Source organism: Kangiella profundi (assembly GCF_002838765.1).
Lineage (GTDB): Bacteria > Pseudomonadota > Gammaproteobacteria > Enterobacterales > Kangiellaceae > Kangiella > Kangiella profundi.
Genome location: NZ_CP025120.1, coordinates 1,499,268 through 1,614,610, shown reverse-complemented (window position 1 = coordinate 1,614,610; position 115,343 = coordinate 1,499,268). Strand labels below are relative to the sequence as shown.

103 protein-coding genes and 5 tRNA genes (2 of these 108 cut by a window edge) are annotated in these 115,343 nt (G+C 43.2%); 65 read left to right on the top strand and 43 right to left on the bottom strand.

What is annotated here, in order from left to right:
• Together CW740_RS07515 and CW740_RS07510 are read left to right on the top strand one after the other, a co-directional pair.
• Positions 1-849, top strand: partial view of a TonB-dependent receptor gene (locus tag CW740_RS07515; RefSeq protein WP_106646934.1) — the end only. Its footprint begins 1,281 nt before the window's first position; 849 of the gene's 2,130 nt are visible here — the last part of the coding sequence; its start codon lies off the left edge, out of view; the stop codon is at positions 847-849.
• Positions 850-902: 53 nt separating this feature from the next.
• The gene (locus CW740_RS07510) at positions 903-1,946 is read left to right on the top strand and encodes a PepSY-associated TM helix domain-containing protein (protein ID WP_106646933.1); all 1,044 of its coding nucleotides are present in this window, start codon (positions 903-905) and stop codon (positions 1,944-1,946) included.
• Between the two features lie 91 nt (positions 1,947-2,037).
• Here CW740_RS07510 and CW740_RS07505 read toward each other — a convergent pair whose 3' ends face one another.
• Together CW740_RS07505 and CW740_RS07500 are read right to left on the bottom strand one after the other, a co-directional pair.
• A complete protein-coding gene (locus tag CW740_RS07505) occupies positions 2,038-2,607 on the bottom strand; it encodes a PhnA domain-containing protein (protein WP_106646932.1) in 570 nt (189 codons plus the stop codon).
• An 82-nt stretch (positions 2,608-2,689) separates the two neighbouring features.
• Entirely contained in the window at positions 2,690-3,223 is a 534-nt protein-coding gene (locus CW740_RS07500; protein WP_106646931.1) for a hypothetical protein, read from the bottom strand.
• Between the two features lie 248 nt (positions 3,224-3,471).
• Here CW740_RS07500 and CW740_RS07495 point away from each other — a divergent pair, with 248 nt between their 5' ends.
• The 11 genes from CW740_RS07495 (at position 3,472) to CW740_RS07445 (ending at position 13,570) form a co-directional block, all read left to right on the top strand.
• Positions 3,472-5,676, top strand: a complete 2,205-nt coding sequence (locus CW740_RS07495; protein ID WP_106646930.1) for a M3 family metallopeptidase — start codon at positions 3,472-3,474, stop codon at positions 5,674-5,676.
• A gap of 693 nt (positions 5,677-6,369) precedes the next feature.
• Positions 6,370-7,545 carry a GNAT family N-acetyltransferase gene (locus CW740_RS07490; protein ID WP_227523810.1) on the top strand — a complete coding sequence of 392 codons (1,176 nt, stop codon included), beginning with the start codon at positions 6,370-6,372 and terminating at the stop codon, positions 7,543-7,545.
• A gap of 75 nt (positions 7,546-7,620) precedes the next feature.
• Positions 7,621-8,319 carry a DUF502 domain-containing protein gene (locus CW740_RS07485; RefSeq protein ID WP_227523809.1) on the top strand — a complete coding sequence of 233 codons (699 nt, stop codon included), beginning with the start codon at positions 7,621-7,623 and terminating at the stop codon, positions 8,317-8,319.
• A 6-nt stretch (positions 8,320-8,325) separates the two neighbouring features.
• Positions 8,326-9,321, top strand: a complete 996-nt coding sequence (locus CW740_RS07480; protein WP_106646927.1) for a serine/threonine protein kinase — start codon at positions 8,326-8,328, stop codon at positions 9,319-9,321.
• A gap of 76 nt (positions 9,322-9,397) precedes the next feature.
• A complete protein-coding gene (locus CW740_RS07475; RefSeq protein WP_106646926.1) occupies positions 9,398-9,904 on the top strand; it encodes a C40 family peptidase in 507 nt (168 codons plus the stop codon).
• A 20-nt stretch (positions 9,905-9,924) separates the two neighbouring features.
• Entirely contained in the window at positions 9,925-10,218 is a 294-nt protein-coding gene (locus CW740_RS07470) for a GIY-YIG nuclease family protein (RefSeq protein ID WP_106646925.1), read from the top strand.
• Positions 10,219-10,242: 24 nt separating this feature from the next.
• Positions 10,243-10,923 (top strand): M48 family metallopeptidase, encoded by a 681-nt coding sequence (locus tag CW740_RS07465; RefSeq protein ID WP_106646924.1) that lies wholly within the window; start codon positions 10,243-10,245, stop codon positions 10,921-10,923.
• A gap of 89 nt (positions 10,924-11,012) precedes the next feature.
• On the top strand, positions 11,013-11,306 hold the full coding sequence (locus tag CW740_RS12535) for a hypothetical protein (protein WP_106646923.1): 294 nt from the start codon (positions 11,013-11,015) through the stop codon (positions 11,304-11,306).
• A 205-nt stretch (positions 11,307-11,511) separates the two neighbouring features.
• Positions 11,512-12,486, top strand: coding sequence for an oxygen-dependent tRNA uridine(34) hydroxylase TrhO (gene trhO, locus CW740_RS07455; protein WP_444542875.1), 975 nt, complete (start codon positions 11,512-11,514; stop codon positions 12,484-12,486).
• Between the two features lie 2 nt (positions 12,487-12,488).
• Complete coding sequence (gene arfB / locus CW740_RS07450; protein WP_106646921.1) at positions 12,489-12,905, top strand: alternative ribosome rescue aminoacyl-tRNA hydrolase ArfB; 417 nt, start codon at positions 12,489-12,491, stop codon at positions 12,903-12,905.
• A gap of 485 nt (positions 12,906-13,390) precedes the next feature.
• A complete protein-coding gene (locus tag CW740_RS07445) occupies positions 13,391-13,570 on the top strand; it encodes a PspC domain-containing protein (RefSeq protein ID WP_018624642.1) in 180 nt (59 codons plus the stop codon).
• A gap of 73 nt (positions 13,571-13,643) precedes the next feature.
• On the opposite strand, the gene ggt is transcribed toward CW740_RS07445, so the two are convergent.
• Positions 13,644-15,320 carry a gamma-glutamyltransferase gene (gene ggt, locus CW740_RS07440; protein WP_188459722.1) on the bottom strand — a complete coding sequence of 559 codons (1,677 nt, stop codon included), beginning with the start codon at positions 15,318-15,320 and terminating at the stop codon, positions 13,644-13,646.
• A 171-nt stretch (positions 15,321-15,491) separates the two neighbouring features.
• On the opposite strand from ggt, the gene CW740_RS07435 reads away from it, so the two are divergent.
• Positions 15,492-15,965, top strand: coding sequence for a peroxiredoxin (locus tag CW740_RS07435; protein WP_106646919.1), 474 nt, complete (start codon positions 15,492-15,494; stop codon positions 15,963-15,965).
• Positions 15,966-16,023: 58 nt separating this feature from the next.
• On the opposite strand, the gene CW740_RS07430 is transcribed toward CW740_RS07435, so the two are convergent.
• From CW740_RS07430 to CW740_RS07400, 7 genes are all read right to left on the bottom strand, one after another.
• Positions 16,024-16,680 (bottom strand): MlaC/ttg2D family ABC transporter substrate-binding protein, encoded by a 657-nt coding sequence (locus CW740_RS07430; protein ID WP_106646918.1) that lies wholly within the window; start codon positions 16,678-16,680, stop codon positions 16,024-16,026.
• 213 nt (positions 16,681-16,893) lie between these two features.
• Positions 16,894-17,220, bottom strand: a complete 327-nt coding sequence (locus tag CW740_RS07425) for a TusE/DsrC/DsvC family sulfur relay protein (RefSeq protein ID WP_106646917.1) — start codon at positions 17,218-17,220, stop codon at positions 16,894-16,896.
• Positions 17,221-17,230: 10 nt separating this feature from the next.
• The gene (tusB, locus tag CW740_RS07420) at positions 17,231-17,500 is read right to left on the bottom strand and encodes a sulfurtransferase complex subunit TusB (protein WP_106646916.1); all 270 of its coding nucleotides are present in this window, start codon (positions 17,498-17,500) and stop codon (positions 17,231-17,233) included.
• Between the two features lie 9 nt (positions 17,501-17,509).
• Positions 17,510-17,878: a sulfurtransferase complex subunit TusC gene (gene tusC / locus CW740_RS07415; protein WP_227523807.1), complete on the bottom strand. Its 369-nt coding sequence runs from the start codon at positions 17,876-17,878 to the stop codon at positions 17,510-17,512.
• A gap of 2 nt (positions 17,879-17,880) precedes the next feature.
• Complete coding sequence (gene tusD, locus CW740_RS07410) at positions 17,881-18,273, bottom strand: sulfurtransferase complex subunit TusD (protein ID WP_106646915.1); 393 nt, start codon at positions 18,271-18,273, stop codon at positions 17,881-17,883.
• Positions 18,274-18,413: 140 nt separating this feature from the next.
• The gene (locus tag CW740_RS07405) at positions 18,414-20,147 is read right to left on the bottom strand and encodes a dipeptidyl-peptidase 3 family protein (protein ID WP_188459682.1); all 1,734 of its coding nucleotides are present in this window, start codon (positions 20,145-20,147) and stop codon (positions 18,414-18,416) included.
• 20 nt (positions 20,148-20,167) lie between these two features.
• Positions 20,168-20,899: an FAD-binding oxidoreductase gene (locus CW740_RS07400; protein ID WP_106646914.1), complete on the bottom strand. Its 732-nt coding sequence runs from the start codon at positions 20,897-20,899 to the stop codon at positions 20,168-20,170.
• A 219-nt stretch (positions 20,900-21,118) separates the two neighbouring features.
• Here CW740_RS07400 and CW740_RS07395 point away from each other — a divergent pair, with 219 nt between their 5' ends.
• Positions 21,119-22,351, top strand: a complete 1,233-nt coding sequence (locus tag CW740_RS07395) for a choice-of-anchor H family protein (RefSeq protein WP_106646913.1) — start codon at positions 21,119-21,121, stop codon at positions 22,349-22,351.
• A gap of 169 nt (positions 22,352-22,520) precedes the next feature.
• A complete protein-coding gene (locus tag CW740_RS07390) occupies positions 22,521-24,758 on the top strand; it encodes a carbohydrate binding family 9 domain-containing protein (protein ID WP_106646912.1) in 2,238 nt (745 codons plus the stop codon).
• Between the two features lie 66 nt (positions 24,759-24,824).
• Here the strand turns inward: CW740_RS07390 and CW740_RS07385 are convergent, their stop codons facing one another.
• Positions 24,825-25,817: an HpcH/HpaI aldolase/citrate lyase family protein gene (locus tag CW740_RS07385; RefSeq protein ID WP_106646911.1), complete on the bottom strand. Its 993-nt coding sequence runs from the start codon at positions 25,815-25,817 to the stop codon at positions 24,825-24,827.
• 164 nt (positions 25,818-25,981) lie between these two features.
• Here CW740_RS07385 and CW740_RS07380 point away from each other — a divergent pair, with 164 nt between their 5' ends.
• The 5 genes from CW740_RS07380 (at position 25,982) to CW740_RS07360 (ending at position 31,818) form a co-directional block, all read left to right on the top strand.
• Complete coding sequence (locus CW740_RS07380) at positions 25,982-27,103, top strand: HpcH/HpaI aldolase/citrate lyase family protein (RefSeq protein WP_106646910.1); 1,122 nt, start codon at positions 25,982-25,984, stop codon at positions 27,101-27,103.
• 8 nt (positions 27,104-27,111) lie between these two features.
• Positions 27,112-28,767 (top strand): acyl-CoA synthetase, encoded by a 1,656-nt coding sequence (locus tag CW740_RS07375; protein WP_106646909.1) that lies wholly within the window; start codon positions 27,112-27,114, stop codon positions 28,765-28,767.
• Positions 28,768-28,796: 29 nt separating this feature from the next.
• The gene (locus CW740_RS07370) at positions 28,797-29,702 is read left to right on the top strand and encodes an HpcH/HpaI aldolase/citrate lyase family protein (protein ID WP_106646908.1); all 906 of its coding nucleotides are present in this window, start codon (positions 28,797-28,799) and stop codon (positions 29,700-29,702) included.
• Positions 29,703-29,755: 53 nt separating this feature from the next.
• A complete protein-coding gene (locus CW740_RS07365; RefSeq protein WP_106646907.1) occupies positions 29,756-30,817 on the top strand; it encodes a MaoC family dehydratase in 1,062 nt (353 codons plus the stop codon).
• Between the two features lie 98 nt (positions 30,818-30,915).
• Positions 30,916-31,818 (top strand): DMT family transporter, encoded by a 903-nt coding sequence (locus CW740_RS07360; protein WP_106646906.1) that lies wholly within the window; start codon positions 30,916-30,918, stop codon positions 31,816-31,818.
• Positions 31,819-31,842: 24 nt separating this feature from the next.
• Here CW740_RS07360 and pyk read toward each other — a convergent pair whose 3' ends face one another.
• From pyk to CW740_RS07340, 4 genes are all read right to left on the bottom strand, one after another.
• The gene (gene pyk / locus CW740_RS07355; protein WP_106646905.1) at positions 31,843-33,288 is read right to left on the bottom strand and encodes a pyruvate kinase; all 1,446 of its coding nucleotides are present in this window, start codon (positions 33,286-33,288) and stop codon (positions 31,843-31,845) included.
• 184 nt (positions 33,289-33,472) lie between these two features.
• Positions 33,473-36,658 carry an efflux RND transporter permease subunit gene (locus CW740_RS07350; RefSeq protein ID WP_106646904.1) on the bottom strand — a complete coding sequence of 1,062 codons (3,186 nt, stop codon included), beginning with the start codon at positions 36,656-36,658 and terminating at the stop codon, positions 33,473-33,475.
• Between the two features lie 11 nt (positions 36,659-36,669).
• Entirely contained in the window at positions 36,670-37,887 is a 1,218-nt protein-coding gene (locus CW740_RS07345) for an efflux RND transporter periplasmic adaptor subunit (RefSeq protein ID WP_106646903.1), read from the bottom strand.
• A gap of 221 nt (positions 37,888-38,108) precedes the next feature.
• Positions 38,109-40,157: an alpha/beta hydrolase family protein gene (locus tag CW740_RS07340; protein WP_106646902.1), complete on the bottom strand. Its 2,049-nt coding sequence runs from the start codon at positions 40,155-40,157 to the stop codon at positions 38,109-38,111.
• A gap of 129 nt (positions 40,158-40,286) precedes the next feature.
• Between CW740_RS07340 and CW740_RS07335 the strand changes: the two genes are divergently transcribed.
• The 3 genes from CW740_RS07335 to CW740_RS07325 all read left to right on the top strand — a co-directional run bounded on the left by CW740_RS07335 (position 40,287) and on the right by CW740_RS07325 (position 41,343).
• Positions 40,287-40,362 (top strand) — tRNA-Ala (locus CW740_RS07335).
• A gap of 114 nt (positions 40,363-40,476) precedes the next feature.
• Positions 40,477-40,552: transfer RNA gene (locus CW740_RS07330), tRNA-Glu, on the top strand.
• A gap of 715 nt (positions 40,553-41,267) precedes the next feature.
• Positions 41,268-41,343 (top strand) — tRNA-Glu (locus CW740_RS07325).
• 250 nt (positions 41,344-41,593) lie between these two features.
• Here CW740_RS07325 and CW740_RS07320 read toward each other — a convergent pair.
• On the bottom strand, positions 41,594-41,797 hold the full coding sequence (locus CW740_RS07320) for a hypothetical protein (RefSeq protein ID WP_106646901.1): 204 nt from the start codon (positions 41,795-41,797) through the stop codon (positions 41,594-41,596).
• Positions 41,798-42,023: 226 nt separating this feature from the next.
• On the opposite strand from CW740_RS07320, the gene CW740_RS07315 reads away from it, so the two are divergent.
• The gene (locus CW740_RS07315; protein WP_319823268.1) at positions 42,024-42,605 is read left to right on the top strand and encodes a nitroreductase family protein; all 582 of its coding nucleotides are present in this window, start codon (positions 42,024-42,026) and stop codon (positions 42,603-42,605) included.
• 40 nt (positions 42,606-42,645) lie between these two features.
• Here the strand turns inward: CW740_RS07315 and CW740_RS12530 are convergent, their stop codons facing one another.
• From CW740_RS12530 to CW740_RS07305, 3 genes are all read right to left on the bottom strand, one after another.
• Positions 42,646-42,822 carry a CBU_0585 family protein gene (locus CW740_RS12530; RefSeq protein WP_188459683.1) on the bottom strand — a complete coding sequence of 59 codons (177 nt, stop codon included), beginning with the start codon at positions 42,820-42,822 and terminating at the stop codon, positions 42,646-42,648.
• A 105-nt stretch (positions 42,823-42,927) separates the two neighbouring features.
• Complete coding sequence (asnS, locus tag CW740_RS07310) at positions 42,928-44,325, bottom strand: asparagine--tRNA ligase (RefSeq protein ID WP_106646899.1); 1,398 nt, start codon at positions 44,323-44,325, stop codon at positions 42,928-42,930.
• A 58-nt stretch (positions 44,326-44,383) separates the two neighbouring features.
• Positions 44,384-44,581, bottom strand: coding sequence for a DUF1289 domain-containing protein (locus CW740_RS07305; protein WP_018624670.1), 198 nt, complete (start codon positions 44,579-44,581; stop codon positions 44,384-44,386).
• Positions 44,582-44,763: 182 nt separating this feature from the next.
• Here CW740_RS07305 and CW740_RS07300 point away from each other — a divergent pair, with 182 nt between their 5' ends.
• Positions 44,764-45,276 (top strand): GAF domain-containing protein, encoded by a 513-nt coding sequence (locus CW740_RS07300; protein WP_106646898.1) that lies wholly within the window; start codon positions 44,764-44,766, stop codon positions 45,274-45,276.
• A 10-nt stretch (positions 45,277-45,286) separates the two neighbouring features.
• Positions 45,287-45,709: a VOC family protein gene (locus CW740_RS07295; protein ID WP_106646897.1), complete on the top strand. Its 423-nt coding sequence runs from the start codon at positions 45,287-45,289 to the stop codon at positions 45,707-45,709.
• Between the two features lie 70 nt (positions 45,710-45,779).
• On the opposite strand, the gene CW740_RS07290 is transcribed toward CW740_RS07295, so the two are convergent.
• The gene (locus CW740_RS07290) at positions 45,780-46,859 is read right to left on the bottom strand and encodes a tryptophan 2,3-dioxygenase family protein (RefSeq protein ID WP_106646896.1); all 1,080 of its coding nucleotides are present in this window, start codon (positions 46,857-46,859) and stop codon (positions 45,780-45,782) included.
• Between the two features lie 174 nt (positions 46,860-47,033).
• A complete protein-coding gene (gltA, locus tag CW740_RS07285; protein WP_018624674.1) occupies positions 47,034-48,323 on the bottom strand; it encodes a citrate synthase in 1,290 nt (429 codons plus the stop codon).
• Between the two features lie 338 nt (positions 48,324-48,661).
• Here gltA and sdhC point away from each other — a divergent pair, with 338 nt between their 5' ends.
• From sdhC to CW740_RS07240, 9 genes are all read left to right on the top strand, one after another.
• Positions 48,662-49,039, top strand: coding sequence for a succinate dehydrogenase, cytochrome b556 subunit (gene sdhC / locus CW740_RS07280; protein ID WP_106646895.1), 378 nt, complete (start codon positions 48,662-48,664; stop codon positions 49,037-49,039).
• A complete protein-coding gene (gene sdhD / locus CW740_RS07275) occupies positions 49,030-49,383 on the top strand; it encodes a succinate dehydrogenase, hydrophobic membrane anchor protein (RefSeq protein WP_106646894.1) in 354 nt (117 codons plus the stop codon). Before sdhC ends, sdhD begins: the two co-directional genes overlap by 10 nt.
• 3 nt (positions 49,384-49,386) lie before the next feature.
• The gene (sdhA, locus tag CW740_RS07270) at positions 49,387-51,165 is read left to right on the top strand and encodes a succinate dehydrogenase flavoprotein subunit (RefSeq protein WP_106646893.1); all 1,779 of its coding nucleotides are present in this window, start codon (positions 49,387-49,389) and stop codon (positions 51,163-51,165) included.
• Between the two features lie 30 nt (positions 51,166-51,195).
• Positions 51,196-51,894 (top strand): succinate dehydrogenase iron-sulfur subunit, encoded by a 699-nt coding sequence (locus CW740_RS07265; protein WP_106646892.1) that lies wholly within the window; start codon positions 51,196-51,198, stop codon positions 51,892-51,894.
• Between the two features lie 289 nt (positions 51,895-52,183).
• Entirely contained in the window at positions 52,184-55,003 is a 2,820-nt protein-coding gene (locus CW740_RS07260) for a 2-oxoglutarate dehydrogenase E1 component (RefSeq protein ID WP_106646891.1), read from the top strand.
• A 39-nt stretch (positions 55,004-55,042) separates the two neighbouring features.
• The gene (gene odhB / locus CW740_RS07255) at positions 55,043-56,290 is read left to right on the top strand and encodes a 2-oxoglutarate dehydrogenase complex dihydrolipoyllysine-residue succinyltransferase (protein ID WP_106646890.1); all 1,248 of its coding nucleotides are present in this window, start codon (positions 55,043-55,045) and stop codon (positions 56,288-56,290) included.
• A 120-nt stretch (positions 56,291-56,410) separates the two neighbouring features.
• Complete coding sequence (gene sucC, locus CW740_RS07250; RefSeq protein WP_018624681.1) at positions 56,411-57,577, top strand: ADP-forming succinate--CoA ligase subunit beta; 1,167 nt, start codon at positions 56,411-56,413, stop codon at positions 57,575-57,577.
• A complete protein-coding gene (sucD, locus tag CW740_RS07245; RefSeq protein WP_018624682.1) occupies positions 57,577-58,449 on the top strand; it encodes a succinate--CoA ligase subunit alpha in 873 nt (290 codons plus the stop codon). Before sucC ends, sucD begins: the two co-directional genes overlap by 1 nt.
• A 194-nt stretch (positions 58,450-58,643) precedes the next feature.
• Entirely contained in the window at positions 58,644-61,388 is a 2,745-nt protein-coding gene (locus CW740_RS07240; protein WP_106646889.1) for a M16 family metallopeptidase, read from the top strand.
• A 74-nt stretch (positions 61,389-61,462) separates the two neighbouring features.
• Here CW740_RS07240 and CW740_RS07235 read toward each other — a convergent pair whose 3' ends face one another.
• The gene (locus tag CW740_RS07235; RefSeq protein ID WP_106646888.1) at positions 61,463-62,992 is read right to left on the bottom strand and encodes a DUF4139 domain-containing protein; all 1,530 of its coding nucleotides are present in this window, start codon (positions 62,990-62,992) and stop codon (positions 61,463-61,465) included.
• A gap of 97 nt (positions 62,993-63,089) precedes the next feature.
• On the opposite strand from CW740_RS07235, the gene CW740_RS07230 reads away from it, so the two are divergent.
• Both CW740_RS07230 and CW740_RS07225 read left to right on the top strand, forming a co-directional pair.
• Positions 63,090-63,659: a YceI family protein gene (locus CW740_RS07230; RefSeq protein ID WP_106646887.1), complete on the top strand. Its 570-nt coding sequence runs from the start codon at positions 63,090-63,092 to the stop codon at positions 63,657-63,659.
• 56 nt (positions 63,660-63,715) lie between these two features.
• Entirely contained in the window at positions 63,716-64,066 is a 351-nt protein-coding gene (locus CW740_RS07225) for a hypothetical protein (RefSeq protein ID WP_106646886.1), read from the top strand.
• A gap of 127 nt (positions 64,067-64,193) precedes the next feature.
• Here the strand turns inward: CW740_RS07225 and hutH are convergent, their stop codons facing one another.
• Genes hutH through hutC form a run of 3 tightly spaced genes read right to left on the bottom strand, consistent with a single transcriptional unit; the run spans position 64,194 to position 68,183 of the window.
• The gene (gene hutH / locus CW740_RS07220) at positions 64,194-65,726 is read right to left on the bottom strand and encodes a histidine ammonia-lyase (protein ID WP_106646885.1); all 1,533 of its coding nucleotides are present in this window, start codon (positions 65,724-65,726) and stop codon (positions 64,194-64,196) included.
• A gap of 14 nt (positions 65,727-65,740) precedes the next feature.
• Positions 65,741-67,426 (bottom strand): urocanate hydratase, encoded by a 1,686-nt coding sequence (gene hutU, locus CW740_RS07215; RefSeq protein ID WP_106646884.1) that lies wholly within the window; start codon positions 67,424-67,426, stop codon positions 65,741-65,743.
• Positions 67,427-67,451: 25 nt separating this feature from the next.
• Entirely contained in the window at positions 67,452-68,183 is a 732-nt protein-coding gene (hutC, locus tag CW740_RS07210; protein ID WP_106646883.1) for a histidine utilization repressor, read from the bottom strand.
• Between the two features lie 88 nt (positions 68,184-68,271).
• On the opposite strand from hutC, the gene CW740_RS07205 reads away from it, so the two are divergent.
• Positions 68,272-69,576 (top strand): N-formylglutamate amidohydrolase, encoded by a 1,305-nt coding sequence (locus CW740_RS07205; RefSeq protein WP_227523806.1) that lies wholly within the window; start codon positions 68,272-68,274, stop codon positions 69,574-69,576.
• Positions 69,577-69,695: 119 nt separating this feature from the next.
• Positions 69,696-70,121 carry an azurin gene (gene azu / locus CW740_RS07200; protein WP_106646881.1) on the top strand — a complete coding sequence of 142 codons (426 nt, stop codon included), beginning with the start codon at positions 69,696-69,698 and terminating at the stop codon, positions 70,119-70,121.
• Between the two features lie 92 nt (positions 70,122-70,213).
• Here the strand turns inward: azu and hutI are convergent, their stop codons facing one another.
• Positions 70,214-71,443: an imidazolonepropionase gene (gene hutI / locus CW740_RS07195; protein ID WP_106646880.1), complete on the bottom strand. Its 1,230-nt coding sequence runs from the start codon at positions 71,441-71,443 to the stop codon at positions 70,214-70,216.
• Positions 71,444-71,491: 48 nt separating this feature from the next.
• On the opposite strand from hutI, the gene CW740_RS07190 reads away from it, so the two are divergent.
• Entirely contained in the window at positions 71,492-72,901 is a 1,410-nt protein-coding gene (locus CW740_RS07190) for a formimidoylglutamate deiminase (protein WP_227523805.1), read from the top strand.
• Here the strand turns inward: CW740_RS07190 and CW740_RS07185 are convergent.
• From CW740_RS07185 to CW740_RS07170, 4 genes are all read right to left on the bottom strand, one after another.
• The gene (locus tag CW740_RS07185) at positions 72,873-74,642 is read right to left on the bottom strand and encodes a response regulator (protein ID WP_106646878.1); all 1,770 of its coding nucleotides are present in this window, start codon (positions 74,640-74,642) and stop codon (positions 72,873-72,875) included. The genes CW740_RS07190 and CW740_RS07185 overlap by 29 nt on opposite strands.
• Positions 74,639-75,598, bottom strand: a complete 960-nt coding sequence (locus CW740_RS07180; protein ID WP_227523804.1) for an ABC transporter substrate-binding protein — start codon at positions 75,596-75,598, stop codon at positions 74,639-74,641. The genes CW740_RS07185 and CW740_RS07180 overlap by 4 nt, the downstream gene beginning before the upstream one ends.
• A gap of 177 nt (positions 75,599-75,775) precedes the next feature.
• Entirely contained in the window at positions 75,776-76,441 is a 666-nt protein-coding gene (ung, locus tag CW740_RS07175) for a uracil-DNA glycosylase (protein ID WP_106646876.1), read from the bottom strand.
• A 130-nt stretch (positions 76,442-76,571) separates the two neighbouring features.
• Positions 76,572-76,871, bottom strand: coding sequence for a DUF6763 family protein (locus tag CW740_RS07170; protein WP_018624697.1), 300 nt, complete (start codon positions 76,869-76,871; stop codon positions 76,572-76,574).
• 184 nt (positions 76,872-77,055) lie between these two features.
• On the opposite strand from CW740_RS07170, the gene CW740_RS07165 reads away from it, so the two are divergent.
• Positions 77,056-78,264 carry a hypothetical protein gene (locus CW740_RS07165; protein ID WP_227523803.1) on the top strand — a complete coding sequence of 403 codons (1,209 nt, stop codon included), beginning with the start codon at positions 77,056-77,058 and terminating at the stop codon, positions 78,262-78,264.
• A gap of 51 nt (positions 78,265-78,315) precedes the next feature.
• Here the strand turns inward: CW740_RS07165 and CW740_RS07160 are convergent, their stop codons facing one another.
• The gene (locus CW740_RS07160) at positions 78,316-80,256 is read right to left on the bottom strand and encodes a transglycosylase SLT domain-containing protein (RefSeq protein WP_227523802.1); all 1,941 of its coding nucleotides are present in this window, start codon (positions 80,254-80,256) and stop codon (positions 78,316-78,318) included.
• A gap of 372 nt (positions 80,257-80,628) precedes the next feature.
• Between CW740_RS07160 and phhA the strand changes: the two genes are divergently transcribed.
• From phhA to CW740_RS07130, 6 genes are all read left to right on the top strand, one after another.
• On the top strand, positions 80,629-81,432 hold the full coding sequence (gene phhA, locus CW740_RS07155) for a phenylalanine 4-monooxygenase (RefSeq protein WP_106646873.1): 804 nt from the start codon (positions 80,629-80,631) through the stop codon (positions 81,430-81,432).
• 382 nt (positions 81,433-81,814) lie between these two features.
• On the top strand, positions 81,815-82,876 hold the full coding sequence (gene hppD / locus CW740_RS07150; protein WP_106646872.1) for a 4-hydroxyphenylpyruvate dioxygenase: 1,062 nt from the start codon (positions 81,815-81,817) through the stop codon (positions 82,874-82,876).
• A gap of 1 nt (position 82,877) precedes the next feature.
• Positions 82,878-84,008 carry a homogentisate 1,2-dioxygenase gene (locus tag CW740_RS07145; protein WP_106646871.1) on the top strand — a complete coding sequence of 377 codons (1,131 nt, stop codon included), beginning with the start codon at positions 82,878-82,880 and terminating at the stop codon, positions 84,006-84,008.
• Positions 84,009-84,056: 48 nt separating this feature from the next.
• On the top strand, positions 84,057-85,046 hold the full coding sequence (locus CW740_RS07140) for a fumarylacetoacetate hydrolase family protein (protein ID WP_106646870.1): 990 nt from the start codon (positions 84,057-84,059) through the stop codon (positions 85,044-85,046).
• 16 nt (positions 85,047-85,062) lie between these two features.
• Positions 85,063-85,710 carry a maleylacetoacetate isomerase gene (gene maiA, locus CW740_RS07135; protein ID WP_106646869.1) on the top strand — a complete coding sequence of 216 codons (648 nt, stop codon included), beginning with the start codon at positions 85,063-85,065 and terminating at the stop codon, positions 85,708-85,710.
• 44 nt (positions 85,711-85,754) lie between these two features.
• Positions 85,755-87,020 (top strand): DUF3466 family protein, encoded by a 1,266-nt coding sequence (locus CW740_RS07130; RefSeq protein ID WP_106646868.1) that lies wholly within the window; start codon positions 85,755-85,757, stop codon positions 87,018-87,020.
• 54 nt (positions 87,021-87,074) lie between these two features.
• Here CW740_RS07130 and CW740_RS07125 read toward each other — a convergent pair whose 3' ends face one another.
• Positions 87,075-88,730 carry an electron transfer flavoprotein-ubiquinone oxidoreductase gene (locus tag CW740_RS07125; protein ID WP_106646867.1) on the bottom strand — a complete coding sequence of 552 codons (1,656 nt, stop codon included), beginning with the start codon at positions 88,728-88,730 and terminating at the stop codon, positions 87,075-87,077.
• Between the two features lie 181 nt (positions 88,731-88,911).
• Here CW740_RS07125 and CW740_RS07120 point away from each other — a divergent pair, with 181 nt between their 5' ends.
• Together CW740_RS07120 and CW740_RS07115 are read left to right on the top strand one after the other, a co-directional pair.
• A complete protein-coding gene (locus tag CW740_RS07120) occupies positions 88,912-89,661 on the top strand; it encodes an electron transfer flavoprotein subunit beta/FixA family protein (protein WP_106646866.1) in 750 nt (249 codons plus the stop codon).
• Positions 89,661-90,590: an electron transfer flavoprotein subunit alpha/FixB family protein gene (locus tag CW740_RS07115; protein WP_106646865.1), complete on the top strand. Its 930-nt coding sequence runs from the start codon at positions 89,661-89,663 to the stop codon at positions 90,588-90,590. Before CW740_RS07120 ends, CW740_RS07115 begins: the two co-directional genes overlap by 1 nt.
• 60 nt (positions 90,591-90,650) lie before the next feature.
• Here CW740_RS07115 and CW740_RS07110 read toward each other — a convergent pair whose 3' ends face one another.
• Together CW740_RS07110 and CW740_RS07105 are read right to left on the bottom strand one after the other, a co-directional pair.
• Positions 90,651-91,448 carry a DUF1338 domain-containing protein gene (locus tag CW740_RS07110; RefSeq protein ID WP_106646864.1) on the bottom strand — a complete coding sequence of 266 codons (798 nt, stop codon included), beginning with the start codon at positions 91,446-91,448 and terminating at the stop codon, positions 90,651-90,653.
• 114 nt (positions 91,449-91,562) lie between these two features.
• Complete coding sequence (locus CW740_RS07105; RefSeq protein WP_106646863.1) at positions 91,563-92,339, bottom strand: inositol monophosphatase family protein; 777 nt, start codon at positions 92,337-92,339, stop codon at positions 91,563-91,565.
• 174 nt (positions 92,340-92,513) lie between these two features.
• On the opposite strand from CW740_RS07105, the gene CW740_RS07100 reads away from it, so the two are divergent.
• The 12 genes from CW740_RS07100 to CW740_RS07045 all read left to right on the top strand — a co-directional run bounded on the left by CW740_RS07100 (position 92,514) and on the right by CW740_RS07045 (position 100,377).
• The gene (locus CW740_RS07100; RefSeq protein WP_264755020.1) at positions 92,514-93,323 is read left to right on the top strand and encodes an RNA methyltransferase; all 810 of its coding nucleotides are present in this window, start codon (positions 92,514-92,516) and stop codon (positions 93,321-93,323) included.
• A gap of 1 nt (position 93,324) precedes the next feature.
• The gene (cysE, locus tag CW740_RS07095) at positions 93,325-94,119 is read left to right on the top strand and encodes a serine O-acetyltransferase (protein ID WP_106646861.1); all 795 of its coding nucleotides are present in this window, start codon (positions 93,325-93,327) and stop codon (positions 94,117-94,119) included.
• 198 nt (positions 94,120-94,317) lie between these two features.
• Positions 94,318-94,785: an Rrf2 family transcriptional regulator gene (locus CW740_RS07090; protein ID WP_018624714.1), complete on the top strand. Its 468-nt coding sequence runs from the start codon at positions 94,318-94,320 to the stop codon at positions 94,783-94,785.
• 59 nt (positions 94,786-94,844) lie between these two features.
• A complete protein-coding gene (locus tag CW740_RS07085; RefSeq protein WP_106646860.1) occupies positions 94,845-96,059 on the top strand; it encodes an IscS subfamily cysteine desulfurase in 1,215 nt (404 codons plus the stop codon).
• A gap of 21 nt (positions 96,060-96,080) precedes the next feature.
• Complete coding sequence (gene iscU / locus CW740_RS07080; protein ID WP_106646859.1) at positions 96,081-96,464, top strand: Fe-S cluster assembly scaffold IscU; 384 nt, start codon at positions 96,081-96,083, stop codon at positions 96,462-96,464.
• A gap of 44 nt (positions 96,465-96,508) precedes the next feature.
• Entirely contained in the window at positions 96,509-96,832 is a 324-nt protein-coding gene (iscA, locus tag CW740_RS07075) for an iron-sulfur cluster assembly protein IscA (protein WP_018624717.1), read from the top strand.
• Between the two features lie 78 nt (positions 96,833-96,910).
• A complete protein-coding gene (gene hscB, locus CW740_RS07070) occupies positions 96,911-97,444 on the top strand; it encodes a Fe-S protein assembly co-chaperone HscB (protein WP_106646858.1) in 534 nt (177 codons plus the stop codon).
• 24 nt (positions 97,445-97,468) lie between these two features.
• Positions 97,469-99,322, top strand: a complete 1,854-nt coding sequence (gene hscA, locus CW740_RS07065; protein WP_106646857.1) for a Fe-S protein assembly chaperone HscA — start codon at positions 97,469-97,471, stop codon at positions 99,320-99,322.
• Between the two features lie 9 nt (positions 99,323-99,331).
• Positions 99,332-99,670, top strand: a complete 339-nt coding sequence (gene fdx, locus CW740_RS07060; protein WP_106646856.1) for an ISC system 2Fe-2S type ferredoxin — start codon at positions 99,332-99,334, stop codon at positions 99,668-99,670.
• 25 nt (positions 99,671-99,695) lie between these two features.
• On the top strand, positions 99,696-99,890 hold the full coding sequence (gene iscX / locus CW740_RS07055) for a Fe-S cluster assembly protein IscX (RefSeq protein WP_018624721.1): 195 nt from the start codon (positions 99,696-99,698) through the stop codon (positions 99,888-99,890).
• Positions 99,891-100,010: 120 nt separating this feature from the next.
• A tRNA-Lys gene (locus tag CW740_RS07050) sits at positions 100,011-100,086 on the top strand.
• 215 nt (positions 100,087-100,301) lie between these two features.
• Positions 100,302-100,377 (top strand) — tRNA-Lys (locus CW740_RS07045).
• A gap of 227 nt (positions 100,378-100,604) precedes the next feature.
• Here the strand turns inward: CW740_RS07045 and CW740_RS07040 are convergent.
• The 5 genes from CW740_RS07040 to CW740_RS07015 all read right to left on the bottom strand — a co-directional run bounded on the left by CW740_RS07040 (position 100,605) and on the right by CW740_RS07015 (position 107,312).
• Positions 100,605-101,333, bottom strand: coding sequence for a helix-turn-helix domain-containing protein (locus CW740_RS07040; RefSeq protein WP_106646855.1), 729 nt, complete (start codon positions 101,331-101,333; stop codon positions 100,605-100,607).
• Positions 101,334-101,610: 277 nt separating this feature from the next.
• Positions 101,611-102,897 carry a glutamate-5-semialdehyde dehydrogenase gene (locus CW740_RS07035; RefSeq protein ID WP_106646854.1) on the bottom strand — a complete coding sequence of 429 codons (1,287 nt, stop codon included), beginning with the start codon at positions 102,895-102,897 and terminating at the stop codon, positions 101,611-101,613.
• Positions 102,898-102,906: 9 nt separating this feature from the next.
• Positions 102,907-103,710 (bottom strand): glutamate 5-kinase, encoded by an 804-nt coding sequence (gene proB, locus CW740_RS07030; protein ID WP_106646853.1) that lies wholly within the window; start codon positions 103,708-103,710, stop codon positions 102,907-102,909.
• A 375-nt stretch (positions 103,711-104,085) separates the two neighbouring features.
• Positions 104,086-104,919 (bottom strand): glutamate 5-kinase, encoded by an 834-nt coding sequence (proB, locus tag CW740_RS07020; protein ID WP_188459685.1) that lies wholly within the window; start codon positions 104,917-104,919, stop codon positions 104,086-104,088.
• Between the two features lie 314 nt (positions 104,920-105,233).
• Entirely contained in the window at positions 105,234-107,312 is a 2,079-nt protein-coding gene (locus CW740_RS07015; protein WP_106646851.1) for a prolyl oligopeptidase family serine peptidase, read from the bottom strand.
• 26 nt (positions 107,313-107,338) lie between these two features.
• Here CW740_RS07015 and CW740_RS07010 point away from each other — a divergent pair, with 26 nt between their 5' ends.
• Positions 107,339-107,803, top strand: a complete 465-nt coding sequence (locus tag CW740_RS07010) for a hypothetical protein (RefSeq protein ID WP_106646850.1) — start codon at positions 107,339-107,341, stop codon at positions 107,801-107,803.
• A 41-nt stretch (positions 107,804-107,844) separates the two neighbouring features.
• Here the strand turns inward: CW740_RS07010 and CW740_RS07005 are convergent, their stop codons facing one another.
• The 4 genes from CW740_RS07005 to CW740_RS06990 form a co-directional block, all read right to left on the bottom strand.
• Complete coding sequence (locus CW740_RS07005) at positions 107,845-109,563, bottom strand: 2-oxo acid dehydrogenase subunit E2 (protein WP_106646849.1); 1,719 nt, start codon at positions 109,561-109,563, stop codon at positions 107,845-107,847.
• Entirely contained in the window at positions 109,560-110,540 is a 981-nt protein-coding gene (locus CW740_RS07000) for an alpha-ketoacid dehydrogenase subunit beta (RefSeq protein ID WP_106646848.1), read from the bottom strand. Before CW740_RS07000 ends, CW740_RS07005 begins: the two co-directional genes overlap by 4 nt.
• A complete protein-coding gene (gene pdhA, locus CW740_RS06995; protein ID WP_106646847.1) occupies positions 110,540-111,631 on the bottom strand; it encodes a pyruvate dehydrogenase (acetyl-transferring) E1 component subunit alpha in 1,092 nt (363 codons plus the stop codon). Before pdhA ends, CW740_RS07000 begins: the two co-directional genes overlap by 1 nt.
• Before the next feature lie 419 nt (positions 111,632-112,050).
• On the bottom strand, positions 112,051-112,434 hold the full coding sequence (locus CW740_RS06990; RefSeq protein WP_106646846.1) for a metal-binding protein: 384 nt from the start codon (positions 112,432-112,434) through the stop codon (positions 112,051-112,053).
• 123 nt (positions 112,435-112,557) lie between these two features.
• Here CW740_RS06990 and pepN point away from each other — a divergent pair, with 123 nt between their 5' ends.
• On the top strand, positions 112,558-115,224 hold the full coding sequence (pepN, locus tag CW740_RS06985; protein WP_106646845.1) for an aminopeptidase N: 2,667 nt from the start codon (positions 112,558-112,560) through the stop codon (positions 115,222-115,224).
• A 33-nt stretch (positions 115,225-115,257) separates the two neighbouring features.
• Positions 115,258-115,343 carry the 5' portion of a hypothetical protein gene (locus CW740_RS06980; protein WP_188459686.1) on the top strand. Its footprint extends 238 nt past the window's final position, so only the first 86 of its 324 coding nucleotides appear in the window; it begins with the start codon at positions 115,258-115,260; its stop codon lies beyond the right edge, outside the window.

Sequence of the window (115,343 nt, the reverse complement as noted above, 5' to 3'; positions counted from 1 at the left end):
TACGAGTACGGTAACTTGAAGGTCGATGACTTCACGACTTTGTACTCATATAACAGTACTTTTGTTGAAGGCGGTAGTCCTTCATTTAATGAACTGTTAACTAATTTCGGTGCTGTCTATAACTTTAACTCTGAATGGCGTGGTTTTATCAGTGTTTCCGAAGCATTCAGCATGCCTGATGTTGGTCGAGTGTTACGAGCAATTGATCAACCAGATCAACAGGTGGAAAGTTTCCTGAATCTTCAACCTGTTGTGACTGACAATAACGAGGTGGGGGTTGAGTATCGCGGTCAATCGCTAAACTTCTCTGCGAGTTACTTTGAGTCAAATTCTGATTTAGGTGCGCGTTTGTCGCCAAATGCTGATGGTATTTTTATCGTCAATCGTGAAAAGACTGAGATCTCAGGATTTGAAATCGATACCAACTATGCACTCAATAATGATGCCACAGTTGGCTTGATGTATGCCGATACTGATGGTGACTTTGATAGTGATGATGATGGGCAGGTAGATACGCCATTAGGCGGTAGTAACATGACTCCACGTCGCCTAAATCTATACTGGACTCAGTACTGGACTGGTGACATCAATACCCGTCTGCAATGGAATAAATTGTTTGACCGCAATATTTATACTGGTGCCGAAGCAATTAATAATTTTAATGGCTATGACACTGTAGATTTCACCATGAACATTGCAACGCAGAATGCGGGCATGTTTACCATTGGTCTAGAAAATCTATTCGATGAATACTACTTTACTTATTATTCGCAAACAGCTGGCAATGACTCACGAAACTTTACTGGTCGTGGTCGAGCTGTCACAGTGAATTGGCAATATGAGTGGTAGGCCATTGAGTAGTAACTATAAGCAAGAAATGATTCTCTGAGCGGTACACCATAATGCGGTTCAGACGAATCATAACCATTCTGCACAAATGGCTGGGCCTTGCGCTCAGCCTTTGGCTTTTATTGATTGCCTTAACAGGTACTTTGTTGCTGTTTAAGACAGAACTATTGCAGCTGACCTATCCGCAGTTGAACTTATCTGCTATTCCGACACAGCAAGAGGCAGCCAAAGTTTTTGATCAGAATCCTGCAAATTACGCTTTTCTGCCATCCGATTATCACCCATGGATTGAAACCGTAGATGACGAAGGGACGCATCACTATTATTCGGCTGAAGGAGTGTTGCTTTTGTCGCGTTCAGCGATGGGTGACTGGATCGAGTGGATGGTCGAGTTTCACCATCATCTTTTCTTGCACGAGCTCGGTAAAGAGTTACAGGGTATTTTTGGCATTGGCTGTCTATTTTTGATCTTCTCTGGACTCATAAAATGGTGGCCGCGCAAACGCTGGAGTAAAAAAGACTTTTCGATTCGATTATCAAAACCTGGCCAGAAGCAGTGGGGGCAGACCTTATGGCAATCCCACAGAACCTTTGGCGTGGTACTTTTCTTTCCAATCTTAATAGCAGTTGCAACTGGTACTGCCATGATGTGCTCGGCGGTTGGAACTGCTCTTAAAGCACTTTTCCCACTGCAAGGAGAAGAGCGACCAGTAATTGATATTCCAACTTTAAGCAGCGCAAGCTGGCAGGAGCGATTTGCGGTAGCTGAAGTCATAATGCCTGAAGCCAGGCCAAAGTTAATATCTTGGGCTTCCAGCAGTATGCGAATGACTCAGCCAGAAGAGTGGCATAAGAATGGTCGCACCCGAATCGCATTTGACCCTGAGACCCATCAAATCACCGAATGGACCAACATTCGAGAACAGACTTTGGGTTATCGATTAGCGCAAAAAGTTTACCCACTTCATATTGCCAATATCGGTGGTGGTACCTACCTGACAGTGATATTCCTGAGTGGAGTGGCTTTGATTTTGCTATCGGTTACCGGGGTATGGTTTTGGTTGTGGTACAGACAAAAACGGAAGACTCGAAGTTAGGGGGATGGAAAGGGCATTAAAGAGCAGATCCTGACTTTCGTCAGGATGACATGCTTTAGAGTGTTTGATTATCTTGTGGAGTTTTTATCAGTTAAGACTTCTTCACATAGGCAGCGATAATAACGATTCGTTGGCCATTAACACGTCCTTCAATGTGCAGTGGGTTATCGCTTAACGATATACCACGTACTGCGGTACCTCTTTTGGCTGTGAAACCGCCGCCTTTGACGTCGAGGTTTTTAATCAGTACCACATTATCACCAGCTTGAAGTGGGGTGCCGTTACTGTCGAGGGTTGGTTCGCGTGTGTCGTCGGCAAGTGCCATTTCTGCCCATGCACGTGTTTCATCATCCATGTACATCATATCCAGCTGTTCCTGTGCCCAGGTTTCTCCAAGATCTGCTAGAACTTTGAGTCTTCTCCATGACACAACCTGAACTGCAGGAACCTGACTCCACATTGAGTCGTTTAGGCAGCGCCAGTGGTGAATATCTACTGGTTCGGGATTTTCAAGTTGGTTTGAACAGGTCTCACAAACTAACACACATTTGTCAGAGTTGGCTTCGGCGGGTGGTACTTCGTAAACGGTTAGTCCTTTACTGGAGCGGCATAATTCACATCGGTTTTCAGCGCGCTCTATTAGGGTATTAAGAATGCTCATGGCATGGCTCCCTGAAAAAGGCGCTATTATGCCTTTTTTCAGGAAGCAAAGAAAACGAACAAATGTATATTGTTAATAAACGCTAGTGCATTCGCTCCATGATATGAACTGGAATGGTTGTTTCTACTTCATCGCTGACTAGCATTAAGCTTGGGTGATAATTCAATACACCTTTTATATGCTTTGCTTCGGATAAGCTTAAATCAATTAGCAGCAAATATTCACCTTCGTCAACAAAGTGATAAAAGTCTTTTAATGCATGGTTTTTTGATTGCAGGCCAATGAACCCACCGAGCCAGGTTCCGAACGCTGTAAATATCACCAGCGTGAAGAAAATACCGATAAAGCCGTAATAACCACTGAAAACATCAAAAGCTGCGAAAAACAGACTGGCAATAATACCTGCTGCCAGGCCATAACGTACGCCTTGGCTCCAGCCATTAAGGATGTCTGTCTTATACCAGCTATTGGCCGCATTTAGCCCGCGACGAAGCAACTGTCCATCCTGCTTGGCGATGACATGAAGGTGGGCGTCTTCAACACCTGCATCACGGAGATCTTTATAGGTGTTTTCGATTTCTGCGAGGTTGTCGCAACGGTAGAGTAAGCGTGACATGGTAAACCTCCTTATCAAGTGCTTCTTGGGGTTATTTTAACATCTTTCTGTATAAAAAATGTACAGCTCCGCACAATGCGAACAAATACCCCTGTTTAGATTTGTTACACATTTGCCGACCACTTGCCTTGCCTATTGGCGCTAGAGTCCGTATAAAAAGACGTTTGATTTGATTTTGGAGAGCTTAGCTCATAGCTGGGCGACCATTGGGGAAATCTAAGTAAGGTAATAAACCTAAGGTAATTATGATGAAAAAACTATCTATCGCGGCGGCAGTCATGTCCGCGCTTTTAGCGGCTGGCTGCTCTAATGGTGACAATGAACAAAAGGTTGCTGCTGAGTCGGAAAAGGCTCAGGCGGTTGCGACTACTGATGAAGCGCAGTCTTCAACTGAAAGCACTGACGTCACTGCTACTAATCCTTTCTTTGAAGATTGGGATACGCCTTATGGCATCCCGCCTTTTGATCAAATTAAAGATGAGCATTTCAAGCCAGCATTTGAAAAAGCCATTGCAGAGGTTCGTGCTGAGGTAGAAGCGATTGCTAATAACCCGGAGGAGCCTACTTTCGCTAATACCATTGAGGCGATGGAATACAACGGTAAGCTATTGAATAAAGTCAGTAATGTGTTCTACAACCTGACATCCGCTCATACCAATCCTACATTGCAGGCGATATCTAAAGAAATTGGCCCTCAGCTTTCTTCTTTGCGTGACGATGTCAACTTAAATGAAAACCTGTTTAAGCGTGTCTCTGCGCTTTATGCAAAAAAGGATGAGCTAGGGTTGCGTCCTGATCAAATGCGCCTGCTAGAAGACAGCTATAAATCTTTCGTGCGTGGAGGTGCTGAGCTGAATGAAGAGCAAAAAGAAAAGCTTCGTGAGCTGAATAAACAAATGACCCAACTTTCCCTAGAGTTCGCCGAGAATGTCCTGGCTGAAACTAATAACTGGGAACTGGTTATTGATAATGAGGAAGATTTAGCTGGTTTGCCACAATGGTTTATTGATGCATCAGCGAAGACAGCTGAAGAGCGTGGTCATGAAGGTAAATGGGTTATTACCACACATCGTACAAGTAAAGACCCATTCCTGATTAACTCAACAAAGCGCGATCTACGTGAGAAGGTGTATTACGCTTATACTCATCGTGGCGACAACGACAATGAGTATGACAACAAGAAGATCGCCATCAAGCTAGCAGAGCTTCGAGCTGAAAAAGCTAATCTGATGGGCTACAAGTCACATGCAGACTTTGTGCTTGAAGAGCGCACTGCCAAGAATGCTGATAATGTTTCTAAGTTGCTAGACCAGGTTTGGCCTGCTGCTATTAAACAAGCTAAAGCAGAAGTCGCTGCCATGCAGGAAATGATTAATGAAGAGGGTGGGGATTTCACTTTCGCGGCGCATGACTGGCGCCACTATGCGGAGAAAATCCGTAAAGCCAAGTACTCTTTGAACGAAGAAGAAGTAAAGCCATATTTTTCTTTAGACAGTACGCTTGAAGGTGTTTTCTATACGGCAAATCGTCTATTCGGCATGAACTTCAAAGAGCGTTTTGATTTACCAAAATACCATGAGGATGTCCGCACCTTCGAAGTTACAGACGAGAAAGGCGAATTAATTGGTATCTATCTGGCTGATTTCTATGTGCGTGACAGCAAACGTGGTGGCGCCTGGATGAATTCGTACCGTAAGCAGTTTGTGACTGAAGATGGTCAATATGTTAAGCCTATTATCGTTAATGTTCTCAACTTCCCACGTCCAGTGGGTGATGAGCCAACATTATTAACTTTCGATCAGGCCAGCACATTGTTCCATGAGTTTGGTCATGCAACGCATGGTTTGCTCTCGGATGGTGTTTACCCATCACAAACAGGTACTTCAGTGCCTCGTGACTTCGTTGAGTTCCCATCGCAGGTTCTTGAGAACTGGATGTTAGAGCCGGAAGTATTGGCTCAGTTCGCCAAGCATTATAAGACTGGTGAAGTCATTCCACAGGATATGATCGACAAAATCCAGGCTGCAGCTCAGTTTAATCAAGGCTTTGCAACTACCGAGTACATGGCGGCAACCTTGTTAGACCTTGCCTGGCATACTCAGCAAGTTGGCGACGAAGTTAAAGATGCAGATGCGTTTGAAAAAGCGGTTCTTGAAGAGGTTGGCTTAATTCCTGAAATTGCTCCTCGTTACCGCACCACTTATTTCTCACACATCTTCTCTGGCGGTTACTCAGCAGGTTATTACAGCTATATCTGGTCTGAAATCTTTGCAGCTGATGCTTATCAGGCTTTCCGCGAGAATGGCATCTTTGATGAGGAAACAGCGGATAAGTTTGTTGAGTATATCCTGTCAAAAGGCGGTACTCAGGATCCATTAGAATTGTATAAGAAATTCCGTGGTAAAGAAGCCGATCCAAAATACTTATTGAAAAGTCGTGGTCTGATTGACTAATCAAATAAGTTAACTCAAAAACTGAAACAGCCACCTCTGCGTGGCTGTTTTTTTATATGAAATGCTTAAATCTAGCTCTTTAAATTAGACCTGCTTCATAATTTAAAATCAATGGCTTAGCAGCTTTCCATTTGAGTTGTGTCACCCTCAATAACCTCACTTCGAATTCGCCTTACAGCTTTTAATAAGGATTAGAGTAACTTAGGCGAAATGTAATTATTTGTTGCTGTGTTGTTTTTTCAATTATGACTTGCTAGATAAGTAAAACTAATGTGTAACCTTAAAAAATATCCAATGAAATTGTCTTAAAATTGTCACATAACAGGCGTAGAATTAACCCCGTAACAAAGACATAGCGTTATTTACTCAAGGAGATAGACATGAACGAGATTACTGAAGGTGCATTAGAGATTGTAATTGCGGCCATCATTGTTTCAGTGCTAGCCATTGCATTACTATAAATTATTAGAATCAGCAGAATGTATAGAATGTTCTGATGATTAGCCCCTTTTTACCACCTAAAGGGCACCCTTATAGATTGTTTTGATTTGTTTTGTTTTGATTTACCCAAAAACTTACCCCCCATTTTAGCCCACTTTGCTTTTGAGTGGGCTTTTTTTTGTTTAAGGTTTCGTGATAATTTGTCTGTAATACCTTAGCCGATAATAATCGAGTCATTCCTTGTCCCAAAAAATGAGTAGCACTAGCCCAGATAGGGACTTAACTATCAAGTTTGTTGAATCCATATCGGATATTGCTGAGTCTGACTGGCGGCAACTATCAAGATCGGGGCACTTTTCTAACCCTTTTGTGGATCCACGCTTTTTGTCTGTACTGGAAAAAAGCGGCGCCGTGACAGCCGAAAAAGGCTGGAAGCCGCTGCACGTTGTTGCTTACAGTGGAAGTGAGTTAGTGGCTTTTATGCCTCTTTACCTGAAAGGTCATTCCTTCGGAGAATTTGTTTTTGACTGGGCCTGGGCTAATGCTTATCAGCGGCATGGCCTCGAATACTATCCGAAAGCACTTACTGCTTCACCTTTGTCGCCAATCACTGGACCTCGATTGCTACATTGTTCGCTTTCTGATGAACAGCAGTTGGCAGTTATCAATACAGTATCCGATTGGCTGGAGCAAAATCATATCAGCTCTTGGCATATCAACTTCCTGGACTCTGAAGGGTGTGATGTACTTGAACAGTCAGATTTACTTGCTCGGAGAGACATCCAGTTTCATTGGCATAATCAAAACTATTTAAGCTTTTCCCAGTTTCTAGAGTATCTAAAGGCCAAGAAACGTAAGAATATTCTTAGAGAACGACGTCAGGTGGCTACCAGGGGCTGGACCTTTGAATGGCTCTCAGGTGACGAAGCTTCTAATGAAGACTGGCAGTGTTTCTATGAACTCTATAAAAAGACCTTTGACGAGAAAGGCAGCTGGTCCCAGCTAACTCCAGAGTTCTTCCCTCAACTGGCTGAGAGAATGGGTGAGCAAGTATTGTTGCTCTTTGCTACAAAAGATGAACAGCGATTGGCTGGAGCCTTTTTCATAAAATCAGATACCCATCTTTATGGGCGCTACTGGGGTAGTTTAGTTGATGAAGAGTTTCTTCATTTTGAAACCTGTTACTACCAAGGAATTGAGTACGCCATTGCCAATAAACTTAAAGTTTTTGAACCTGGTGCTCAGGGCGAACATAAGCTGGCACGTGGCTTCGATCCTGTCTTAACCTATTCTTACCACTACATTGTCGAGCCTGCATTTCGCGAGGCAATCGATAAAGCGCTTCGTTATGAGTCTAAAGAAATAGACCAGCTTTTTGATTATTACCAGGCGCACTCAGCCTACAAGCTAACATCAAAGGATTCATAGTCGCTTTGCACTAAGTATGCTATTGTTTTGGCATCTATTCGTGAGTGGAATAACGATAATATGAAAGTTAGTGGTATGAAAAATATTAGTGCAATTTTCCTGCAAGGACTTATTGCCATTCTTCCTATCTTATTGACCATTGCGCTGGTCGGCTGGTTGTTAACTACTTTAGAGACCTATCTGCGTGAACTCTTGTTGCTCGTCATCCCTGATGATAGCTACTGGCCTGGATTAGGCCTTATCCTTGGATTGCTTTTGATTTTTGGTCTTGGGCTTTTAATTAAGTTTTATTTAGGCCAGATGATACTTTCAGGGCTAAATAAGCTAATGGAGCGTATTCCATTAGTAAATACCGTGTACAGTGCCTTTAATGATGTCATGCGCTTTTTGTCACCCGATAAGGAAGAAGATTTACGGCAGGCGGTCTTGTGTGAGGTTAAAGAAGGCGTTGAGGTAATAGGCTTCATTACGGCGAGTAACGTTAGCCTGGGTGAGCGAGATGATTTGGTGGCGGTTTATGTGCCTATGAGTTATCAAATAGGTGGTTTTACTTTTTTCATGCCTAAATCCAAGTGTAAAGAGCTGGATATGTCGCCAAGCGAAGCGATGAAAAAAGTTCTGACCGCATCAATGGGCTCAGACAAGTCGGTCGTTACGCCGGATTCTGTTGATGATAAAGAAAATAAAGATGATAAGCAGGATAACAGTGAAGCTGAGCGCAAAGATGAATCTGACACTGATACTAAGAAAAACAATGAAAATGACAAAGGCTAAGGTTGTATGAGCAATACTCCTTTGGCTCATCCTTTCGATAAGCTTACTCCGGACTTTATTCTTGACGCGGTAGAGGCTCTCGGGTTTTATAGTGATGGGCGTATCCTAACCCTGAATAGCTACGAGAACCGTGTCTATCAGATTGGTATTGAAGAACAGCAGCCAGTTATTGCCAAGTTCTACCGCCCTGAGCGTTGGACTCAAGAGCAGATTCTGGAAGAGCATGAGTTCACCACGGAACTAGCAGAGGCTGAGTTACCAGTGGTTGCTCCCCTGTCATTGCAAAGCAAAACTCTGTTTGAGTATAAAGGCTTTTATTACGCGCTATACCCCCGTAAGGGCGGGCATGCCCCAGAACTGGATGATCTTGATAGCTTATTTACCCTGGGCCGATTTATCGGGCGAATTCATGCTGTAGGAGAGAGCAGACCCTATCAGTTTCGTCCCAGTTTAACTGTGGAAACTTTTGGTCAGGAAAGTTTTGAATATTTAATGGAGCATGCCGTCCCGCGCGAATACCATTTGCCTTATCGGACTCTGGCAGAGGATATTCTGAAAGAAGTCCGTAAGCAGTGGCAGGCAGTCGGGGAGCTGGACTATATTCGAACTCATGGTGACTGTCACATCGGCAATATCCTGTGGCGCGATGATAACCCGCATTTTGTTGATTTTGATGATTCTCGAATGGCTCCCGCTGTGCAGGACTTATGGATGCTGTTATCGGGTGAGCGTCCCCAAAAGCTTGCCCAGCTCTCCGAGATTATCGAAGGTTATGAAGAGTTTCAAACCTTTCCAATGAAACAGCTCAGGTTGATTGAGCCATTACGAACGCTGCGTATGTTTTATCACAGCGCCTGGTTGGCTAAGCGCTGGAGTGACCCTGCTTTCCAGCAGGCTTTTCCATGGTTTGACTCGATACGTTACTGGGAAGAGCAAATTTTGGACTTGAGAAGTCAGTTTGCTGAGTTGCAGGAACCAGCACTGGAGTTGTTAAATGTTTAATGACTGTTATCAGCCGCTCAATATGAGTGTGCGCTGGTTTAGGGTAAGTTCAGTTTTCATCTGCTAGGGTAGGGCAATGAATAAATCACTTCCACAATACCTCGTTATCTTGGCTGCCAGCTTTTGGCTTTTTGCCTGCTCAAGCGCACCTGAGCGAACGCACAGCACACAGCCACAGCAGGGCTATAAAAACTTGCAGCCTCTTCCTGATAAAGGTGAAAATATCGCATTAACGGCTCAATCCATGATCGGCAAGCGGTATCTTTATGGTGGCTCATCGCCTCAGCAAGGGTTTGACTGTAGCGGACTTGTGTACTTTACTCATACTCAGGTCGGTGATTATGTTCCAAGAACATCTCGCGACCAGCTGTATGCTTCGCGAAAAATTTCACTAGATGAACTGCAACCTGGTGATCTGCTGTTTTACCGTATCGATGGCAAGCCATCTCATGTGGGTATTTACATTGGTGACAAACAGTTTGTACATGCGCCATCGAGTGGTAAGAAAGTTTCGATTACCACTATGGACAACCCTTATTTTAAGCCACGCCTAATCCGCGCTGGCAGGCTCTACAAAGAGTAATTTATGAGTAAATCAATGCTATGAGCTGGCATCTGTATATTTTACGTTGTGGTGATGACACCTTATATACGGGCATCACTAATGATCTGCACAGACGTTTCGAAGAACATCAGTCAAATGGGCCAAAGTGCGCCAAATACTTGCGTGGCCGTCAGCCCTTAACAATGATTTTCCATACTGAGTTTGAAAGCAAATCCGAAGCGCTCAAAGCAGAAATTAAAGTAAAGCGACTAACCCGAGAGCAGAAAAAACTGTTAGCATCCGGGAAGCTAATCGTTAATGAAATCCCTCCTAAAAGCAAAATAAAGCTATAAGCCACAGGTTATAAATCTGAATCAATGCAGCACGAACCTTTTAAGCTAACCATCACGCGCAGTAAACGCAAAACCCTGGTCATTTATATTCGTGATGATGGAGTAGAAGTACGCGCGCCCTTAAAGGCTCCGCAGAACTGGATTGATGAATTTGTCGAATTGAAAAAGCCCTGGATTCTAAAAAAGCTCAAACTTCAGCAGCAAAAGAACAGCGAACGCTTGAAACTCGAAGAGGGCGAAACGATTTTATATTGCGGAAAGCCTTATGTTTTAAAGCTTTCACAAGGTAAAAATGCGATCAAAGTTGAAGGTGAACAACTTTATATTCAAGCTCGCCAGTTGGACGAACCCTATCTAAAAAAACAGTTTCAGCAATGGTTGCTGCAACAAGCTAAAGAAAGCTTTGAGCCTAGAGTTTGGCAAATCGCATCTATGATGGGGCTGGATGGTCGAATTGAGGCGGTAAAATTTCGTAAGACCAAAACCAAGTGGGGGCACTGTACAACCAAGGGCGTCCTGCAATTCAATCCACTTTTAATGATGGCACCAAAATCCGTACAGGACTATTTGATCATCCATGAACTGTGCCATCTTAAATACATGAATCATTCAAAGCGATTCTGGCAGCTGGTCGCAACCAATTGCCCTGACTATCAGGAATCGGAACAATGGCTGAAAGAGCATGGGCATAAGGTGTGGTGTTGAGGTATAAGTTGTACTTAAAGAATGCTTGTAATAGATTCAGACCATAAATAAGATGATGTAAAGTATGTTTTATAACTTTTCGGAACTGAATGGACAATCCTACACTTTTCTTTATCGCGTTTATAATTATTACTGTTTATATTTTACTAGGTAATTACCTATATCTTGTAAAAGCAGTATCTTACTTAAACACTAAGGGTGATTTTAACGGCCCGTCGTTCTTGCCATCTGTGCAAGCAAAACATTTAAAACGTTATGCTCTTGAACTAGAGAAAGAAGGTGTAAAGTCGTGGATAGTTTTTGTTGCGAAATATAATAGCCACATCAATGTAATAGTTTATGCTTCATTATTAATACTAGTTGGTATCGCAGTAACAGGGTAGATTGTTTGCTCAAAAAATAACCACAAGCCCTACACAAATCCTTCAATAAACGTTACAATCGCGCCTGAATTTTGCACTGGTTTTACGTTCCAGCGAGCGAGAGGTAACAATGAGTCAAACCAAATCTGTATCAGCAGAGTCGTCTGCTGTATCTACATCATCTTCTGTTTATAACGAAACGACGCACCCGATTGTGGTCTGCGCCATGTATAAGTTTGTCACTCTTGAGGATTTTGAAGCTATCCGTCAGCCGTTGCTGGACGTGATGCTTGAGAATGATATTAAAGGCACTTTACTGCTAGCGAAAGAGGGTATTAACGGTACTGTGGCGGGCACCCGTCAAGCAATCGATACGCTTCTGGCCTGGTTTAAGCATGACGAGCGCCTCGCTGATATTGACTACAAAGAGTCTTATGATGAAGAGATGCCGTTTTATCGCACTAAGGTCAAACTGAAAAAAGAAATCGTCACCATGGGCGTTGAGGGTATCGATCCTAAGCGTGTCGTTGGAACTTATGTAAAGCCAAAAGACTGGAATGCTTTGATTTCTGATCCTGAGGTGGTGCTAGTTGATACTCGTAATGATTACGAAGTTCAAATTGGTACTTTCAAAGGAGCTTTGAATCCAAATACCGAAACCTTCCGTGAGTTTCCTGAGTACGTTAAGCAAAACCTCGATCCAAAGAAACACAAGAAAGTGGCTATGTTTTGTACGGGTGGAATTCGTTGTGAAAAATCGACGGCTTACCTAAAAGAGCAGGGCTTTGAAAATGTGTTTCACCTTGAAGGCGGTATTCTAAAGTATTTAGAAGAAGTGCCTAAAGAAGAAACCATGTGGGAAGGTGAGTGCTTTGTATTCGATAACCGTGTTGCGGTCGATCATGATCTTAAGAAAGGACAATATGATCAATGTCATGCCTGTCGTATGCCAATTACGGAAGAAGAGAAGCAGCACGAAAAGTATGAAAAAGGTGTCAGCTGCCCACACTGCTACGATAAGCAGACGCCAGAGCAACGTCAGCGTTACGCTGAACGCGAGCGTCAGGTGCAATTAGCAAAAGCCAGAGGCGAAGAGCATATAGGTTCAGATGTAATTACCGCTATCGCCATGCGTCGCCAGCAGAAAAAGCGTATGCGAGAAATGCAGAAACATGCGCAGAAAAATAAAGCTGGCAACTAATTATGCCGCTGGTTATTTCCAACAATGTTGCGATTCCAGATTCTGAAATAGAATTAACGGCCATCCGTGCGCAAGGCGCGGGTGGTCAGAATGTCAACAAGGTGGCCAGCGCTATTCATCTGCGTTTTGATATCAAGGCTTCCTCATTACCTGAGTTTTACAAGTCAGAGCTATTGGCTCTCAATGATAATCGAATCACGCAGGATGGAGTCGTTGTCATCAAGGCTCAGAAACATCGTACTCAGGATCGTAATCGTGACGATGCACTTTCTCGATTACGCCTACTCATTCAGTCAGTTGCCAAGCCCAAGAAAAAGCGCATTAAAACCAAGCCAACCAAGGCTTCGAAAGAAAAGCGGCTTGAGAAAAAGACTCAACATTCGCAAAAGAAATCAATGCGTAGAAAGCCACAGCTCTAGCTATTTCTTAGCACTTATACTCATAAGTTATAACTGGTCATCCAGCCATATTCAATTGTGTAGATTTATCTCAGAAATCTCTCTACAATCACTTTCGTTCGTTTTCCGCCAATGGTTACACTGCTTTGGCCGAACTGAGAGGGAAACTCAGAAATCACCAAAGTCGCGAAAATCGTTCGGGATTGTGCAGGTAAGTTGCTTATTTCTCGCATAAGCCAACTCAAGTTAGCTTATCTGTTTATTCGCTGAAATGATGTAGCCAGTTTATAGCTGAAGGAAAGCTAACATTAGACCTTTCTTTTTAGTATTAAAGGTTCTACCCCAGAGTCGCTATTGACTGTATGACTGAGCAGTCTTTAGCGACTCGACCTTAATTTCATTTACGATTACATTTCATGAACCAACACAAAGATTTACAAACTGCAGGTTGGTCAATGGCTTAGCTGTTGTTATGCTAAATATAAGTGAATTCGATGGGATTAATTATGGCAGAATTAAAGCGTACTAAAGATCGTGTGATTGCCGGTGTTTGTGGAGGCCTTGCGAAATGGCTGGGCTGGAACCCAAATACTACTCGCATCCTTTATGTTCTTTTGAGTATTTTAACGGCATTTTCAGGCGTACTGGTCTACCTAATTTTGTGGATAGTCATGCCCGAAGAGTAAATAGTCGTTATTTAAGTGATATAAAAAAAGCCTCTGATGTTATTTAATCAGAGGCTTTTTAGTTTTACGAAGGTTAGAAGCCCGCAGCCTGACCATCTTTGCGGGATTCAGATGCGCCATAATAAACACCTTCCTCTTTATCCCACATTATGGCCTGGTAGCCACCAAAGCCTCCATTGCCAAAGCGCACATCATGGCCTCTTTGTTGCAGGTCGCGAAGTACTTCCTGTGGAATGCCTGATTCAAACTCTACATAGCCACCATTTGTTAAATAGGCAGCCTGGCTTTCAGTAGGCTCGGTTGAACCCATATGCTGCCAACGTGGGGCATCACCTGCTTCCTGAACGTTCATATCATAATCAACCATGTTAATCAGAATTTGCACATGACCTTGCGGTTGCATGGCACCTCCCATGACGCCATAACTCATGAATGGTTTGCCATCTTTAGTGATGAATGCTGGGATGATGGTATGGAAAGGGCGCTTGCCTGGTTCATAGACATTGGCATGCTCGGGATCCATTGAGAATAATTGTCCACGATCCTGGAATACAAAGCCAAGACCTGGCGTGACAACACCAGAGCCCATGCCGCGGTAATTACTCTGAATTAAAGAGACCATATTGCCATCTTTATCAGCAGTGGTCATATAAATGGTGTCGCCTTCCTCAAGTCTTGGATTACCTGCTTGAACGGTACGAGCCGCACGATTGCCAATGAGCTTGGCTCGCTCCTTACCGTATTCTTCTGAAATCAGTTCTTCAATCGGCTGTTTGCTGAAGTCTGTATCCACGTAAAATTTTGCGCGGTCCTCAAATGCTAGTTTCTTAGCTTCGATCAAGGTGTGGAGTGATTCAGTGGTATTAAAACCCATCGCTCTCAAATCGTAGTTCTTAAGAATCTGCAACATTTGCAGAGCTGCAATACCCTGACCATTAGGTGGTAATTCCCACAGGGTGTAGCCTTTGTAATCTACTCCAAGAGGCTCCACCCAGTCAGAAGTATGATTAGTGAAATCTTCATAGCGTAGATAGCCGCCTTCTTTTTTCATGAAAGCATCAATCTTTCGTGCAATCTCACCTTTGTAGAAAGCGTCTCGGCCTTTATTGGCTAAAATGCGATAGGTATTGGCTAGATCTGGGTTTTTGAAAATTTGGCCTTTGCGTGGTGCCTTGCCATCAATCGTAAAGGTTTCAGCGAATGCTCCCGGCTGAGGACTGAGGCGTGGAACGCTCAGGTTCCAGTAATAGGCAATCAGCTCTGTGACTGGAAAGCCATTTTCAGCATAACTGATAGCCGGCGCTAGAACCTTCTTCATCGGCATCTTGCCAAACTTATCATGCAACTCAAACCAGCCATCGACTGCACCAGGGACAGAAATAGGCAACATGCCATAAGGAGGTAGATCGTTTCGGTTAAGTTTATCGAGTTCTGTTTTTAATTGTTCATATGATAATCCCAGAGGGGAGCGTCCAGAGGCATTCAATCCATGAAGTTTTTTGTCTTTTGCACTCCAGACTATGGCGTATAAGTCGCCACCGATACCATTACCCGTGGGCTCCATCAGTCCTAATGCTGCATTAGCTGCAATGGCTGCGTCTATGGCGTTACCGCCATCTTTCATGACGTCTAACGCGATCTGAGTAGCTAAAGGATGACTTGTAGCTGCCATGCCATGTTGGGCAATGACTTCTGAGCGTGTTGCGAAATCTTTGCCGGTAATTCTATCGGCTGCTTTAACGCTGGCCATACTAATACCGCTTATTAATGTGCATGCGATAATGGCTGTGGCGCAGGTCTTAATGAATGGTGTCATGGATATTCTCCTCTGTTTAGAGACTCACTCTAATAAACTTTGCGCTCGAAATAAATATAGCGTTAAGATAATAGACCAGAAATCACAGTCAAATAGAGGAAAACTATGATTCAAGTAGGAGATACGTTACCAAATGTGACGCTAAAAGTGATGGGCAAAGATGGCCCAACGGACATTACTACGGATGACATCTTTGCAGGAAAGAAAGTTGTATTGTTTGCAGTACCTGGTGCTTTTACGCCGACCTGTAGTGCTGCTCACTTGCCAGGATTTGTTGTCAATGCAGATGAGATAAAATCAAAAGGTGTTGATACCATTGCCTGTATGTCTGTTAACGATGTTTTTGTTATGGATGCATGGGGTAAAGCTCAGAATGCCGATGAGATCATGATGTTGGCTGATGGTAATGCTGACTTTACCGAAGCAATGGGCATTGAAATGGATGCTACAGGCTTTGGAATGGGTGTACGTAGCAAACGATTTGCCATGATTGTTGACGATGGTGTGGTGAAAGCATTAGAAGTTGACGAGAAGGGCTTTGAGAAAAGTTCTGCTGAGAATATTCTAAGTAAGCTTTAAATCGTTAAGCAGAAAATGAAAAAGGCCAGCTTGCATGCTGGCCTTTTTTTAAAGATGCTTATGACTTTTCTTTTGGTGCTTCGTCACTAATTTCAGTGGCGTTTTTAGCTTTTTTGTTTTCTTCAGCAAGCTCTTTCAAAGTTGCTTCAATACCAACCTGAGCGATTCTCTCACGGTACTGAGTCGCATAACTCTTAGCCATGCTGACACCCTCAATAATAACATCAGTTACTAGCCACTTATCATCAGAACCATACTTCAAACGGTAGTCGATTAAGATTGGTTCGCCTTCCTGAGGGATGATAACTGAGCGTACGTTGGCAGTATTTCCACTGGTTGAATACTGAGTTTCTTCATAGGTGATTGGTTGTCCATCATAGTTTGCCAACCCTTTTGCATAGCTGTTCAATAAAAGGCTGATGAACTCCTGAATAAATGTTTTGCGCTGATCTTCAGTTGACTCTTCCCAGTATTCTCGACCAAGGATACGTTTGGCCATGTACTCGGTATCAACCTCTGGAAGCAGGTACTGCTCAATTAAACCTTTCGCATATTCTGAGTCAGTTTTGATTCTTTCTTTATTGGCAAGAATTTCTGCACTGATCTGTTTTGTGACTTCTTCCATGTGGATTTTTGGATCTTCTTTAGCCATAACTACCTGGCTCAGACCAAAAAGTACCAACATTGCAAGCACTTGATTAATAATACGTTTCATAGGTTCACCTTAACCATTTATGTCGGGTTGTTATTCTTGGACGCATCAGCGTCACATTTGCCATTAACTCAATGGCGGCTATTTTACTATTGCTAGCTATCCTAAACAATCAAACTTAACGCACGCTTAATGTGAATTTGTAACAGGCTGTGCGAATAAGTCAGTTATTAACAATATGATTTAAAATCAATAGGTTAACTATTTAATTTGAGGCTAGATACAACGAGCTGGTTTGGGCAGACCGGCAATTTTTGTTGCCTGCTTGGCTGGCCCTTCAGGAAATAATATATGTAGATAGATACTTGAGCCTTTTTCAGGCGACCATTCTCTAGCTAAATATTTCACCAGGGGGCGGATAGAAGGGCTGGTATTGAACTCTTCGTAAAACTTGCGAACATACCAGATGACCTGCCAGTGATCGTCAGTCAGCTCTAAGCCTTCTTCTTTTGCGATGGCATTGGCGATTTCTTCATTCCACACACTGGAGTCAGTTAAGTATCCCTGCTTATCGCGAGCAAGCTTTGCCAGTAAATCAGTCATTAGCTTACCTTCATACCCATGTAATAGGTTTATCAAACGTTAAAGTGAGTTCTACAAACTGAGGGTAATCAATCAGCTCCCAGCCAGTATGTATTTTATTTATTTGTCCACGTGCGATTAGGTCTTCTTCCAAAGCATATTGGTTGTTGCAATGACTATCGCTATCGTTTGTCGCTAGAACCACTGCATCTTCAATCAGCAATATCCCATCATCTTTACTAATAAAGGGAAGGGCTTCGATAAGTTTGTGGGGGTTATTGATAATGAAAAGACTGCTCATAAAAGCCCCTTAAAGAGTTAACACAAAATCACTATTTGCGATTCTGGTTTTGATATCATCGGTTGACGAAAACTGTAACTCATCAATTTCTAACAGGTCATCCTGCTTTAGGTTGAATTGATGCAATGCATTCTGATCAACTAATATTTGCTCAATATCATAAAGGGGCAGTGCTTTAAATGTTGCTGAGTGATTTTTGATATTGAGGATATCTGGCTGTTGATTGTTTAATAACTGATAGACGCCTTGTCCAATAAATATCGCTGTAATTGGCATTTCAAAAGCAGCGGCCATTAAGGCGATGTCCAGCAGTTCGCGACCTGCTTGAGAACCATAAGGTGCTTTGTTGAATACAATACAGATGGATTTGCTCATCATTATTATCCAAATGTAATCAGGCGATCACTTTCCAGCATCGCTTCGGTTAGTTGGCCAAGTCCACTGATTTCAAATGCGGGATCAAGATTATCGCCGGTTAAAGCATTGCGCTCGGCTTCTGATGCATTAACAATGCCTCGCTTGTTGGCAGCAGTCACGCAGGCTACCAATTCAATATCTTTTTCTATGGCTAGTTTTGCCCAGGCCTTTGTTAAATTGATTTCGTCCGCAGGAGGAGCATGTAAACGACTTGCCACCAAAACACCGTCTGCATAAAAGAATACGCGCATAAGGCTATGCCCCTGTTCTAACAAGGTTCTGGCAAACTCAATAGCGCTAAATTGTCCCTGTGAAGAGTAGGGATTAGCGGTAACAAGTAATGAAAAGGTGGCCATTGTTTGGTTGTCTGATTGCTCGCAGTCAAGATGTGCGCATTTTAACAGAGTGCTCGACTAAGGCCTAGTCATCATGCACTGGCCAATTGTCAGACATTAAAAAGGCGCCCGTAGGCGCCTGTTTAACTCTTTCGTATTGATTATTTTAAGCCCAATACTTCTTTACCTTGATTGAAAACAACATCTACAGGTATCTGCTTTTCTTCTAACATCTTCAAATCGCTGGCTAACTGATCGTCAATGATCCCCTGTTCTTCAAGAAGTTGTTTAGCTGTTTCATAGTCGCCATTGCCTTGAATGGTCAGGATTTTATTGGACAGGGCGTCAACCGCTTCAGTCATTTTGTCGAAGTTCACTTTGTAGTAGCCTGTTTCCGGATCGCGGCTGAAAGCGCCTGCTTCTTTAAAGAAGTTAAAGCGAACCATGTTTGCTCGGCCGTGTGCGCTGGATGCTCCAAAGCGAACAGAGCGGAAGATGCCGGCCAGGAAGGTCACGTAATTATCCATAAGCTCGCCATCTTTTATTTCGCCTTTTTCATAAAGCTTGCTAACCATATAAAGACCCAGAATATCAGCTTTACCTTCTTCCAGGGCTGATGCGGTATCTTTAAGCGCTGCTCTCACCGTATTTGAACCATCGATAGTATTTTTGATACCCAGTCCATGAGCGACTTCATGGAACATTGTGTTGGCAAAGAAGGCATCAAAAGTTATGTGTTTGCGTTGCTCTGGCTCAATGAGCTGCTCTGAAATGGGTACCAAGATTTTATCAAACTTGGCTCGCATGGCATTTTTCAGCTGCAAGCGGCGAGTACCTTTAGCCAGCTGTACCTGTTCATCATTCGGTAGGTTAATGGCTATGGTTTTAGAGCCTGCATTGCTATCGCCTGCATAATAGACAACATCATATGCATTCAGGTCACTATCAGTGCCCGGCATTTCTTGTTTATATTTATCTTCAACAGGTAAACCTTTTTGCAGTTCTGGAAGGAATGCCGCAAAGCGAGATAGGCGTTCACTCCACTCAAGATCCTTGATTAGAACGTAAGCGGAGAAGGCTGTTTTGTAACCAAATAGCTGGTCTTCATAGTTTTCGATAGGGCCAATAACCAACTCAACTGGGTTCGTTTTCATATCCATCCAGGCCAGGTCCGAAGGTTGGTAATTATCAGTCAAAAGAGCATCGGCACGAAGCTCGAGATATTGCTTAAATCCTTCGTTTTCAGCCAGTTTTGAAGCCTCTTTTAATAGTTTGCTGGCTTTCTCCAGCTCTTCCCTAAATGCAACTGAATAAGGTATTAGTGTTAAGTCACCGTTTTCATCGCGTCGAACAAGCGAGTAAAGGCCGTCTTTATCTTCTTCTTCCCAGGCTTCAAATTGTGCAACTGTCATATCTGACGGATAAAACTGAGCACCTTTATTCTTTTGCTCATAACCTTCAATGAAAGCTTTATTACCGTCCAGTCTATCCCATGGGCCATAGTTAATTACTGCAAATTGCTTAGCTTTTGGATCTTGAATTTTAGAAAGCAGCTCTTCTTTATTGCCATAAGATTGCTTCCAGAATAGATTATCCATAATCTTTCCTGCATCAATCAGCAGTGCGATCATTTGCTTCTGATTATCAGATAGGTGAGATAGGTCGCTGGTCAAAGTAAAAGGTGCATAAATATCGAAGCGACTGTATTCAACACTTTCTTTGATCACATCTTGATCTGAAGCTGAAGTTTTAACTTCGGCCGTCACTTCGGTTTTTGGCTGTTCTGCTGCTGGAGTTTTCGTCGTTTCTTGTTCATTGTTGCAACCGCCAATTGCTAGTGCTAAAGCAACTGCTAAGCTGCATACCGTCTTTTTCAATAATAAAGTTTTATTCATAGTCGTTTCCCATTCTTATCTTAATATTTGCTAAATACGTATTTTTCTCGTTTAACCTGCTTAACACCGAACTCTTTCTCTTTTAAGAGATTAAATACATCGTCAACCATATTGGGGTTACCACACAAATACACCAGATCGGTTTCAGGGTTAGGCTGGAGGTTTCCCAAGGTATTTTGAACATACCCTTTATCGCAGTCTGTTGGTAAAGGATCCTGTCGGCTTAAGCAACGATGGAAAAAGATATTGTCCTGCTGAGCTGCATGTTTGAAATCATCCAAGTAGAACATGTCTTCTTCATATTGAGCCCCAAAAAGAATATGAAACTCAGTGTCAGGATAATTTTTAAGCTGATTGAGCATGCAGCGATATGGAGCGACGCCCGTTCCGGTACCAACTAGAAATACTCGCTTAGGTAATTCTTTGGGTAGATATAGTAGTCCAAATGGGCCGGTAATATCGATTTCTATGCCTAGCTTGGCATTAAAGAAGAACTCGGTTGCTTTGCCGCCTTCAACATAAGCTACAACGATCTCAAGATACTGGGTGTTTTCAGGGCTTTGCTCAAGATTGGCGATGGAATAACTACGTTTTAATGGCTTATCGCCCTCGTGTGGGAGAATGAAGGATACAAACTGTCCAGGAATATAGGTGAAATGTTGTGGTTCCACAAACTTGAATACTAGCTTATGGACTTTAGGCGTTATCTGTTCGTTTTCGGTTAATTCCACACGAAAAGTAGGTAATGGCATAAGTGCTCTCGATCTTCTATTTTGCTGTCATTATAGGTTATAGCAGTGAAATTTCCACAGCCGAATACGTGCCATCATTGGCAAATTTTCATCATTTCAGTTCAGGAAGGATTCAGTTGACCATTGCTTTAATGAAGCCATTGATGAGCAATGCGTAAGTATTACCCACCCTCTAATGTTGATTTAAATTGTTACCTAGAGGGATTAAAGGAGTCGATTATGAGTATAAACAAAACATTAGTGCCACTTGGAGTAACACTCTCTGCAATATTATTTGCCGGGCAGGCAATGGCGGGTGAACCACAGGTTAAAATATCTGCAAAATCAGCCACTACCAGTGTAGAAATACAGCAGAAAGAAACAGGAGAGGTTGCTAATAAAACTGATAAAGTTCCTGCAGATAGTAATCGAACTTCATCTTACTCTTCAAAGCAGGTTACAACTGACCTTAAAGCTGAGCTTCAGCTTGAGTTGGATAAGACTACTGCTAAAACTCGTAGTGAAATGCGTGCACAAAAAAGCAATCTTCCTGAGAAGTCTGAAAAGAGCATGAGTTCAGGAATGAACCACCTTTACGTATATGATGGCTCTGTATATTTGTCAGAAGATTACGATGGTGATGGCTACTACACAAAGCTTAGCGTTAATTTTGATGTAGACGCATATTATGATGAATATTATGACGTATATGCAGAAATGTTTATCCGTAAAAATGGTGACAGTGAGTGGACTCATTACTACACAACAGATGTGTTTACCATTTATGGGGATAATTATTCTGATGACTACACGGTAACCACAAAACTCAATAGTGGTTTTCCTCCCGGTCGATATGAAGTATTAATTGACCTGTTTGAGTACGGTTATTCTGGGGTTGTGGATACCTATTCAGAATATGACGATGCAGATCTTGGCTGGTTGCCGCTTGAAGATAAAACTTATGAGTCTGGCAATGTATCCAGCAATACCTGGGTAACTACGGTCAAGACTGAAATCTGGACTGATAACGATAATGATGGTTTTTATCGTGACTTTACCATCAGCTTCGATGTCGACACTGAGCAATCCTCAAGAGATGTCTATGCGATTCTTTATCAGAGAGTACCTGGCTACAGTTGGGAATATGAAACGGAAACGGCAGTCTTTACTGTAGTTGGCTCCAGCGCTGATGACGTGATTTCAATTGATGCTGAATGGCAGTCAGGCTATCCAACAGACTATTATGATTTCCGCATTGAACTTATAGATGCTGATACGGGTGAGGTGTTGGACGATGTTTCCAGTGAGTTTTCATCATTGCTTGAGGTACCACTTGAGGATGCAGGACGCGATATTCGTAGCACAACAGTGACGCCACCACCTTCATCAACCAGTTATGGCTCAGGAGGAGGTAGCTGGGGATTGCTGGGCTTATCGCTACTGGGATTATTCGCCTGGTTCAGACGTCGCTAATTTAATCAAAAACCAAGTCATAAAAAGCAGCTGATTCAGCTGCTTTTTTTGTTGTTGGGCGGCTTCTTGTAGTTCAGTCATGCTTGTAATATCCTGTTACAAGTTTAACCATCATAAGTTTCTAATTTAATTACAATAATCACCATTTTGAAGGAAATCGAAAACAAGAATGTATTTACTAAAGTCCAGCTGCTGTTTGATAGCGTCTGTATCGCTTTTTATCGCTGCCGAAAGCCAATCTCTTGAAAATATCAATATTCCAAAAGTAGAAGGGGATATTACCCTGGATGGCAAGCTTGATGAGGCCATTTGGAGTAAGGCTACAAAAGTCTCGCTGGATTATGAAACCCGACCTGGCGAAAACACACAATCTCCTGTTGCAACTACCGCTTATGTCGTTCAAAACGGTGAATCTTTGTTGGTTGCATTCGTCGCAGAAGATCCTGAGCCATCAAAGCTGCATTATTCCTTTCGGGATCGTGATGGATGGGGTGATGACCAGGTAGGCTTTAAAGTAGACACATTCAATGATGGACGAAAAGCATATAACTTCTTTGTTAACCCAGTGGGAGTTCAATCTGATAGCATCGAAGACGATGTAAGTCTTTCAGAGGATACATCCTGGAATGGTATCTGGTTCAGCGCTGCTCACATTACCAAGACCGGCTATAACGTTGAAATAAAGTTACCCTTTAAGGTCCTTAGGTTTCCAGAAAATAGTGATAAATGGGGCATAGACTTCGTAAGGTTCTATCCTCGAGGCTATATGTATCGACTGGCTCATTCGCCACAGAGACGGGATATCAACTGTTTTGTTTGCCAGATAAATAAAGCAGAAGGCTTTGAAGGTATCGAAAGTGGTCGCAATCTTGAGATGACCCCTTATATTGTTGCACAGGACTCACAGACACGTAATCCACCGTCTGAACCTTCGTGGCAAGGAGAGGGGGTTGACTGGGAAACAGGTCTCGACCTGCGTTGGGGAATAACAGATTCATCGGTATTAAATGCCACCATAAACCCGGATTTTTCACAAGTTGAGACAGACGCTGCTCAGCTAGACGTGAACACTCAGTTCTCTTTATTTTATTCAGAAAAGCGTCCATTCTTTTTAGAAGGAGCTGAGTATTTTAGAACTCCCTTCACCTTGCTAAACACACGGACAATTGCAAACCCAGATTTTGGAGCCAAATACATTGGAAAGAATGAAGGCCATTCCTTTGGTATTTTAGCGAGTCGTGATCAACAAACCTCCTTTTTAATACCAGGCAGCTTAAGCTCATCTCTGGCTCGACTTACAGATGTTAATGGTAGTGATATTGAGTCTGACGTTTTCGCAGCCAGATATGCATATGACCTCGGCGAAAAATCTCAAATTGGCGGCATGATTACTCACCGTAGTACTGATGGTTATCGAAATAGTGTTGCTGCTATTGATGGCAAATATATGATCACCAATGTTGATGAACTGCGCTACGAAGTTATGTATTCGGATACAGAAAATCCTGAGCAGCTTCAGCAACAGTATGGGTTGGCGCCAAGCAGTGATGGTCTTGGGTATCGCGTGAACTACTCTCATAACGGACGCGATTGGGATGTTTTCGCAACTCATATTGACTTTGATAATGATTTTAGAGCCGATCTGGGCTACAAACCTCAGGTAGGTTACGACCGTCAGGCTTTTGGTGTTAAACGAAACTGGTATGGAACTGAAGAAAATAATGATTTCTTTTCCGACTATAGCCTACAGGTTAAAGGTGAGCGAGTTACTGAGTATACTGATCAGAAGCTTTGGGATTTAGCGACGATAACTTTAAATGCTAATGGTGAATATCGCTCAGGATTCACCTTAGTTGGAAATGTAAGTTATGAGTTCTATCAGAATAACTGGTTCCCACAAAAATATTACTCGCACAGTGGTTCTTTTTACCCGGTGAATGCATTGAGAGTAGGGTATAACATTCGCTGGGGCGATGGTATTGATTATAGAAATGCTCGGGCTGCTACTTATCAGGAATACGGTGTTTATAGCAATTGGCAAGTAACACAACATTGGTCATTCGGAGGAGAGTGGCAGTTCACCGATTTCGATGTAGAGCAGGGACAATTATTCAAAGCTGATATTTTTAACTTTGATACGCGCTATCAATTTGACCAATACAGTTATTTAAAGTTTGTCATACGGTATACCGATGTTGATTATAATGCTCCCCTCTATTCAAATCCTAATCAGGTAAGCCGCGAAACCATTATCGATAGACAGTTGTTATACGGTTACAAATGGAACCCAAGAACGGTTTTCTATTTGGGTTATTCGGATAATGGCTTTGAGGATAATACGGTTAATCAATTTGAAAGAACAGGCAAAACTTTATTCTCAAAATTCAGTTATGCATTTCAGTTTTAAGTTGAAATCCTAGATTAAAAAAGCAGCCAAGTAAGGCTGCTTTTTTGTTTTTGGAATGAGGTTAATTTAAGCGAAGAACCGCGTTTGAGCTTCTTCCGGAAGCTTTAAACCACTGACATGAGCGCGTTCCAAAAGCTGCCAGTAGTAACGGTAGGTTGCCCGGTCATGCAGTTCGCCTTCATATTGGATAGGTCCCCAATGATTGTCCTGTGCTGCTATCAGGATATTGGCTGCATCGTTAACTTCTGAGTAGTCCGGCTTCATGGCATCTACTATCGACTGGATTTGGGTTGGGTAAATACTCCACATCCGTAGGAAGCCAAACTCGTTACGAGCACGTTCAGCATCCTTGTATGTCTGGTAGGGATTTTTCAAATCCAAAGTGACATTGTGTGATGGGACAACACCATTCGCCAGTGCCGCCGCTGACATTTCAACCTTGGCTCGTGCAAGCAGTGGGTGTTCAAATTGGCCTGGACTTCTCATGCACGTAGCAGGGATGGCTCCCTGATGGCTGCTGACAAAATCCATCATTCCGAAGTCCAATACCTGAACCGTATCAATTTTGGCAATCTCCCATACTTCTCTCAGTGCACCATGAGTTTCAATCAGGACATGTACTGGGATTGAACGTTTTATTCCATTTTGCTGGCATAGAGACTTGATGTAATCGACCATTTCCTGAATATGAGCGGCACAGGTGGTTTTTGGAAGAGTAAAGTAGGTAACTATGTTGCCAATTTTTGGAATCAGAATATCAAGGTCAGCTTTCCAGTGGGGGTGCTGATAGTCGTGGATGCGAACGCCAGCCATTTTGTGCTTATTCTCATCGCTGGATAATACTGTGGCAATCATTTCGGCATGTTCTTTTTCTTTGCCCGCCTGCGCCCCATCTTCACAGTCACAAGTGATGTCAAATACTGGTCCAATGGTGTCCTGCATTTCGAGAGCTTTTCGGATTAATTTTTCGCTGCCGGCAAAGTGTTCACAGGTAGGAATGACTGGAAATGGCTTTTCGGCATCAAATAATGCATCTTTCGGATGGACCTTTGAACTCACTATATTCTCCTTATTTATCAATTAGATAACTTGTGTTGCAACCTATTGTCCAGGTGCGTTGTCCAATTAATACTAGCGCGGAGCGAATAAAATTCAAACAAAAATTTGAAATAATCGTTTGAATATGATTTATTTATGCAAAATAACTGGTCGGATTAGTTAAAATGATGCAAGAGCATTCTTTCTTGGAAAAAGTGGACGAACAGATAGTTTTAGGGGGCTTCTGGCCAGGGATTCAGTTGTATTATCCGCCAGTCAAATACTCTCCTGCAGATGGGGTCTATGAAACGATGGAGCAGGCTTCTGCGCGGATGAGAAAATACGCCCATAATACCAGTGCTCACACCTTACTTTTTGATTTAGAAGATGGTTGCCGCCAGAAGGCCATGAGCCGGGAGTTATTAAGACAGGAGCTTCCCTTATTCGAAAATAGAAACTTTCAAATCGCAGTTAGAATCAATCCATTCCGCACTGATGAATATGAAGAAGACTTGAAGCTGATTCGCGACATGTCAGACTTCATTGATGTCATTGTTTTAGCCAAAGCGGGAGAAGTGTATGGGGCCGCAGAGATTCGCGACTTGTCATCATGGTTAGTTGGCGTAAACACCAACATAGAAATTCAGCCAATCATTGAACATCCACGCTCGCTCAAAATCTCACCGGAATTGATGCAGTATTCAACGGTTCGACATGTGGTTTTTGGTATACACGATTTCTCCAAGGCCATGGCAATTCATTTGACTCCGGAGGGTTGGATTGATGAGCTTAAAACTTACCTGCGCATGCTATTACTTGAAGCTCGTATTGCGGGTAAAGGTGTGATTGGTGGTGTTGAAGTATTAATAAACAAAACGCCAATGCCTGAGAGTTATATTGAGCCGCATGATGTGCGTCGTTGGTTAGATTTACATGGAGAGAGAGAATCACATGTCGTCCATCAACACGCTTTGGTTGAGGCTCAAATGGGTCTTACCGGCAAGCAGGTTATCCATCCTTTTCATATTCACTTATGTAAAGTGGCATTCACACCATCGCCGTTACAGATTGAGCGTAACGTTAATATACTTCAGGCCGCAATTGATGCGGATGCTCTCTTAGGTGGAGCCATCAAGTTTGAAGGTGAAATGCTCGATCCGCCAATGTTTGGTAAGGCGCTACAGAGTTTGTTGCGTGCCTATGCATTAAAGTCATTAGATGAAAAAGATAAAGCATTTGCTTTAGATGTCTTGAAACGATTACCAGTTCATGTGATTCGTGAAAACTGGCCTTATGGAATGATTTAAGGACTATTATGAAATACTCCTTTGAGGAAATTGTTCATTTCGATCAGCAGAGCAATGAATGGCAGTGGCAATTACCAACCTACTTCAATATATGTGAAGCCTGTGTTGATCAGCATGCTGCAACAGATAAATCCAGTCAGGCTGCTTTAATCGTCGAAGATGAGGCGTTGGGAACAAGTCAGGTTACATACTCGCAACTTGGCCAGAAAACCTCACAGTTTGCTAATCTGCTACAGTCTTTATCACTTTCTAAAGATAATCGCATTTTAATTCGACTGCCAAATTCTCTGGAATATCCCATAGCTTTCTTTGGCACCATAAAATATTCGGCTATTGCTGTACCAACTTCAACTTTACTTTCAGCCAGTGAGGTATCCTATCTGGCTAATGATTCTCAGGCCAGTGTGCTGGTTACTCATAAAACCATGTGGCCCGAACTTGAAAATGACTTAAAGGATTCTTCAGTTCAGATCGTATTGCTTACTGGTGAGGGTGAGTTGCCACAGTCAAAACGTTTTAAGTTAATTGATTTTAATGAGGCACTCAATTTACAACCAACTGGATTTACTGGCCCAAAAACAGAATTAAATGATCCTGCTTATCTGGTTTATACATCAGGCACAACGGGTTATCCCAAAGGTGTGTTACATGCTCAGCGAGCTTTGCTAGGACGGTTACCAGCCAGTCGCTACTGGTTTGATTTTCAGGGTGGAGTATCTGAGCGAATCATGCATTCTGGTAAATTTAACTGGACCTATGTATTAGGCTCAGCCTTGATGGACCCTTTACTGCATGGTCATACCGTAATTGCCTATGAAGGGCACAATGATGCCCATACCTGGCCTAAGCTGATTCAAAAGCATGAATGCAGTATTTTTATCGGTGTGCCAACCATTTACCGACAGATCATTCAAAAAACGGATTACAGTGGAAGCGATCTCCCTTCGTTAAAACATTGCATGAGTGCTGGTGAGCACCTATCAGACGAAATGCAAACCTTATGGGAAGAACGCTTCAATGCACCCATATATGAAGCAATTGGTATGTCCGAAATATCCTATTATATCTCTCAGCATAAACAGGCTAAGGTAGTACCTGGAGCCGCAGGGTTTATTCAGCCGGGCCATAAGGTTGAGTTATTAAATGATCAGCTTGAGCCTGTGGCTAACGGCGAGGAGGGGATGATCTGTATTCGTGCCGATGATCCTGGTTTGTTTGTTTCCTATTGGAATCTTCCTGAAGAAACTGTAAAAGCTGTTCATGATGGTTGGTTTTTTACGGGTGATTATGCCAAGCGTGATGATCAGAATTACGTTTGGTTTCTGGGACGTAAAGATGACATTATCAATACTTTTGGTTTTCGGGTATCGCCACACGAAGTTGAACGTGTAATAAAGGCTCATCCTGAGGTGGCAGATTGCGTTGCTTTAGGTGAAGACGTTGGAAAAGACAAAACGCTGATAGTGGTATGTGTTATCCCAGAGCCTGATAACAATATAACCGAAGAGCAGATTTTAGATTACGGGCTACAAAAGTTAGCCAAATATAAAGCTCCCAAAAAAGTATATCTTGTGCGTGATTATCCGCGTACCAAAAATGGCAAAGTGCTTCGTAAGAAGTTATTGCAAAACCTCGAACAGTATTTAATCAAAAGTCACCAATGACCTAGACACTAATTTTCAAAGGATAAATGATGGAATCAACGCTGAATTATCGTCCTCGCAGAACTATGTTGTATGTTCCGACACATGTTGAACGTTATCTGGAAAAAGCCAGAGGATTAGCGGCTGACAGTGTTATCTTTGATTTGCAGGAGTCAGTGCCGCCTCAACATAAACAAACCGCACGCGATGGTTTGATCAAGGCATTTTCCCAGTCAAATGACTTTGAGTATTCAGAGCGGATAGTACGCGTTAATCCCCTTCATACCGAATGGGGCAAAGAAGATCTGGAAGCTATTAAAAATCTCGATATTGATGCGATATTACTTCCTCGGATCGAATCCGCTGACTCCCTGATTCAGTATATACAGCAAATCGATGCTATTCGATCGGATGAGCTTGATATCATGATTAATATCGAAAGCCCACTCGGAGTTCTGCATGCAGAAGAAATATGTGCAGCCAGTGATAGAGTGAGCTGTGTAGTGATGGGGGTGACAGACTTATCCAATGAGTTAAAAATTACTCAAACCAACGATCGTTCTGGTTTATTGACCAGTTTGTCATTGGTTGTTCTGGCGGCAAGAGCTTATAAAAAATGTGTCATAGATGGTCCGCATTTTGATTTGAAAAATATTCAGGCCTGCGAGTTTTCCTGCCGACAGGCTCGCGATCTAGGGTTTGATGGTAAGGCGGTCGTGCATCCTATCCAGTTGGCATATACCAACGATGCCTTCACTCCAAAACTGGACGACATTAATCGTGCTAAAGCGATTATTGCGGCAATCAATCAAGCCAATGAAGAAGGTCGCAATGTTGCAGTAATCGATGATCGCTTAATCGAGCCTTCTTTGAAAGAGTGGGCTGAGCGAGTTCTAACGCTATACAACACAGTAAAAGAGTTAGGTCAAAACGAGTTAATTGGGGCTAGCCGATAAGAATGATTTCAGGTAGTGTTTAAACAATAAGACAAACTAAAAAGCGACAGCACATGAATAAATCATCCGTCGGACGGTTCTTTGAAGACTTTTCTTTAGGGCAGCTTATTGAGCATCCCATTCCGCGCACCATTACAGAAGGTGATGCTAGTCTGTATATAGCCCTGACTGGTAGCCGTTTTAGTTTGTTTTCCAGCCATCACCTTGCGCGCAAAGTTGGTTTTGCTAAACCACCAGTTGATAACCTATTACTATTTCACATTGCCTTCGGTAAAACGGTTCAGGATATCTCTCTCAATGCAGTGGCTAATCTTGGCTATGCTGAGGTGCAGTTCGTACTGCCAGCGTTTATTGGCGATACCATTTCAGTGCTATCAGAAGTCATTGGTCTAAAGGAGAACTCGAACGGAAAGACTGGAATTGTTTACGTTCATTCTCGAGCTACCAATCAGGATGGTCATCTGGTGGCCAGCTGGAAGCGTTGGGTTATGGTACATAAGAAGCAAGAAGGTATGCAGAATACTTATGCTGTTCAACCACAGCTCAACTCAGAGGTTAGTCCTGCGCACCTTGCCATGCCCGATCAGTTTAATGCTGATAACTACAGCTACATTTCAAGTGGAGAAACATTTGTTTTCAAGGATTACCAGATAGGGGAGTGGATTGATCACATAGATGGTTTGACGATTGATTCAACTGAACACACCATGGCGACTAAGCTCTATCAGAACAATGCCAAAGTCCATTTTAACTATCATCAGATGCAGGACAGTCAGCATCAGCAGCGTCTGGTTTATGGTGGCCACATTATCTCGTTATGCCGCTCACTTTCACATAATGGCCTCGCTAACGCACAATGGCTAGCTGCGATTAATGGCGGTGCACACCTAAATCCTAGCTATGCAGGTAATACCATCTATGCGGCAACTCAGGTACAAAATAAATACGATCTTGGGTTTGGTATGGGTGCATTAAGATTAAAAACGATTGGTTTTAAAAATATTCAATGGTCCTCCATTAAAGAACAGGTTTGTTCAGCAAATAGTTCTAAAGACTACCCGGACAATGTTGTTCTTGATTTAGACTATACCGTTCTGATACCTAATCCAAAATAGCTTAATCATGTAGGCCTAATCAGGTCTTTGTGGTAAGTTGCGTTTTCTAATGGCTCTTTGCCTGAGCCACTATTTTAATACTGTATAGAGAGCATGATATGACGTTCGGTTTGGGCGAGCTGTTTGCACTATCGTCAGCTATCTGCTGGGCCACAGCAATTATATTATTCAAACACTCCGGTGAAACGCTCAGCGCCAGCGCACTCAATCTATTCAAAAATATTCTAGCAACATTCCTCTTAGTACCAACAGCGCTTTTTGTTGAGGGCATTCAATTTCCCCAGCTTGATGCCTATCAATGGACTATTGTTGCCATTAGCGGTTTTATTGGAATCGCTTTGTCTGACACCTGGTACTTCCTGGCGCTAAGAAAAGTGGGAGCCGGTAATACCGCCATTGTTTCCAGTCTTTACAGCCTGTTTGTCATAGTGCTGTCAGTTTTGTTCCTGAATGAAACACTGCATTGGACTCAGTTTATCGGCTTTTTGATGGTATTGATTGGCATCATTTTGGTTACCTGGCAGCGAAACAGGAAGAACGTTGATACCCCAGTACTTTGGCAGGGTCTTGCTCTCGCTGCAGGTGCTGTATTCCTGAATGCCGTTGGTGTGGTGATGGTAAAGAGAATTCTTGAAGGTGATGGCTTTTTCTGGATTATCAGTTTGCGACTGATCGGTGGAATTCTTGGCTCAATTGGACTTTTGTTAGTTAGCAGGAAACTTTTAAAGGTGATTCATGAAATAAAGCAGCCCAGAGATTGGCGAATATTGATTATTGCCAGTGTGCTCGGTACTTATATTTCGATGATTCTATGGCTTTCAGGCTATAAATACACGGATGCAATAATTGCATCCGTTTTAAATGAAACTTCGGTACTGTTTATTGTTTTATTTGCCTGGATTTTTCTTAAAGAAGAAGTCAGTCGTCGCAGACTTACTGGTGTTGTTTTAGCCTTCCTTGGCGTTTTGGTATTCGTTTATAACAGTGGTGGTCAGGGGTAATTATGTTTCAAGAGAGTAGGCTTCTTAATGAACCTGACCAACACGAACAATCTTCATGGCATTGGTACCGCCCAGTACGCCCATCGAGTCACCTTTAGTGATGATGACCAGATCGCCATCTTCCACAAAATTTCTCAGACGTAACTCTTCAACTGCTAATCGGTTAACATCATGCTTGGCCAGTACGGTTGGATCAAATTCGATGGCTTCAACACCGCGATAAAGCGCCACTTTACGAAGTGTCTGCTCGTTTCGACTTAATGCAAAAATTGGCATGCCGGAACGAATCCGCGATAACCATAAGGCCGTAGAGCCCGACTCGGTGAGTGCAACGATTGCCTTAACACCTTTGAGGTGATTGGCGGTATACATGGTTGCCATGGCAATCGCTTCATCAATCAGGTCAAACGACATCTCGTTACGGTGACGAGACATTCGAATCATGGATTGCTTTTCTGCCCCAAGGCAGACATTAGCCATTGCCTGAACGGTACGAGCAGGGTTATCGCCAGTTGCTGTTTCGGCACTAAGCATTACAGCATCAGTTCCATCCAGCACGGCATTAGCGACATCGAATACTTCTGCGCGCGTCGGAATAGGATTGTGGATCATGCTTTCCATCATTTGCGTTGCAGTAATCACTACGCGATTTAAAGCACGCGAACGCGAGATAATGTGTTTTTGTACGCCAATTAGCTGCGCATCGCCAATTTCAACGCCCAAGTCACCACGTGCTACCATGACGGCATCAGAGGCCATAATGATTGCATCAAGAATTTTGTCGTCATTAACGGTCTCAGCACGTTCAATTTTGGCAACGAGGTTACTGTTACCACCAGCTTTTTGTAGAAGCTTACGTGCTTCATGCATATCATCAGCACTTCTTGGGAACGATACTGCTAAATAATCGACGTGCATGGCTGCAGCAATTTTGATGTCAGCGCGATCTTTATCTGTCAGGGCAGGGGCGGAAAGACCACCTCCCAGCAAATTGATACCTTTGTTATTGCTCAGCACGCCACCAATGATCACTTCAGTCACAATTTCAGTTGACGTTAAACGCTTTACTTCTAGCTGGATTCGACCATCGTCGAGCATCAGGTGATTGCCTTCCTTTAAGTCAGAAGGAAGTTGCTTGTAATCAATGCCAACACGCTCTTCGTCACCAGCTTCTTTTTCCAGCTCTGAATCCAATATAAAAGTAGCGCCAACCTCTAAGTTGATTTTGCCTTTTTTAAATCGGGCGATGCGAATTTTTGGCCCCTGGAGATCGCCTAGTATGGCGACATATCGATTCATATCTCTTGATATACGACGGATTTGCTCTGCACGGTGAATATGATCCTTGGCTTCTCCATGTGAAAAGTTAAGGCGGAATACATTGGCACCAGCTTGAATTAATGAGCGAATGGTGTCGTCGGATTCTGTAGCGGGACCTAGGGTGGCAACTATTTTGGTGCGTTTAAACATATAATTTCTGCTCAGTTTTTGATCGATATGTTTGATAGGTTACAGTGTAAAGACAAGCTTAAGAAAAACAACACCATTGTAGTGAAAAAAGAGTAGGGCTGCTATTGATCAATATTAAGTTTTTATAAAATAGGTGTACATAAAAAAAGGGGCGCGATGCCCCTTTGCTGTATTGCTTGACGTCTTAATTATTTTCGTACGCTTCTTCCTTTTTGCTTAGACTTTTAGCATCACGACCAAGGAACCAGTCTTTGATACTGCCTAAGGTTACGTACAGGCAAGGTACCCAGATTAGCGTAATTACTGTAGCAAATACGATACCAAAGGCTAGTGAAACAGCCATTGGGATAACCAATTGCGCCTGCAAGCTGGTTTCTGTGGTAATTGGAAGCAAGCCAAAGAAGGTAGTGAGTGACGTTAGGATAATGGCGCGGAAACGTCTCGTACCAGCATTGATTGCTGCCTCAATTCGTGACATACCTTCTGCGCGAGCACGTCCGATGAAGTCCACCATCAATAAGCTATCGTTCACTACAACACCTGACAAGGCAATAATACCGAAGAAAGAGAACATGCTTAGATTGATGTCTAGCAGCAGGTGTCCGACCATGGCACCAATAATACCGAATGGAATGGCTGACATGACGACTACTGGTTTAATATACGACTTCAAAGGAATAGCCATTAAGCCGTAAATTAAAATCAACGCAATTAAACCGCCAATGCCTAATTCCTTGGTAAGTTTTTGCTGATCCTCACTTGGGCCGCCTGGCTCAAGTTTCACCGTAGGGTGTTGTGCCAAGATGCCAGGAATGACATTTTGCATCATATCTTGATGGATTTCTCCAGAAGTGATCGCAGCCTGAGGGCTGACATCTGCGCTAATGCGATTTGCACGAACGCCATCAATTCTAGAGATACGCGAAAAGCCTTCCTGCACATCATAATTAGCTACATCAGTGAAAGTTACGTATTCACCTGACGGAGTTCGGATAGGCATTTGCTCCAGATTACCAATAGAGCGGCGGTCTTCCAGAGGATAACGGACAAACACTTTAACTTCTTCATTGTCTCTCAAGAAACGCTGCGCTTCAGAGCCGTAGAAGGCATTACGAACTTGCTGAGAAAGAATTTGTGTACTCAATCCAAGGTTGTAACCGTGAGGTTTTACTTCAACCACGATTTCTTCTTTACCGCCGGAAAGGTTATCACTGATATCGTAAACACCGTCATATTCGGCAAGTTTTGCACGAATTTTTTCAGTCACGATTTGTAACTCTTCGATATCTGTACCAACCAGACGATAACCGACACCATCACCACCTGGGCCGCCGCCACCGCCGCCAAAACTGATTTCCTCGACTGCGGGTAGGGTGCCGACCTTATCGCGCCAGCGGTCGATCAGATCAAACTGGTTAATGGGTAAGTTTTCACTTTTAACCAGCTCAGTCCACATGTAAGCACCGGTATTTTCACGAGTCCACATAAAGGCGTGCTGGAATACACCAATACCATGCTCAGCTTCTACTTCGTTATGCAACTCATTGAGCTTATCCCAAACAATTTGCACATTGCTCATGGCTTGGTCAGCAGTAGCACCTTCAGCCATTTTGATTTCGACAAAGACGCCATCATTTGGAATGTTCGGGAACAAACTGGTTTTAACCCAGCCACTTCCGATAAAACCAATGGTGGTAATGAACAATAAACAAACAAAGGTTAAAATTGTCAGACCTCTGTAATTAAGGAAAGTCTCCAGCTTTGGCTTGTAAACATTATTAATAAAGCGTGATAAGAGATCTTTTACCTTAAGGCGGATAGCTCTGAAGAAACCTTTGACCGCTCGAAGTTTCGGGCTTTTGGTATCTTCCAGTTTGTTCAATTTCATATGAGCCAAGTGGGCCGGCAAAATAATCTTCGACTCAATTAACGAGAACATCAAACAGAACATTACCACCAAGCCCATGGATGCCATTGCATTACTCCAAGGCCCGCTGATTGCCAGCATTGGGTAAAACGCTGCAATGGTGGTTAAAACACCGAAGGTTGCAGGAAGGGCGACTCGCTTTGCCCCTTCGACAACGCTATCAATGCTATGGCCTTTTTCTTCAATCGACGCCCAGGCGCTTTCTGCAATGATGATCGCGTCATCGACCACGATCCCCAGCACCAGAATAAAGCCAAAGAGGGTGATCATGTTGATGGTCATGGCAAAACCGGGATACATGTACATCAGGGCAAAAGCACCCAGGAAGCACAACGGAATGCCAATCATTACCCAGAAGGCAAGTTTAAACCTTAAGAAGAGTGCTAGAACTATGAACACCAGAATAATACCGGCAAGCATATTCTTCTGCATCATCTCGAGACGACCTTTCAGGTAATAAGTACCATCGCCCCAGGCTTCGATTGAAATACCAGCTGGTAAAGTCGGAGTTTTCTTGTCTAGATAATCGTAGATTTGTTCAGCAATTAAAAGGTCATCAGACTCAAGAGATGAGCGGACCCTAAGGCTTACAGTGGGCTTACCATCAAAGCGTGACAAGAAGTTCCACTCAGCAAAACCATCGTCGATAGCTGCAATGTCTGCAAGCAATAAAGTTGTACCGTCAGGACGTGTGATTACCGGAATCTTCGCAAAGTCATAAGCATCGTAAGCCTGATTTTTGGTCCTTACCAGAATGTCACCACCAAGCGTTTTAATAGTACCGCTTGGTAAATCAAGAGAGTGGCTTCGTACTGCATTAGCAACGTCTTGAAGAGTTAATCCATATTTGCGCAATTGGTAATCGCTGACTTGAATGCCAACTTCGTAAGGGCGAGCACCTTCAACTTCAACCAAGCTGACGTTAGGTAGTGCCAGTAGCTCGTCTTTAATATCTTTTGCATACTCTTTCAGGGTGCGTTCATTGGCATCGCCAAATACATTTAAGCGCATAACCTGGCGTTGCATACGGTTTTCATAAATGACCGGACGTTCAGCAAGATCAGGTAAGTTAGGGATAGCATCGACCCTAACTTTTATCTCATCCATGACTTCAGAGACTTCATAGTTATCTTCAATTTCGATATTAATGCTTCCCATACCTTCAGAAGCAGTTGAAGTCACTTTTTTGATCCCTTCAATGTCCTTAATATTTTCTTCGATCAGGATAACAATGCCTTCTTCGACTTCTTGTGGAGCCGCTCCTGGATAAGGAACCTGAATACTTACTGAGTTAATAACAATATCAGGGAATACTTGTTGACGAAGGTGGCTAAGCCCAATAAATCCCGCAACAATGATGAAAATCATCAAAAGGTTCGCAGCAACAGAATTGCGTGCAAACCAGGAGATGATTCCGCTATGTGTATCGTATTGTTTGACCATCTGCGAATTCCTTATTGCTTAGCTGTATCAGCGCTGGTGTTAAGAGCGGTGTCATTGTTATTTGCAGTACTGGTTTTCGCCTGAGAGCCAACTTTCTGAACTTTCATACCGTTTACAGGGTTGTGAACCGGTGTCACGATAACTTCATCGCCAGATTGCAGACCGCTATCAATATAAATGGTATTTGCTTCAGTGCGCGCAAGAGTAACTTCTTGCAAACGAACTTCACTTTCATTTTCTAGAATTAAAACTGTATTACCAAAGTAAAGTGCCTGTCTTGGTAAGGCAATCAAACCTTCTCGTTCTTTACCGGCAATTTCGGCTCTTACGAAAGTACCAAAACGAAGTGGGGTGCTGTTATCTCTTTTGTTTTCCAGGTTGTATGGATCCGCAATTTGAGCAACCAGGTAAGTTAAACGGTTGGTTTGCTCAACAACACCTTCTGTGCGAACAAGTTTGCCAAACCAGATTTGTTCCTTGCCAGCATAGGTGCCAACTAAACGTACTGCAGGCTGTTGTTGAGGGTTGTCGATGTCTGGAACATCCAAGAAGGCAAGTTCCTGATCAGGAACAGGCAAGCGAACTTCTGCGTATTCTGTTCCATAGACTGTTGCAACCTGGCTTCCCACATTGACAAATTGACCTAGGCCAACCATTTTGCTTTGAATCAATGCATCAAAATTAGCTTTAACTTTTGTTCTGTCTAAATCACGACGTGCACGCATCAAGTCTGCTTCAGCTGACTGGACAGCCGCTTCGGCCTGTTTTAATTGAGGAAGTCTTAATACCAGATCGGAAGGCTCGCCTTTACCAATTTTTTTCCAGTCCTTACGCGCCTGTTCAGTTCTTGCTTTGGCGTCCTGGTAGGTTGCCTGTGCTTGAGCCAAAGCTGCTTCGGCACTACGCACATTAGCAACATAGTTAGCAGGGTCAATGGTGAAAAGGACTTCGCCTTTTTCAACAAAGGCGCCAACACGGAAATTATCCGAGACGTCTGTAATACGTCCACTGACTTCTGCAACCAGTGTTGAGTTCTCAACTGGAAGAACCGGTCCCTGGCTATCGACAATGAACTGAACATCCTGAGCTTCAACGGCCTTGGTATCAACCACAATAGCCTGAACGAATGGTTTCTTCTTCGGTGGCTCGGGCTTCATACTTACAAGGCCGACAATAATTACTATGGTTGCAATCAATATTGCTGAACCAACTAGGATTCTCTTGGTCATTATTTTTTCCCGCTTTCAAAAAATTTTAGGATTACTCCAACTCTTGGTCATTATAACGCTCGGCAATTTCCAGAGCCTAATGTTCAGTAATGACAAAAGGTTAACAAATGTTTCAATACTGTATTTTATAGGGTGAAGTGTGAAAAAAAGGTGCCCGGAGGCACCTTTTTACGTCTTTTAGATAGTAATTGGCTATGGAAGGTTTAGTTTGATAGTTAAATTTATTCCTCATTCAACCATTGATGTAACCAATTATTGACAACCTGATGCCATTGAATGCTGTTATTTGGTTTTAAAACCCAGTGATTTTCGTTTTCAAAAATCAACAATTGGCTAGGAATGTTTTGACGCTGAAGTGCAGTGAAAGTCGCCAGAGATTGAGTTTCAGGAACTCTATAGTCTTTACTGCCTTGTACCACCAGCATAGGAGTTTTCCAGTTTTTAACATAATGAACTGGGTTGTATTTTTCAAAGTTCTCGGGCTTATCAAAATAGGTGCCGCCATTTTCCCATTCAACAAACCATAACTCTTCGGTTGAGTAATACATCATACGGTTGTCGAAAATGCCGTCGTGGTTAACCAGACATTTAAATTGATCTGACCAATTACCGGCAATCCAATTGATCATATAACCGCCATAAGAAGCTCCCAGTGCGCAGGCATTGTCGGTATCAACAAAGTCATAGTTTGAGTCGATATAAGCCATGCCTTTTTGCAAGTCTTCCAGTGGCTTGCCACCCCAGTCGCCTGTAATTGAGTCAGTAAAGTCCTGGCCATAGCCGGTAGAGCCGTGGAAATCGATCATTACTGCGACAAAACCTTGGCCAGCATAGGTTTGTGGATTCCAGCGATAATGGAAGTGATCACCGAAACTGCCTTGTGGGCCACCATGAATCAAAAATGCGAGAGGGTAGTTTTTGTCTTCCTCAAAATCGACAGGCTTAACAATATAGCCATAAACCGTTTCATCGTTCCAGCCTTTGAAGCTGAACTGTTCATAGTCACCAAATTCAAGTTCAGACATGACGTCCTGATTAACTGCCGTTAGCTGACGTTTATTAGAACCATCAAGACCCATGACATATAAGTCTGCTGGTTTTTTCAGATCATCATACTGGTAAACAATTTTGTCTTGGCCAACATCGAAGGCAGCAACGTAACCTGTATCGGTTAATTGAGTATGCTGTTTGGTTTTCAGATCCAGTGACCAGATAACATTCTTACCGATATGGTTGCCGTACAAGAAAACCTGTTTGCCATCTTTACTGAACTTAAAGCCATAGAATGATCGATCCCAGTCTTTAGTGATGTTCTCAGTTTTACCAGTTTTTAAGTCGCGAATCTTAAGCTGACGACGATCAGCTTCAAAGCCTGGACGATCCATTGCCAGCCAGGCCAGTTTTTTACCATCTGGGCTGAATACCGGTTGGGTATCCCAGGCCAGGTTTTCCTTTGTCAGGTTCTTAACTTTGCCACCGGTGATTGAAACCTCATAAAGATCGAAGTTAGTCGAAGTAGGCTCTTTGTTATCGGCAATGCGTAAAGTGAAGATTACTTTTTGGCCATCAGGACTAATTGTGTATTCCTCATCACCACCAAAAGGACTCGAAGGAACATTGCCATTTAAGCTGTGAGAGAGGGGCGTAGCATCACTCAATGGCTCATCAGAGAGCTTCGCGCTGAACAGACGGCTTTGGGTACCGTCCAGCCAATGATCCCAATGGCGCACAAAGACTTTGTCATACAGTTTTCCTTCTTGTTTATTTTCGGCTGCAGCTTCCATTTTTTCTTTACTGCATACTAAGGTTTCACAATCTGGATAAACCGACGCACTGAAAACAATTCGATCATTCTTTGGTGAAAGGTGATAAGTACCAATACTTACAGGTAGGTCAGAAACCTGTTCGATATTGCCTGACTTAGCCGAGTGACGCCAAAGCTGATTGCTTCCACTGCGACTTGATAAGAAATAAAGGTAGTTGCCATCTGCAGACCATTTTGGGCTAGTATCAGAAGCAGGGTCAGTGGTAATTTGTTTGGGCGTATTTTCTCCAGTGGCAGTACTGACTGTGTAAATGTCATAAGTCCCTTTATCAGCCTCAAGGTCAGTGGTTCGTAGCATGTATGCCACTGTTTTGCCATCAGGAGAAAGAGTAGGAGAGGCCACCCTCTTCATAGTTACCATATCTTCCGCCGTGAATGGCTCAAAAGCCTGAGCTTCACCAGCATTGAATGCCAGTAAGCCTAATAATAAAAATAAAGGTTTCATGTCTGACTCTGTAATTTGTCTATGTGAGGTGGCCAAAACTATACTGAGCTTTTCGCGCTAAGTCGATAATTTGCATCAAAATTCAGTTGACAGTAACAAGCTCCATGCTAAAATGCGCGCCATTGTTTTGGGGCTATAGCTCAGCTGGGAGAGCGCTACACTGGCAGTGTAGAGGTCAGCGGTTCGATCCCGCTTAGCTCCACCAATTTTGACTTATTGCTTTGTTGGATGAATCGTCGTTTGCTAAAGCAAACTTCCTTATCATCCGTCTCGCACTAAGAACAAAATAAAGATACAAGTGAAAAACAGTAAGAATTGTGTCCCGTTCGTCTAGAGGCCTAGGACACCGCCCTTTCACGGCGGTAACAGGGGTTCGACTCCCCTACGGGATGCCACATTAAGAAAGCCCGACCTTCAGGTCGGGCTTTTTTTATGTCATCTGGAAAGGGCAGGAGAACCAGTTCGACAAGCACCATGGATGGTGCGAATGCAGAGTTTGCAGGAGCAAAACTCTGCGCCCTGAAGCGTCACCTAGATGTGCTGAGTACTCCCCTACGGACAGCCGACCGAAGGAAGTGCCTGTGGTGCAATGCTCCAGGCATTGTTGCTGCATTCCCCACATCCCTGTGGGTCAGTGCCATATAAACAAAACCCAGCCCTTGTGGCTGGTTTTTTTATATCTGTGTATTTTGTAGGGGAGCCCTTAAACACTTCGACGACCGCCATGGATGGCGGGAGTGCAGAATTTGCAAGGAGCAAAATTCTGCCTCCCCGTTCTTGATTTCGCTTGATTGTGCCAATTTCTTTGTTGTAGGGCTTTTTTTATGTCATTACGAAAGTGCAGGAGTTAGAGCAACGCTGGAGCGGTTGCCGATGAGCAAAACTCTGCCTTCCCAAAATTTACAGTTCTTTGTTATAGATACCTGATAATCTCTTCTAGTTAGCTGACTTCATACCAGCTGTATCTTTCTTAACCTATCTGATTGATAAATAGTCATTTTCAATGAAAAGAATAAAAAAACAAAAAAATCCTCATAATTTTTTTGACAAACGAGGGTAGGGGCATTATTATTGCGCCCGCGTTTGAGAGATACAGTTCTTAAACATTGCGTCCCGTTCGTCTAGAGGCCTAGGACACCGCCCTTTCACGGCGGTAACAGGGGTTCGACTCCCCTACGGGATGCCATATAAACAAAACCCAGCCCTTGTGGCTGGGTTTTTTTATATCTTGTCGAAAGTGAAGGAGAACCAGTTCAACGACAACCAATGATGGTTGAAGTGGCGAAACGCAAGGAGCAGTTATGGGCCTACCCGTTAGCTTTAGATCGTGGTACAGAAAACTTCCTTGGTTCGGTTCTTTATATGTCACTACGGAAGTATTAATAGCTGAAATAAAAAGCCCAGCACATGGCTGGGCTTTTTGTTCGCTGTTAGGTCTACGCAGTTTCTTCTGGCTCTTTATCAGAAGGCGCCATGAAAAATAAAACAGCACCAACTACTACTAAGCCACCGCGAATAGTCCAGGCAATATTGTCACCCCAGTTATTTATCCAGCCGAGAATTTTTAACTCATAATCAAAAAAGAACAGAGCGATTGAAGCTAAGCCCAAAATTGCTATAAAAGAACCTAAATTTTTCATAATAATTCCCCATATGTTGTGTCTTGTTGTATTGTTCAAGAAACAACCTACTTAATAACTGCACAAAAATCAATTGGTTAATTTAGTAGACGCGCTGTTATGTCTTTAGAAGTATCTGTATCTTAGCTATCTAAACTATTGAGTGGTGAACTCTTATAATGACAATAAAATGGTAATTATTAATTCATTTGAGGTTGCGGCAAATATGCTATAGTCGCTAACAATTATGAGTATGCATTCTAAGAGTAGTACAAAGATGTTAGACACATTAATTAATAGAGTTTCCTGCGGCAGGTTGAAGGCGCCAGCTCCTGGTAGAGAAGAAATGACCCAAGTATTTAAAGCTGCCTTACGGGCGCCAGATCACAAGCATTTAATGCCTTGGCAATACATTGTCTTCGAGGGTGAAAAGGCACTTAATGAACTTGGTGAGAAGTATCGCCTGGCAAGTATTTCCGAAGATCCTAATATTTCTTTGGATAAGCAGGAGCGTGCTTTGTCTTTGCCCCATCGCGCTCCTATGGTTGTAGTTGCGGTTGCAAAAGCACGTGGAAATGAAAAAGTTCCTCATGTTGAAGAAGTTCTTTCAACAGGAGCGGGTGTACAAAACCTTATACTGGGGTTGGATAGCTTAGGATATGGGGCCTACTGGAGAACGGGCCCGTTGGCGTTTAATGAGCACTTAAAGCCACTACTGGGGTTGGAGCATAGTGATACTATCGTTGGCTTTATCTATGTTGGGACGCCTGATATGGAGCTTAAAGCAAAGCCAATTCCTGAGGTCGATGACTTTGTAAGCTGGGCCTAATTTATTAAGAATAGTCTCGTAAGAAGTTTGTTGGGAAGGCTTAAAAGTCTTCCCATAATTTTGATTTTTTATCTTTATAATCTGGATTGTCCCGTTTTTCGTTTATTTCATCATATTTAGCTTTTTCAGCTCGGCGGGAAGGTGAGTCAGGCTTGATGGTTTCATCTAGCTCTTTAAGAAAGTCTGTGATTTCGCTGGTGTAGTTCTTTTTTGACATCACTTAGCCTCAGATTGGGTAAGACATTTTCTCTGGATAATTTGATACTAGCGTAAAGTATTAAAAAAGGCCACTGAAGTGGCCTTTAGCATTTTTAATACGCGATTAAAACTTAACGTTGTTTGGTACGCGGGGGAAGGGGATCACATCTCGAATGTTTTGAACACCGGTAACATAAGATACACAGCGATCAAAACCCAGACCAAAACCAGCGTGAGGTACGGTACCGTAACGACGCAGGTCGCGATACCACCAGTAATGTTCAGCCGGTAAGCCTATTTCTTCAATACGCTTATCAAGCACATCTAGACGCTCTTCACGCTGCGAACCACCAATGATCTCACCAATGCCCGGTGCTAATACGTCCATAGCGGCAACGGTTTTGCCATCGTCATTCATGCGCATGTAGAAGGCTTTTATATCCTTCGGATAGTTCATAACTACGGTTGGGCGGCCCACATACTCTTCAGCAATGTAACGTTCATGCTCAGATTGCAGGTCAATTCCCCACTCGACTGGGTAGTCGAATTTCTTGTCAGCCTTTTTCAGTACTTCAATTACGTCAGTGTAATCCATGCGCTCGAAGTTGTGATTGATGACATTTTCAAGACGGTTGATACAGTCCTTGTCGACACGCTGCTGGAAGAAGGCCATATCGTCGGCGCACTCGTCGAGAACTGCCTTAAATATGTACTTCATCATGGCTTCGGCCAAGTCTGCATTATCTGACAAGTTAGCAAATGCGATTTCTGGTTCCACCATCCAGAACTCGGCCAGATGACGACTGGTGTTCGAGTTTTCGGCACGGAAAGTTGGTCCGAAGGTGTAAACCTTGGACATTGCCATGCAGTAGGTTTCAACGTTCAGCTGACCAGAAACGGTTAAGAATGACTCTTTACCAAAGAAATCTTCACTGTAATCAATATTGCCTTTGTCATCTTTGGGCAGGTTAGTCATGTCCAGGGTGCTGACACGGAACATTTCACCTGCGCCTTCTGCGTCAGAAGCCGTGATGATTGGTGTGTGAATCCAGTAAAAACCTTGCTGGTGCATAAAACGGTGAATCGCCTGTGCCAAGCAGTTACGCACGCGTGTTACTGCACCAATCAAGTTAGTGCGTGCACGTAAGTGAGCATTTTCACGCAAGAATTCAACAGAGTGTGGTTTTGGCTGGATAGGGTAGGTATCAGGATCATCAACCCAGCCCAGCACTTCAACCGCTGTAGCCTGAATTTCGAAAGACTGGCCTTTACCCTGTGACTCTACCAGCTTTCCGGTTACTTTGACCGAACAGCCTGCAGTTAATTTAACGACTTCGGACTCATAATTAGCCACATTATTATCGACCACTGCCTGAATAGGATTAAAGCAGCTGCCATCGTGAATATTAACGAACGAAAGTCCAGCTTTCGAATCACGACGAGTACGTACCCAGCCTTGTACGGTGACTTGCTCACCGACGCCGGGTTTGCCCGCGAGGGCGTCGACAATAGATACTAACATGATAATAAGGCTCCGATTTACCTTCTATTTGAAATGAGAATATTTATTAATATTGGTGTTAAAACTTCTGTTTTCCTTCGAGTTTCAGACGAAGATTTACGGCTTTTTTCTGGTCATCTGTGAAAGTATGCCAGTTAAGCACCTCGTCGAATGTTCGACCACAACCACGACACACTTCATCACCTAAAACCGTACTACAGACGCCAATGCATGGCGAGGCAGTAGGACTTCTTTGGCCTTTGCTTGAAATGGACACGATTTCTCCTGCGAAACTCACGAAAAAACAAACGCCGTATGTTACCGTGACATGCGGTAGATGGCTAGTGCTAATCTTATATCAAAACTACTATATATTGTAACGATTGCTCACAATCTAACCCTTGTAATTATTGGGGCTGTCAGCTATCTTGCCGCTATTCTCAATTTGATGTGTATACCATGTTCCAACTAGACGAATCCCAAATTCAAGAGTATCGAAACGACAAACCTGAATACTATCGTCAGTTAGCGCTTCAATTAGATGCCTTATTGGCCGAAGACAGTAACTGGATAACCAATATGTCGCAAATGTCAGCCTTTATCTTCCAGATGCTGCCTGAGCTTAATTGGTCTGGTTTTTACCTGGTCAATCCTGAAAAGGCTGACAGCCTGATACTTGGTCCGTATCAGGGCAAGGTGGCCTGTGTTCACATTCCCTTTGGTCGTGGTGTCTGTGGAACGGCGGCTTCTACGCTTGAAACTCAGCTAGTTGAAGATGTTCATCAGTTTGCTGGTCACATAGCCTGTGATGCTGCTTCGCAAAGTGAAGTGGTGATTCCTGTAGTTGTTGATGGTGAACTGAAGGGCGTTCTGGATATTGATAGCCCAATCACTAATCGATTTGATCAGGAAGATGCTGATGGGTTGACAGCGTTGTTAGAAACCTTTATCAAGCGCACACAGTTCCCATAGAGGGTTATTTATGAGCATTCGTCCGTTTCATTTAGCCATTCCAGTCCATAATTTAGAGCAGGCCAGAGAGTTTTACGGCCGGGTACTGGGTTTTAGCGAAGGTCGCTCTAGTGATCATTGGATTGATTATGACTGCTATGGGCATCAGTTGGTGGCCCATCTTGATGAATCAATGGAGTCAGCAGACAAAGCTCATAACCAGGTTGATGGCCATGCCGTCCCAGTGCCGCATTTTGGCGTGGTTCTGGATATGGAAACCTGGCAGCAGCTGGCAGACCGATTAAAAGAGAAGGGCATACAATTTGCCATAGAGCCTTACATTCGCTTTAAGGGCCAACCCGGCGAACAGGCCACCATGTTCTTTTATGACCCCTCAGGCAACGCATTGGAATTTAAGGCTTTCAACGACTTAAGCCAGTTGTTCGCTAAATAGATTTAAATCAATAAAAAAGCAAAGCCTCGGCTTTGCTTTTTTATCTTCAATATTCTACTTATTACTTAATCTAAAAATTCATCGCCTTAATCACTTCTTCCGGCAACTCAGGCAGTGCTGAGCGTGGAATCAGGAAGGTCGTCAGGTTGAACAGGTCGCGAAAGAAACGGTTGTTCTGAGTGGTTTGACGAAGATAATCATGACCTGCCGAGCCACCTGTTCCTATCTTGGAGCCAATCATACGCAACACCATGGTGGTGTGGCGATAGCGCCAAGTGGTGAATTTCTCATCAATTTCAACCAATCCCTGCAACAATCTAAACGGACCATTGAGCATAGGCTGTTCACGATAAAGGTTAATGAACAGGGCACTTAGCGTTGCTTCCTGGCTCATGCGGAATCGCCCCTGAGTTTTGAGCTCGTCATACTTGTCTTTATCAAACAAGGCATCGAAAGTGGCGCGGGTATTTTCCAGGTCATTCAATTGGAAAGTTTTTTCTGCGTCACTAAGATAATCGGCTTCTTTCAATACCTTCTCATCATGATTGAGCATGGTTTCGACTGCTTCTTTGAAGATGTTCCAGAATTTAAAATCACCAAACTCAAGGAAAGGCATACGCTCCAGCCATTTTTCAACCGCATCAAATAATGAGGGTTTCTCTTCAAGATCCATTAAGTAATTGCGATCCTGTTCATTTAAGCGGCTGTAGAAAGACTTTTTGTCGAAGTTGATACGATATTCGGATTTCAGCCCAAGCAGAATTTCAATCTCTTTAAATTGAATGCTTTGAAAGCCTGAAGCCGGAATCAGGTAATCACGGAAGTCGAGAAAATCCAGCGGAGTCATGGTTTCCAAAATATCAATTTGGTCGACCAGAACATCCTGAATACGATGAACACGCTCCAGACGCAGGTTTACGGTACTGATTTTACTTTCGTCGACATGGCTTTGAGACAGAACGGGCAGGATGGAGTGAATTTCATGCAAAATTTGCTTAAACCATAATTCGTAGGCCTGATGGACGATGATGAAAAGGGTTTCATCATGGGCTTCGGCACCATACTTTTTGCTTTCTGGGTGCTGTGCGTCGAGTAATTTATCCAGCTGTAGATAGTCTGGGTAATAACAGGGTTTGGTATTTTTTTGCATGGTCCACCGCTTTTATTAAGAATGACAGGCTGTATCGCCTTGCTCTTTTTTTAACTGTTAAAGACTTTTATTTGGCAAATAAAAAGGAGCACTCGAAGTGCTCCTTTAAATTATAGACCTTTGAAAAAAATATTGTCAGCAATAATTTTTCAAAGTCAGGTGTTTGTTGCCCGATTAACGTTTATTGATATCCACGTAATCGCGCTCTGTGGCACCTGTATATAACTGACGAGGACGTCCGATGCGACGGTCATCTTCTCCAATCATTTCATGCCATTGAGATACCCAGCCTACAGTACGTGCTAAAGCGAAAATCACTGTAAACATATTGGTTGGGATACCCATGGCATCAAGTATAACGCCAGAGTAGAAGTCTACATTCGGGTAAAGCTTCTTCTCGATGAAGTATTCATCTTCAAGGGCAATTTTCTCAAGCTCAAGTGCAACCTTGAAGATTGGGTCATCATGCTTGCCCAGTAGATCCAATACTTCGTGAGCACTTTCACGCATAACTTTGGCACGTGGGTCAAAGTTTTTATAGACGCGGTGACCGAAGCCCATCAAGCGGAATGGGTCGTTCTTATCTTTAGCGCGCTCAATAAATTCAGGAATGCGGCTAACATCACCGATTTCACGCAACATGTTCAAGCAGGCTTCATTAGCACCACCATGCGCAGGGCCCCATAGGCAGGCAATACCGGATGCGATAGCAGCAAACGGGTTAGCGCCAGAAGAACCTGCAAGGCGAACTGTTGATGTAGATGCGTTTTGCTCGTGATCCGCATGAAGAATAAAGATACGATCCATTGCTTTGACTAATACTGGATCAGGTTTCCAGTCATTGGTAGGCATGCTGAACATCATATTCAGGAAGTTCTCAGCCAGGCTCATATCGTTATCAGGATAAACGAATGGGTGGCCAACGCTGTAGCGGTAACACATTGCAGCAATAGTAGGTACTTTCGCAATCAGGCGCAGGGCGCTGATATCACGGTGCTGAGGGTTATTGATATCCAATGAATCGTGGTAGAAGGCAGACAGTGCGCCAACTACAGAAACCATGATAGCCATCGGGTGGGCATCACGGCGGAAGCCATTGAAGAAGTTCATCATCTGTTGATGAACCATGGTGTGATTGTTAATTTTGGCAACGAAGTTTTCGTATTCTTCTTTGCTAGGTAATTCACCGTTTAATAGAAGGTAAGCAACTTCCTCAAAGTTTGACTGCTCGGCAAGCTGCTCAATTGGGTAACCACGATAGAGTAGTTGGCCCTTTTCTCCATCAATGTAAGTAATTTTAGATTCACAGGCACCAGTCGATACATAACCTGGGTCATAAGTGAAGTAGCCAGCTTTGCCTAACGCTCTTACGTCGATTACGTCTTTGCCCAGAGTAGGGGAAAGTACGGTCAAATCCAATTCTTCGCCATTGGGTAAGCTAAGTTTAGCTGTTTGTTGCGACATAAAGTCTCCTTTGGACTATAAATTGCTTACTTTTTACTCAATAAATCGAGTCTAATCTCAATCAGGTGGTGCATTCTACAAAATTTTGTCACATTTTACATGAGATATTTTTGTGACACTTGATGATGATCAATAAGATTTTGGCATATATAGGAAATCTATCGGGTTAATTAATTGTAATCACCGACAAGCACTTATATAATTTGCGTCCGAAACTTTGTATCACTACGGGGTTCCTGTCTGCAGCGTATTTCGGTCGCATTTCACGCACTCATGTAAGGCAGGACACAGAGACTCTCACGCCCTGGCGACCTGGGCAAAAATAGATAAGATACGTCGTGAATCAAAAGAGACCAACAAACCTGAATCTTGCAACGATAAGATTCCCTGTACCTGCAATTTCTTCAATTTTGCATCGTATTACAGGCGTCATATTATTCTTCGCTGTACCTATCCTTTTATGGATGCTACAAAAATCCTTCACACCAGCTGGCTTTAATGAGCTTAAGACCATGTTTGCCGAGTCATTCTTATGGCAGTTCGTTTTATGGGCCATCACTACCGCTGTTGCCTATCACGTTATTGCAGGTGTTCGTCACCTGTTAATGGATATGGGCATTGGTGAGTCGCTAGAAGGTGGCCGTCGTGGTGCCTGGCTGGTAATTATTCTATCTGCGATTGCTGCAGTCGTATTAGGAGTATGGGTATGGGCGTAGTAACAGCATCAACAAGCCTTGGTCGTTCGGGCCTGCATGACTGGATCATCCAGCGTGTGTCAGCAATTGTAATGTTGGCCTACGTAATTTTCCTTGGCTACTTCATTTGCACAACTCCTGACTTGTCATTCCCAGTATGGCAGGAGTTGTTTGCATCGACCTTTATGAAAGTTTTCTCGTTATTGGCATTATTGTCAGTAATCGGACATGCTTGGATTGGTCTGTGGATTGTGTCCACTGACTATATGCCAAAACTGGCAATTCGTTTTGTCTTCCAAGTACTTGTTATTCTCATCTGCCTGGCGCTGTTAGTGTGGGGCATTCAGATTTTGTGGAGCCTATAAAGCATGTCTAACCAAATCTCCTCTATTCCAACACATACCTTTGATGCGGTAATCGTTGGTGGCGGTGGCGCTGGTATGCGTGCATCGCTGCAATTGGCACAAAGTGGTCAAAAAGTCGCATTGATTTCTAAAGTATTTCCTACTCGCTCGCACACAGTATCTGCTCAAGGCGGTATAACTGTAGCTTTGGGTAACTCTCACCCGGATGACTGGCGCTGGCACATGTTTGATACCGTTAAAGGTTCAGACTATATCGGTGACCAGGATGCTATTGAGTACATGTGTGAAAATGGCCCAGCTGCTGTTTATGAACTTGAGCACATGGGCTTACCATTCTCTCGTCTAGATAATGGCAAAATTTATCAACGCCCATTCGGTGGTCAGTCTAAAGAATTTGGTGGCGAGCAGGCAGCTCGTACTGCTGCGGCTGCTGACCGTACTGGTCATGCCTTATTGCATACTTTGTATCAGGCCAACCTGAAAGCCAATACTCAATTCTTTAACGAGTGGTATGCAATGGATTTGGTGCGCAATGAGGACGGTGACGTTTGTGGTGTCACTGCAATGTGCATTGAAACCGGCGAAATTGCCTTGTTTAAAGCGCGTGCTACGGTATTTGCAACGGGTGGTTCTGGTCGTATCTATGCGTCAACTACTAATGCATTGATCAACACTGGTGATGGTGTTGGCATGGCGTTGCGTGCAGGCTTACCGGTTCAAGATATCGAAATGTGGCAGTTCCACCCAACCGGTATTGCTGGTGCTGGTACTTTGGTAACAGAAGGCTGTCGTGGTGAAGGCGGTTACCTGATCAATAAAGATGGTGAACGCTTCATGGAGCGTTATGCACCTAATGCTAAAGATTTGGCATCGCGTGACGTAGTTGCTCGTTCAATGATGAAAGAAATTCTAGCTGGTCGTGGTGCTGGTCCTAATGGCGATCACGTTTTCTTAAAGCTGGATCACTTAGGTGAAGAGGTCTTGAACTCTCGTCTTCCAGGTATTAGTGAACTATCGAAAATTTTCGCTCACGTTGATCCTGCAAAAGATCCAATTCCAGTAGTTCCGACCTGTCACTACATGATGGGTGGTATTCCTACCAATAAGTATGGTCAGGTGATTGACCGTACACCAGCTGGCGAAGAAAAGGTTGTTAAAGGTTTCTACGCTGTGGGCGAAGTGGCCTGTGTATCTGTGCACGGTGCTAACCGTTTGGGCGGTAACTCACTGCTTGACCTTGTGGTCTTTGGCCGTGCTGCTGGTTTACACCTTGAAGAGTCGCTACGTGAAGGCTTGCCTTTCTCTGACTATAACGATTCAGACACAGAGCGTGCACTAAATCGTATTAATCGTTGGGACAGCACTAACGAAGGTGAAGATCCAGTTGAGTTGCGTCGAGAGCTTCAAAACACCATGCAGAATCACTTCGGTGTATTCCGTACCGGTGATTTGATGAAAGAAGGTCTGGATAAGATTAAGTCGCTACGTGAACGTTTGAAAAACGCACGACTAAAAGACAAGTCTAAAGCCTTTAATACCGAGCGTATTGAGTGTCTTGAGCTTGAAAACTTGATGGAAGTGGCTTATGCAACCGCTATGGCTGCTGAGTTCCGTACTGAAAGTCGTGGTGCTCATAGCCGTGAAGACTTCCCAGATCGTGATGACGAAAACTGGTTAGCGCACTCTGTTTATTACCCAGTGACTGAAGAAATGGGTAAGCGTGATGTGAACATGAGCCCAACCAAAATCGAAGCTTTCCCTCCGAAAGCCCGTACATATTAATCTGTAGCTACAGAATACGGAGTGAAGCAAATGAAATTTAGTATTTATCGCTACAACCCAGAGACTGATAAAAAGCCTTATATGCAGGAATATGACTTAGATGTTCCTGAAGGTTCTGACATGATGTTGTTGGATGCTCTGGTAGCATTGAAGAATCAAGACCCAACATTATCTTTCCGCCGTTCGTGTCGTGAAGGTGTTTGTGGTTCTGATGGTATGAATATCAACGGCAAAAACGGCCTAGCATGTATTACAGCATTGTCTAGCCTGAAAACACCGATTGTGATCCGTCCTTTACCTGGTTTGCCGGTAATTCGTGATCTGGTCGTGGATATGGCTCAGTTCTATAAGCAATATGAGAAAATTAAGCCATTCTTAATTGCAAACGATGAACCACCAGCAAAAGAACGCTTACAGTCACCTGAGGATCGTGCGAAATTAGACGGTCTTTATGAGTGCATCTTGTGTGCCTGTTGTTCAACATCATGCCCATCATTCTGGTGGAATCCTGACAAATTCGTTGGTCCAGCAGGTTTGTTGCAAGCTTATCGATTCCTTGTTGATAGCCGTGACACTCAGACAGAAGAGCGTCTAGCCGAATTGGATGATGCCTATAGCGTATTCCGTTGCCGTGGCATCATGAACTGTGTGGATGTTTGCCCGAAAGGTCTAAACCCAACACGCGCAATCGGCCACATTCGTTCTATGTTGCTGAAGAGCGGAGTTTAACTTAGCTGATTTAAAGCATTAATACAGACGAAAAGACCGGGGCCTCAAAGCTCTGTTCTTTTCGTCTTTTTTTGCGAAAGCAACGATACTTTTTGATACATCAATTTTTTTGATGCTAGTTGAAGAAGGATTAGCTGTAGTATTTTGAAGGCAGTTAATTCATAAAAACAATGAGTTAATCAGGTTTTCTTAAACAGGACTTTTACAAATTAAAGACTTAATACTGTGTTAAGACTCCTGATTTTTAGTTATCATAGCGACTTAAATACCTAGAGTGGTGTTACGATACATGAAAAATGGGTTAGAGGCGATGTTCGAGAGCGCCTACCTGTCCGGTAGCAGCGCAAGCTATCTGGAAGAATTATACGAGCAATACTTAGAAGATCCTCAGTCTGTTGATTCTGACTGGCGAGTAAAATTCGACGAGTTCGCAAAGAACGCTGATACAAAAGATGTCTCGCATAGTGATATTCGAGAGCATTTTCGTCAGATAGGTCTTAACCGTCAAAAGATTGCCTTTACGCAAGGTGGCGGTTCTTCAGTTGCTGATCCTAAGCAAGTTAAAGTATTGCATCTGATAGAATCTTATCGTGCTCGTGGTCATCACCACGCTAATATAGATCCTTTAGGGCTATGGAAGCATCCTTACCCAACGAATTTAAGCCTGGAAAGCTTTGAGCTTTCTGAAGCTGATCTTGATACTAAATTCCATGTCGGAAATCTGGCAGGCCCTGATCAGCAGACTTTAAAAGAAATCCTACAGCGCCTGAAAGAGACTTACTCCAATACAATTGGCGCAGAGTTCTTACATATCAATGACTTAACAGAGCGTCGTTGGATTCAGGAAAAGCTCGAAGAAGCCAACTCTTCTCATAAGTTCCGTGAAGAAACTCGTAAAAAAATACTGGAAGGGCTCACAGCAGCTGAAGGATTAGAGAAATATCTGGGTTCAAAATTCCCCGGCGCAAAGCGTTTCTCACTGGAAGGTGGCGATAGCCTAATCCCAATGATGCGCGACATGATTAATCAGTCAGGCATTAATGGCGCTAAGGAAGTTGTTATTGGTATGGCTCACCGTGGTCGTCTAAACGTTCTTGTAAACGTTATGGGCAAAAATCCGCAGGTGTTATTTGACGAGTTTGCCGGTAAAAATGCTGTAGTAGAAAATGGCTCTTCAGGTGACGTGAAATACCACATGGGTTATTCCAATGATGTTGAAACAGAGGGTGGCCCTGTTCACCTAGCACTCGCGTTTAACCCATCACACCTTGAGATTGTTAGTCCAGTAGTTCTGGGTTCTGTGCGTGCTCGCCAGGAGCGTCGTAACGATAAGGAATGTGACCAGGTTATCCCAGTACTGATTCATGGTGACTCAGCTGTCACCGGTCAGGGTGTTGTTATGGAAACCTTCAACATGTCGCAAGCGCGTGGCTTCTATGTTGGTGGCTCCATTCATATTGTGATCAATAACCAAGTTGGTTTTACTACTTCAAAGCTTCACGATACCCGTTCTACTGCTTACTGTACTGACGTTGCTAAAATGGTTGAAGCTCCAGTATTCCATGTTAACGGTGATGATCCAGAAGCGGTTTTATATGTGACCCGTCTTGCTCTTGAGTTCCGTAAGAAATTTAAGAAAGACGTCGTTATTGATTTGGTTTGCTATCGTCGCCATGGTCATAACGAAGCTGATGAGCCTAATGCGACGCAGCCTTTGATGTATCAGAAGATCAAAAAGCATCCGACGCCTCGTAAAATATATGAGGACCGTTTGATTGATAATAAGGTTTTGTCTGCTGACGACGCTAAAAAGATGTTGGATGATTACCGTGACTTGCTAGACACTGGCAAATCAGTAGTAAGAAACCGTATTGAAAATCACAAACGTGAATTCAACGTAGACTGGTCACCATTTCTAAATCAAACCTGGCAGTCTCCAGCGGATACAGGCTTGAGCGAATCCAAGTTCAAAGAACTGTCAGAGCGTATTTGTCATTATCCGAAAGATTTGCCATTGCAATCACGCGTTAAAAAACTAATGGGTGAGCGTAAGAAAATGGCAAAAGGCGAAGTCAAAATGGACTGGGGCTTTGCGGAAACTATGGCCTATGCATCATTACTTGATCAAGGTTTCGAAGTTCGTCTTTGTGGTCAAGATAGTGGACGTGGAACATTCTTCCATCGTCACGCAGTATTACATGATCAAGACGATGCAGAAGTCTATATTCCGCTACAGCATATTAAAGATGATCAGCCACAGTTTACAGTTATTGATTCAGTATTATCCGAAGAAGCTGTCTTGGCATTTGAATACGGCTATTCAACCAATGAACCCAACTCGATGGTTATCTGGGAAGCCCAATTTGGCGATTTTGCAAATGGGGCTCAAGTAGTTATTGACCAGTTCATCAGTTCTGGAGAACAGAAATGGGGTCGTTTATCTGGTTTGAGTCTGTTCTTACCTCATGGCTATGAGGGGCAGGGACCAGAGCACAGCTCAGCTCGTTTGGAGCGTTTCCTACAGCTTTCAGCTGAGCATAATATTCAGGTCGTTGTGCCTTCGACTCCAGCTCAGGCCTTCCACATGATCCGTCGCCAGATGATTCGCCCATTGCGTAAGCCTTTGGTAGTGATGACGCCGAAAAGTCTATTACGTCATAAATTGGCAGTATCAACTGTTGATGAGCTGACAAAAGGGCAGTTCCAGAACGCTATTGATGAAATTGATAGCTTGGATAAAAACAAAGTAATACGTATCGTAATGTGCTCAGGCAAAGTTTACTATGACTTACTTGAGAAGCGTCGCGAACAAGAACTGAACAATGTTGCTATTATTCGTATTGAGCAGTTGTATCCTTTCCCGCACGAAGAAGTGAAAGAGATTATGGCTCAATATAAAAAGGCAAAAGAATTTGTATGGTGTCAAGAAGAACCACAAAACCAGGGTGCCTGGTATTGCTCACGTCATAACCTTGATGAAGCTGTTCCTAATGGCTCAAAAGTTGATTATGCAGGTAGAGAAGCATCAGCAGCACCGGCTGTCGGTTATGCTTCTATCCATAATGAGCAACAGGCAAAACTTGTAAAAGATGCACTTGGCATCAAATAATCGAATCGAATTAAATTAGGTAAGGTAAAAGGTTAAAACATGGCTATCGAAATTAAAGTTCCTGTGTTACCTGAGTCAGTAGCTGACGCTACGATTGCAACATGGCACGTTAAGCCAGGTGAGTCTGTTTCAAGAGATCAAAATCTGGTCGATATTGAAACTGATAAAGTTGTTCTTGAAGTTGTGGCTCCGGATGACGGTGTAATTTCTGAAATTATCAAAGAAGAAGGTGACACTGTACTTCAGGAAGAGGTTATCGCTAAGTTTGAAGCTGGTGCATCTGGTGACGCAAAAGCTGAAAGCAGAGATGACAAAAAAGACAGCTCATCAAAAGAAGAGTCTTCCAAAGAAGAGAAAAAAGAAGAAGCTAAAGAAGAAACCTCCTCAGCAGATTTGGATGTTTTATCTCCAGCTGTTCGCCGTCTGGTAGCCGAGCACAATCTTGACCCTAAACAAATTCCAGCAAGCGGCAAAGGTGGTCGTTTAACTAAGGAAGATGTTGAAAAATTTATTAAAGACGGTGGTGCATCAGCTAAATCATCAGATAGCAAGAAAGATTCTGGTTCAGCACCTGTATCAGCCGGCTTGCGTGAAGAAAAGCGTGTTCCAATGACTCGTCTGCGTAAGCGTATTGCTGAGCGTCTTGTTGAAGCGCAACATACTGCTGCAATCTTAACGACTTTCAATGATATCAACATGAAAGAAGTTGTAGATTTGCGTGCTAGATATAAAGAACAGTTTGAAAAAGTTCATGGTACACGCCTAGGCTTCATGTCTTTCTTTGTTAAGGCAACTGTAGAAGCTCTAAAACGTTACCCAGCAGTAAATGCCTCTATTGATGGTGATGATATTGTCTACCATGGCTACTATGACATTGGTGTTGCAGTTTCTTCACCACGTGGTTTGGTAGTACCTGTATTGCGTGATGCAGACACACTAAGCCTTGCTGAAATTGAAGCTAAGATCCGTGAATTTGGTGAAAAAGCTCGTGATAATAAGCTGACTGTTGAAGACATGACAGGTGGTACTTTCACGATCTCTAATGGTGGTGTTTTTGGTTCCTTAATGGCCACACCAATCATTAACCCTCCACAAAGCGGCATTCTTGGTATGAACCGTATGGAAGATCGACCTGTGGTTATTAATGGCGAAATTGTAATTCGTCCAATGATGAACGTTGCATTGTCTTACGACCATAGAATTATTGATGGACGCGAATCTGTGGGCTTCTTGAAAACGATTAAAGAGTTCATTGAAGACCCAGCTCGCATGTTGCTGGATCTATAAGCTCCAGAATCTAAGCACTGATGCCGAACTTATGTTCGGCATTGGCGTTTTTAGTTACCTTAAGTTTTAAATTCTACGTGCTTGTAAAAGTACTTATGCCAAAGTAATAGGAACATAAACATGAACCTACATGAGTATCAAGGTAAACAGCTTTTTAGAGAGTATGGTTTGCCAGTATCGGAGGGTTATGCAGTCGATAACCCTCAGTCTGCGTTTGAAGCAGCTGGTCGCATTGGCGGCAGTATGTGGGTGGTTAAAGCCCAGGTGCATGCCGGTGGTCGTGGTAAAGCTGGCGGTGTAAAGCTAGTTAAGACAAAAGACGAAGTTAAAGAGTTTGCTAAGCAGTGGCTTGGTAAGAACCTTGTAACTTATCAAACTGATGCAAATGGTCAGCCAGTCAGTAAGATCCTTGTTGAAGAGTGTACCGATATTGCTCAAGAGCTTTACTTGGGTGCAGTCGTTGATCGTTCTAGCCGTCGTGTTGTTTTCATGGCATCAACTGAAGGTGGTGTTGAAATTGAGAAAGTTGCCGAAGAAACTCCAGAGAAGATTCTTAAAGCAACAATCGATCCTCTAGTAGGCGCTCAGCCATATCAGGGCCGTGAACTTGCATTCAAACTTGGTTTAGAAGGTAAGCAGGTTAAGCAATTTACCCACATCTTCTTGCAATTAGCGAAGATGTTCGTGGAAAAAGATTTAGCACTTCTTGAGATTAACCCACTGGTTATCAAAGAAGATGGCGATCTGCACTGCTTAGACGCAAAAATTAACATCGATGGTAACGCCATGTACCGTCATCCTAAATTGGCAGAAATGCACGACCCTTCTCAGGAAGATGAGCGTGAAGCGCATGCTGCAAAATTTGAACTTAACTATGTAGCACTTGATGGCAACATCGGCTGTATGGTTAACGGTGCGGGTCTTGCGATGGGCACTATGGACATCATTAAATTGCATGGCGGTGAGCCAGCAAACTTCCTTGATGTTGGTGGTGGTGCTACTAAAGAGCGCGTTACAGAAGCATTCAAAATTATCCTTTCGGATTCAAATGTAAAAGCCGTTCTGGTTAATATCTTCGGTGGTATCGTGCGTTGTGACCTGATTGCAGAAGGTATCATTGGTGCCGTTAAAGAAGTTGGCGTTAAAGTTCCAGTTGTTGTTCGCCTTGAAGGTAACAATGCCGAACTTGGTACAAAGGTTCTTGCTGAGTCTGGCTTGAACATTATCGCAGCTGAAGGCTTAACAGACGCAGCGAAAAAAGTAGTTGCTGCAGCGGAGGGCAAATAATGAGTATTTTAATTGATAAAAACACCAAAGTTATTTGTCAGGGTATCACTGGTTCACAGGGTACATTCCATACTGAGCAAGCAATCGAATACGGCACTAACATGGTTGGTGGTGTAACACCTGGTAAAGGTGGTCAAACTCATCTAGGTTTGCCTGTCTTCAATACAGTCAAAGATGCGGTTGAAGCAACTGGTGCTGAAGCTTCAGTAATCTATGTTCCTGCGCCTTTCTGTAAAGACTCAATTCTAGAAGCTGCCAATGCTGGTATTAAGTTAGTGGTTTGTATCACTGAAGGCATTCCTACAATGGATATGCTTGAAGCTAAGATCGTGTGTGACGAATTAGGTGTGCGTCTTATCGGTCCTAACTGCCCAGGCGTTATTACTCCTGGTGAATGCAAGATTGGTATTATGCCGGGTCACATTCACTTACCAGGTAAAGTAGGTATCGTTTCGCGTTCGGGAACTTTGACCTATGAAGCCGTTAAGCAAACAACTGATTTCGGTTTCGGTCAATCGACTTGTGTTGGTATTGGTGGTGATCCAATCCCTGGTTCTAACTTCATCGATATCCTGAAAATGTTCCAGGAGGACCCAGCAACAGAAGCAATCGTTATGATTGGCGAAATTGGTGGTTCTGCTGAAGAAGAAGCTGCCGCTTTCATTAAAGAAAACGTCACTAAGCCAGTAGTTTCTTATATTGCTGGTGTTACAGCACCTCCAGGTAAGCGTATGGGCCATGCTGGCGCCATTATCGCTGGTGGTAAAGGCACTGCTGCTGAGAAATTTGCAGCTTTAGAAGACGCAGGTGTTAAAACTGTGCGTTCATTAGCTGACATCGGTAGTGCATTGAAAGAAGTGACTGGTTGGTAATCATCTAGCTAGTTATATAAAAGCCGTCCAAGCTCGCTTGGGCGGCTTTTTTTATGTGCTCATGAAAGTAATTCTCAAACTGAAAGCAATTGAAATATTTATTAACAAATAGCGACTACAAAGTTACAAGGCTTTTAAGGATACTTCATGCTCCTATTGGAATATGTTTTGCTATTGATAATTAAGAGGGATATATGACTCTAAGACTTAAAACAGCAGCTTTAGCCCTGGTTTTAACCACCAGTGTGTCTAGTGCTTTTGCTAAATTACCTAAGGGCGTAGAAAAGGTTACTACGGTCGAGGGAATTTCTGAATATCGTCTGGATAACGGCCTACAGGTGTTGTTATTCCCGGATCCAACTCAGGAATCAATTACCGTTAATATTACCTATCATGTGGGCTCCAAGCATGAAAATTACGGTGAAACAGGTATGGCTCACCTGCTTGAGCACTTGGTATTTAAAGGCACACCTGATCATAAAGATATCCCTCAGGAGCTAAGTGAACGAGGTGCAGAGCCTAACGGTACCACATGGCTTGACCGCACTAATTATTATGAAACCTTTGCTGCTACTGAAGATAATCTAAACTGGGCACTAGATTTAGAGTCTGATCGCATGATTAATTCCTTCATAGCCAAGGAAGACCTGGATAGTGAAATGACCGTTGTCCGCAATGAGCTTGAGAACGGTGAAAACAGTCCAATGCGTGTTCTGATGCAGCGTTTAATGTCAGTGGCTTATGACTGGCATAACTATGGTAAGTCGACTATTGGTGCTCGCTCAGACCTTGAGAATGTTGATATTACCAATCTACAGGCTTTCTATAAAAAATATTACCAGCCAGACAATGCGACTTTAATCATTGCCGGTAAAATCGATGAAGAAGAGACTATAAAAAAAGTCGACAAGTATTTTGGTGATATCAAAAAGCCAAAGCGTCAATTACCGGAGCTTTATACAGAAGAACCCATTCAAGATGGTGAACGTAAAGTAATCATTCGCCGTACCGGTGATGTACAGGTTGTCGGTGGCTTATATAAAACTCCTGCCGGACCTCATGCTGATTATGCAGCAGTACAAATCTTGTCACAAATCATGGGTGACTCACAGACTGGTCGTTTACGTAAAGAGTTGGTTGATAACGATCTGGCCGCTTCTGCTGGCGGCTTTGCCTTTCAATTAGCTGAGCCTGGTGCCTTGTTGTTTATGGCGCAGGTTGCTAAAGATAAGGATCTTGCCAAAACTGAAGCTGCATTCGTTGATGTACTAGAAGGTGCTGCTCAAAACCCAATTACTGAGGAAGAAGTTGAGCGTGCTAAAACCAAGCTATTGAAAGGTATCGAATTGAGCTTCAACAATACTCAAAGTGTCGCCCTGCAATTAACTGAGTGGGTTGGTATGGGTGACTGGCGATTATTGTTTTTGAACCGCGACCGTCTGGAGAAAGTTACTGCGGAAGATGTTCAAAAAGCAGCAGAAGAGTACTTGGTCAATGACAACCGTACCGTTGCCTTGTTTATTCCAGAAGAAAAGCCTGACCGTGCAGACTCTATTGCAAGACTTAATAGTGAAGACATCCAGAAAATGCTAGAAGGTTACACTGGTCGTGAAGCTGTAGCGCAAGGCGAAGATTTTGATGCTTCTTATGACAATATTGATGCTCGCAGTGACCGCACAACGCTTTCTAATGGTGCAAAAGTTGTTTATTTACCTAAGAAAACACGTGGTGAATCTGTGGTAATGACTATCAACTTGGATATAGGCAACCTTGAAGATTTGCGCAATGCAGGTGTTGTACCTTCATTAACTTCAAGCATGCTGATGCGCGGTACTGAAAACTATACGCGTGAGGAACTTCAAGCTGAGTTCGATCGCCTGAAAGCAAACGTCAGTGTCTCCGGTGGCGCTACCAATACTGGTGTACGTATTCAGACTGTGAAAGAAAATTTGCCTAAAGTTCTGGAATTAGTGGAAGAAGTTCTCAAGCAGCCAGCTTTTGATAAAAAGGAATTAGAAGTGCTTAAAAAGCAACAAATTGTTGCTCTGGAACAGCAAAAACAACAACCACAAACACAAGTATTCCTGCAGCTTAATCAGCACTTAAACCCTTATGATCCAAGCCATCCTTTGTACAGTATGAGCATTGATGAGCAGATTGAGGCGATTAAATCAGTTGAAGTTGATAACCTTAAAGCTTTCCACAGCAACTTTATTGGTGCTAAAGAAGCTGATATTGCTGTCGTGGGTGACTTTGAACAAAAAGCATTGCATGAACAACTTGATGACATCCTTGGAAACTGGGATGCTGATGTTGAGTATAAGCGAATTGAGCGAAGCGTTGCAGATGTTGAAGCGATAAATAAATTTATCGACACACCAGATAAAGCCGGTGCTGCTTTTGCTGCCATGACTAAGTTGGAGTTGAGCGATCAACACCCAGATTATGCTGCTCTTAAAATGGCTAATGAAATCTTTGGTGGTGGTTTCCTAAACAGTCGTCTAGCGACACGTTTACGTCAAAAAGATGGCTTGAGTTATGGAGCAGGTTCTTTCTTCAGTGCTAGTTCTTATGACGAGAATGCCACTTTTGGTGCATACGCTATTGCTGCCCCTGAGAACTTACCTCGTGTAGAGATTGGTTTTAAGGAAGAGTTAGAGCGTGCATTAAATGATGGCTTTACTCAAGAAGAGCTGGATAAGGCGCGCGATGGTGTTCTACAGAACAACCGTATTGACCGTTCAAAAGATGCTCGCCTGGTTAGCAGCTTGGCAGGTAATCTTGATCTTGATCGTACTATGGAATGGTCAAAGGAGTATGAAGAAAAGCTTAAGGCGCTTACTTTGAAAGATGTTAATGATGCGTTCCGTCGTCATATTAAGATGGACAACATTTCAATCATCAAAGCAGGGGATAAAGCGAAGCTAGAAGCTGAATAGTTAATGGCTTGATTCTATCTGAAAAGCCACGACTCAGGTCGTGGCTTTTTTGTTTATCAAGTTTGGGTTACAGTCTACCAGTCATATTCAACAGTATAATTAACTTTAATTTCACCATTTGCAGGCACTGTTACTTTGAAGTGTATGTGACGTGAGTCCTGCTTCTCATAATCGTGTGACTTGCGTGTTATTTTCCAATTAGACCACCGATACAATGTTTCGCGTATGACGACTGTTACTGCTTCTTCCTTGTGATTCTTTAGCGTTACTTCAAAGCTTTCGCTTAGTTCTTTTTTCTTAGTGTCTATCTGATAGTTGGTCTGTTTGCGCTCGCCTTTAACATCAAAGGCATTGCCCATTTTTATCAGAACTTCTTCATCCTTTGGTGTATGGTCGATGATATCTTCTCCAATAAATTCGAGGCTTCCATCAGTGTCCCGTTGGTTAACGCGTATTCTTCCTGCAGGAAGAGGCACTCCCAACTGGTTGTCATCCTCATTAGTAAAGCGCAAATAGACATTCACGTCTGAAGCAATATTTTTCCCATAGCTTTCATTGGTATTGATGCCGTGATACCCATAAAGCTGGCTTGAGGCATCAAAAACCAGCTCTTTATTACACTGAATATCTTTAACCGAAGGGAACAGTTCGAGTTGCTTTGTTGAATTGTTAGGAAGGTCTGCCGGACGACCTAGAGTGTATAGATGATACTCAAAGAATGCTTTTTCTTCGAAGCCTTTATCCATCATTGCTTCTTCGGCAACGCGTGATGCCATAACTCTTGGTGGTTCATTTTGTTGAGTGCGATTTACATCACCGGCAATAAGTTTCAGTTTAGCGTCGTTAAAACTGGCACCAGACTGATTAATGATACTCACCCAGCTTGATAGATCCATGTTGCAGCCCTTTGACTCATCATAGGTTACGTTGTAATCGGTCCACCAGGTCATGCCCTCGGTTTGATAACTTAGTTCAGTAGTTTGTTTACCGGTGGCAGGGGAGTAGAGATCCCAGATAAGTGTTGGCTTTGTACGCAGGCCTTCCGGTAAGTCAGGAAATATTATGCCGGCATAATAGCCAATAGTTCGAATATTTCCTTTTTCTGTCTTTAGAACCAAGTTTCCATCTGCACTTAATAACTCGCCTTTAATATCTACCAGCTCATCTCCCTGTGCTTGTTGCACTGTGACAGTTTTACCAAGGAAGCGTTGTAGGAGTTGCTGCTGATTGACCAGGTCAAATTGGTAGCTTTGCTCCAGAACTCGAGTCTGTTTATTATTCAGAGAGCGAAATGATACGGTAGTTGGGTCAATGAAAGCCGCAACATCACTAACTTGGATACGGTTTTGCCCTTTATTGAGTTGGTAGTTTCGAACTGACTTAATGACACCATAACCTGGTACTCTATAGTAACCTCGGTTTTGACCGGGTACTGGTCGGTAAAGGTCCGGATTAATGGCACCTGGCTGGGCACTGCTATAGATGGTAATGGCGTCCTGTTCTTCAGCGCTGGCGCTTGAGTTACATCCCAACAGGGTAAAGGCTATCAGCGATGGGATTATACTCCGTAAGAATAGTGGTTTTGTGTTTGACGTTATTTTCATAGTCTTAACCTTATGTTGTAATTTCATCCATATAAACGTCAGATTAACCGAAAAGGGTTAAGACCGACAACCAGTTGTTAACTGTTGAGGTATTCTTGTGTTGCTTAAGAAAATTGTAGTTCGAACCATCTTTTTATCAGGCTTAATTTTTTCAACTGGCCTGCTTGCTGATGAACCACTAGAGGTTAAAGCGGAAGAGAGCTTTATTAAGTTTAGTGGAGTTCAAAACAAGAAGACTGAGTTTAATGGTCAGTTTCAATCATTTGAGCCTATTATCGTTTTTAATAAGAATCAATTAGAGCAAAGCTCAATACGCGTGAATGTTGATCTTGCCAGCGTTGAGAGTGGAAGTGAAAAGCGTGATGGCATGCTCAAGAAAAGTAACTGGTTTGATGTTAAAAACACGCCACAGGGAGTGTTTAAAAGTCATCAGATACAGTTAGAGTCTGACGGTGTCTATAAGGTTGAAGGGAGCTTAACTATTAAAGGAATTGAAAAACCTGTGACGCTGTTCATGAATTATGTGGAACTGGGTGGCTTGATAGAGCTATCAGGAAGCTATACATTAAACAGACTCGATTTCAATCTTGGACTTGGTGCTTGGAAGAACCCTGATTGGGTACAGCACGAAGTTGAAGTTAATTATAAAGTAGTTTTAAAACAATAACCCTGGCTCGCTATCTCTAAGTTTTAAGCGGGCTTTAACCATATAGCAAAGCCCGTATGAAACATTCTGTTTTATCGGTTGTTTCGGTATGTTTAATATCGTTCAACGCACAAGCTAATGTTCTCAAAATTGATTCGCACATGGCTGATCAAATTACTTCTATCTGTAAATTTGTTCAGGGAAAAGGTCACCCCGAAGACTTGCGTCTTAAAGGAATGGCCTGGTGCAAAGTCGGTGTTGACTATTTACCCGATGAGTTTTCAGATCAGAAACTTCAAGTCAGAAAGCTCTATAACTCGAATGAGTTTAAAGAGTTAAAAGAGAACAAAAAGTTTGCCAAATATTTAAGTCAGGCTCGACGTAGAATTGCTGAGGTGTCGTTAGGAGTGGCTAGCTTCAGTGAGTAATTATAGAAAAGAATTAGAGAAAAAATTAAGTCCCACCAGTTTACTAACATAGCGATAGTAAAGCAGAGCAAATGGCGCTCTTAATTGAGCGCCTTTGCATTTTCGTACTGAGTATTTAAAGACTTTCTTAGCTAAGGCTTGGCAGTTCTAGCTCACTAACCATCTCATTGAATACACCTTCATCGATTAATGCCTTTATGGCTTCGATATCTGGTCCAAAGTGACGGTCCTTCTCGTAATAAGGAACTTTTTCACGAATCAAGTCGTAGGCTTTCTGTAGGCGAGGGGAGGTCTTCAGAGGTGCTCTGAAATCTATGCCCTGCACTGCAGACAGAAGCTCAACGGCAATGACTCCGGCGGTATTAAAGTTCATGTCACGTAGACGACGTGCGGCAAAGGTTGCCATGGATACATGATCTTCTTGATTAGCAGATGTAGGTAAACTATCCACTGAAGCAGGATGAGCCAGCGTTTTATTTTCTGAAGCGAGTGCTGCAGCTGTAACCTGTGCGATCATAAAACCAGAATTGACGCCACCATCCTGAACCAGGAAGGCTGGCAAGCCGCTCAAATGTTTATCAAGCATTAGCGCAATCCGTCGTTCAACGATTGCGCCAACCTCTGAAATCACGATAGCAAGTAGATCCGAAGACATGGCAACGGGCTCTGCGTGGAAATTACCACCAGAAATGATGTCGCCCTGCTCTGGGAATACTAATGGATTATCTGACACGGCATTGGCTTCAGTTAGAAGAACAGAGGCTGCAAAGCGCATGTGATCCAGAGCTGCGCCCATTACCTGCGGTTGGCAACGTAGCGAGTAGGGGTCCTGTACTTTTTCACAATCTTCATGCGAACTGTTAATTTCGCTGTCTTTGATCAAGTTGAGTAAGCTTAATGCCACCTGCTGCTGGCCCTTGTGGCCTCGAACCTGATGGATTCTTGCATCGAATGGTGCCACGCTACCCATGACCGCATCCACCGAAAGCCCACCGGCTACAATGGCAGCCGCAAAGTTATTTTCGGCACCAAACAATCCTGCTAAAGCAAGAGCAGTTGAACATTGAGTACCATTAAGCAGTGCCAATCCTTCTTTTGCGCCCAGCGTTAAAGGTTCCAGGCCTGCTATTTTCAAGCCCTCAACGGCAGAAATAACCTGACCATTATGACGAACCTGTCCTACACCAATAAGGGTACAGCTCATATGGGCAAGAGGGGCCAGGTCACCGGATGCTCCGACAGAACCTTTTTCCGGGATACAAGGGTAAACCTCATGATTTACTAGACTGATAAGGGCATCAACCGTTTCTCGACGAACGCCAGAATGGCCTTGCGCTAAACTGGATAGTTTGAGAACCATCAATAAACGAACAACATTATCGGACAGCAGTTCGCCAATACCAGCTGCGTGAGAAAGAACCAGGCTTTCCTGCAGTAGCTCCAGTTTTTCCTTGGGTATACGTGTTGATGCTAATAAACCAAAGCCAGTATTGATGCCGTAAACGGTTTTGTTGTTATTAATGACATCAGCGACTGTTTGCGCGGCACGGTCAATCACTGGATAGAAATCATTATTCAAGTTGATAGAAACGGATTCTCTATAAATCCGTCTGCAATCAGCCAAAGATAACTTACCAGGGGTTAAGGTAAATTCGAACATAGTGTTACTACCTCTTAAGAATTTTGTTCATTGAGCATGGGAAGATCGAGGCCTTGCTCTTTGGCGCATTGTTTAGCGATATCATAGCCTGCATCAGCATGACGCATAACACCTGTCGCTGGGTCATTGAATAGCACACGCTCAATGCGCTTGTCGGCTTCTTCAGTACCGTCACAACAAATAACTACTCCAGAATGCTGCGAGAAGCCCATACCCACACCGCCACCGTGGTGCAATGAAACCCAGGTCGCACCGCCAGCAACATTAAGCATGGCGTTTAATAGCGGCCAATCGGATACCGCATCCGAGCCATCCATCATGCCCTCGGTTTCGCGATTAGGGCTGGCAACAGAACCTGAATCCAGGTGGTCACGTCCAATTACAACCGGTGCTTTAAGCTCACCGTTACGTACCATCTCATTGAAAGCCAGGCCAAGCTTATGGCGCAGACCAAGTCCAACCCAGCAAATACGAGCAGGTAAGCCCTGGAATTGGATGCGTTCTCGTGCCATATCAAGCCAATTATGAAGGTGCGGATCATCTGCGATGATTTCTTTAACCTTTTGATCGGTTTTGTAGATATCTTCTGGATCACCGGAAAGAGCCGCCCAACGGAATGGGCCTACGCCACGACAGAAGAGGGGGCGAATGTAGGCTGGCACAAACCCTGGGAAATCAAAAGCGTTGGTAACGCCTTCTTCAAGCGCCATTTGACGGATATTGTTACCATAGTCAACCGTTGGGATACCTTGATGGTAAAAGTCCAGCATCGCTTGAACTTGAACCGCCATCGATTTCTTCGCTTCTTTACTCACCAGTTCAGGATTAGCTTGCGCTTCTTTGCGCCACTGTTCAACGGTCCAGCCAATCGGCAAGTAGCCGTTAACGGGATCATGAGCAGAAGTCTGGTCCGTAACCAGGTCAGGCTTGATGCCACGCTTGTAAAGTTCTGGGAACACTTCGGCTGCATTACCTAGCAGGCCAATCGAAATGGCCTGACCCTTATCAAGAGCTTCGTTAAGCTGAGCAATGGCTTCATCCACACTGGTTGCTTTTTTATCGACGTAGCCGGTACGGATACGGAAGTCGATACGTGTTTCGTCACACTCAACCGCAATCATGCAATATCCAGCCATTGTCGCCGCCAGTGGTTGCGCGCCACCCATGCCACCGAGACCACCGGTCAAGATCCATTTACCTTGGGTTTCGCCATTAAAGTGCTGACGCCCAGCTTCGACAAAAGTCTCGTAGGTACCCTGCACAATGCCTTGACTACCGATATAGATCCAGGAGCCCGCAGTCATCTGGCCATACATCATCAGGCCTTTCTTATCGAGCTCATTAAAATGCTCCCAGTTGGCCCAGTGAGGAACCAAGTTGGAATTAGCGATTAACACTCGTGGTGCATCGCTATGAGTCTTAAACACACCCACTGGCTTACCAGACTGTACTAGCAGAGATTCGTCATCGTTTAAACGCTTGAGAGTGTCTACGATCTTGTCATAGCATTCCCAGTTACGGGCAGCACGACCAATACCACCATAAACCACTAAGCCTTGCGGATGTTCTGCAACGTCAGGATCAAGATTATTCATCAGCATACGAAGTGGTGCTTCGGTAAGCCATGATTTTGCATTTAGCTTAGAGCCATGTGGCGCACGAATGACGCGATCGGGATCAAAACGATTCTTGTCAGTCATATCTGTATTCCTCTTTAGCGAGTCTCTATAACTCGGTTAGTTGATGTTCGGTTTTAAAGCGCCCGGTTATGCGGAAGCGGCTGGCAGGGTGATAAAGCTGACTGTAGCTGACCAGTGTTTCATTTGACCAGGTTGCTCGGTCAATACATAACACAGGTTCATTTTCCTGCAGTTTCAAAGTTACCTGCATGAAAGGGTCAGCTTCACGCGCCTCAATCTGATGCTCAACTTCAGTCAGGGGTGCCACCTTCGACAAATAGACATTCGGAGTAATGCTTGAATAATCCTGCTTCAAATAGTCTGGAGCCGCTTTGGGGTTAACATAACGCTGTTCGATTTGTATTGGCTTGTCGTTATCCTTATGCACCATGATGGAGTGGTAAATATCGTCACCTTCATCAAGCTCAAAACGAGCCAAAAGGTGAGAAGGGCATTGTTCTTTTTGTAGCAAGATCAGTTCATTCGAATAATTTCCACCACGCTCAATAATCTCTTCGGCTATATTGCGAATTTTAAGCATAGGCGAGTAAAGCTTCTTGGGAGCTACAAATGTCCCGCGACCCTGCACTCGATATAAAATACCTTCTTCAGTAAGTTCATCCAGGGCACGACGTGCCGTCATGCGGCTGACTTTGCAGGTTTCAACCAGTTCATTCTCAGAAGGCACGCGCTTATGCTCTTTCCAGCGTTGCTGTTCGATGCCTTGTTTAATAAACTCTTTAACGGTGATGTAAAGGCGAGTATTCTGTTCTGTCATTAATGCTTCCAATACACTCTGTGGTCTGTAATTACTGGCAAATGACACCTGTTAGTATTTGCCGTTTGACTAATTAAATGAGTCTTGTATGCTAGGTTGTATATACAACCAAAAATACAAGCTAAAAGCAACTCCCGAACATCATAAATTTATATCGAGAATTAATAGAGAAATCCCCATTCGTATGAATATCAATCAGTTAGTTGAACAATTTGAAGCCCAGTCTATTGCTGGTGGCGACTTTAATCATAGAAACCATCTTCGTGTGGCCTGGCACTATATCAATCACTACCCGGTATCGAGTGCCCGAGAGCGTATCCATCAGGGATTGATTAAGCTGACCAAGGTCCTAGGTGCAGAAGAAAAATATCATCGAACCATGACCGATTTTTTTATCGACTATCTGTTGCAGGTGAAATGGTATTTAAACACTGACTCCTGGGAGCAGGTAGAAGGGCGTTGTGGGTACTTATTAAAGGATGCCAAGTCGTTAATAGGAATTTATTATTCAGAGTCGTTACTGGAGTCAGAGCAGGCTCGAAAGGAATATGTCGAGCCGGATGTATTAACTCTTGATCGGGCTACACTAAAGTTAAAACCTGAAGATTACCCTGTATTTGATCTACAGCTCCATGATTCGCCGATAATTGTTTCAATGCCACACCATGGACAGTTCATTCCGCACGACGTAATTAAACAGATGACACCCGCTGCCTATGACAGTGCCGATACTGACTGGTACCTGACCGACTTATATGAGTTTTTAGATGAGCTGAACATTACACGGATTAATGCCAATTATTCGCGCTATACGATCGATCTCAATCGGGACAAATCAGGCGAGGTGCTTTATGCGGGCGCGGACAACACTGAGCTATGTCCAACCAGTAACTTTGATCGAGAGCCGCTATATACAGAAAAGAATCTGCCAGACGATGACGAAATACGTCGCCGCATTACCCATTACTGGCAACCTTATCATGAGCAACTTAAAAGCCTTATCGCAAGTGCAAAAGAACGGTTTGGGTATTGTTTGTTATTTGAGGCGCATACCATTCAGTCACATGTGCCACGCTTTTTTGAAGGTCGATTGCCGGACTTTAATTTCGGTACCAATAACGGTGCTACAGTCAGCCAGGAAATGACCTCTTTGCTGGAAGAGTTTTATACAGGGCAGTTCAGTAAAGTGATTAATGGACGATTCAAAGGGGGGTATATTACCCGACATTATGCCGATCCGGAAAACCAGATTTATTGTTTACAGCTGGAGTTATCACAGATTACTTATCTTGATGAGCAATTACGATTATTTGATAAAGCTAAAGCTCAGCAGGTTCAAATATATATCAAGGAATTTTTCCAAAATTTAGCTGTTCTCTTGCATAAAAAATAATAATCAATGGGTTCGAATTCATTAAAAGATATACAGCAAAAATGTGGCTAAATTCATGTCTTGTTCACCTTAAATTGGTATCCTAGATGCGTGTTTAATCCAACCTAAAAGGTGACAAAATGCGTAACATTTTATTAACAGTTGTTTTAGCTTTATTTGCTATGCCTTTGTTTGCAAAAGATGTTGTTGTAAACAGTGATGACGCAATGAAATTCGACGTTAGCGAAATTAAGGTTAAGGCTGGCGAAGAAATAAAACTAACCTTAAATCATACGGGTAAATTAGCAAAAGATGTCATGGGTCATAACTTCGTGGTATTGGCGCAGGGAACCGATGTTCAAGCCTTTGCTAATGCTGCTATTCAAGCAAAAGCCAATGATTATATCCCTGAAGGTAATGACAGTGTCTTAGCTCACACCAAAGTCATTGGTGGTGGCGAAAGTGACACCATAACCTTTACTTTGAAAGAGAAGGGTACTTATGAGTTTATCTGTAGTTTCCCTGGCCACTCTTTTATGATGAAAGGCGTCATCATTGTAGAATAGGCTGTAGAGTAAGTGTTTTGACTTATTATTCTCTATAAAAAGAGCGTTCTTATGAACGCTCTTTTTTTTGCCTGCACTAAGGATAATTGGCCTTAACCTTTAAATGTTCGTGTCCAGTTGCTACCTCCTAACTGGTAGCTTAATTGGTTAGGATGATCGATATCCCATAAAACCATATCGGCTTTTTTACCTACCTCAAGTGTTCCTATTTCCTTACTCAAGCCAAGCGCTTTAGCTGCATTGACTGTCACTCCCTGTAACGACTCCAGCGGTGTCATCCTGAATAAAGTGCAAGCCATATTCAACATTAGCAATAAAGACTCTGCAGGTGAGGTTCCTGGATTACTGTCAGTGGCAATCGCCATTGGAACCTGCTTGTCGCGTAGCGCCTGGATGGGCGGTAATTTAGTTTCTCTTAGAAAGTAAAAAGCACCGGGTAAAAGCACAGCAACCGTTCCACTTTGGGCCATTTTATCAATTGATTCATGTGATAAATATTCAAGATGGTCAGCAGACAGTGCACCGAAATCTGCCGCCAACCCCGCGCCAGACTGATCGGATAATTGTTCAGCATGAAGTTTAACCGGCAGTCCAAGCTGTTTTGCGGTTTCAAAAACTTTTTGGGTCTGCTGGTAGCTGAAACCAATATTTTCACAAAATGCATCAACTGCATCCGCCAGCTCAAGTTCTGCTATGGTGGGTAGCATTTCGTTGCGCACTAAATCGATATAATCATCAGCACGATCTTTGTATTCCGGTGGAAGTGCGTGTGCACCGAGAAAGGTAGTGGAAACCCTTACTGGAAACTCTTTGCCAAGTCTTCTTGCAACTTTCAGCATTTTGATTTCAGTTTCGGTATCAAGGCCATAACCTGATTTAATTTCAATGGTAGTGAGGCCTTCTTTCAGTAATGACTTCAAGCGTTTTGATGCAGTTTCAAACAGTTGCTGCTCAGTTGCCGCTCGTGTTGCACTTACCGAAGAAAGAATGCCGCCTCCGGCTTTAGCGATGTCTTCGTAACTGGCACCATTTAATCGCATTTCAAACTCATTGGCGCGATTACCGCCATAAACGAGGTGGGTATGACAATCAATCAAACCTGGGGTGAGCCATTGGTTATGGGCGTTGATCACAGTCTCTGCGTTGCTCTCCAGTTCATTGGGGGCGGTCAGCTGTTCTTGAGTGCCGATAAACTCAATAACCCCTGATTTAACTCCTAAACAGGCATTTTCAATGATGCCATAGTCGCCATGAGTTGCCATGCTTGCGACATTCACATTATGAATAAGGTAATCAAAGGGTTTAGTTTCTGGTTGGCTCATATTATGATCCCGTTTCTTACAAAGATTAACAGACAGGTTGACCCATCAATGACTTCTAATACTGAAAAACATATTTTCGCCAAGCAGGCTCTAACAGACTCTGGCTGGGCTAATGATGTTCTGATAAAGGTCGATTGTAATGGCGTTATCCTAGAATTGAAACCAGACACGCAGCTTGAAGCTGATTTTTCTGGCACGCGTCTGCATGGAGCGATCATCCCTGGTTTGCCAAATAGCCACTCTCATGCTTTTCAGTGGGCAATGGCTGGTTTGGGTGAAAAAAGCGGTAAAGGCGGCGATAGCTTCTGGACCTGGCGTCAGGCAATGTATGGATTCGTTGATGCCATTCAGCCAGAAGATCTGCAAGCAATAGCTTCAGCCCTTTATATGCAAATGTTAAAAGCCGGATATACATCAGTCGGCGAATTCCATTACTTGCACCATGATATCAGTGGCAACTTATATGCAAATCCTGCTGAGATGTCGCAACGCATTTTCGAGTCAGCAAAAGAGTCCGGCATTAATCTTACGTTATTACCCGTGTTTTATCGTTACAGCGGTTTTGGTGATCTTGAGCCTAATTCTGGCCAAAAACGTTTTATACATGACCAAGATGCTTATGCCACTTTACTCAATAAGGTTTCACAACTTTCCAATCAGTATCAGCAATCATTTGGTATAGCTCCGCACTCGCTAAGAGCAGTTAATGGAAATGATCTGGAGTTTGCCATTAATCATTTAAATAGTCTCAATGATAAGGCCCCGATTCATATCCATATCGCTGAGCAGATGAAAGAAGTTAATGACTGTCTGGAGTTTCATGACAAGCGTCCTGTTGAGTGGTTGACAGAACAGTGTGATGTTAATGAACGTTGGTGTCTGGTGCATGCAACGCATATGACCATTGAAGAAATTAAGAGCGTCGCGGCATCAAAGGCGGTAGTAGCAATCTGCACAACGACCGAAGCTAACTTAGGTGATGGCTTCTTTCCTATGCTTGATTATAAGCAGCATCAGGGACGATGGTCGGTTGGTAGTGACAGTCACATATCGGTTGATGCAGTTGAGGAATTACGTTGGCTTGAATATCAGCAAAGATTATCACAGCAGTCACGAACGGTATTAGTTGAGAAAGAATTTAGCTCAAATGGTATATGGTTGTGGCAGCAGGCTGCACGTTCTGGGGCTCAATCTTTAGGGCAAAAGACAGGTGTTATTAGAGTTGGTTGTCAGGCTGATTTCATTGAGCTGAGTCCCGACAGTTTTGCTTTAATGGGAAAAGAAGAAGATCAGCTGATGGATGCATTTATTTTTAATCATCAGTTTAGTAATGAAGCAATTCGTTCAGTGTGGGCAAAAGGAGAGTGTCAAGTTGAAAATGGCATTCATCGGAATGAAGAAGAAATCAGAAAGGCTTACAGCAAAACGATCAATCGCCTGCGTCAGTGCATAAATTGATTAATTTTGTTTTAAGCTGGTATATATCGATAGGCTTAGGAAGATAGTGAGCGTTCAGAGATTTAAATAATTCTGTTTCCTTTACGCTTGAGTCACTGCTGATGACCAAAATACTGGTTTTCTCCATTTGGTCATTAAGCTCACTGGCAAAGTTGGTAAAAAAGAAAGGGTCAGGGTCATGGAAAAAATCTGAGTTGACCATAATGATATCGAACTTTTCGTGGCGAATTTTCTGTAGCACTACTTGTTTTGCCGATGCTTTCTCTGTATTGACGCCTAGTTTTTCGAGATAGCCCATCAGTACCATTTTATCGATAGGGTCTGAATCAAAAATCAGGGCATTAATATCGGTTTCAATTGGCGTTACACTTTCCGTCCAGACTTCAGGTTCATCTGTCGCTAATGTCGCAACAGGTATTTCAATTCTAACCTCTTTTTCAAAGTAGAAATATTCGCCCCCAAACTTACGTAATAAATGTTTGGCTGCAATTAGGTGGACATTATTGCTGTAACAGGTAATAGGTGCTTCATGAGAAAAGTGGAACAAGCTTTGAGTATTAACACCTTCAATAAAGTTTTCAGCATCCGATTCGATCGAAATTCTTAAAATAGTGTTGTCTTTAATTGCTTGCCTTTGATCAAATGAAATACTGAGCTGATGGCCTGAGCAGACTTTTATTAATTGCTCAACCAATAGTAGTAAAAAACGCTTAAAATTATCTCTATCAATTATCAGCTGACGATTAATACGGTCACCACTATAAGTATCATAAATTGTCACTTGTTCGCTTTTTGCCAAGCTAGAGAGCTCTGTTATTACCTGCTTTAATAAGTCTCTTGACCAAATTGAGCTCTTTCGATCACCGATGTGCTGAGTAATGGACTGATAGAATAGCTGGATAGTTTCATCATCATGTTCAATAGGATTTTCGAGCAGGAAACCAAGGAATTCCTGTAACTCGGTATTTGCATCACGTCTGGCCTGAGCCACTTCCGTCTTAAGCAATGTCAGTTGATGCTCTAAGTTTTTATTCTGTAAAAAAATGTCAATAATCGCTTTAATTAAAGCCTGTGCTTCCTGTGTTTTGGTGTTATAGAGAATATTTCTTGGTAATACCGAGCGGTTCAGGGACTCGGTCATTTTTTTCATAATGCGACTGGTGTAGCTCAGACGGTAGTACATATATGCCCAAAGCATTATCATCAAAATGATGATAATTGCATTCAGCATTGTTTGATAAGTTTGTATTTCCTGCGAGGTAGGGCTATACGCCAGAGGCGTCATGCTTAGGGTTACTTCGCCTAGTCGTCTTTCGAGCTTGACGCTTTGCAATATTTCTTCATTTAATAGTAAAGAATCACTTAAAGAGCTACTTGGGCTTTGATCTATTGGTTGAGTAAAATTGATGAGATCAACATCTTCCGGTATTGATAATAGATCTCGATTATCCAGTTGAGCCATGACATTTGACTGATTGTCATAGACTGTAATCATGGCAAGCCCCTGGTTATTTCTTAGAGCTTCCAATGAATTTTTAAGGTCTACTTTGTTACCAAAAGAGAGTCCATACTCGAGTTCAATCGTTAGGTTTGCAAGAATGGACTGGCTGAGGTTTTTTTGCTGGTAAAAATGTTGTTGTTGGCTTGCTTTACCAAATAAGTAATTTGCAACAAACAGTAGCGCGATGACGGCGAGAATAAATGCCAGGTTGTATTGATTAACATATTTTGCGCGCTTCACAATTCATCCTTCTCTGAGGGTGTCTGTTCTAAGTTGTTTTCTGCTGAAAGATTCAGCTTGTTTAACTCAGATTGTAACGTCTCTATAGAGACTATATCCAGACCCAGGGAGCGAGCAACTTCGGAATTGTATTTAATATCCCAATAAGCGCTGTGTCTTATGAATCTTTTGAATCCTTGAGTCAGCATTTTACTGGTGGATTCTCTCAAGTCATCTACCAACATTTCAGGAGTAGTAAAAGTGGTTGCAACTGCACCAGCATTTACAAGCCCTACCGAATAACCAATGATCACTTTTCGCTGACGATAGCTGCTTAATAAAACCCTCGGCAAAGTCTGGCTGTTATAAATAACAGGATCAGGCTGAGCTATTATAAAGTCTGAGTCTTGGGAAAGGACAGGAAATTGTCTGGCTACCTCAGAGGCCTGTTTGATTTGGAGCGTTTGCAAGGTCAGGTCTGTTGCATTTATTGCTGGTTTATACCCCTCCAGGAAATAAGGGGAGTCCATTGAATACATGACACCAACAGATTTAGACAATGGCAATAACAGTTTGCCGAGTACAATTTGTCTTTGTGGATCCGGGTCATAGAAAATGGCGCTAACTGATGAGGGTGGGGGAGTTTGACTCACCAGCTCTTTCCATTCCTGAGAAGTGATTAGAGCTGCCAGTACAGGGCCTTGATATTCTGACTTGAGGAGTTCTTCGAGTGGGGAGTAACCTAAGCTGATGATGAGCTCGGATTGCGGCTTGAGGATTTTCCAGTCATCCAAAGAAATATTAACAATTCGATAGTCGTCAGCTAGAGAAGATAATGAGAGGCTTTTGGCGATAGTGGAGTAATTGCTGGAGAAGTGTTGCGCTATGATAGTAATTTGTTTTTGAGGCTGTGAACTTTCACTTTGCTCTTGAGCTGTATAGGCAAAAGGAAATCCTCCCGCCAATAGAAATAACACTAAAAGCAGTTTGTTATATGTTTTAAAAGCCCTAAGAAAGCAGTCCATAATCCATCAATCTATTTCTAATATTCCTTGCTACGAATGCGCAGTAATATCAAATGTACGATATTCCAATAATTTATACACTCAGTTTATGCCAATTAACCAGCAATAATCTGCTGCCCCCAAGCATAACTAACACCATTTTATAGGTGTTTGGTCATTTTCTACAAGTATTTGATTTGTTTTAGAAAAATGCTTACAGCCAAAAAAACCGCGGTGCGCCGAAAGTGGCGACGGATGCGGTGCCGTTAAGATAGTGTGTTTGGAGTTTTTTATCAAGCTGGATTTGGCCTGAGCCTGTGAACCCCATAGCAGGAATATAATTGGTTGATCTGCCCTGTTCAGTGCCTGAATGACTTCATCGGTGAATACTTCCCAGCCACGCCCTTTATGCGAGTTTGCCTTGGCTGCTTCTACGGTAAGAACAGTATTCAGAAGAAGCACGCCCTGTTTGGCCCAGCTGGTTAAGTCGCCATTTACAGGTTGCGGGCAACCGATATCACTGACCAGCTCTTTATAAATGTTTCGTAGTGAAGGGGGAAGCGGTTGTTCTGGATTAACGGAAAAGCAAAGCCCGTTTGCCTGATTAGGACCGTGATAAGGATCTTGGCCTAAGATAACAACTTTTACCTGTGCAAACTCAGTCAAACTAAGTGCTGCGAAGACTTGTTCTTTGGGGGGATAAATGGTTTTTCCGGACTCTCTCTCGGATTCTATAAATGACAATAACTCTTTGAAATAATTTTGTTTTTTTACTGGCCCTAGAACTTCAGCCCAGCTGCTAATTGGCTCAGACATTCTTAAATGATTAAGTGAATACGTGGGGTAGATTATAACGAATGTCAGTTATATGGCTACAGGGTAACCTTTTTAAGTTAAGCCTATTGGTTAATCAGCCGATGACTTTGGTATAGGCGAAAGGGCACTATTAATAGTCGTTCGAATCAATGATGTTAAGCACATCATCCAGAGAGCCTGGTGCTAAGTCTAAATCATCGCCACGGGTATAATCATCTACTTCAAGTGCGCCACTCCAATCTTCTGGCGGTGCTGCCTGACTTAGCTCGAGTAATTGCCAGCTATTAATGTCAAATTCTTCGATTTCTCCGCCAAAATACTGCACTTCAATAGTGCCTTCATCATCATCTAAGGCCACTACCTCAAAAATGGTGTCCAGGTCAGAGCGTTTATACCAATGGCCACGCTGTGGCGTTAATAACTGTGCCATGTGACCTCCTTTTTTGTGTCTTTAATCTTTCATGTTCAGAGTAGCATATTGCTCAAAAAATGCACGATTCCGGCTATTGATATTGTCTATTATGCGAAGTGGATTAACAAAGATTGCTCGCTAGTAATTGTGGTCATCATTAATTACAATGTGCGCAAATAACAGACCAACTAGTATGGAATGCATGTCTTTATCGAAATTATATCAATCTCTTATTTATAGCCTTTTGATTTTGTTACCTTTGCCAGCACTTTCCGCTGAGTGGCGCGGTGTTATTGCTACTGAAGGCCGCTACTACTTTGAGGAAGGTGATTTTGGACAGGAGCAGGAGCTAGCTTCTGTAATGATTGAGCCTGAGTTTTTTCACAGCTGGGATGAGCACAATCTTAGCCTTGTCTTTAAGCCTTTTTATCGCTGGGATAGCATGGATAGTGAACGTACTCACGGGGATATTCGTGAGCTGATGTTGCAATATATCGGTGATGAGTGGGAAGTAAAGGCAGGTATCGGGAAGGTTTTCTGGGGTGTAGCTGAGTCGCAGCATTTAGTTGATATCATTAACCAGACTGACTTTGTTGAAAATATCGATGGTGAGGATAAATTGGGGCAGCCGATGGTGGCAATATCGACTGAGCGTGACTGGGGTTTGCTAAGTATTTTTGCATTGCCGGGTTTTCGTGAAAGGACTTTTGCTGGTGAAGAGGGGCGTTTGCGTTTTCCTTATGTGATTGATACCGATAACCCTATCTATGAAGATCCCGATGGGAAGTCCCGTCTAGATGGTGCTATTCGCTGGTCAAATTGGTTTGGTGACTGGGACATCGGTGTCGCGCATTTTTCAGGAACAAGTCGAGAACCACAGTTTGTTCTGGACACATCGAACCCCAATAATCCGACACTTCGCCCAGTGTATGTAGCCATAGATCAAACCAGTATAGATTTGCAGGCAACTAAGGGTGCCTGGCTTTGGAAGTTGGAAGCTATGAGTCGATCTGGATTCGAGGCTAACCGTTATTCAGCAGCGGTCGGTGGCTTTGAATATACTTTCTATGGTGTTACAGACTCTGGTGCCGATTTAGGCGTTATCATGGAGTATCAGCATGACTCTCGTGATATTTTACCTGGTGGTTTCAAGCAGGAGGATGTGTTGGTAGGTGGCTTTCGTCTGGCAATGAATGATATTCCATCAACCGAAGTCTTGCTCGGGTATTCCTATGCCGACAATCAACAATTTATCAATCTTGAAGCCAGTCGTCGTTTAGGCGATAGCTGGAAGTTAGTTATAGAAGGGCGCTGGTTTGAAGGAATTGATGAGAACCGTCCAATGGATAGTATATTTTATCCATTACGCAATGATGATTATTTGTCGATTACCTTTGAAAGATACTTTTAAGAAAGGTACTTTTATCTGTTTGATAAAGCATAAGGCGCCCAAGGGCGCCTTTTATTTTTTATCACCGGTTTCTGTAGTCAAAATATATTCAAAAATATCATCATCAAGTCCAAGTTTAAGTGCATATACCTGACGATAAGTCATGACACGCTTAATATAATCTCGGGTTTCAGTGTAAGGAATGGCTTCTATCCAAACTTCCGTTGGGTAACGGCCATACTTTTTCCATTCCTCAATCCTACTCTTTCCCGCATTGTAAGCTGCTGAAGCATACACTGGATTTTGTTCAAGCTCCTCATATCGCATTTGCAGATAGCGACTTCCCATTTGGATATTTATCGATGGATCAAGCAGGTCACTTCTATGCGAGTAAGGGATTTGAAACTTTCTTGCAAAAGCTTTTGCTGTATTCGGCATGACCTGCATCAGCCCATAAGCACCGGCTGGTGATACAGCTCTGGGGCCGTAAGCACTCTCCTGACGAGCGACGCCCATTAACCAATGCGGTGGCAGTTGAATTTGTTTGCCCATCTTGATGTAGTCTTCTTTAAAAGCAGTAGGGAAGCGAATATCTGTATCATCCCAAACTTGTGCACGGGCAATGGTCAGAATGCTTTGGTTATACCAGCCCCATTCATTGGCAATCACTGCCGCAGCCTGAAATTCTTCAGGCGTTTTTAATTGGTTTAACAAACTACGCCACTCTCGAGTGGCATCGAGATAGCGTCCTATGGCGTATAGTTCTCTGGCTCGCTCTACATTGGCAGACTTTCTAACTGACTGCATAACTTCTTCAGGAATAATTAGTGGAGCATGATTCAATAGAATAGGCTGCTTAGTGCGAATAGCAGCTTTATAACCATAGTAATCACGCTCATTCGCCAGTTCTGTTAACAATATTTTTGCTTCTTCTTTTTGTCCCAGCTCATCCAGGGCTACGGCATACCAGTAACGCCATTGCTCGCTGCTTTGCTGATCAAAAGGTAACAGTTCATAAAGCTGAGTAATGCTTTGCCAGTCCTGGGTGCGTAAAAATGTTACCAGCTTCCAATGGTTAACCAATTCATCATCCAATTGGTCTTTTAATTTATCTTTTGCCATATCCACAGCTTTAGGGTTGTTCTGGGTAGCCAGAGCAAGGAAGAGAGTGCGCTCTACGTCCGATTTGTGTGCTCCTGCCAGTGGAATTCGGCTTTGAGTTCTTTTCCAAGCGCTGTAGGCATCTTCCCGATCTCCCCAGGCAAGGCGCTTTACGGCATATACCAAGATTGGTGCTTCCTTATTAGGCTTCTTACCCGGAAAGAAGTTTGAGCGAGTTACTACTTTTGGATTACGTCGCACCTTAAGCCATAGGTCTGCAAGGTATTGTTCGTCACGTGGCAAGTAGCGTTTGAGATAGTTAAGTAGTCCGATAGGTCCTTCGTGGGCAGTCTGGTAAAACCTTTGGTAGGCAATTTCCTGTTGTAACTGGTTGTTATCAATCCACTTTTCAAAAACCTTGTCACACTCCTTGGGTTGAGATTTAGAGACATTCCAAAGATTGGCTATTTGTTCAGAAAGCTCTTTTATGGGCTTTCCCTTTTCAAGTTGATGATTCAAGATTTGGCAATCATAGCTGGCTACTGCGCCAAATGGATAATACTGCTCCAAAAGGGCATAGTTCTTACTTTTAGCAAGCTCACGAATAAAGTCCCAACGGAGACGGCCACTCAGTGGAGATGATTCATATTTGTTAATAAAATCATCAACTTGCTGCTGACTATTTTTGTTCAGGTTATCCTGAATTTCCTGGTATTCAAGATAAGGAAGCAGTGAATAGTGAGCGAGACCCTTCTTGAGCTTCTGGTATTCCTGCTGTTTACCTTGTCTTAATGCCTTTTCAGCATCAAGAAACGCTTGCTGATCTGCAGTATAGGCTGGTTTGGCCTGCGCTGTACTAAAAAGCGTTATAATGGTAACGAGCTGGACTAATAATAGTGTTCGCATTGTCATTATCTTCCTTGATTGACTGATGGCAAATTGTTATGAGATGTATGGCGACTCTTATACAATACGTTGGTTTGATTTTTTTTCACTGTTTTAATTGCTGTTTTGAACATTTTTTCCAGTTGGGTGGGCAGTAAGTTAACGCTTGAATTTATACCAATAAGCATAGCTTGATTAAAGTTAAATTCACGTGAAATGTATTTCTAAACTTTAGTATTGCTGGATACTTAAAAGTTCCATTCGTTAAATCGAGAGTTTGGCAATTTTTACTTGTTTTCGTGGTCCAAGGTATTGATAATGTGGCGCGTAATTTGCAAAGCTAACTCATCTTGACCGATAAGTTAGCAACACTCATTAAAATATTGAAGAGGTAATTACATGGGTACAGGTACCAAGTATAAAGCCCGTCCGATGGATGAAGATGGCTTTATTCACTACACAGACGAAGAGCATCAGGTTTGGCACGAGCTAATTACGCGCCAGGAAAAACTGATCAAAGGTCGTGCCTGTCCTGAGTATTTTGAGGGTCTTGACAAGATTAACCTGCCAAAAGACCGCATCCCTCAACTGGAAGAAGTGTCCAGTGTCCTGCGAAAAGAAACCGGCTGGGAAGTAGCCTGGGTTCCGGCGCTGATTAATTTTGATAAGTTCTTTGCGCTGTTAGCAGATAAGAAGTTCCCGTGCGCGACGTTTATTCGTACGCGAGAAGAAATGGATTATTTGCAGGAACCTGATGTTTTTCATGAGATTTTTGGCCACTGCGCCATGCTGACAAATCCATATTTTGCTGAATTTACAAGTGCTTACGGTAAATTGGGTTACGCTGCATCCAAGGAAGACCGAGTATTCCTTGCTCGACTCTATTGGTTTACCGTGGAGTTTGGCTTAATCAATACTTCAGAAGGTCAGCGTATTTATGGTGGCGGTATCCTTTCATCAATAGGCGAAACGCCTCATAGTTTGGAAAACCCTGATGTTATTCGAAAACCATTTGATCCGATTGATATCCTAAGAACACCTTATCGAATTGATATCATGCAGCCTCAGTATTTTGTAATTGATGACTTTAAGCAATTATTTGATTTGGCGAAGTCTGATGTTATGTCGATGGTTGAGGAAGCCAAACGACTTGGTTTGCATAAACCTCTCTATCCACCAAAAGAAGAGAAAATGGCCAGTTAAGATATAACCGTGCCTTCTAATTCAAGCAGCCCGCGATATTGTTAATATTGGCGGGCTGTTGCATAATGTGGGGATCGTAAATAGCCACTTAAAAATCAAGCTGTTACAGGGCAAATGGCATATATGTTATTGATATTCAGTAAACAAATCACACCAACGTTTATCGTTGCCGACCAGATTCGCGCTCAGTGGAGCTAGCGTCATTCCAATTGTGGCGTATGTTTCATGCGCATTGCCGCGAGTTTCGCCTACGTTTCTGGCGATGCGGGCTAACCCTTTAAATAGACGGGCATCATCACAAGATAATGGGTCCGTCTGAATACTTTCGACAGAGGCTGCGACAACCGATTGGGAGCCTCTTAAAAAATTCGAGGAGTCAAATATGACTGATACTACATTTAATCCACTAGGCACTGATGGTTTTGAGTTTGTTGAGTACACTGCACCTACAGAAGAGGGTGTCAAAAAACTTAAAGAATTATTCGAGTTACTAGGTTTCACAGAAATCGCCAAGCATAAGAGCAAAAACGTTACCTTGTTCCGCCAAGGTGATATTAACTTTATCGTTAATGAAGAACAGAGCGGTTACTTCCATGAATTCAGTAAGCAACATGGACCATGTGCCTGTGCAATGGCATGGCGTGTTGCTGATGCTCAGAAGGCCTTTGATTATGCCGTAGAGAAGGGCGCAAAGCCTTTTGATCAAGAAGAGCAAATGTCTCATCCTGCAGTTTACGGTATTGGCGGCTCGGTTCTTTACTTCATTGATAAATGGGGCAACAAGCCTGAAAGCTTCTATGACGATGATTTCGAGTATTACGAAGGTGTAGAGAAATTCCCTAAAGGTAGAGGTCTTCATACCCTTGATCACCTGACTCACAATGTTAAGCGTGGCGGCATGGATGTTTGGGCAACTTTCTACGAGAACATCGCTAACTTCCGTGAAATTCGTTACTTTGACATCAAGGGTAAGCAAACCGGTCTATTCTCTAAAGCCATGACTGGTCCATGTAACAAGCTTCGTATTCCAATTAATGAATCTTCAGATGAAAAGTCGCAAATTGAAGAGTTCTTGAAAGAGTACAATGGTGAGGGTATCCAGCACATTGCTCTATCAACAGATGACATCTACAAAACCATTGAAGATCTGCGTGCCGGTGGTATGAAGTTTATGGATACTCCTGATACATACTACGACATGATTCCAAAGCGTATTCCTAAACACCATGAAGATGTTGAAGAATTGCGTAAGAACCGTATTTTGATTGATGGTTCTTTGGAGCATGAAGAAGGTATCTTATTACAGATTTTCACCAATACTGTGATTGGTCCAATTTTCTTCGAAATTATTCAGCGTAAAGGTAACCAGGGCTTTGGTGAAGGTAACTTTAAAGCGCTATTTGAATCAATCGAACTAGATCAGATCCAACGCGGAGTAATTTAAGATGCGTAAATGGATTGCGTTTCCTCACAAGGAAGGAACCATTTCACGTCAGGCCCATGCTGATTTGCCAGAAGAGGCGATTTATGAGCGTGAGGCCGGCCGAAGTGGTTTCTTCGGTCCAACCGCACACTTCCATCACAAACGCGCACCAACATCGTGGGAAAAGTGGGAAGGCCCATTACGCCCACGCGCCTTTGATTTGAATGATCTTGATAAGGCCAGTGCATCACCATGGAGTGCCAAAGAGCTGTTGCATAATGCAAGCTGTAAATTCCGTATCTGGGAATGTACAGAAGCAATGCCTGCGCTTGCACGTAATGGCGATGGTGATGAGTTGCTGTTTATCCATAAGGGTAAGGGTGATTTATTCTGCGATTATGGCCATATGGAGATTCGGGACGGAGACTATGTGGTAATTCCTCGCGGAACCATGTGGCGTCTTGAGCCTCAAGAGCCGATGACCATGTTGTTGATAGAAGCAACCAATGACAGTTATCAGCTGCCTGAAAAAGGTCTTGTCGGTCCTCAGGCTATTTTTGACCCTGCGATGCTTGATGTCCCAAGTGTTAATGAGAAGTTTTTAGAACAGCAGGATGACACGCCATGGTCGGTTGAAATCAAGCGCCGTGATCAATTGTCAAAAGTTCACTTCAATTATTCGCCGCTTGATGCGATTGGCTGGCATGGTGACTTATCGGTTGTCAGAATTAACTGGCGTGATATTCGTCCATTAATGTCGCATCGTTATCATTTACCACCGTCGGCTCATACGACATTCGTGGCCAGTCGTTTTGTGATCTGTACTTTCGTTCCGCGCCCAATCGAGTCTGACCCTGGAGCGCTTAAAGTGCCTTTCTATCACAACAATGATGACTTTGATGAAGTGATCTTCTATCACGCGGGTGACTTCTTCAGTCGCGACAATATTGATGCGGGCATGGTGACCTTCCACCCGTCTGGTTTCACTCACGGTCCTCATCCGAAAGCCTTCGAAGCAGGGCGTAAGTACGCCAAGAAGGAAACAGATGAAGTGGCAGTAATGATTGATACGCGTGATGCTTTAGAGGTTTCAGATGCAATGAGCAGTGTTGAAAATGTCGAGTACTGCAATAGCTGGAAAGCCAGCAAATAACTGTATCGAAATCATTAAACATATTTGAAAAGAATTTAGGAAGTAATAATGAAATTAGCAACTTTAAAAGATGGCTCTCGTGACGGACAACTGGTAGTTGTCAGCCGTGATCTAACTCGTGCTGTTAAGCCTGGCTTTGTTAAGACAATGCAGGCAGCTTTGGATGACTGGGATAACTTTAAACCAAAGCTTGATTTGCTGTATGCAGACCTTAACGAAGGTAAGGCTACAGATGCGTTTGAGTTTGACCAGACTAAATGTGAGTCACCATTACCACGTGCTTATCAATGGGCTGACGGTAGTGCATATGTTAATCACGTTGAGCTTGTACGTAAGGCCCGTGGTGCTGAAATGCCGGAGTCATTCTGGACTGATCCATTGATGTATCAGGGCGGAAGTGATGCATTTCTTGGGCCGCGCGATAATATCAAGATGGCTAGTGAAGAGTTTGGCATTGACATGGAAGCGGAAGTTGCTGTTGTTACAGGTGACGTTCCGATGGGTGCAACTACTGAACAGGCTGAAAAAGCAATTCGTTTACTAATGACAGTGAATGATGTGTCTCTGCGCAACTTGATCCCCGGTGAACTTGCTAAAGGTTTTGGTTTCTTCCAATCAAAGCCATCTTCTGCATTTTCTCCTGTAGCGGTAACGCCTGATGAGTTAGGCGATAAATGGGATGGCAAAAAAGTATACCTGCCACTCGTTACTCACCTAAACGACAAGCTATTGGGTAAGCCTGAGTGCGGTGTGGATATGGTGTTTGACTTCCCAACCCTGGTTGCACATGCAGCAAAAACTCGTCCACTTAGTGCTGGTACTATTGTTGGCTCAGGTACTATTTCCAATAAAGACCAATCTACTGGTTCGTCTTGTTTGGCGGAAGTACGTATGCTTGAAATCATTGCTGATGGTAAACCTTCGACACCATTTATGCAGTTTGGCGATCGTGTAACTATCGAAATGTTCGATGAGAACGGTGATAGTATCTTTGGCCAAATCAACCAGGTTGTTGAAAAATATCAGACCCAAGGCTAATTGAAGGAGAGGGTTTATGCTGAAATTGTATAGCTATTGGCGCTCAACCGCAGCTTATCGAGTTCGGATTGCGCTAAATCTTAAACGACTGTCATACCAGATGATCCCTGTTCACCTGGTTAAAGATGGTGGTCAGCAGCATAAACCCGAATATCTTGAGCAAAATCCGCAGGGGCTAGTTCCCTTGTTGGACGACAATGGAAAGCTATTAAGTCAATCAATGGCAATCTGTGAATATTTAGATGAGGCCTATGAAGGACCTAAATTACTTCCTACTGAACCTTTTGCAAAAGCCAAAGTCAGAAGCCTGTGTCAGGTTATTGCCTGTGATATTCATCCAATTGATAACCTTAGGGTTCTCAAGTACTTAAAAGCTGAGTTAAAAGTCAGTGATGATGCTAAGGATAAATGGTATGCGCACTGGATCCACGAAGGTTTCAGAGCCATTGAAAAGCAGCTACAAAGCTATAAAAAGCAGGGTCCTTTTGCTTTTGGTGAGCAAGTAACATTAGCCGATGTATTCATCGTAGCGCAAATGTACAATGCTCGTCGTTTTAACCTGGATTTGACAGCATATCCACGCTTAGTTGATATTGAGCAACATTGTTTAACCCTGGATGCTTTTAAAGATGCCAAGCCTGAGTCACAACCTGATGCCGAATAGTCAGTTTACTCATAAATAAATTCTTCAATATAAAGAGAAGTAGAATGAAACAACAGCAATTTAAGAAAACAGTACTTGCGTCATTGTTAGCCCTAACCAGTGGAGTGGCGTTATCAGCTCCTTATGAGATTGTAGATTTAGGTGGCTTGGATGGCAGCTATAGTGTTGCTTATAAAATTAATGACCAAGGTATTGCTGTTGGTACAGCTAATGGTCCACTAATTGATGATAATGGTGATAGAGAGTTTTATTCACATGCTACAAAATACCAGGGTGGAGGTAATGAAGACTTAGGTGTTTTACCAGACGGCGACTCAAGTGAGGCTCTAGGGATTAATTCGGCTGGGGTTGCAGTTGGTTTCGCCAATGTTTTAACAGAAATTGAACAAGAAGATGGTACTAAGCTAATCGCTGAAAGTAACTTTGCTGTAATATTTGATGGCTCTGTTAATAAGTTAGCTGAAAAAGAAAATTTATCAGGCGCGCGCGCTTATGATATTAACGATAGTAATATTATTATAGGGCATGGTCGTTTTGATGTTGATCCGGAAGATGAAAACAACGCAGTAGATAGGGGGTTTATCTACGATAACAATGATCAGTCTTATTTTATGGTATCCCCACTTGCTGATGAACCAACAAGGGCAGCTTACTTAACGGCTATCAATGATACCGGTAAAGCCATTGGTTTTTCTGATGCAAATATTCCAGATACTGAACAATATACGATTCAATCTTTTGTAGTGGATATTACTGACAATTATGCAATCACTGAAATACCGACAAAGGATGACAGAGCCACATTTGCCTACGACATCAATATCCATGATGAGGTAGTTGGTAGCATATACATTTCAGGTAGTCGTAATAATCAAGAGGCTTTTTATTATGATGCGAAAAGTGGCTCTGAGGAGTTAACATTTCTTGGCTTCCTGCGCGATGACTTCACAGACTCGAGAGCTAGAGCGATTAACGATAATGGACAAATTGTAGGTCGAGCTCTAGTTTCAGTTCCCACTCTTGAAGAGCATGCAGCTTTTATTTATGAAAATAATGAAATGAAAAACCTGAATGAATTGATTGCCTGTAATTCTGGATGGAAATTAACGGAAGCTACAGATATCAACAACGCAGGCCAGATAGTTGGTTTTGGTGTAAAGGACGGTGAAATTAGAGCTTTCCGACTCGATCCAACTGGAGGAGCCGTTGAAACGTGTGAGCCTGAAGAAGAATCAAAATCTGGTGGTGGCAGTATGCCATTCGTGTTGTTGGTATTACTTGGTTTACTAGCGTTCAGAAGATACAAATAAATTATCATGTACAAAAAAAGCGGCTGATTAGCCGCTTTTTTTGTGCCCCAATAATTACATATTGGGGTAATTAGGACCGCCAGTTCCTTCTGGTGTAACCCAGTTTATGTTTTGGCTTGGGTCTTTAATATCACAGGTTTTACAATGCACGCAGTTTTGTGCGTTGATAACAAACTTCGGATTGTTGCCATCATCATCACGAACAACTTCATAGACACCAGCAGGGCAGTAGCGTTGAGCTGGTTCATCATACTTTTCTAAGTTAACTTCAATCGGAATAGAAGGGTCTTTGAGTTGCAGGTGAACGGGCTGATCTTCTTCGTGATTGGTGTTGGATACAAAGACTGAAGAAAGCTTATCGAATGACAACTTGCCATCTGGCTTCGGATAATTAATTTTCTTGCACTCAGAAGCCTCTTTCATCTGAGCATAGTCAGGTTCCGGATCGCGTAAAGTCCAAGGCAGTTTACCGTTGAAGATATTCAGGTCGATAAAGGCATAAGCGGAACCTATCAAATTGCCCCATTTGTGCTGTGCAGGACCAAAATTACGTTGAGTATGAAGCTCTTTCCAAGCCCATGAGTTCTTATAGTTTTCGGCATACTCTACAAGATCATCATTTGCGCGTTCGCTGTTAATGGCGGCAATGACAGTTTCGGCAGCAATCATACCGGATTTCATGGCGGTGTGAGAGCCTTTGATTTTGGCAAAGTTCAAGGTTCCAGCATCATCACCTATCAACAAACCACCCGGGAAAGACATCTTGGGTTGGGATTGAAGTCCGCCTTTGGTAATCGCACGAGCACCGTAGGAAATTCTTTCGCCGCCCTCAAGGTACTGTTTGATAACTGCCTGATGCTTGTAGCGCTGGAATTCATCAAACGGACTGACATGTGGATTAGAGTAGGACAGGTCAGTAATGAGGCCGACAACAACCTGTTGGTCTTCAATATGGTAAAGGAAGCCACCGCCAGCAGAACCTGACTCGCTTAATGGCCAGCCTGCGGTATGCACTACTAAACCTTGCTTGTGCTGCTCAGCGGGTACTTTCCAAAGTTCTTTGATACCAATCCCATAGTGTTGAGGATCTTTATCCTTATCTAGTTCATACTTGGCAATCAACTCTTTGCCTAAATGGCCACGACAACCTTCCGCGAACAGTGTGTACTTGGCATGTAGCTCCATACCAGGCATATAGCTGTCTTTCTTTTCGCCATCTCGCCCAATACCCATATCACCTGTCGCGATACCTTTAACAGAGCCGTCTTCGTTATAGAGAACCTCTGAAGCAGCAAAACCCGGGAAAATTTCAACACCCAGGGCTTCTGCCTGATCAGCGAGCCAGCGACAGACATTACCCAGGCTTACAATGTAGTTACCATCGTTGTGCATGGTTTTAGGGGCAAAGAAGTTTGGAATCTTGATGGATTTTTCTTGCCCTCTAAAAAGATAAATATTGTCATCTGAAACTTTGGTTAACAGGGGAGCGTTCTTTTCCTGCCAGTCAGGAATGAGTTCGTTAAGAGCTGTTGGTTCGAAGACAGCTCCAGAAAGGATGTGTGCACCGACTTCGGAGCCTTTCTCAACCACACAAACCATTAAGTCCTGGTCATTCTGGGCTGCCAGCTGGCGAAGACGAATCGCGGCTGATAGACCCGCAGGGCCAGCACCAACGATTACGACATCAAACTCCATAAATTCACGTTCCACTTAATTCTCCCCTTATCTGTTTTTTTACTCAAAAACGGTTAAAATCTGTTCAAATTTGGCTCAAATTGACCGTTTACTATTGACCTTAAGGCCTTAAAACGTCACCATTGCGGCCTATTTTACTAAAGATAGGCGCTCCAGTCGTCTATATCTGGCGAAATTATACATAGATAGGGTTTTCATGAAAATTCTCGTTGCAATAAAACGTGTTATTGATGCGAATGTTAAGGTTCGTGTTAAGGCGGACAACACTGGCGTTGAAACTGCCAATGTAAAAATGTCCATGAATCCATTCTGTGAGATTGCTGTCGAAGAAGCAGTACGCCTGAAAGAAAAGGGTGTAGCTAGCGAAGTGATTGCAGTTTCAATTGGCAACCAACAGTGCCAGGAAAGCTTGCGTACAGCTTTAGCTCTAGGTGCCGACCGAGCCATTTTGGTTAAGTCCGAAGATGAGCTTGAGCCATTAGCTGTTGCTAAAGTCCTAAAGACGGTTGTTGAAAAAGAACAACCAGAAATGGTGCTTCTTGGTAAACAGTCTATTGATGGTGATAACAACCAGACTGGCCAAATGCTTGGAGCATTACTTGGCTGGGGGCAGGGTACCTTTGCTTCAAAAGTTGAAGTTGCTGATGGTAAAGCTCAGGTAACTCGTGAAATTGATGGCGGCCTGCAAACCTTGTCGGTCAAAATGCCAGCGATTATCACCACTGACCTTCGTTTAAACGAGCCACGTTTCGCGTCACTTCCGAATATCATGAAAGCAAAGCGTAAGCCGCTTGATGAGCTTGCAATTGCTGACCTGGGCGTTGATGTTGCACCACGCACAGAAACTCTCAAGGTTGAAAACCCACCGGCGCGTAAAGAAGGCATCAAAGTTGAAACCGTTGCTGAGCTGGTTGATAAACTAAAAAATGAAGCGAAGGTGATCTAATGGCCACTTTAATCATTGCAGAACACAACAATAGCCAATTGCAGGCTGCAACCTTTAATACAATTGCTGCGGCAAAAGAACTATCTGGCGAGACAGTAGTTTTAGTCGCTGGTCATAATTGCCAGGCAGTAGCCGAAGAAGCTGCTAAAGCAGAAGGTGTTGATAAAGTTCTTCTTGCAGAAGCAGAGCACTATGCACATTTATTGGCTGAAGACCTGGATAAATTAGTCGTTGAGCAGGCTGAAAACTTTACTCATGTTCTTGCCCCTGCAACAACCTTTGGTAAGAACATCGCACCACGAATTGCAGCACTACTTGATGTTCAACAAATCTCTGACATTATCGCTATAGACAGCGACGATACATTTAAGCGTCCTGTGTATGCGGGTAATGCTATTGCTACAGTTAAAAGTAACGACGGCAAAAAAGTCATTACTGTTCGTGCTACAGCATTTGACGCTTTGTCACATGAAGGTAGTTCGGCTTCTGTTGAGTCGATTGGTACAACTGAGCATGGCGCTTTAGTTGATTATGTCGGTGAAGAGTTGACTGAGTCTGAGCGTCCTGAATTGACTTCAGCGAAAGTGATCGTTTCCGGTGGTCGTGGTATGGGCAGTGGCGAAAACTTCGCCATGCTCGAGCAATTGGCTGATAAGCTGGGTGCAGCGGTTGGTGCATCACGTGCTGCGGTTGATGCTGGCTTTGTCCCTAATGACTACCAGGTTGGCCAAACCGGTAAAATCGTAGCTCCAGAATTGTATATCGCTGTGGGTATATCTGGCGCGATTCAACACTTGGCTGGTATGAAAGATTCTAAAGTCATTGTTGCCATCAACAAAGATGAAGAAGCGCCAATCTTCCAGGTCGCAGACTATGGATTGGTTGCAGACTTATTTAAGGTGGTCCCAGAATTGATCGAATCACTTTAGTCTTAAGCTTCTTAAGCATAAAAAAACCGCCGATTGGCGGTTTTTTTATTTCTAACTTTTTTAAGCTGCTGCGTTAGTTGATTCAAAGATCTTGTCAGCGCTTGCTGCAACGAAGCCTTGGTATAATTCACCATTCTCCATTACAAATCTTTCGGCAAACTCATAAAAGCATGAGCGGATAGGGTAGGTACCGTCTTCAAATTTCCAGTCAACGATGTTTGCCATTGTTGAACTTTGCTTGAGGCAGACTTCTTCATTACCTTTAATTTCACCACCGCTGGTATTCAGTTCAAAGTCATTCTGCTTCAGGAACTCATTTACATCTTCAAGTGTACCAAGATTTGCAAGGTGGTTTACAGAGACGGTGAAGTGGTTTGCGCGTAAGCCGAAAGCTGCAAGCCATGCAGCATATTCACTTTCTTCCAATAGCTTTTCATAAGCTGTACGAGAAATTTTTCCCCAAGGACGGCTTGGCAATTGCAGTCCATTTTTGCTGATATTCCAGTTAGCTTCTGCGATTAAGCCACGACAGAACATTTGTAGTTCAGGTGAAAACTCTTCAAGTAAAAGCTCACTGATGAAAATCTTTGGAGCATCCTTGTCACTTTCGTGCGCGAAGTGCTTTGCATATAGCTTCTTTTCTTCGAAATGATATTCACCGGCTTCCTGGTAGCCGAATTGCTTGAGATGCTCGCCAATATGCTTAAGACTAATCAAGCCGTCATTGAAGGTTCTCAGTGCAATGTGATCGTTAGTGATAACATCTTCACCTAACGCTTTGAATTTATTGTGAATTGCCAATGCATCTGGAGTGATTGCAATGTAATCTTCCCATAGCGCATTAAACATAGTATTCATATCAATAATTACCTTTGTGCTTTGTGTGAATCTGGTAAGAGGACAGACCAATTGTATAATAATTGGCCTGTCGTTCTCTAGTGAATTCTGAAAATGAATGTGTTTTGTTGTGAACTAGATGTTTTTCACGGTTTGCAAGAAGTGTTTGAAAACGCCTGGATTGGCGGCCAGGATGCTGCTTGAATCACCAGTGTATTGATTTCCTTTGATATCACTGACCATTCCACCAGCTTCTTTTACAATAAGTACGCCAGCGGCTGTGTCCCAGTCGCTTAGCCCAAACTCCCAGAAGCCATCCATGCGACCTGCAGCCACATAGGCTAAATCTAAGGCAGCAGAGCCTGCACGACGCATATCAATGCATTGTGGGTATAACGCGTGGAAATACTCTAAGTATTTTTCAAGGTCCTGACCTTCTCTGAAAGGAAAGCCGGTTGCCAAAATTGCTCCGTCTAGTTTCTTGGAGGCACTGACACGAAGGCGCGTGTTATTTAATTGTGCACCAGAACCTTTTGCAGCACTGAACATTTCATCTTGAAGTGGATCAAAAACCACTGCGGCAACTGTCTTGCCTTTTTGACGTACTGCAATTGAAACACAGAAATGGGGAATGCCACGTAGAAAATTGGTTGTGCCATCGATTGGGTCGATAACCCATTCGACATCACTCTTACCCTGATGACCACTTTCTTCTGCGAAGATAGCATGGTCAGGATAGCTTTTGTGAATAGTATCAATAATCAGCTGTTCAGCCTGCTCGTCAATATTGCTGACGAAATCATTTGTGCCTTTGCTTTGCGCGATAATGCGATCGCGATTGGCAAATGCTTTTGCAATAAAGTCACCCGCACGGTTAGCCGCGCGCACGGCAATTGTTTTGTACGCATTCATGTTGATACCACCACTGTCAAAGAACTGTTAGCTCAAGGCTAAAAACGCGCGCATCATATCAAATAATAAGCCCAGGTAAAATAATTATGATTATAAATAGGGGATTTGTGTTTGCTTTGTTATCATAGCTGTATACTGATTTATGCATAATTTCAACATCTTATGAGTCAAAACTTGTCTCAGGAACCGCAGTTTGATACTCAGTTACTCGACAGTATCAAGATAGTTCTTTGTCAAACCAGCCATCCCGGCAACATTGGTGCTACAGCCAGGGCCATGAAAACCATGGGTTTAAGTCGGTTAGTGCTGGTAAATCCAAAAGATTTTCCATCAGAAGAGGCTTCTGCTCGATCATCAGGAGCATTAGACGTACTGGATAGTGCTGTTGTGGTTGATACCATCGAGGAAGCACTGGCTGACTGTCGCTTAATCATTGGTACCAGTTCTCGCAACCGAGCCTTACCCTGGCCCTTAATTGAGCCGCGAGAGATGGGGCACATTATCCGCGAACAGACAGATGCAAGACCTGTGGCGATTGTTTTCGGCCGTGAAAGTACCGGACTTCTCAATGAGGAATTACAGCTCTGTCATTACCACGTTAATATTCCAGCCAATCCTGAATATATGTCTTTAAATCTGGCGGCGGCTGTTCAGTTGATTGCTTATGAAGCCCGACTAGCAAGTAAAGTTGTATCTTCACAGGACGTTAACGTTGAGCAAGATTATAGTAACGACGATATAAATGACTTTGATAAAGAGAGTGAGCGATTAGCAAGCTTTGAAGAAGTGGATGGTTTATATAACCATCTGGAATCTACTATGAAGCAAACGGAATTCTATAACCCCGAGCAACCCAAATTGTTACCTGCTAGAATACGCAGAATTCTAGCAAAGGCTCACCTTAATAAAGGTGAGGTTAATATCCTGAGAGGCTTTTTATCTTCCATGGATAAATATTTAAAGCGTCAAATGAAAGGTCAGTAGTATGTTTAAACGCATCAAAGAAGATATTAAAAGTGTTTACCACCGTGACCCAGCGGCTCGTAACAATTTTGAAATCTTGACCAATTATCCTGGCCTTCATGCAGTCTGGTATCACCGTTTAGCCCATAAACTATGGAATGCTAATTGGAAATGGTTGGCTCGCACTATATCTACGCTAGCCCGCTGGTTAACAGGAATTGAGATTCATCCGGGCGCAAAAATTGGTCGTCGCTTTTTCATCGATCATGGCATGGGAGTGGTGATTGGCGAAACGGCTGAAATTGGTGATGACTGTACTATTTATCACGGGGTTACATTAGGCGGAACCAGCTGGAAGGCTGGGAAACGCCATCCAACTTTAGAAGATGGTGTCGTAATCGGTGCGGGTGCTAAAGTTCTTGGCCCGATTACTTTGCATAAAAATGCAAGGGTAGGCTCAAATGCAGTTGTTGTAAAGGATGTCCCCGAAGACACCACTGTTATTGGCATACCAGCTCGCGAAGCATCTCGTTCTAAACATGACGGTGATGAAATTTTTGAGGCCTACGGCATCAGCGCTGATCAACAGGATCCACTCACACAGGCAATTCGAAGCATGTATTCACATGCTAACGCTATGGAAGCCCAACTCCATTCCATATGCTGCGCATTGAAATCAAAAGGTTTTGATCTTACGGAGTTTGATTTACCCGATATCGACTGTAAGGCCATATTGGATACTAATGGTAAACAAGACTCTACAAAGACCGATTCAAGTCAGCCAGATACGCAACCTAAATCTGATAAAAGCAACTAATCAAAAAATATCCTAGTAATTTATTTAGGTATCGCCTTGATATTGGTCATGAATTATTTTAATGCAAACGAGGGTTTAGCATTAGCTTTAGATTAATCAATGAGTTACGGGTGAATCATCCGGTTGCCAAGTGATTGGCAAAGTTGACTAATTTAGTCGGGTATGGGATCATAAGCGTGTAATTTACAGGATTAGCTTATGAAACTCAGTACTAAAGGGCGATACGCAGTAACAGCCATGCTTGACTTGGCATTACATAGCGGTAATGGCCCCATAACATTGGCGGAAGTCTCAAGCAGACAGGATATTTCACTGTCCTATCTTGAGCAGCTATTTTCCAAGTTGCGCAAAGCAAGCTTGGTTGAGAGTGTGCGTGGGCCAGGCGGAGGTTATGAACTGAAAAGACCTTCCAGTCAGATTTCAATCGCTGAAGTTGTATTGGCTGTCAATGAGCCGCTGAGTGCAACTAAGTGTAATGGTAAAGGTGGCTGTCAAGATGGTGACCTTTGCTTATCGCACCAGCTCTGGAGTGAGTTAAGCGATCAGATTTATCAGTTCCTGAGTGGCATTACTCTGGAACAAGTTATTCAAAGACGGTTTGTGAAAAAGATTGCAGAGCGTCAAAACCAGCGTTTTCGTGAAGAAGACGTTATTTTATTTAGTTAACGATTTATTAGCTGCTACATCATGGCAGTTCATAGGCAAACGAAACAGCGGAGAAAAGCATGAAATTACCCATCTATCTTGATTACGCAGCAACTACGCCAGTCGATCCGCGTGTTGCCGAGAAGATGGTTCAATACATGGGTGTTGACGGTATCTATGGCAATCCGGCTTCTCGTTCTCACAAATTTGGTTGGGAAGCGGAAGAGGCGGTTGATATTGCTCGTCAACAGGTAGCTGAATTAATTAACGCGGACCCTCGCGAAATTGTCTGGACTTCAGGAGCAACTGAGTCAGATAACTTGGCAATCAAGGGTGCTGCGCATTTTTATGGTAAGAAAGGTAAACATATCATTACCGTAAAAACAGAACATAAAGCGGTTCTGGACACCACTCGTCAACTTGAACGTGAAGGTTATGAAGTTACTTATATGGACGTTCAGGAAGATGGGTTAGTGGATCTTAAGGCTCTTGAAAACGCTATGCGTGATGACACTATTTTGGTCAGCATCATGCACGTTAATAATGAGACTGGTGTGGTTCAGGATATAGATGCTATCGGTGAAATGTGCCGTGAGCGCAAAATTATATTCCATGTCGACGCTGCACAAAGTGCAGGAAAATTACCAATTGATGTAGAAAAGACCAAAGTCGATCTGATGTCAGTTTCAGGCCATAAAATGTATGGTCCAAAAGGCATAGGCGTTCTGTACGTGCGTCGTAAGCCACGTGTTCGCTTGGAAGCACAAATGCACGGTGGTGGTCATGAGCGCGGTATGCGTTCAGGTACTTTGCCGACTCACCAAATCGTTGGTATGGGTGAAGCTGCGCGTATCGCCAAAGAAGATATGGCAAGCGATAACGAGCGTATCATTCGCTTGCGTGAGCGCTTGTGGAATGGCGTTAAAGATATGGAAGAAGTATATTTGAATGGCCATGCGGAAAAACGTGTAGCTGGCATTATCAATATCAGTTTCAACTTTGTTGAAGGTGAGTCATTGATTATGGCACTTAAAGACTTGGCCGTTTCTTCAGGCTCAGCCTGTACATCAGCGAGTTTAGAGCCTTCGTATGTATTGCGTGCATTAGGTCGTGATGACGAGTTGGCGCATAGTTCGATTCGTTTCACCATCGGACGCTTTACAACGGAAGAAGAAGTGGATTACGCCATTGAGAAAATTCAAAGCTCAATTGGTCGTTTACGTGAATTATCGCCTCTTTGGGAAATGTACAAAGAGGGTGTGGACTTGTCTAAAGTTGAGTGGCAGGCCCACTAAACAATCATAGGAGATATTACTATGGCTTATAGCGAAAAAGTTATTGATCATTATGAAAACCCTCGCAATGTAGGTTCTTTCGAAAAGACTGACATTAGCATTGGTACAGGTATGGTCGGTGCACCTGCGTGTGGTGATGTAATGAAGCTTCAAATTAAAGTGAATGAGCAGGGCATCATTGAAGACGCAAAATTTAAAACTTATGGGTGTGGCTCTGCGATTGCTTCAAGCTCTTTAATCACAGAATGGGTTAAAGGCAAAACAATCGACGAAGCTCAGTCAATTAAGAACACCCAGATTGCTGAAGAGTTGGCTTTACCTCCAGTAAAAATTCACTGCTCTGTATTGGCGGAAGATGCCATTAAAGCTGCTGTGAAAGACTACAAAGATAAGCACGGTCAGTAATCGAGAGTTTAACAGTTAACCAGGTAAGTAGATTAGGATTAAATATGGCAATCACCTTATCAGATGCAGCAGCAGATCGCGTGAAAAGTTTTATGGCCAATCGTGGCAAAGGACTTGGCATTCGTCTTGGTGTTAAAACCACAGGTTGCTCTGGATTAGCTTATGTCTTGGAGTTTGTTGATGAGCTCGAAGAAGATGATGTGGTTTTCGAAGATAAGGGCGTAAAGGTGATTGTTGATCCTAAGAGTAAACTTTACTTGGATGGTACTCGTTTGGAGTTTAAGAAAGAAGGTCTGAATGAAGGCTTTGAGTTTGTGAACCCCAATGTAAAAGGTGAGTGCGGTTGTGGTGAGTCCTTTACCGTTTAACTTCTTTTAAGCAAAGTAGTTACGTCTAACTCTCAACTTCGTCAACTAACAGTACTACTCTGAACCTAGACTCTGATTATGACTAAAGCACAGCAGAACTATTTTGAACTATTCGGCCTTGAGCCGAATTTTTCTATAGATGTACCAAAACTGTCTGCAAAATTAAGAACGCTTCTTAATAGCGTCCATCCCGATAGGTTTGCAAGTTCTGGCTCTCAACAGCAGATGCTTTCGATGCAAAAAACCACTCAGTTGAATGATGCATTTGCCGTACTCAAGAATCCGGTAAAGCGTGCGCAATATCTGTTGCATCTTAAAACAGGTATTGATACTTCAAAAGAACATACCGTTAATGACCCTGAGTTCTTAATGCAGCAATTAGAGTTACGCGAGGAACTGGAGGAAATCTCATCCAGTAATGATATCGGTCAGCTCAACCAGTTTGCTGATAAAATTGATGAGTTAGAAGTTGCTCAGGAAAAGCAAATGTCTGAGCTGTTTTCGCAGGAGCCCCTGGATACAGATGAGCTTCAAAAAGCTATTTATAAGCTACAATTCTTGCATAAGACCTTGTCTGACATAGAACTCGCTGAAGACAAGCTTTTAAGCTAAAACCTCAAACAGTAAGTATTATTTATGGCGTTACTTCAAATTTCAGAACCCGGCAAAAGTACAGACCCACATCAGCATAGACTGGCAGCGGGGATTGACCTGGGCACAACTAATTCGCTTATAGCCACGGTACGCAGTGGTAAAGCTGAGACTTTACCTGACTTAGAAGGCGACCACATTTTACCTTCGATAGTTCATTATGCAAAAGATGGTACTGTGTCGGTGGGAAAGTCTGCGAAACTGTTTGTATGCTCTGATGCTAAAAACACCATTAGTTCAGTTAAGCGTTTGATGGGCCGAGGCCTCAAGGACGTGCAAAAGATTAAAGAGTTCAGTGCCAACCAGTTGACTGCATCGGGTACAGGTATGCCAGCGGTCGAAACCGAGAACGGCATTAAAAATCCTGTTGAAGTTTCCAGTGAAATTTTAAAGGCTTTAGTAAAGCGCGCCGAAGACTCGCTTGGTGATGAGCTTGGTGGTGTTGTTATTACCGTACCTGCATATTTCGATGAAGCACAGCGGCAGGCAACCAAAGATGCTGCGCAAATTGCGGGTGTTAAAGTTTTACGTTTAATCAGTGAACCGACAGCCGCGGCTCTAGCATATGGGCTTGATACAGGCAGTGAAGGTATTCACGCCATTTATGATCTGGGTGGTGGTACCTTTGATATTTCAATCCTGCGTCTGGAAAAAGGCGTCTTCGAAGTTATGGCCACTGGTGGCGATAGCGCACTTGGAGGCGACGATTTTGACAGAGCGATTGCAGGTTATCTTGTTGAGCAGGCTAACATTGATAAAGGTGATCGTAGCGCCTATCAGATGGCCATGATTAAAGCGCGTGAGGTTAAAGAGGCCTTAACCAGCAAAGAAAGCGTTGATATTAACTTTATGCACTGGAAGGGCTCAATGGATCGGGCTTTGATGGAGTCCTTAATTGCTCCAATTGTCGATAAGACTCTTGCTGCCTGCCGTAGAACACTTAAAGATGCTGGTCTCAAAGCTTCTGAAGTGCAAGATATTGTCATGGTTGGTGGCTCAACTCGCGTACCATTGGTTCGCCAAAAGGTTGAAGACTATTTTGGTAAAAAGCCATTGACCGATATTGATCCGGATAAAGTGGTCGCCATTGGTGCTGCTATTCAGGCTGATGTTCTTATTGGTAACAAAAGCGATGAGGACATGTTGTTACTCGACGTTATTCCTCTTTCGCTGGGTGTTGAGACCATGGGTGGCCTTGCTGAAAAGATTATCCCAAGGAATACGCCAATTCCAATTGCTCGAGCTCAGGAATTTACCACCTATAAAGATGGTCAAGCGGCTATGGCCATACACGTGGTTCAGGGAGAGCGAGAACTGGTGGAAGACTGTCGTTCATTGGCCCGCTTTGAATTGCGTGGTATTCCGCCGATGGTCGCAGGAGCAGCACGGATTAAGGTGACTTATCAGGTTGATGCTGATGGATTGCTCAAAGTGACTGCCGAAGAGACTATAACCGGTGTAAAATCGGATATTGCTGTAAAGCCTTCTTATGGCCTTAATGATGAACAGATCACCTCAATGCTGCAATCGTCAGTGAGCCATGCCGAAGAAGATATGAAAGCGCGTATGTTGCGTGAGCAGCAGGTAGAAGGTAAACGTGTGATTGAGGCTGTTGAAGCTGCATTAGCAGAAAATGGCGATGAGTTGCTCTCAAAAGATGAGCGCCACGCTATTGAAGAAGCGTTAAAGCAGTTGGCTTATATCACTGAGAATGGCGATATCGAAGCCATTGAAGAAGCAATTAAAGTCGTAGATAAGAGTACCGAAGAGTTTGCTAGCCGGCGGATGGATGCGAGTATCGCAAAAGCTCTGGTTGGCCATGAAATTGATGAAATATAAGGGTTTATAATGCCTAAAGTAATTTTCTTACCGCATGAAGAGTTATGTCCAGAAGGGGCCGTTTTCGAGGCTGAGAAGGGCGAAACGATACTGGATGTTGCCTTGCGTAATGATATTGAAATTGAGCATGCCTGCGAAATGTCGTGCGCATGTACCACTTGCCACGTTGTTGTTCGTGAAGGCTTTGATTCACTTGAAGAAAGTGATGAGCTGGAAGATGACATGCTGGATAAGGCCTGGGGATTAGAGCCTGAATCGCGTTTAAGCTGTCAGGCTGTGGTGGATGATGAAGATCTGACAGTCGAAATTCCAAAGTACACCGTGAACCAGGTTTCAGAGCGTCATTAGTAGCCAGTTTTAAGAGAGCACTCCTATGAAATGGATAGATAGTTTAGACATAGCCATCGAGCTTTATGAAAAGCACCCAGAGGTTGACCCCAAAACGGTTAATTTTGTGGATTTGCAAAAAATGGTCATGGGTCTTGAAGACTTTGATGATGACCCAAAGCGCTGCGGTGAGCGAATCCTTGAGGCCATTCAAATGGCTTGGATAGAGGAAGCCGAATAGGCCAATTTTTGAGCGTATAAAATTCAGAAAAGAGTCAACAAAAGGTTGTATTTTCTGCAAAAAACAGTATTATACGCGTCTCACCAAAAACGCACTTTGGTGACTCTCGAAAGAGAATTTGGGTTGCTAGCTCAGTCGGTAGAGCATCTGACTTTTAATCAGGTGGTCACAGGTTCGATTCCTGTGCAACCCACCAAATTCTTAACCCTCGACTAGAGGGGACAAAAAAGCCGCAAGTGGAAACATTAGCGGTTTTTTTATGCCTGTAATTCTGAGTCTATTACTTCCTGAAATAATGTACCGATAGAAAACCTCAATAAAGTCATAATTTCTCTGAATTTAGACTTGAGTTTTCAGCTCAAAACGGTATTATACGCGCCATCGAGTTAGGCATGGCCTGACAAGAGATTTGGGTTGCTAGCTCAGTCGGTAGAGCATCTGACTTTTAATCAGGTGGTCACAGGTTCGATTCCTGTGCAACCCACCAAATCTTTTCCTTCGGGAATTAAGAAGCCGCTAATGGAAACATTAACGGCTTTTTTTGTGTCAGAGAGGTTTTCTCGTCATTGCGAGGACTTTAGGCCGTGGCAATCTCTTTACAGTATCCGTAGCCCGTGACTTAGGAATCACTTTAGAGGAAAAAAGTAAGCTTGTTCGAGGTTTATCAAGAGCAACCCCGAAGTCACTTTGTTCCTTCGAGGCTACACTTACTATTCAAGTATTCTTGTCAATACTGTAAAACCTGGCCTCGACAATTAACCCTAGAATACCTAAAGTCATTAAAAATACCGCCAGGATTAGGAAGATATTGTTGGCAGTACTTCTTTCATTGATTTCTTTTTTTAGAAAATAGTCCCTAGAACCTACATCTAAGTTAATATTAAACGTTGAACCACGGTAAGTTTTTGTGATTATAGTGTCAGTCGTGCCATTCCGAGTTGGCTGGGGATACATATTTGGCATGTATAAGCCTACATATTTCATATAACAAAGCTTTTCTTCTTTAGATTTAATGCATGCATTTATTTCGTTCTTATAGTCAACTCCAGGTGAACTATATTCGTACTGGTTATTACTCGAAAGCAGTTCTAGCTGAGCAATAAAAAGAAATAGCACGGCCACCAGGATAAAGGTAGAGCAAACAATAACGGCTGCTTTTCGTTTGCCTTTAGCAATTTCATGCTTGTTGTTACTGGTGTTTGCGATGATAGGGATGTGCATCAGGTTTTTACGAATATATTCTTTATCCAGATCCTTTATCATCTCATCGGGCGTAACCTCATAAGCGGTGCATAGCTTGTCGAACATTTCCGTGGAGGGGATACTTTTGTCATTTTCTAACTTTGAAAGATAGGATTGTTCAATCCCAAGCTTTCTAGCAAATTCAGGCTGAGTCCAGCCGCTGGTTGAGCGTAAAGCGCGTAGTTTTTCACCAAGTGTCATTGTTGTTTCTCCGTAAAATTAATGTCGTTAGCCACAAAAAAGTGACCTTATTATTGTTTTTAAAAGCTTCAGGAATAACCAGATGAATAGATTGTAATAACAAGGAATATACAGGAATCTTTAAGAATTTGAATCGGTTAGCTCTTATTTCTCGGGTTGTTTGTGCTTATTATGAAAATTCTATTAAAGGAATAAAAAAGCCGCAGGCTTTGCAACCCGCGGCTTTGGCATAGGGCTAGTCGACCCTATTGCTCGAACGCTTTTGTAGGCACTTGCGTTAGTAGTGCTTAGCCTGGCCTTGACCAGTAACCACATATTTTTCAGTGGTTAATTGAACCAGTCCCATTGGGCCGTAGGCGTGCAGTTTACTGGTTGAGATACCGATTTCAGCACCAAGACCTAGTTCGCCACCATCTGAGAAACGTGATGATGCATTGACCATAACTACTGAAGAGTTAATTCGACGGATAAATTCGTTACCGCGGTCAATATTCTCTGTGACAATTACTTCGGTATGGCTCGAGCTGTGCTCTAGAATATGAGCAACGGCATCATCATATGAATCTACCTGTTTAACGCTCATGGCAAGGCTCAAGTACTCGTTGTGGTAATCTTCTTCGCTGGCTTCAGTGGCATTATCCAGTTGTGCAGCTGAGTCTTTATCAGCTTTGAACTGAATACCAAACTCGTTACCAAGTTTGTTCACACGCTTTAGAAATTTATTGGCAATGTCTTTGTGAATGACCAAGCTTTCTAAGGCATTACAAACGCCAGGACGAGATACTTTACCGTCTTTCAATAGCTTCTCAGCTTTATCAAGATCAGCAAACTTGTCGACATATAGGTGGCAGACACCTTTAAAGTGTTGAATAACTGGAATCTTACTGTTGTCAGTTACTGCACGAATCAGTCGCTCGCCACCACGTGGAATGACCAAATCAATGGTGTCACGGAACTGTAGCAGGTGATTGACTGCTTCATGGCTTTGCGACGGTACCATGCAGACCATTTCTTTGCTAAGACCACAGTCTGAAAGGGCATCGTGCCAGCACTGAATTAGTGCCTGGTTTGAGTGCCAGGCTTCTTTACCACCGCGCAGAATCACAACGTTACCTGATTTTAGGGTCAGGGCAGCAGCTTCTACAGCAACGTTAGGACGCGCTTCATAAATCATCAGAACTACGCCTAATGGGATACGCATTTTGGCCACTCGAATACCGTTCGGACGAAGTGTGCTTGGACCCATTTCACCGACAGGGTCGGCCAGGCTCATGACATTATGTAGGGCATCTACCATGCCATCAACACGCGCTTCATCCAACAGCAGTCGATCGACCATAGCATCAGAAAGATCGTTTTCTTTGGCGTATTCGATGTCTTTTTTATTGGCATCCAAAATCTGGTCCTGGTTGGCTTTCAATCGCTTAGCCATTGCCGCTAATACATCGTTTTTCTGACTGCTGGTTAAGTTACCCAACATTTGTGCTGCCTGCTTGGCACGCACAGTCAGTTCATACAGCTCTTGCTGTTCTTGACTCTCAAATGATTTCTCTTGCATCGTCATAAATTCCTCCTAAGCTACCGATACTTCTTTACAAGTTCGGTGAATTAAAGTCCCTGGATTCTGGTTATCAAACAACCTCATATAACTCTCGTTCTTACCATTACAGATAATAGTGTCGATACCATTTTCTGATGCAAAACGCGCAGCTTGTAGCTTGGTTTGCATACCACCGGTACCACGAGGGTTATTAGTGTCTTTACCAACTGCCATGGTTTCATCGTTAACGCCTTTAAATTGAGTAACAAGTTCAGCGTCAGGATTAACCTTTGGGTTATCGTCGTAAACACCGTTAATGTCACTACAAATGATTAGTAGGTCAGCATCCGTTAGTGCTGCGACTTGAGCAACCAGGTTGTCATTGTCGCCAACTGTAAGCTCTTCAGTTGCAACCGTATCGTTTTCATTAACGATTGGCATAGCACCGAGCTCAAACAACGTTTGGAAAGTGCTACGGGCATTTTCTGAACGCTCTGGATTTTTGATATCCGCAGAGGTCAGCAATACCTGAGCAACCACATCATCAAAGAAACGCTGCCAGTGTCGAACCACCATAGATTGGCCAATTGCAGCCAATGGCTGTTTCTCTTTGCGTGTGAGCACTTCGGTGTCCGGCTTTACCAGGTTGTAGCCAGCAGCTACAGCACCTGAGGAAACCAGAGTGACATTCTTGCCAGCTTTGTGGCACTTACGAATAAAGTGTGCAATCGGCAGACAGTATTCGGATGAGCAGGAGCGACCATCAGGAGCTACCAAGGCAGATCCCACTTTAATGACTATATTTTTGTATTGACTAAAATCGATATGTTCGAGCATGGAAAACCTTATGTTTCATTTAAAGGATGTATGAATGGAAATGTCGAATGGAGTGCTAGAAGACAGGACTGCGAACGGTCGCTGTGACCGATGCAGTAACAACAGACGAAACACTCGACTGGCCTGAAAAGCCTGTCGTTGCTGCGTTTTTTGCTGTTGAATTAATAGTAAGCACGGTTCGCATTGTCAACATACAGCTCCTAATGTCAAACTCTATCCCGAGAAAATCTGAGAACGCCTCTAAGCGCCTCTTAGCGGAGTTTGGCCAGTTTAACTGGTAGGGTAGTTGCATTAGTTTAAGTATTGCTAACTTCCCAGCAGGCCAAACCTCAGCGATTCTGCTAAATTCTTCAAATTATTTGAAATAACAGTATCTTATGCTTCGGATAAGCTAGCTTTATCCGAAGGTGTTGCTGATACCTGTCTTTGGGGTTTGCCGAGAAACCAGCTGCCCGGGTTGTGATTCATCCAGAGCTGGCTATAGGCTTCAGTTTTTCCATTGCAGATTATACAGTTGATGCCATTATTGTTAGCGGTCAGTGCTGCCTGTACCTTGCTTAGCATGCCACCCATGGAGCGAGGATTATGACTGCCATGAGCATAAGTCTGACATCGGGTGTCATTAGGTTCGATGAATTCGATCAGCTTAGCTTTTGGATTCAGATAGGGGTTATCATCATACAAGCCATCCACATCACTACAGATGATCAGTAGGTCTGCATCTGTGAGTATGGCAACCTGCGCGGCTAACATATCATTATCACCAAACTTTAACTCTTCAGTGACAACGGTATCGTTTTCATTGACGATGGGCAGGGCGCCGAAACGCTTCAGCTGTGCGAATGTTTTTTTAGCATTAAGGGCTCTTGTTGGATTATTGATATCGTCAGTAGTTAGTAAAACTTGAGCAACGTCCTGGTCAAAAAATCGTTGCCAGTGACGAATGACGATGGACTGGCCTATAGCCGCCAGCGCCTGCTTCTGTTCAAGGTTGAGCTGATGCTCAGTTAATCCGAGTTGATTAAAGCCTGCCGCTACGGCACCGGATGAAACCAAAATGATATCTTTACCTGCATTACGGCATTGCTTAATAAAGTTGGCAATGGGTAGGCAGTATTCGGCAGAGCAAGCTCGCGCGTCTGGCGCAATTAAGGCTGATCCCACTTTAATAATGATTGTTTGATAGCGGTCAAAGTTAATGTTATTCATCAGTTTTCTCTCAGGCATTAAAAAACCCGCAAAGCTTTTGGCTTGCGGGTCTGTGGTTGATCTTATTTATGTTTGGTTATTGTGTTTTAACTTACCATAAAAAATACTCACACAGCGCAAGCCTAGCCTGTCCGGGTACGGGAAGACTTTGCGGGTTTGCCATAATAGGCTGAGCTGTGCGAAGACATATATTCATGACTGTGATAATCGCCGGAAAAGCTGAAATGGTCAATTAACTTTTGGTTATAAATAGTTCTGTCTTTACCTTGTTCATAAAAAAGGGCCCCGTAGGACCCTATTTATGTTTGAGCTTTTTACTTAAGCTGATCGGCTAAGTAGGTATAAATCAGTGCATATAGCTTGGCTGTTTGCTCATTATTAGCCGCACCGCCGTGACCGCCTTCTGTGTTTTCATAATACAGAACGTCATGACCCATTGCCTGCATCTTGGCTACCATTTTACGGGCGTGTCCTGGATGAACGCGATCATCTCTTGTCGATGTCGTGAAGAAGATTCTTGGGTAATCTTCGTCCTTAGCAATATTATGATAAGGGGAATAAGTTTTGATGTAGTTCCACTCATCTTCATTGTCAGGGTTGCCGTACTCACCCATCCAGCTGGCGCCAGCAAGGAGTTTATTGAAGCGTTTCATATCTAATAGCGGTACCTGACAGACAACTGCACCAAACAGATCAGGACGCATGGTTGCAACTGTGCCGACTAACAGACCACCGTTACTACCGCCACGAATGCCTAAGTGCTTTTCAGAAGTGATTTTACGCTTAATTAAATCTTCAGCCACACTGATAAAATCATTGAACGCAACGTGTCGATTTTCTTTAAGGGCTGCCTGATGCCAGTCTGGTCCATATTCACCGCCGCCACGAATATTGGCTAGTACATAGACGCCACCTTGCTCTAACCAGTTTTTACCAGTCAGTGCTGAATAACTTGGATTCAGTGACACTTCAAAGCCACCGTAGCCGTAGAGTAAAGTTGGATTCTTGCCGTTGTACTCAAGATCCTTTGGCATCACGATAAAGTAAGGGACTTTCACACCATCTTTTGCCGTAACAAAGTGCTGCTCAACTTTGTATGGCTCTGCATCAAAAAATGCAGGTAGACTTTTCAGTTCACTGAATTCACTTTGCTTCTCGTCATAGTAGAAGAGGGTGCTTGGCTTAAGGAAGCTGGTGTAGTTAACAAAAAAGTTATTATGCTTGTCACTGGTTCCGGCAACGTTTAATGAGCCAAACTCTGGCAAATCTATCTTTTGACTTTGCCACTTACCATCCGCATACCAATAGCGATGTAATTCGCTGCTGACATCTTTCAGTAAGTTTATGAGTAAGTAATCCTTTGTAGACGAAATACCGCTGATAGCTGTTCGCTCATCGGGAACCAGAACTTCGGTAAAGTTCTTTTTACCTTTTAAATAATCATTAATATCAATAGATAGAAGTGAAGCCTGTTCGTAGGTTTTGTCACCTACAGCCCAGTCAGATTTTAGCTCTAATAATAATTGTCCATTATTAATCGCTCTAAAAGAACTGTCTTTTGGTCGATCGAGTTGAGTAAGGCCATCATCATTGAGTAAGTAGATTTCTGATGTGTAAAAATCCAGCCCTTGATAGATAAGCTTATAAGACTCATCCTTATCTCGTGTTACAAAGCCCTGAACTGCAACGTCAGTTTGATTGCCCGAGAATATAGTAGCCGCATCTTCAAGTTTCTGTCCGCGCTTCCAAACTTTGACAATACGTGGGTAGCCTGAGTCGGTTAAACTGCCGGAACCAAAGTCGGTTCCTACAAAAACAGTATTTTCATCAATCCAACTCAGGTTACTTTTTGCTTCTGGCAATTGAAACCCGTCTTTGACGAAGCTTTTCTTTTCAACATTAAACTCACGCACGACTGTTGCATCAGCGCCGCCGCGAGAAAGACTAACTAGACACAGTTTGTAATCTGGGTACAAGCAGTTTGAGCCTTTATAGACCCAGTTTTCGTTCTCTTTTTCTGCTAGTGCATCAACATCAAGAATAACCTCCCACTTGGGGTTCTCTTTCTTGTACTCTTCAAGAGTGGTACGACGCCATACTCCACGTACATTGTCCTCGTCGCGCCAGAAGTTATAAAAATAGCCATTCATTTCAGTAACGTACGGAATGCGCTCATCCGAATTTAATATGTCCAGATTGGTTTCATATAACTCTTTATAGAGAGGTTGGGATTGTAGGTAGCTTAAAGAGACTTTATTGTTCTCTTCGACCCATTCAAGGGCTTTTTTACCTTCGACTTCTTCTAGCCAGATATAAGGATCATTAGGTTCTTTGGCGGAAACTGAAGTAGCCAATAAGCCACTCAGCAAGCCAGTTAACAGTAGTTTATACATTGTTTTTTCCACAGAGGCCTCCAAAAATGCGCACTAAATCTATCAAGTATTTCCAATACAAAATCGCTAATGAGCATAGCAAAGGGGAAAGTGTTCGGCTAGGATACAAATGTTTTGAAATATTACAGAGGGACAGTGGTTTGACGCATCAAAAGACAATTATAGAAGAACACTATGATACAAAGGCAAGAGTACAGTTGGACTTTAAGGGTTACATCAAAATAGCTATTTTTAATCTGGTGGGCTTGCCAGTGGTATATGCTATCTATTTGTATATTTATCTTATCTATTTAAACAATGATTCAAGTTTTTCTTTTATTAGTTACTTAATATCATTTATACCCGGTATGAGTTTGTTCTTTGTTATAGGGTTTACAACAAGTTTGATTACATATCCAATTTATCGCTGGTGGTGTGATAAGCGTAGAGGGCAAGTAATGACAGGCAAGTTTGCAATGATTCGTGAAAGACAAGAAAAAAGCGCAGGTTAGTCGCTAACACTGCGCTTTTTTTGAACGGGATGTTGCTTGATTTAACGAGCTAACTGTAAGTCTTCAATCACAGCTGCCAGGAAGCGGGCAGCTTCACCACCGGTACATGCGCGATGATCAAAAGTTAATGACAATGGCAACATTTTTGCATTGGTAATGCCTTTGTCCGTTAGCTTGAGCTCGTTACGGAAACGGCCTGTTCCAAGAATTGCTACCTGAGGTGGCGATACAACCGGGGTACCATAACGACCCGCGATTGAGCCAAAGTTTGAAAGGGTGATGGTCGCATTTTGCTGATCATCTTGCTTCAAAGATTTGGTTTCAATCTTTTCACGTAATTCCTGAACTCTAGCTCGAACCCCTGCCATATCCATGCGGTCTGCGTTATGCACAACCGGAACGTATAAACCGTCCGGAGAGTCTACCGCGATACCCACATTAACATTCGGATGCAATAAGCGTTCGAAGTTCTCACCATCAAACCAGGCATTCATTGCTGGAACCTGTTTTGCAGCAGTAACAATTGCGCGAACATAACGTGCTAGGGAGTCAGTACCTTTTGGCCATGCAGTAATGTCTGCATCTTCAACTAGGCTGGTAGGAACGACTGTAGCATGTGAATTTGCCATACCCATCGCCATGGCGCGACGAACACCACGGACTTTTTCTGGCTGCACCTCAACGCTGACAGCTGGCAGACCTTTAGCCTGTTGTGCTGACATAGCTGGTTGTGACTGGCGTGGAGCAGATGAACCACCTTTTGAGGCCTGTTCAACATCATCACGGGTAATCGAACCTTTGCGACCTGTTGGATTACAATCACCCAAATCAACACCAAGTTTACGCGCTAATGCACGTACTGCAGGCGAGGCTTTATAGGCAAGTGGGTTTGAAGTATCAACACCGGCTGTTTGTTGTGGTAGCTCTGCCGTAGTTGTTGAGGCAGTTGCACCTGACTTAGCGGCTTCTCGTACATCTTTCTGTGTGATAGCGCCATCTTTGCCAGAGCCTTTAACTTTCGTTAAGTCGACTTTCAATTTTTTGGCTAGTGCTTTTACAACAGCGTTGGCTGTTTCAGCGACAACATGATTGCCGACTTCAACGGCGCCAACCACAGTACCGCTGTCAGCGCGCTTTTCTTCTCCAGCTTCTTCTTTAGCTGGTGCCGCTGCTTTGCTTTCTCCACTAGAGCTGCCGCCAGTACCGCCGAATTCTACTAATGGTGCACCAACTTCGATAACATCACCTGCCTGACCGTAAAGTTTGGACACTTTACCTGCAAAAGGAGAGGGCACCTCAACCACAGCCTTTGCGGTTTCCATTTCAACCATTGGTTGATCAACAGTAACCGTATCACCTTCTTTAACTAGCCAACGTACAATTTCCGCATCTGGCAAACCTTCGCCTAAATCCGGAAGTAAGAAAGTGTCGCTACCAGCAGCAGGAGCTGATGCTTGTGATGGTGTCTCATCATTTGTAGTTTCAGTTACGGGTGCTGGCTCTGGAGCTTCTTCAGCTACTTCACCAACCTCTCCAAAGGTTACTAGAACAGCACCAACATCTATGACATCACCTTCTTTGCCATGCAATTTACTGATACGACCGGCGAATGGAGAAGGCACTTCAACCACGGCTTTTGCAGTTTCCATCTCGACCATTGGCTGGTCGACAGTTACTTCATCACCTTCTTTAACTAACCAGCGTACGATCTCCGCATCTGGTAAGCCTTCACCTAAATCGGGTAAGTTAAACTGTTTCATTTGTACTCCATGATTTTGCGTGCTTCATCGAGGATGCGATCCACGGTTGGCATATATTGTTTTTCTAAGCGGTAGTATGGCATGACAGTGTCGTAACCTGAAACGCGGCCAATTGGTGCGAGTAGACTTAGAATAGCTTTTTCGGCAATTTCAGCGGCAATTTCAGAGCCTACAGAGCCGGACTTAGGAGCTTCCTGTACGATACAAACACGACCAGTCTTTTGAACGGATTCAAGAATCGTATCCATATCAATTGGGCTGATTGTCGCTACATCGATCACCTCAGCATCTATGCCTTCTGCTGCTAGTTTTTCAGCAGCTTGCAAGGTTTCATGCATCATTGCGCCCCATGAAATCAGGGTAATGTCAGAGCCTTCGCGATCCACGAAACATGCTTCCAATGGGTATTCTTCGCCATTGTCTTCTACTTCATGCTTAACAATTCGATAAACACGTTTTGGCTCAAGGAAAATCACAGGGTCTGGGTCACGAATAGCGGCTAACATTAAACCGTAAGCGCGGCTAGGGTTTGAAGGGATAACCACCTTCAGGCCAGGTATATGTGCGAAGAGAGCTTCAGTTGACTCTGAGTGATGCTCTGGTGCGTGAATACCGCCACCGTATGGTGCACGAATCACCATCGGTAAAGTCAAACGACCACGTGTACGATGACGCATACGGGCAGCATGACAGAATATTTGGTCAACCGCAGGGAAGATAAAGCCCATAAACTGCATTTCTGCGATTGGCTTCATGCCTTGCGCGGCCATACCAACGGCAAGACCAGCAATCATTGACTCCGCGAGAGGGGAGTCAATTACACGGTCTGAACCATACTTCTTTTGTAGGCCGTCGGTTGCGCGGAATACACCACCGTTTTTACCAACATCTTCACCAAACAATACAACATCTTTATCATGCTCAAGCTCATAGGCCATTGCTGCATTGACTGCTTCAATTAAAGTAATCGCTGCCATTATTTTGCACCTCGCGCTTTTTCGGCCAGCTTGATCGCTGCTTCACGTTGTGGTTTTGTTAGCTCTGGTAGTTCCGCGTATAAGTGGTCGAACATTAATTCTGGACCAGGTTTTGGAGTCTCTTCATAGGCTTTCACTGCTGCTTCAACCTCTTTAGCAATTTCAGCTTTCATGGCTTCCTCGTCTTTATCAGACCAGGCTTTATTCGCTTCGAGGTATTTGCGTAAACGAACCATTGGCTCATTTTTCCAGGCTTCTTCTTTCACCTTAGGATCGTCATAACGAGATGCATCATCTGCTGTTGTGTGATCGCACAAACGATAAGTTATGGCTTCAATCAAAGTTGGCCCGCCACCGTTACGCGCTTTTTCAAACGCATATTCGGCAACCTGTTTTACTGCGATGATGTCATTACCGTCAACTTGCACGCCTTCGATACCAGCTGCGATAGCTTTTTGAGCATAGGTTTCACAAGCTGTTTGGATTTCAGTCGGTACAGAAATTGCCCATTGGTTGTTGTTAACCATGAATACAACACCAAGATTCCAGATACCAGCAACGTTAATGCCTTCGTAGAAATCACCCTCTGAAGTACCGCCTTCACCAATTTCAGTGGCGACTGCACGCTTTTGACCGCGCATCTGAATCGCTTTGGCAACACCAGAAGCATGGATGATCTGGTTAGCAATTGGTACACAGATGGGGAAGTCTTCTTTAGCAACAGAATAATTCGAACCGCTTTCATCACCGCCCCAATAAAGTAGGATTTCTTCCATGGTGATGCCATGTTTCAGCATGGCACCAGTTGAGCGGTAATAAGGAATAAGGACGTCTTCAGCAGTCATTGCATCGCCATAACCAATGCCGATGGCTTCCTGACCTAATGAAGCAGGGTAGGTACCCATTTTACCGGTACGTTGTAAGGCATATGCTTTTGCATCAAAAGCACGTAATAGCGCCATATCGCGGTAAAGTTTACGCATTTTATCCATATCTTTGGCAAATGCGGGTAGTTCCTGGGTTGGTTTACCCTGAGGATCAAGATACTGGTGGTACTTGATTTCAAAAGAAGCAACAGTTGTAGTCGTCAAGGCTACATTCTCCTAAGGTTACTGGGAAAGTTGATTCACAGTTTTGGTCTAATCGAACCTTCTCGCAAAATTTGTTCGATTATACGTGATTTATAAAGCTTTTTCGTTAACGGTTTATGAAGAGTGATTTATTATTCGTCACTTTAAAAATGTACTTATTTTTTAATAAGTTAGAGCGTTCGCTCAGCCGTTAATTTGAGCTTTCCCATGGTTAAAAACAGCTGTTTTCGGTGGCGATTGTACGGATTTTTAAGGCTTTTGTATAGTGACTGGCTCTTCTGACCAGTGATCCATCAATTCTGTTGTAGGTTGCCCGCCTAAGGATTATTAAAACTAATGCTTTCAAATGGCTTTTCAACCAAAATTCAGTCAGTTATTAACGCTTGTTTTGCATTGACGGCTAATATAAGTATCAATGTTTAAGCTTTTATATCCATCTCAAAATAGGCATGTTCGGGGCAAAAGGCGAGCCCTTTAACACAGTTCTTGTTGCACTGTTTCCATTTGCATATTTCAAAACTTAATCCACCGTGGTTTTGAACCATTAAATCAATTCTTGCATGAGTGGTATCCAGTTTTTGCCATGCGTCGCGATCCTGTACTTTTACACATATTCCAATCTGATTAGCCCTGGCAATATCAATATGCCAATACTGGCCACACATCGAACACTGATTCAAACATGCCCACTGAGAAGGATTCCAGTCTACTTCATCAAGACCATGCAGCGGATGCTGAGGATTGTTGCTGATAATTTCATCATCACCAAGCAGGATATCGGCTAGGGTTGAACATTGGCACATATTGATGTCTTTAATCGGTAAGTTTGTTTTGGCGAAGTCTTTTATATCGAATAGTTTCCATGATTGCTACAATAACGCCAATTTAGTTTAAGAATAGTATTGGACATCTAACAAAGAGCTTTTATGAAAACCAGCGATAGTATCCTAGTAAAATACCGCAAAGATTATAAGCCATCTGCATTTCTCATTAATAAAGTTTCATTAAATTTTGAGCTGTTTGATGATTACACAATTGTAACTGCTCGTTTGATGTTGCAGGCCAACCCGGCAGCCGATTCTTCAGATGCTCTGGTGCTTGACGGTGAAGATTTAGAGTTGCAGGGTATCGATGTCGCTGGGCAAAAGCTTGTGCAGGAGCAATATGAAGTTGAGTCAGAGCAACTGACTATATGGCTCAGCAAAATTGAAGGTTTGGATTATCAAGAGTCTCCTTTTGAGCTAGTTACTAAAGTCAAAATTCATCCTGCTCAGAATACCAGCCTGGAAGGCCTATACCTGTCCAATGGCAAATTTTGTACTCAGTGCGAAGCGGAAGGGTTCCGCAAGATTACTTATTATCTTGATCGCCCCGACGTTATGAGCACCTTTGATGTTCGCATTGAGGCTGAAAAGAAGAAATATCCTCATTTACTGTCTAATGGTAATCAGATTGAACATGGCAGCTTAGCCAATGGTCGTCACTATGCCATCTGGCAAGACCCATTTCGCAAACCCAGCTACCTGTTTGCCTTGTGCGCAGGTGACTATGATTTGTTGGAAGACCATTTTACGACTCGCTCAGGACGCGATATCAAGCTTGAAATTTACGTCGATAAAGGAAAGCTAGAGCAATGTCATCATGCGATGGCCTCATTGAAAAAAGCCATGGCCTGGGATGAACAAGTGTTTGGACTTGAATATGATCTCGATATCTACATGATTGTGGCTGTTGGTGACTTCAACATGGGCGCGATGGAGAATAAAGGCCTAAATATTTTCAATACAAAATATGTGCTGGCACACCCTGAAACTGCGACCGATCAGGATTTTGAAGATGTAGAAGCAGTAATAGCGCATGAGTATTTTCATAACTGGACTGGCAATCGCGTAACCTGTCGTGACTGGTTTCAGTTGAGTTTGAAAGAGGGGCTTACGGTATTCAGAGACCAGCAATTTACAGCTGATCAGACTGATCATGCAGTAAAGCGAATTGAAGACGTCAAAGTTATTCGCTCGCATCAGTTTGCAGAAGATGCAGGTCCGATGGCACATCCGATCCGTCCAGACAGTTACATAGAAATGAATAACTTTTATACGGTTACCGTTTATAACAAAGGAGCCGAAATTATTCGTATGTACCATACCCTGTTGGGTGCAGACGGGTTCAGGCGCGGAATGGATTTGTATTTTGAACGTCACGATGGTCAGGCTGTTACCTGCGAAGATTTTGTCAGTGCTATGGAAGATGCTAATGGCTACGACCTCAAGCAGTTTAGACGCTGGTATTCACAGGCGGGGACTCCGGAAGTAACTGTAACCAGTGAATATGATGAGTTACACAAAAAGCTGACACTGCAAATTGGGCAGTCATGTCCCGACACCCCCGGGCAATCCAATAAACAACCATTCCATATTCCACTAAAGCTCGGCCTGCTTGATAAAGATGGTAATGACCTGGCGCTCGAGCTGGCATCAAATAAGGAACAGCTGACTGATGATATATTGCATCTGACAGAAGCGGAGCAAACTTTTGAATTCGTCGGAGTTTCCCATAAGCCCGTGTTGTCATTATTACGTAATTTTTCTGCGCCAGTGCGTCTGTTTTATGATTACAACGATCATGAGCTGGCTTTTCTGTATGCACATGATAAGGATCCCTTTAATCGATGGGAAGCAGGGCAGAGGCTGTTTACTCGGGTGATCTGGCAGCTATGCGCAGAGCAGGAAGCCGGTGAGCCGATGCAGTTCCCACTGCATCTAGTTAATGCGGTACAGAATTTGTTAGCCGATGATTCCCTGGATGGTCGCTTTAAGGCACTGGCTCTGACTTTGCCTGATATTAAAGCTCTCATCGAAGAGGTTGAGCGGGTTAATCTGGATCACCTTATTGCCGCCCATGACTTCCTTAAGCGTGAGCTGGCGAAACAGTTGGAAATGGATTGGCTGGTTCATTATCAAGCCAATCATCATGTTGGAGACTTTAAGCAGGATAAGGCCGCCATTGCAAAACGAGCATTTGCGGGAGTGTGTTTGAGTTATCTGGTAGCGCTTGATAAGCCAAAAGCCTATGAGCTGGCGGTTAGCCAGTTGGTCAACAGCAATAATATGACCGACGCCGAAACCGCTTTACAGCTTCTTATGCACTCTAATTATAACCAGAAAAAGCAAATTGCTGACGACTTCTACCGCAAATGGCAAGATGAAGAGCTTGTGGTTAACAAATGGCTTTCTGCTCAGGCAACGGATCCGACTGATAAAACCATTGAGAGAGTTAAGGGTTTAATTGAGCATCCTGCTTTTGATATTAAAAACCCCAATAAAGTACGCTCAGTGGTGGGGGCTTTCGCTGGCTCGAACTTGCCGCAGTTCCATCGCAGGGATGGTAAAGGGTATGTATTCCTGGCAGAGCAGATAAAACAGCTTTACAGTGTAAATCCACAAACCGCAGCTCGTTTGACTGGTGCTTTCAACCGCTGGAAAAAGTTCGATGACGAGCGTCAGCGCTTGATGTGCGAACAATTACAGGGTATTTTGCAACTGCCTGATTTGTCCAAGGATGTTTATGAGATAGCGAGCAAGGCCTTGGGCTGATTCAAATTTAACCGATAAAAATACGAGTGAGTTATGTCAATTATTAGATGTATCGTGTGTGGCAAGCGCATTTCGAGTAAAGCGGAAGTTTGTACCCATTGCGGTGCTGTGCTCAAGGG

Excerpts from the sequence above, each read along its gene's own strand:
- CW740_RS07495 (WP_106646930.1), top strand. The coding sequence starts at position 3,472 with ATGAAAAAACTATCTATCGCGGCGGCAGTCATGTCCGCGCTTTTAGCG.
- CW740_RS07380 (WP_106646910.1), top strand. The coding sequence starts at position 25,982 with ATGATGCAAGAGCATTCTTTCTTGGAAAAAGTGGACGAACAGATAGTT.
- trhO (WP_444542875.1), top strand. The coding sequence starts at position 11,512 with ATGTATAAGTTTGTCACTCTTGAGGATTTTGAAGCTATCCGTCAGCCG.
- hscB (WP_106646858.1), top strand. The coding sequence starts at position 96,911 with ATGACTAAAGCACAGCAGAACTATTTTGAACTATTCGGCCTTGAGCCG.
- CW740_RS07345 (WP_106646903.1), bottom strand. The coding sequence starts at position 37,887 with ATGACCAAGAGAATCCTAGTTGGTTCAGCAATATTGATTGCAACCATA.
- CW740_RS07400 (WP_106646914.1), bottom strand. The coding sequence starts at position 20,899 with ATGCCATTACCTACTTTTCGTGTGGAATTAACCGAAAACGAACAGATA.
- CW740_RS07110 (WP_106646864.1), bottom strand. The coding sequence starts at position 91,448 with ATGAATACTATGTTTAATGCGCTATGGGAAGATTACATTGCAATCACT.
- odhB (WP_106646890.1), top strand. The coding sequence starts at position 55,043 with ATGGCTATCGAAATTAAAGTTCCTGTGTTACCTGAGTCAGTAGCTGAC.
- CW740_RS06990 (WP_106646846.1), bottom strand. The coding sequence starts at position 112,434 with ATGTGCCAATGTTCAACCCTAGCCGATATCCTGCTTGGTGATGATGAA.
- sucD (WP_018624682.1), top strand. The coding sequence starts at position 57,577 with ATGAGTATTTTAATTGATAAAAACACCAAAGTTATTTGTCAGGGTATC.
- CW740_RS07465 (WP_106646924.1), top strand. The coding sequence starts at position 10,243 with ATGCAGCACGAACCTTTTAAGCTAACCATCACGCGCAGTAAACGCAAA.
- gltA (WP_018624674.1), bottom strand. The coding sequence starts at position 48,323 with ATGTCGCAACAAACAGCTAAACTTAGCTTACCCAATGGCGAAGAATTG.
- maiA (WP_106646869.1), top strand. The coding sequence starts at position 85,063 with ATGCTGAAATTGTATAGCTATTGGCGCTCAACCGCAGCTTATCGAGTT.
- CW740_RS07165 (WP_227523803.1), top strand. The coding sequence starts at position 77,056 with ATGTCTTTATCGAAATTATATCAATCTCTTATTTATAGCCTTTTGATT.
- iscU (WP_106646859.1), top strand. The coding sequence starts at position 96,081 with ATGGCTTATAGCGAAAAAGTTATTGATCATTATGAAAACCCTCGCAAT.
- CW740_RS07315 (WP_319823268.1), top strand. The coding sequence starts at position 42,024 with ATGAGTATGCATTCTAAGAGTAGTACAAAGATGTTAGACACATTAATT.
- ggt (WP_188459722.1), bottom strand. The coding sequence starts at position 15,320 with ATGGCCAGCGTTAAAGCAGCCGATAGAATTACCGGCAAAGATTTCGCA.
- CW740_RS07475 (WP_106646926.1), top strand. The coding sequence starts at position 9,398 with ATGAATAAATCACTTCCACAATACCTCGTTATCTTGGCTGCCAGCTTT.
- pepN (WP_106646845.1), top strand. The coding sequence starts at position 112,558 with ATGAAAACCAGCGATAGTATCCTAGTAAAATACCGCAAAGATTATAAG.
- CW740_RS07000 (WP_106646848.1), bottom strand. The coding sequence starts at position 110,540 with ATGGCAGCGATTACTTTAATTGAAGCAGTCAATGCAGCAATGGCCTAT.
- CW740_RS07105 (WP_106646863.1), bottom strand. The coding sequence starts at position 92,339 with ATGAATGCGTACAAAACAATTGCCGTGCGCGCGGCTAACCGTGCGGGT.
- CW740_RS07090 (WP_018624714.1), top strand. The coding sequence starts at position 94,318 with ATGAAACTCAGTACTAAAGGGCGATACGCAGTAACAGCCATGCTTGAC.
- tusB (WP_106646916.1), bottom strand. The coding sequence starts at position 17,500 with ATGAGCAGTCTTTTCATTATCAATAACCCCCACAAACTTATCGAAGCC.
- CW740_RS07490 (WP_227523810.1), top strand. The coding sequence starts at position 6,370 with ATGAGTAGCACTAGCCCAGATAGGGACTTAACTATCAAGTTTGTTGAA.
- fdx (WP_106646856.1), top strand. The coding sequence starts at position 99,332 with ATGCCTAAAGTAATTTTCTTACCGCATGAAGAGTTATGTCCAGAAGGG.
- CW740_RS07390 (WP_106646912.1), top strand. The coding sequence starts at position 22,521 with ATGTATTTACTAAAGTCCAGCTGCTGTTTGATAGCGTCTGTATCGCTT.
- CW740_RS07085 (WP_106646860.1), top strand. The coding sequence starts at position 94,845 with ATGAAATTACCCATCTATCTTGATTACGCAGCAACTACGCCAGTCGAT.
- CW740_RS07205 (WP_227523806.1), top strand. The coding sequence starts at position 68,272 with ATGCTAGGTTGTATATACAACCAAAAATACAAGCTAAAAGCAACTCCC.
- tusC (WP_227523807.1), bottom strand. The coding sequence starts at position 17,878 with ATGATGAGCAAATCCATCTGTATTGTATTCAACAAAGCACCTTATGGT.
- CW740_RS07130 (WP_106646868.1), top strand. The coding sequence starts at position 85,755 with ATGAAACAACAGCAATTTAAGAAAACAGTACTTGCGTCATTGTTAGCC.
- CW740_RS07295 (WP_106646897.1), top strand. The coding sequence starts at position 45,287 with ATGAGCATTCGTCCGTTTCATTTAGCCATTCCAGTCCATAATTTAGAG.
- CW740_RS07225 (WP_106646886.1), top strand. The coding sequence starts at position 63,716 with ATGAAACATTCTGTTTTATCGGTTGTTTCGGTATGTTTAATATCGTTC.
- CW740_RS07035 (WP_106646854.1), bottom strand. The coding sequence starts at position 102,897 with ATGACGATGCAAGAGAAATCATTTGAGAGTCAAGAACAGCAAGAGCTG.
- CW740_RS07510 (WP_106646933.1), top strand. The coding sequence starts at position 903 with ATGCGGTTCAGACGAATCATAACCATTCTGCACAAATGGCTGGGCCTT.
- tusD (WP_106646915.1), bottom strand. The coding sequence starts at position 18,273 with ATGGCCACCTTTTCATTACTTGTTACCGCTAATCCCTACTCTTCACAG.
- CW740_RS07120 (WP_106646866.1), top strand. The coding sequence starts at position 88,912 with ATGAAAATTCTCGTTGCAATAAAACGTGTTATTGATGCGAATGTTAAG.
- CW740_RS07485 (WP_227523809.1), top strand. The coding sequence starts at position 7,621 with ATGAAAAATATTAGTGCAATTTTCCTGCAAGGACTTATTGCCATTCTT.
- CW740_RS07500 (WP_106646931.1), bottom strand. The coding sequence starts at position 3,223 with ATGTCACGCTTACTCTACCGTTGCGACAACCTCGCAGAAATCGAAAAC.
- CW740_RS07235 (WP_106646888.1), bottom strand. The coding sequence starts at position 62,992 with ATGAAAATAACGTCAAACACAAAACCACTATTCTTACGGAGTATAATC.
- sdhD (WP_106646894.1), top strand. The coding sequence starts at position 49,030 with ATGGGCGTAGTAACAGCATCAACAAGCCTTGGTCGTTCGGGCCTGCAT.
- arfB (WP_106646921.1), top strand. The coding sequence starts at position 12,489 with ATGCCGCTGGTTATTTCCAACAATGTTGCGATTCCAGATTCTGAAATA.
- phhA (WP_106646873.1), top strand. The coding sequence starts at position 80,629 with ATGGGTACAGGTACCAAGTATAAAGCCCGTCCGATGGATGAAGATGGC.
- azu (WP_106646881.1), top strand. The coding sequence starts at position 69,696 with ATGCGTAACATTTTATTAACAGTTGTTTTAGCTTTATTTGCTATGCCT.
- CW740_RS07340 (WP_106646902.1), bottom strand. The coding sequence starts at position 40,157 with ATGAAACCTTTATTTTTATTATTAGGCTTACTGGCATTCAATGCTGGT.
- CW740_RS07115 (WP_106646865.1), top strand. The coding sequence starts at position 89,661 with ATGGCCACTTTAATCATTGCAGAACACAACAATAGCCAATTGCAGGCT.
- iscA (WP_018624717.1), top strand. The coding sequence starts at position 96,509 with ATGGCAATCACCTTATCAGATGCAGCAGCAGATCGCGTGAAAAGTTTT.
- CW740_RS07015 (WP_106646851.1), bottom strand. The coding sequence starts at position 107,312 with ATGTATAAACTACTGTTAACTGGCTTGCTGAGTGGCTTATTGGCTACT.
- CW740_RS07260 (WP_106646891.1), top strand. The coding sequence starts at position 52,184 with ATGAAAAATGGGTTAGAGGCGATGTTCGAGAGCGCCTACCTGTCCGGT.
- pyk (WP_106646905.1), bottom strand. The coding sequence starts at position 33,288 with ATGTTTAAACGCACCAAAATAGTTGCCACCCTAGGTCCCGCTACAGAA.
- CW740_RS12535 (WP_106646923.1), top strand. The coding sequence starts at position 11,013 with ATGGACAATCCTACACTTTTCTTTATCGCGTTTATAATTATTACTGTT.
- CW740_RS07365 (WP_106646907.1), top strand. The coding sequence starts at position 29,756 with ATGAATAAATCATCCGTCGGACGGTTCTTTGAAGACTTTTCTTTAGGG.
- hutU (WP_106646884.1), bottom strand. The coding sequence starts at position 67,426 with ATGACTGACAAGAATCGTTTTGATCCCGATCGCGTCATTCGTGCGCCA.
- proB (WP_106646853.1), bottom strand. The coding sequence starts at position 103,710 with ATGCTCGAACATATCGATTTTAGTCAATACAAAAATATAGTCATTAAA.
- cysE (WP_106646861.1), top strand. The coding sequence starts at position 93,325 with ATGTTTAAACGCATCAAAGAAGATATTAAAAGTGTTTACCACCGTGAC.
- CW740_RS07480 (WP_106646927.1), top strand. The coding sequence starts at position 8,326 with ATGAGCAATACTCCTTTGGCTCATCCTTTCGATAAGCTTACTCCGGAC.
- CW740_RS07370 (WP_106646908.1), top strand. The coding sequence starts at position 28,797 with ATGGAATCAACGCTGAATTATCGTCCTCGCAGAACTATGTTGTATGTT.
- CW740_RS07160 (WP_227523802.1), bottom strand. The coding sequence starts at position 80,256 with ATGACAATGCGAACACTATTATTAGTCCAGCTCGTTACCATTATAACG.
- CW740_RS07005 (WP_106646849.1), bottom strand. The coding sequence starts at position 109,563 with ATGAAACAGTTTAACTTACCCGATTTAGGTGAAGGCTTACCAGATGCG.
- CW740_RS07320 (WP_106646901.1), bottom strand. The coding sequence starts at position 41,797 with ATGAAAAATTTAGGTTCTTTTATAGCAATTTTGGGCTTAGCTTCAATC.
- hscA (WP_106646857.1), top strand. The coding sequence starts at position 97,469 with ATGGCGTTACTTCAAATTTCAGAACCCGGCAAAAGTACAGACCCACAT.
- CW740_RS07140 (WP_106646870.1), top strand. The coding sequence starts at position 84,057 with ATGAAATTAGCAACTTTAAAAGATGGCTCTCGTGACGGACAACTGGTA.
- CW740_RS07265 (WP_106646892.1), top strand. The coding sequence starts at position 51,196 with ATGAAATTTAGTATTTATCGCTACAACCCAGAGACTGATAAAAAGCCT.
- CW740_RS07145 (WP_106646871.1), top strand. The coding sequence starts at position 82,878 with ATGCGTAAATGGATTGCGTTTCCTCACAAGGAAGGAACCATTTCACGT.
- CW740_RS07470 (WP_106646925.1), top strand. The coding sequence starts at position 9,925 with ATGAGCTGGCATCTGTATATTTTACGTTGTGGTGATGACACCTTATAT.
- sdhA (WP_106646893.1), top strand. The coding sequence starts at position 49,387 with ATGTCTAACCAAATCTCCTCTATTCCAACACATACCTTTGATGCGGTA.
- CW740_RS07010 (WP_106646850.1), top strand. The coding sequence starts at position 107,339 with ATGCGCACTAAATCTATCAAGTATTTCCAATACAAAATCGCTAATGAG.
- hutI (WP_106646880.1), bottom strand. The coding sequence starts at position 71,443 with ATGAGCCAACCAGAAACTAAACCCTTTGATTACCTTATTCATAATGTG.
- CW740_RS07405 (WP_188459682.1), bottom strand. The coding sequence starts at position 20,147 with ATGAATAAAACTTTATTATTGAAAAAGACGGTATGCAGCTTAGCAGTT.
- ung (WP_106646876.1), bottom strand. The coding sequence starts at position 76,441 with ATGTCTGAGCCAATTAGCAGCTGGGCTGAAGTTCTAGGGCCAGTAAAA.
- CW740_RS07375 (WP_106646909.1), top strand. The coding sequence starts at position 27,112 with ATGAAATACTCCTTTGAGGAAATTGTTCATTTCGATCAGCAGAGCAAT.
- CW740_RS07360 (WP_106646906.1), top strand. The coding sequence starts at position 30,916 with ATGACGTTCGGTTTGGGCGAGCTGTTTGCACTATCGTCAGCTATCTGC.
- CW740_RS07395 (WP_106646913.1), top strand. The coding sequence starts at position 21,119 with ATGAGTATAAACAAAACATTAGTGCCACTTGGAGTAACACTCTCTGCA.
- CW740_RS07300 (WP_106646898.1), top strand. The coding sequence starts at position 44,764 with ATGTTCCAACTAGACGAATCCCAAATTCAAGAGTATCGAAACGACAAA.
- hppD (WP_106646872.1), top strand. The coding sequence starts at position 81,815 with ATGACTGATACTACATTTAATCCACTAGGCACTGATGGTTTTGAGTTT.
- CW740_RS07445 (WP_018624642.1), top strand. The coding sequence starts at position 13,391 with ATGGCAGAATTAAAGCGTACTAAAGATCGTGTGATTGCCGGTGTTTGT.
- hutC (WP_106646883.1), bottom strand. The coding sequence starts at position 68,183 with ATGACAGAACAGAATACTCGCCTTTACATCACCGTTAAAGAGTTTATT.
- hutH (WP_106646885.1), bottom strand. The coding sequence starts at position 65,726 with ATGTTCGAATTTACCTTAACCCCTGGTAAGTTATCTTTGGCTGATTGC.
- CW740_RS07435 (WP_106646919.1), top strand. The coding sequence starts at position 15,492 with ATGATTCAAGTAGGAGATACGTTACCAAATGTGACGCTAAAAGTGATG.
- CW740_RS07425 (WP_106646917.1), bottom strand. The coding sequence starts at position 17,220 with ATGACTGATTTACTGGCAAAGCTTGCTCGCGATAAGCAGGGATACTTA.
- CW740_RS07040 (WP_106646855.1), bottom strand. The coding sequence starts at position 101,333 with ATGACACTTGGTGAAAAACTACGCGCTTTACGCTCAACCAGCGGCTGG.
- proB (WP_188459685.1), bottom strand. The coding sequence starts at position 104,919 with ATGAATAACATTAACTTTGACCGCTATCAAACAATCATTATTAAAGTG.
- CW740_RS07505 (WP_106646932.1), bottom strand. The coding sequence starts at position 2,607 with ATGAGCATTCTTAATACCCTAATAGAGCGCGCTGAAAACCGATGTGAA.
- sucC (WP_018624681.1), top strand. The coding sequence starts at position 56,411 with ATGAACCTACATGAGTATCAAGGTAAACAGCTTTTTAGAGAGTATGGT.
- CW740_RS07430 (WP_106646918.1), bottom strand. The coding sequence starts at position 16,680 with ATGAAACGTATTATTAATCAAGTGCTTGCAATGTTGGTACTTTTTGGT.
- CW740_RS07190 (WP_227523805.1), top strand. The coding sequence starts at position 71,492 with ATGACTTCTAATACTGAAAAACATATTTTCGCCAAGCAGGCTCTAACA.
- CW740_RS07290 (WP_106646896.1), bottom strand. The coding sequence starts at position 46,859 with ATGCAAAAAAATACCAAACCCTGTTATTACCCAGACTATCTACAGCTG.
- CW740_RS07170 (WP_018624697.1), bottom strand. The coding sequence starts at position 76,871 with ATGGCACAGTTATTAACGCCACAGCGTGGCCATTGGTATAAACGCTCT.
- asnS (WP_106646899.1), bottom strand. The coding sequence starts at position 44,325 with ATGTTAGTATCTATTGTCGACGCCCTCGCGGGCAAACCCGGCGTCGGT.
- iscX (WP_018624721.1), top strand. The coding sequence starts at position 99,696 with ATGAAATGGATAGATAGTTTAGACATAGCCATCGAGCTTTATGAAAAG.
- CW740_RS12530 (WP_188459683.1), bottom strand. The coding sequence starts at position 42,822 with ATGTCAAAAAAGAACTACACCAGCGAAATCACAGACTTTCTTAAAGAG.
- CW740_RS07350 (WP_106646904.1), bottom strand. The coding sequence starts at position 36,658 with ATGGTCAAACAATACGATACACATAGCGGAATCATCTCCTGGTTTGCA.
- CW740_RS07240 (WP_106646889.1), top strand. The coding sequence starts at position 58,644 with ATGACTCTAAGACTTAAAACAGCAGCTTTAGCCCTGGTTTTAACCACC.